Origin of the sequence: Lentzea jiangxiensis (genome assembly GCF_900104175.1) — a bacterium.
Taxonomy (GTDB): domain Bacteria; phylum Actinomycetota; class Actinomycetes; order Mycobacteriales; family Pseudonocardiaceae; genus Lentzea; species Lentzea jiangxiensis.
Genome location: NZ_FNIX01000001.1, coordinates 859,266 through 972,080 on the forward strand (window position 1 = coordinate 859,266; position 112,815 = coordinate 972,080).

The 112,815-nt window shown below is 70.4% G+C and carries 109 protein-coding genes (2 of these 109 running past the window's edge); 66 read left to right on the plus strand and 43 right to left on the minus strand.

The window, feature by feature from the left end; translation table 11 throughout:
- The 3 genes in view from BLQ91_RS04275 to BLQ91_RS04285 are tightly spaced (at most 32 nt apart) and all read right to left on the minus strand, a layout consistent with a single transcriptional unit that may run on beyond the window.
- Positions 1–842, minus strand: partial view of a phosphotransferase gene (locus BLQ91_RS04275; protein WP_143022522.1) — the 5' portion only. 202 nt of this gene lie to the left of the window's left edge; the window shows 842 of its 1,044 coding nt (coding positions 1–842); its start codon is at positions 840–842; its stop codon lies off the left edge, out of view.
- Positions 839–1,885 carry a phosphotransferase gene (locus tag BLQ91_RS04280; protein WP_218130149.1) on the minus strand — a complete coding sequence of 349 codons (1,047 nt, stop codon included), beginning with the start codon at positions 1,883–1,885 and terminating at the stop codon, positions 839–841. Before BLQ91_RS04280 ends, BLQ91_RS04275 begins: the two co-directional genes overlap by 4 nt.
- A 32-nt stretch (positions 1,886–1,917) precedes the next feature.
- Positions 1,918–2,415 carry a MarR family winged helix-turn-helix transcriptional regulator gene (locus BLQ91_RS04285; protein ID WP_090095294.1) on the minus strand — a complete coding sequence of 166 codons (498 nt, stop codon included), beginning with the start codon at positions 2,413–2,415 and terminating at the stop codon, positions 1,918–1,920.
- Positions 2,416–2,588: 173 nt separating this feature from the next.
- Between BLQ91_RS04285 and BLQ91_RS04290 the strand changes: the two genes are divergently transcribed.
- The 3 genes from BLQ91_RS04290 (at position 2,589) to BLQ91_RS04300 (ending at position 4,795) form a co-directional block, all read left to right on the plus strand.
- Positions 2,589–2,894, plus strand: a complete 306-nt coding sequence (locus tag BLQ91_RS04290; protein WP_090095979.1) for an MTH1187 family thiamine-binding protein — start codon at positions 2,589–2,591, stop codon at positions 2,892–2,894.
- A gap of 99 nt (positions 2,895–2,993) precedes the next feature.
- Positions 2,994–3,818: an SCO6745 family protein gene (locus tag BLQ91_RS04295; protein WP_090095980.1), complete on the plus strand. Its 825-nt coding sequence runs from the start codon at positions 2,994–2,996 to the stop codon at positions 3,816–3,818.
- Positions 3,815–4,795 (plus strand): tetratricopeptide repeat protein, encoded by a 981-nt coding sequence (locus tag BLQ91_RS04300; RefSeq protein ID WP_090095296.1) that lies wholly within the window; start codon positions 3,815–3,817, stop codon positions 4,793–4,795. The genes BLQ91_RS04295 and BLQ91_RS04300 overlap by 4 nt, the downstream gene beginning before the upstream one ends.
- A gap of 56 nt (positions 4,796–4,851) precedes the next feature.
- On the opposite strand, the gene BLQ91_RS04305 is transcribed toward BLQ91_RS04300, so the two are convergent.
- Positions 4,852–5,463 (minus strand): hypothetical protein, encoded by a 612-nt coding sequence (locus tag BLQ91_RS04305; RefSeq protein ID WP_143022523.1) that lies wholly within the window; start codon positions 5,461–5,463, stop codon positions 4,852–4,854.
- 11 nt (positions 5,464–5,474) lie between these two features.
- Positions 5,475–6,017, minus strand: a complete 543-nt coding sequence (locus tag BLQ91_RS04310) for a hypothetical protein (protein WP_218130150.1) — start codon at positions 6,015–6,017, stop codon at positions 5,475–5,477.
- Between the two features lie 120 nt (positions 6,018–6,137).
- Between BLQ91_RS04310 and BLQ91_RS04315 the strand changes: the two genes are divergently transcribed.
- The 3 genes from BLQ91_RS04315 to BLQ91_RS41045 are packed head-to-tail and all read left to right on the plus strand — an operon-like array spanning position 6,138 to position 7,869.
- A complete protein-coding gene (locus BLQ91_RS04315; protein ID WP_090095300.1) occupies positions 6,138–6,458 on the plus strand; it encodes a hypothetical protein in 321 nt (106 codons plus the stop codon).
- Positions 6,455–7,393, plus strand: coding sequence for a hypothetical protein (locus BLQ91_RS04320; protein ID WP_176959560.1), 939 nt, complete (start codon positions 6,455–6,457; stop codon positions 7,391–7,393). Before BLQ91_RS04315 ends, BLQ91_RS04320 begins: the two co-directional genes overlap by 4 nt.
- Complete coding sequence (locus BLQ91_RS41045; protein ID WP_176959561.1) at positions 7,390–7,869, plus strand: YbaB/EbfC family nucleoid-associated protein; 480 nt, start codon at positions 7,390–7,392, stop codon at positions 7,867–7,869. Before BLQ91_RS04320 ends, BLQ91_RS41045 begins: the two co-directional genes overlap by 4 nt.
- A gap of 8 nt (positions 7,870–7,877) precedes the next feature.
- Here the strand turns inward: BLQ91_RS41045 and BLQ91_RS04325 are convergent, their stop codons facing one another.
- The gene (locus tag BLQ91_RS04325; RefSeq protein ID WP_342670607.1) at positions 7,878–8,675 is read right to left on the minus strand and encodes a helix-turn-helix domain-containing GNAT family N-acetyltransferase; all 798 of its coding nucleotides are present in this window, start codon (positions 8,673–8,675) and stop codon (positions 7,878–7,880) included.
- A gap of 31 nt (positions 8,676–8,706) precedes the next feature.
- Positions 8,707–10,149 (minus strand): neutral zinc metallopeptidase, encoded by a 1,443-nt coding sequence (locus BLQ91_RS04330; protein ID WP_090095305.1) that lies wholly within the window; start codon positions 10,147–10,149, stop codon positions 8,707–8,709.
- Between the two features lie 81 nt (positions 10,150–10,230).
- Between BLQ91_RS04330 and BLQ91_RS40100 the strand changes: the two genes are divergently transcribed.
- Entirely contained in the window at positions 10,231–10,470 is a 240-nt protein-coding gene (locus BLQ91_RS40100; RefSeq protein WP_143022524.1) for a hypothetical protein, read from the plus strand.
- 69 nt (positions 10,471–10,539) lie between these two features.
- Positions 10,540–11,739 (plus strand): cytochrome P450, encoded by a 1,200-nt coding sequence (locus BLQ91_RS04335; RefSeq protein WP_090095307.1) that lies wholly within the window; start codon positions 10,540–10,542, stop codon positions 11,737–11,739.
- Positions 11,740–11,755: 16 nt separating this feature from the next.
- On the opposite strand, the gene BLQ91_RS04340 is transcribed toward BLQ91_RS04335, so the two are convergent.
- The 5 genes from BLQ91_RS04340 to BLQ91_RS04360 all read right to left on the minus strand — a co-directional run bounded on the left by BLQ91_RS04340 (position 11,756) and on the right by BLQ91_RS04360 (position 20,763).
- The gene (locus tag BLQ91_RS04340; RefSeq protein ID WP_090095308.1) at positions 11,756–13,126 is read right to left on the minus strand and encodes a neutral zinc metallopeptidase; all 1,371 of its coding nucleotides are present in this window, start codon (positions 13,124–13,126) and stop codon (positions 11,756–11,758) included.
- Between the two features lie 308 nt (positions 13,127–13,434).
- A complete protein-coding gene (gene glgB, locus BLQ91_RS04345; protein WP_090095309.1) occupies positions 13,435–15,609 on the minus strand; it encodes a 1,4-alpha-glucan branching protein GlgB in 2,175 nt (724 codons plus the stop codon).
- A gap of 2 nt (positions 15,610–15,611) precedes the next feature.
- Complete coding sequence (locus BLQ91_RS04350) at positions 15,612–16,922, minus strand: maltokinase N-terminal cap-like domain-containing protein (RefSeq protein ID WP_090095310.1); 1,311 nt, start codon at positions 16,920–16,922, stop codon at positions 15,612–15,614.
- 7 nt (positions 16,923–16,929) lie between these two features.
- The gene (gene treS / locus BLQ91_RS04355; RefSeq protein ID WP_090095311.1) at positions 16,930–18,738 is read right to left on the minus strand and encodes a maltose alpha-D-glucosyltransferase; all 1,809 of its coding nucleotides are present in this window, start codon (positions 18,736–18,738) and stop codon (positions 16,930–16,932) included.
- A gap of 48 nt (positions 18,739–18,786) precedes the next feature.
- A complete protein-coding gene (locus BLQ91_RS04360) occupies positions 18,787–20,763 on the minus strand; it encodes an alpha-1,4-glucan--maltose-1-phosphate maltosyltransferase (RefSeq protein ID WP_090095312.1) in 1,977 nt (658 codons plus the stop codon).
- 241 nt (positions 20,764–21,004) lie between these two features.
- Here BLQ91_RS04360 and BLQ91_RS04365 point away from each other — a divergent pair, with 241 nt between their 5' ends.
- From BLQ91_RS04365 to BLQ91_RS04375, 3 genes are all read left to right on the plus strand, one after another.
- Complete coding sequence (locus BLQ91_RS04365; protein WP_090095313.1) at positions 21,005–22,624, plus strand: serine/threonine-protein kinase; 1,620 nt, start codon at positions 21,005–21,007, stop codon at positions 22,622–22,624.
- A 220-nt stretch (positions 22,625–22,844) separates the two neighbouring features.
- The gene (glgP, locus tag BLQ91_RS04370; protein ID WP_090095314.1) at positions 22,845–25,433 is read left to right on the plus strand and encodes an alpha-glucan family phosphorylase; all 2,589 of its coding nucleotides are present in this window, start codon (positions 22,845–22,847) and stop codon (positions 25,431–25,433) included.
- A 309-nt stretch (positions 25,434–25,742) separates the two neighbouring features.
- Positions 25,743–26,285: a hypothetical protein gene (locus tag BLQ91_RS04375; RefSeq protein ID WP_090095315.1), complete on the plus strand. Its 543-nt coding sequence runs from the start codon at positions 25,743–25,745 to the stop codon at positions 26,283–26,285.
- 102 nt (positions 26,286–26,387) lie between these two features.
- Here the strand turns inward: BLQ91_RS04375 and BLQ91_RS04380 are convergent, their stop codons facing one another.
- From BLQ91_RS04380 to glgX, 4 genes are all read right to left on the minus strand, one after another.
- A complete protein-coding gene (locus tag BLQ91_RS04380; protein WP_143022525.1) occupies positions 26,388–27,509 on the minus strand; it encodes a hypothetical protein in 1,122 nt (373 codons plus the stop codon).
- Positions 27,510–27,547: 38 nt separating this feature from the next.
- The gene (locus BLQ91_RS04385) at positions 27,548–27,937 is read right to left on the minus strand and encodes a rhodanese-like domain-containing protein (protein WP_090095317.1); all 390 of its coding nucleotides are present in this window, start codon (positions 27,935–27,937) and stop codon (positions 27,548–27,550) included.
- On the minus strand, positions 27,934–28,533 hold the full coding sequence (locus tag BLQ91_RS04390) for a cysteine dioxygenase (RefSeq protein WP_090095318.1): 600 nt from the start codon (positions 28,531–28,533) through the stop codon (positions 27,934–27,936). Before BLQ91_RS04390 ends, BLQ91_RS04385 begins: the two co-directional genes overlap by 4 nt.
- 243 nt (positions 28,534–28,776) lie before the next feature.
- The gene (glgX, locus tag BLQ91_RS04395; RefSeq protein WP_090095319.1) at positions 28,777–30,891 is read right to left on the minus strand and encodes a glycogen debranching protein GlgX; all 2,115 of its coding nucleotides are present in this window, start codon (positions 30,889–30,891) and stop codon (positions 28,777–28,779) included.
- Between the two features lie 88 nt (positions 30,892–30,979).
- Here glgX and BLQ91_RS04400 point away from each other — a divergent pair, with 88 nt between their 5' ends.
- The 4 genes from BLQ91_RS04400 to BLQ91_RS04415 are packed head-to-tail and all read left to right on the plus strand — an operon-like array spanning position 30,980 to position 34,766.
- Complete coding sequence (locus BLQ91_RS04400) at positions 30,980–31,822, plus strand: ABC transporter ATP-binding protein (protein WP_090095320.1); 843 nt, start codon at positions 30,980–30,982, stop codon at positions 31,820–31,822.
- 56 nt (positions 31,823–31,878) lie between these two features.
- Positions 31,879–32,658, plus strand: coding sequence for an enoyl-CoA hydratase/isomerase family protein (locus BLQ91_RS04405; protein ID WP_090095982.1), 780 nt, complete (start codon positions 31,879–31,881; stop codon positions 32,656–32,658).
- Positions 32,648–33,604 carry a class I SAM-dependent methyltransferase gene (locus tag BLQ91_RS04410; RefSeq protein ID WP_090095321.1) on the plus strand — a complete coding sequence of 319 codons (957 nt, stop codon included), beginning with the start codon at positions 32,648–32,650 and terminating at the stop codon, positions 33,602–33,604. Before BLQ91_RS04405 ends, BLQ91_RS04410 begins: the two co-directional genes overlap by 11 nt.
- A 1-nt stretch (position 33,605) precedes the next feature.
- On the plus strand, positions 33,606–34,766 hold the full coding sequence (locus BLQ91_RS04415; protein WP_090095322.1) for a THUMP-like domain-containing protein: 1,161 nt from the start codon (positions 33,606–33,608) through the stop codon (positions 34,764–34,766).
- Here BLQ91_RS04415 and BLQ91_RS04420 read toward each other — a convergent pair.
- Positions 34,725–35,312: a TetR/AcrR family transcriptional regulator gene (locus BLQ91_RS04420; protein WP_090095323.1), complete on the minus strand. Its 588-nt coding sequence runs from the start codon at positions 35,310–35,312 to the stop codon at positions 34,725–34,727. The genes BLQ91_RS04415 and BLQ91_RS04420 overlap by 42 nt on opposite strands.
- Positions 35,313–35,402: 90 nt before the next feature.
- Here BLQ91_RS04420 and BLQ91_RS04425 point away from each other — a divergent pair, with 90 nt between their 5' ends.
- The gene (locus tag BLQ91_RS04425) at positions 35,403–35,792 is read left to right on the plus strand and encodes a DUF4267 domain-containing protein (protein WP_090095324.1); all 390 of its coding nucleotides are present in this window, start codon (positions 35,403–35,405) and stop codon (positions 35,790–35,792) included.
- Here the strand turns inward: BLQ91_RS04425 and BLQ91_RS04430 are convergent.
- The 5 genes from BLQ91_RS04430 to BLQ91_RS04450 all read right to left on the minus strand — a co-directional run bounded on the left by BLQ91_RS04430 (position 35,728) and on the right by BLQ91_RS04450 (position 42,701).
- Positions 35,728–36,453 carry a hypothetical protein gene (locus tag BLQ91_RS04430; protein WP_090095325.1) on the minus strand — a complete coding sequence of 242 codons (726 nt, stop codon included), beginning with the start codon at positions 36,451–36,453 and terminating at the stop codon, positions 35,728–35,730. The genes BLQ91_RS04425 and BLQ91_RS04430 overlap by 65 nt on opposite strands.
- Positions 36,454–36,546: 93 nt before the next feature.
- A complete protein-coding gene (locus BLQ91_RS04435) occupies positions 36,547–39,804 on the minus strand; it encodes a GH92 family glycosyl hydrolase (RefSeq protein WP_090095326.1) in 3,258 nt (1,085 codons plus the stop codon).
- A gap of 58 nt (positions 39,805–39,862) precedes the next feature.
- Complete coding sequence (locus tag BLQ91_RS04440) at positions 39,863–40,717, minus strand: nucleoside hydrolase (RefSeq protein ID WP_090095327.1); 855 nt, start codon at positions 40,715–40,717, stop codon at positions 39,863–39,865.
- Between the two features lie 73 nt (positions 40,718–40,790).
- Complete coding sequence (locus tag BLQ91_RS04445) at positions 40,791–41,633, minus strand: hypothetical protein (protein ID WP_090095328.1); 843 nt, start codon at positions 41,631–41,633, stop codon at positions 40,791–40,793.
- 48 nt (positions 41,634–41,681) lie between these two features.
- Positions 41,682–42,701, minus strand: a complete 1,020-nt coding sequence (locus tag BLQ91_RS04450; protein ID WP_090095329.1) for a helix-turn-helix domain-containing protein — start codon at positions 42,699–42,701, stop codon at positions 41,682–41,684.
- A gap of 302 nt (positions 42,702–43,003) precedes the next feature.
- On the opposite strand from BLQ91_RS04450, the gene BLQ91_RS04455 reads away from it, so the two are divergent.
- Positions 43,004–43,762 carry an acyltransferase gene (locus BLQ91_RS04455; RefSeq protein WP_090095330.1) on the plus strand — a complete coding sequence of 253 codons (759 nt, stop codon included), beginning with the start codon at positions 43,004–43,006 and terminating at the stop codon, positions 43,760–43,762.
- Here the strand turns inward: BLQ91_RS04455 and BLQ91_RS04460 are convergent.
- Genes BLQ91_RS04460 through BLQ91_RS04475 form a run of 4 tightly spaced genes read right to left on the minus strand, consistent with a single transcriptional unit; the run spans position 43,754 to position 48,031 of the window.
- Positions 43,754–44,533 (minus strand): SGNH/GDSL hydrolase family protein, encoded by a 780-nt coding sequence (locus BLQ91_RS04460; protein WP_090095983.1) that lies wholly within the window; start codon positions 44,531–44,533, stop codon positions 43,754–43,756. The two genes, BLQ91_RS04455 and BLQ91_RS04460, sit on opposite strands and share 9 nt — an antisense overlap.
- 48 nt (positions 44,534–44,581) lie before the next feature.
- Positions 44,582–45,829 (minus strand): glycosyltransferase family 4 protein, encoded by a 1,248-nt coding sequence (locus BLQ91_RS04465; RefSeq protein WP_090095331.1) that lies wholly within the window; start codon positions 45,827–45,829, stop codon positions 44,582–44,584.
- A 4-nt stretch (positions 45,830–45,833) separates the two neighbouring features.
- Entirely contained in the window at positions 45,834–47,297 is a 1,464-nt protein-coding gene (locus BLQ91_RS04470) for a 1,4-alpha-glucan branching protein domain-containing protein (RefSeq protein WP_090095332.1), read from the minus strand.
- A complete protein-coding gene (locus tag BLQ91_RS04475; protein ID WP_090095333.1) occupies positions 47,294–48,031 on the minus strand; it encodes a class I SAM-dependent methyltransferase in 738 nt (245 codons plus the stop codon). The genes BLQ91_RS04470 and BLQ91_RS04475 overlap by 4 nt, the downstream gene beginning before the upstream one ends.
- Before the next feature lie 102 nt (positions 48,032–48,133).
- Here BLQ91_RS04475 and BLQ91_RS04480 point away from each other — a divergent pair, with 102 nt between their 5' ends.
- Positions 48,134–48,484 carry a TetR-like C-terminal domain-containing protein gene (locus BLQ91_RS04480; protein WP_176959607.1) on the plus strand — a complete coding sequence of 117 codons (351 nt, stop codon included), beginning with the start codon at positions 48,134–48,136 and terminating at the stop codon, positions 48,482–48,484.
- On the opposite strand, the gene BLQ91_RS04485 is transcribed toward BLQ91_RS04480, so the two are convergent.
- Positions 48,473–49,315, minus strand: a complete 843-nt coding sequence (locus BLQ91_RS04485) for a DegV family protein (RefSeq protein WP_176959563.1) — start codon at positions 49,313–49,315, stop codon at positions 48,473–48,475. The two genes, BLQ91_RS04480 and BLQ91_RS04485, sit on opposite strands and share 12 nt — an antisense overlap.
- A gap of 315 nt (positions 49,316–49,630) precedes the next feature.
- Between BLQ91_RS04485 and BLQ91_RS04490 the strand changes: the two genes are divergently transcribed.
- The 4 genes from BLQ91_RS04490 to BLQ91_RS04505 all read left to right on the plus strand — a co-directional run bounded on the left by BLQ91_RS04490 (position 49,631) and on the right by BLQ91_RS04505 (position 52,726).
- Positions 49,631–50,581: a coiled-coil domain-containing protein gene (locus tag BLQ91_RS04490; RefSeq protein WP_090095336.1), complete on the plus strand. Its 951-nt coding sequence runs from the start codon at positions 49,631–49,633 to the stop codon at positions 50,579–50,581.
- Positions 50,578–50,853, plus strand: a complete 276-nt coding sequence (locus tag BLQ91_RS04495) for a hypothetical protein (protein ID WP_090095337.1) — start codon at positions 50,578–50,580, stop codon at positions 50,851–50,853. Before BLQ91_RS04490 ends, BLQ91_RS04495 begins: the two co-directional genes overlap by 4 nt.
- Positions 50,854–50,930: 77 nt before the next feature.
- Positions 50,931–51,599 (plus strand): hypothetical protein, encoded by a 669-nt coding sequence (locus BLQ91_RS41050; protein ID WP_176959564.1) that lies wholly within the window; start codon positions 50,931–50,933, stop codon positions 51,597–51,599.
- A 293-nt stretch (positions 51,600–51,892) separates the two neighbouring features.
- On the plus strand, positions 51,893–52,726 hold the full coding sequence (locus BLQ91_RS04505; protein ID WP_090095339.1) for an isocitrate lyase/PEP mutase family protein: 834 nt from the start codon (positions 51,893–51,895) through the stop codon (positions 52,724–52,726).
- Here the strand turns inward: BLQ91_RS04505 and BLQ91_RS41055 are convergent.
- Both BLQ91_RS41055 and BLQ91_RS04510 read right to left on the minus strand, forming a co-directional pair.
- The gene (locus BLQ91_RS41055; protein WP_176959565.1) at positions 52,723–52,875 is read right to left on the minus strand and encodes a hypothetical protein; all 153 of its coding nucleotides are present in this window, start codon (positions 52,873–52,875) and stop codon (positions 52,723–52,725) included. The genes BLQ91_RS04505 and BLQ91_RS41055 overlap by 4 nt on opposite strands.
- Positions 52,876–52,939: 64 nt before the next feature.
- Entirely contained in the window at positions 52,940–53,782 is an 843-nt protein-coding gene (locus BLQ91_RS04510; RefSeq protein WP_090095340.1) for a DegV family protein, read from the minus strand.
- 213 nt (positions 53,783–53,995) lie between these two features.
- Here BLQ91_RS04510 and BLQ91_RS04515 point away from each other — a divergent pair, with 213 nt between their 5' ends.
- The 9 genes from BLQ91_RS04515 (at position 53,996) to mnmA (ending at position 62,030) form a co-directional block, all read left to right on the plus strand.
- A complete protein-coding gene (locus BLQ91_RS04515) occupies positions 53,996–54,778 on the plus strand; it encodes an electron transfer flavoprotein subunit beta/FixA family protein (protein WP_090095341.1) in 783 nt (260 codons plus the stop codon).
- 13 nt (positions 54,779–54,791) lie between these two features.
- Complete coding sequence (locus tag BLQ91_RS04520; RefSeq protein WP_090095342.1) at positions 54,792–55,745, plus strand: electron transfer flavoprotein subunit alpha/FixB family protein; 954 nt, start codon at positions 54,792–54,794, stop codon at positions 55,743–55,745.
- Between the two features lie 126 nt (positions 55,746–55,871).
- Positions 55,872–56,288 (plus strand): Imm10 family immunity protein, encoded by a 417-nt coding sequence (locus tag BLQ91_RS04525; protein WP_090095343.1) that lies wholly within the window; start codon positions 55,872–55,874, stop codon positions 56,286–56,288.
- A gap of 92 nt (positions 56,289–56,380) precedes the next feature.
- Positions 56,381–56,710, plus strand: a complete 330-nt coding sequence (locus tag BLQ91_RS04530) for a hypothetical protein (protein WP_143022527.1) — start codon at positions 56,381–56,383, stop codon at positions 56,708–56,710.
- Between the two features lie 129 nt (positions 56,711–56,839).
- Entirely contained in the window at positions 56,840–57,613 is a 774-nt protein-coding gene (locus BLQ91_RS04535; protein WP_090095345.1) for a GNAT family N-acetyltransferase, read from the plus strand.
- A complete protein-coding gene (locus BLQ91_RS04540; RefSeq protein WP_245733095.1) occupies positions 57,610–58,482 on the plus strand; it encodes a lysophospholipid acyltransferase family protein in 873 nt (290 codons plus the stop codon). Before BLQ91_RS04535 ends, BLQ91_RS04540 begins: the two co-directional genes overlap by 4 nt.
- Positions 58,439–59,782: an MFS transporter gene (locus BLQ91_RS04545; RefSeq protein ID WP_090095346.1), complete on the plus strand. Its 1,344-nt coding sequence runs from the start codon at positions 58,439–58,441 to the stop codon at positions 59,780–59,782. The genes BLQ91_RS04540 and BLQ91_RS04545 overlap by 44 nt, the downstream gene beginning before the upstream one ends.
- Positions 59,782–60,951, plus strand: a complete 1,170-nt coding sequence (locus tag BLQ91_RS04550) for a cysteine desulfurase family protein (RefSeq protein ID WP_090095347.1) — start codon at positions 59,782–59,784, stop codon at positions 60,949–60,951. The genes BLQ91_RS04545 and BLQ91_RS04550 overlap by 1 nt, the downstream gene beginning before the upstream one ends.
- Positions 60,948–62,030: a tRNA 2-thiouridine(34) synthase MnmA gene (mnmA, locus tag BLQ91_RS04555; protein WP_090095348.1), complete on the plus strand. Its 1,083-nt coding sequence runs from the start codon at positions 60,948–60,950 to the stop codon at positions 62,028–62,030. Before BLQ91_RS04550 ends, mnmA begins: the two co-directional genes overlap by 4 nt.
- Positions 62,031–62,252: 222 nt before the next feature.
- Here the strand turns inward: mnmA and BLQ91_RS04560 are convergent, their stop codons facing one another.
- Together BLQ91_RS04560 and BLQ91_RS04565 are read right to left on the minus strand one after the other, a co-directional pair.
- Positions 62,253–63,104, minus strand: a complete 852-nt coding sequence (locus BLQ91_RS04560; RefSeq protein WP_090095349.1) for a serine/threonine dehydratase — start codon at positions 63,102–63,104, stop codon at positions 62,253–62,255.
- Positions 63,101–63,604, minus strand: coding sequence for a DUF6584 family protein (locus BLQ91_RS04565; protein ID WP_090095350.1), 504 nt, complete (start codon positions 63,602–63,604; stop codon positions 63,101–63,103). The genes BLQ91_RS04560 and BLQ91_RS04565 overlap by 4 nt, the downstream gene beginning before the upstream one ends.
- Before the next feature lie 36 nt (positions 63,605–63,640).
- Here BLQ91_RS04565 and BLQ91_RS04570 point away from each other — a divergent pair, with 36 nt between their 5' ends.
- The gene (locus BLQ91_RS04570) at positions 63,641–64,783 is read left to right on the plus strand and encodes a hypothetical protein (RefSeq protein WP_090095351.1); all 1,143 of its coding nucleotides are present in this window, start codon (positions 63,641–63,643) and stop codon (positions 64,781–64,783) included.
- A 38-nt stretch (positions 64,784–64,821) separates the two neighbouring features.
- A complete protein-coding gene (locus BLQ91_RS04575; protein WP_090095352.1) occupies positions 64,822–65,220 on the plus strand; it encodes a hypothetical protein in 399 nt (132 codons plus the stop codon).
- Here the strand turns inward: BLQ91_RS04575 and paaI are convergent.
- A complete protein-coding gene (gene paaI, locus BLQ91_RS04580) occupies positions 65,159–65,545 on the minus strand; it encodes a hydroxyphenylacetyl-CoA thioesterase PaaI (protein WP_090095353.1) in 387 nt (128 codons plus the stop codon). The genes BLQ91_RS04575 and paaI overlap by 62 nt on opposite strands.
- 513 nt (positions 65,546–66,058) lie before the next feature.
- On the opposite strand from paaI, the gene BLQ91_RS04585 reads away from it, so the two are divergent.
- The 3 genes from BLQ91_RS04585 to BLQ91_RS04595 all read left to right on the plus strand — a co-directional run bounded on the left by BLQ91_RS04585 (position 66,059) and on the right by BLQ91_RS04595 (position 70,278).
- A complete protein-coding gene (locus tag BLQ91_RS04585) occupies positions 66,059–67,108 on the plus strand; it encodes a methionine synthase (protein ID WP_090095354.1) in 1,050 nt (349 codons plus the stop codon).
- Positions 67,109–67,201: 93 nt separating this feature from the next.
- Positions 67,202–69,061, plus strand: coding sequence for a glycoside hydrolase family 9 protein (locus BLQ91_RS04590; RefSeq protein WP_090095355.1), 1,860 nt, complete (start codon positions 67,202–67,204; stop codon positions 69,059–69,061).
- A gap of 38 nt (positions 69,062–69,099) precedes the next feature.
- Positions 69,100–70,278, plus strand: coding sequence for a hypothetical protein (locus tag BLQ91_RS04595; RefSeq protein WP_090095356.1), 1,179 nt, complete (start codon positions 69,100–69,102; stop codon positions 70,276–70,278).
- Here BLQ91_RS04595 and BLQ91_RS04600 read toward each other — a convergent pair.
- A complete protein-coding gene (locus tag BLQ91_RS04600; RefSeq protein WP_090095985.1) occupies positions 70,265–70,744 on the minus strand; it encodes a GNAT family N-acetyltransferase in 480 nt (159 codons plus the stop codon). The two genes, BLQ91_RS04595 and BLQ91_RS04600, sit on opposite strands and share 14 nt — an antisense overlap.
- Positions 70,745–71,027: 283 nt before the next feature.
- Between BLQ91_RS04600 and BLQ91_RS04605 the strand changes: the two genes are divergently transcribed.
- From BLQ91_RS04605 to BLQ91_RS04625, 5 genes are read left to right on the plus strand one after another with little or no spacing between them, the layout of a single operon-like run.
- Positions 71,028–71,585 carry a YdeI/OmpD-associated family protein gene (locus BLQ91_RS04605; protein WP_090095357.1) on the plus strand — a complete coding sequence of 186 codons (558 nt, stop codon included), beginning with the start codon at positions 71,028–71,030 and terminating at the stop codon, positions 71,583–71,585.
- Positions 71,586–71,590: 5 nt separating this feature from the next.
- Positions 71,591–72,244 carry a hypothetical protein gene (locus BLQ91_RS04610; RefSeq protein ID WP_090095358.1) on the plus strand — a complete coding sequence of 218 codons (654 nt, stop codon included), beginning with the start codon at positions 71,591–71,593 and terminating at the stop codon, positions 72,242–72,244.
- Between the two features lie 33 nt (positions 72,245–72,277).
- Positions 72,278–74,386 (plus strand): NAD-dependent DNA ligase LigA, encoded by a 2,109-nt coding sequence (gene ligA, locus BLQ91_RS04615; RefSeq protein ID WP_245733098.1) that lies wholly within the window; start codon positions 72,278–72,280, stop codon positions 74,384–74,386.
- Positions 74,379–74,876, plus strand: coding sequence for a GNAT family N-acetyltransferase (locus BLQ91_RS04620; RefSeq protein ID WP_090095360.1), 498 nt, complete (start codon positions 74,379–74,381; stop codon positions 74,874–74,876). The genes ligA and BLQ91_RS04620 overlap by 8 nt, the downstream gene beginning before the upstream one ends.
- Positions 74,877–74,933: 57 nt before the next feature.
- Positions 74,934–75,461, plus strand: a complete 528-nt coding sequence (locus BLQ91_RS04625; protein ID WP_090095361.1) for a hypothetical protein — start codon at positions 74,934–74,936, stop codon at positions 75,459–75,461.
- On the opposite strand, the gene BLQ91_RS04630 is transcribed toward BLQ91_RS04625, so the two are convergent.
- Positions 75,450–75,866 (minus strand): SWIM zinc finger family protein, encoded by a 417-nt coding sequence (locus BLQ91_RS04630; protein WP_176959566.1) that lies wholly within the window; start codon positions 75,864–75,866, stop codon positions 75,450–75,452. The genes BLQ91_RS04625 and BLQ91_RS04630 overlap by 12 nt on opposite strands.
- A 38-nt stretch (positions 75,867–75,904) precedes the next feature.
- Here BLQ91_RS04630 and BLQ91_RS04635 point away from each other — a divergent pair, with 38 nt between their 5' ends.
- The gene (locus BLQ91_RS04635) at positions 75,905–76,339 is read left to right on the plus strand and encodes a GNAT family N-acetyltransferase (RefSeq protein ID WP_090095363.1); all 435 of its coding nucleotides are present in this window, start codon (positions 75,905–75,907) and stop codon (positions 76,337–76,339) included.
- Here BLQ91_RS04635 and BLQ91_RS04640 read toward each other — a convergent pair.
- Positions 76,336–76,647, minus strand: a complete 312-nt coding sequence (locus BLQ91_RS04640; protein ID WP_245733100.1) for a hypothetical protein — start codon at positions 76,645–76,647, stop codon at positions 76,336–76,338. The genes BLQ91_RS04635 and BLQ91_RS04640 overlap by 4 nt on opposite strands.
- Positions 76,648–76,665: 18 nt before the next feature.
- Between BLQ91_RS04640 and BLQ91_RS04645 the strand changes: the two genes are divergently transcribed.
- Entirely contained in the window at positions 76,666–78,327 is a 1,662-nt protein-coding gene (locus tag BLQ91_RS04645; protein WP_090095364.1) for a DUF262 domain-containing protein, read from the plus strand.
- Here the strand turns inward: BLQ91_RS04645 and BLQ91_RS43280 are convergent, their stop codons facing one another.
- A complete protein-coding gene (locus BLQ91_RS43280) occupies positions 78,328–78,450 on the minus strand; it encodes a hypothetical protein (protein WP_281199231.1) in 123 nt (40 codons plus the stop codon). It lies immediately after the preceding gene.
- A gap of 60 nt (positions 78,451–78,510) precedes the next feature.
- Here BLQ91_RS43280 and BLQ91_RS04650 point away from each other — a divergent pair, with 60 nt between their 5' ends.
- Positions 78,511–79,194 carry a 3-keto-5-aminohexanoate cleavage protein gene (locus BLQ91_RS04650; protein ID WP_090095365.1) on the plus strand — a complete coding sequence of 228 codons (684 nt, stop codon included), beginning with the start codon at positions 78,511–78,513 and terminating at the stop codon, positions 79,192–79,194.
- Here the strand turns inward: BLQ91_RS04650 and BLQ91_RS04655 are convergent.
- The gene (locus tag BLQ91_RS04655) at positions 79,191–79,844 is read right to left on the minus strand and encodes an ACT domain-containing protein (RefSeq protein ID WP_176959609.1); all 654 of its coding nucleotides are present in this window, start codon (positions 79,842–79,844) and stop codon (positions 79,191–79,193) included. The genes BLQ91_RS04650 and BLQ91_RS04655 overlap by 4 nt on opposite strands.
- Positions 79,845–80,074: 230 nt before the next feature.
- Between BLQ91_RS04655 and gatC the strand changes: the two genes are divergently transcribed.
- From gatC to BLQ91_RS04690, 7 genes are all read left to right on the plus strand, one after another.
- The gene (gatC, locus tag BLQ91_RS04660) at positions 80,075–80,374 is read left to right on the plus strand and encodes an Asp-tRNA(Asn)/Glu-tRNA(Gln) amidotransferase subunit GatC (RefSeq protein ID WP_030467875.1); all 300 of its coding nucleotides are present in this window, start codon (positions 80,075–80,077) and stop codon (positions 80,372–80,374) included.
- Positions 80,371–81,855 carry an Asp-tRNA(Asn)/Glu-tRNA(Gln) amidotransferase subunit GatA gene (gene gatA / locus BLQ91_RS04665; RefSeq protein ID WP_090095367.1) on the plus strand — a complete coding sequence of 495 codons (1,485 nt, stop codon included), beginning with the start codon at positions 80,371–80,373 and terminating at the stop codon, positions 81,853–81,855. Before gatC ends, gatA begins: the two co-directional genes overlap by 4 nt.
- Positions 81,852–82,049, plus strand: coding sequence for a hypothetical protein (locus tag BLQ91_RS04670; RefSeq protein WP_245733102.1), 198 nt, complete (start codon positions 81,852–81,854; stop codon positions 82,047–82,049). The genes gatA and BLQ91_RS04670 overlap by 4 nt, the downstream gene beginning before the upstream one ends.
- Positions 82,046–83,548, plus strand: a complete 1,503-nt coding sequence (gene gatB / locus BLQ91_RS04675; protein ID WP_090095368.1) for an Asp-tRNA(Asn)/Glu-tRNA(Gln) amidotransferase subunit GatB — start codon at positions 82,046–82,048, stop codon at positions 83,546–83,548. Before BLQ91_RS04670 ends, gatB begins: the two co-directional genes overlap by 4 nt.
- Positions 83,549–83,732: 184 nt before the next feature.
- Positions 83,733–84,047: a hypothetical protein gene (locus tag BLQ91_RS04680; RefSeq protein WP_090095369.1), complete on the plus strand. Its 315-nt coding sequence runs from the start codon at positions 83,733–83,735 to the stop codon at positions 84,045–84,047.
- 285 nt (positions 84,048–84,332) lie between these two features.
- Entirely contained in the window at positions 84,333–86,711 is a 2,379-nt protein-coding gene (locus tag BLQ91_RS04685) for a CHAT domain-containing protein (RefSeq protein WP_245733103.1), read from the plus strand.
- Between the two features lie 212 nt (positions 86,712–86,923).
- The gene (locus BLQ91_RS04690; RefSeq protein ID WP_090095371.1) at positions 86,924–89,413 is read left to right on the plus strand and encodes a M14 family zinc carboxypeptidase; all 2,490 of its coding nucleotides are present in this window, start codon (positions 86,924–86,926) and stop codon (positions 89,411–89,413) included.
- Positions 89,414–89,541: 128 nt separating this feature from the next.
- Here BLQ91_RS04690 and BLQ91_RS04695 read toward each other — a convergent pair whose 3' ends face one another.
- Both BLQ91_RS04695 and BLQ91_RS04700 read right to left on the minus strand, forming a co-directional pair.
- Complete coding sequence (locus BLQ91_RS04695; protein ID WP_245733109.1) at positions 89,542–90,708, minus strand: PQQ-dependent sugar dehydrogenase; 1,167 nt, start codon at positions 90,706–90,708, stop codon at positions 89,542–89,544.
- 36 nt (positions 90,709–90,744) lie between these two features.
- Entirely contained in the window at positions 90,745–91,623 is an 879-nt protein-coding gene (locus tag BLQ91_RS04700) for an alpha/beta fold hydrolase (protein WP_245733110.1), read from the minus strand.
- 28 nt (positions 91,624–91,651) lie between these two features.
- Here BLQ91_RS04700 and BLQ91_RS04705 point away from each other — a divergent pair, with 28 nt between their 5' ends.
- From BLQ91_RS04705 to BLQ91_RS04715, 3 genes are all read left to right on the plus strand, one after another.
- Positions 91,652–92,566, plus strand: a complete 915-nt coding sequence (locus tag BLQ91_RS04705) for a 2-hydroxyacid dehydrogenase (protein ID WP_245733111.1) — start codon at positions 91,652–91,654, stop codon at positions 92,564–92,566.
- Positions 92,567–92,635: 69 nt separating this feature from the next.
- Positions 92,636–93,367, plus strand: coding sequence for a DoxX family protein (locus tag BLQ91_RS04710; protein WP_090095373.1), 732 nt, complete (start codon positions 92,636–92,638; stop codon positions 93,365–93,367).
- Positions 93,368–93,377: 10 nt separating this feature from the next.
- Entirely contained in the window at positions 93,378–93,620 is a 243-nt protein-coding gene (locus BLQ91_RS04715) for a hypothetical protein (RefSeq protein ID WP_090095374.1), read from the plus strand.
- Here the strand turns inward: BLQ91_RS04715 and ilvD are convergent.
- The 3 genes from ilvD to BLQ91_RS04730 form a co-directional block, all read right to left on the minus strand.
- Positions 93,617–95,461, minus strand: a complete 1,845-nt coding sequence (gene ilvD / locus BLQ91_RS04720) for a dihydroxy-acid dehydratase (protein ID WP_090095375.1) — start codon at positions 95,459–95,461, stop codon at positions 93,617–93,619. The genes BLQ91_RS04715 and ilvD overlap by 4 nt on opposite strands.
- Positions 95,462–95,538: 77 nt before the next feature.
- Positions 95,539–95,964, minus strand: coding sequence for a vitamin K epoxide reductase family protein (locus tag BLQ91_RS04725; RefSeq protein WP_090095376.1), 426 nt, complete (start codon positions 95,962–95,964; stop codon positions 95,539–95,541).
- Positions 95,961–96,440: a PH domain-containing protein gene (locus tag BLQ91_RS04730; RefSeq protein WP_176959567.1), complete on the minus strand. Its 480-nt coding sequence runs from the start codon at positions 96,438–96,440 to the stop codon at positions 95,961–95,963. The genes BLQ91_RS04725 and BLQ91_RS04730 overlap by 4 nt, the downstream gene beginning before the upstream one ends.
- A 230-nt stretch (positions 96,441–96,670) precedes the next feature.
- On the opposite strand from BLQ91_RS04730, the gene BLQ91_RS04735 reads away from it, so the two are divergent.
- The 7 genes from BLQ91_RS04735 to BLQ91_RS04765 all read left to right on the plus strand — a co-directional run bounded on the left by BLQ91_RS04735 (position 96,671) and on the right by BLQ91_RS04765 (position 107,199).
- Complete coding sequence (locus tag BLQ91_RS04735; RefSeq protein ID WP_425412409.1) at positions 96,671–98,503, plus strand: acetolactate synthase large subunit; 1,833 nt, start codon at positions 96,671–96,673, stop codon at positions 98,501–98,503.
- Complete coding sequence (ilvN, locus tag BLQ91_RS04740) at positions 98,503–99,009, plus strand: acetolactate synthase small subunit (protein ID WP_030467896.1); 507 nt, start codon at positions 98,503–98,505, stop codon at positions 99,007–99,009. The genes BLQ91_RS04735 and ilvN overlap by 1 nt, the downstream gene beginning before the upstream one ends.
- A gap of 23 nt (positions 99,010–99,032) precedes the next feature.
- On the plus strand, positions 99,033–100,046 hold the full coding sequence (gene ilvC, locus BLQ91_RS04745) for a ketol-acid reductoisomerase (protein ID WP_090095378.1): 1,014 nt from the start codon (positions 99,033–99,035) through the stop codon (positions 100,044–100,046).
- A 102-nt stretch (positions 100,047–100,148) separates the two neighbouring features.
- Positions 100,149–100,412 carry a DUF397 domain-containing protein gene (locus tag BLQ91_RS04750; RefSeq protein ID WP_090095379.1) on the plus strand — a complete coding sequence of 88 codons (264 nt, stop codon included), beginning with the start codon at positions 100,149–100,151 and terminating at the stop codon, positions 100,410–100,412.
- A 346-nt stretch (positions 100,413–100,758) separates the two neighbouring features.
- Positions 100,759–102,354 carry a phosphoglycerate dehydrogenase gene (gene serA, locus BLQ91_RS04755; protein ID WP_425412410.1) on the plus strand — a complete coding sequence of 532 codons (1,596 nt, stop codon included), beginning with the start codon at positions 100,759–100,761 and terminating at the stop codon, positions 102,352–102,354.
- 238 nt (positions 102,355–102,592) lie between these two features.
- Positions 102,593–105,865, plus strand: coding sequence for a S8 family peptidase (locus BLQ91_RS04760; protein WP_425412411.1), 3,273 nt, complete (start codon positions 102,593–102,595; stop codon positions 105,863–105,865).
- Between the two features lie 296 nt (positions 105,866–106,161).
- A complete protein-coding gene (locus BLQ91_RS04765) occupies positions 106,162–107,199 on the plus strand; it encodes a 3-isopropylmalate dehydrogenase (protein ID WP_090095992.1) in 1,038 nt (345 codons plus the stop codon).
- A gap of 73 nt (positions 107,200–107,272) precedes the next feature.
- Here the strand turns inward: BLQ91_RS04765 and BLQ91_RS04770 are convergent, their stop codons facing one another.
- A complete protein-coding gene (locus tag BLQ91_RS04770) occupies positions 107,273–107,692 on the minus strand; it encodes a YciI family protein (protein ID WP_090095381.1) in 420 nt (139 codons plus the stop codon).
- 263 nt (positions 107,693–107,955) lie between these two features.
- On the opposite strand from BLQ91_RS04770, the gene BLQ91_RS04775 reads away from it, so the two are divergent.
- From BLQ91_RS04775 to BLQ91_RS04795, 5 genes are all read left to right on the plus strand, one after another.
- Complete coding sequence (locus BLQ91_RS04775) at positions 107,956–108,978, plus strand: FecCD family ABC transporter permease (RefSeq protein WP_245733112.1); 1,023 nt, start codon at positions 107,956–107,958, stop codon at positions 108,976–108,978.
- Positions 108,978–109,718 (plus strand): ABC transporter ATP-binding protein, encoded by a 741-nt coding sequence (locus BLQ91_RS04780; RefSeq protein ID WP_090095382.1) that lies wholly within the window; start codon positions 108,978–108,980, stop codon positions 109,716–109,718. The genes BLQ91_RS04775 and BLQ91_RS04780 overlap by 1 nt, the downstream gene beginning before the upstream one ends.
- A complete protein-coding gene (locus BLQ91_RS04785; RefSeq protein ID WP_090095383.1) occupies positions 109,715–110,692 on the plus strand; it encodes an ABC transporter substrate-binding protein in 978 nt (325 codons plus the stop codon). Before BLQ91_RS04780 ends, BLQ91_RS04785 begins: the two co-directional genes overlap by 4 nt.
- Before the next feature lie 345 nt (positions 110,693–111,037).
- The gene (gene cimA, locus BLQ91_RS04790; protein ID WP_090095384.1) at positions 111,038–112,621 is read left to right on the plus strand and encodes a citramalate synthase; all 1,584 of its coding nucleotides are present in this window, start codon (positions 111,038–111,040) and stop codon (positions 112,619–112,621) included.
- 17 nt (positions 112,622–112,638) lie between these two features.
- Positions 112,639–112,815 carry the start of a fumarylacetoacetate hydrolase family protein gene (locus tag BLQ91_RS04795; RefSeq protein ID WP_090095385.1) on the plus strand. 582 nt of this gene lie beyond the right edge of the window, so 177 of the gene's 759 nt are visible here — the first part of the coding sequence; the start codon lies at positions 112,639–112,641; its stop codon lies off the right edge, out of view.

Consider the following 112,815-nt stretch of genomic DNA (forward strand, 5'->3'; position numbering starts at 1 on the left):
CTGATGTGGTCGTGCAGCTCGGGCGGGGCGTACTCGAGCACCCGGCACGCGTCGAGCGCGGGGTGACCCCAGACGGCGTCGGAGAAGTCGATGACCGCGCCGCCGCGGCGCCAGTTGCCGGGGTGGAAGTCGCCGTGCGTCAGCGTGTCCGGCAGCCCGAACGACGGCATCGCGACGGCGGTCGGGCGGAGCCGCGGCGCGCCGGCCAGCGCGTTCTGCACGGCCACCCACCGCGGCACGACGAGGTCGACGTGCTCGGCGGTGACCGGCCAGCACTTGCCGCCGGGGGCGTCGGCGAGCAGCACCCGCCGGGGTGCCGAGGCGATCACGCGGGGGACGATCGTCGGGTCGTGCCGGCCGACCAGGTCCACCACCGCGCCCTCGTCGGCGAAGAACGACGGGATGGCCTTGAGCCACACCGGACCGTCCGCGGTCGGCAGCCGGAAGACGGTGGAGAGGTTCCAGGTGCGCACCTGCACGGCGGGCCCGGTGCGTTCGACCCGCGCGTCCGCCCACGCGACCAGCTCGGCCGGGCCGCCCGGCCGGGCGTACGGCAGCCGGTGCTCCGCGTCGGGCTCGGGCTCGGCGGCCGGGTGGAGCCGCGAGCGGTCGGGTTCGCCGAGCGCCTCGACGTGGTAGGTGACCTGGCCGCCCCACGGCGGTTCACCGCCCTGCACGCAGACCAGCCGCAGCACGTGCGTCGGCACGCCGAGCAGCTCTTCCAGCAGCTCGTTGACGGGCTCGACGTGGTTCCAGTCCCGCGTGGGGACCGGCAGCACGTCCGTGCGGCCCGCGAACCCGCTCGGCGCGCTGACCAGGGCGACGACCGTCCGCTTCGTCATGCCGTCACCAACCTCAGCGCCGCCCTCAGGTGCCGTTCGGGATCACCCTCGTGGTAGATCCGCTCGGAGTCCTCCACGTTGTCGAGGAACTCCTGGTACTGGACCGCGCTGAGCAGGTGCGCGGCCCGGCGGGCGGCGTCGAGCGCTTCCCGCGGCCTGCTGTCCGGGCGCAGCTGCAGCCACGCCCTGCTCCACACCTCCTCGACGTGGTCGCGCAGGTCCGGCCGGCAGAACTCGACCAACCGGCCCGCGTCCAGCGCGGGGTGCCCCCACACGACGTCGGAGAAGTCGATGACCACGCCCCCGCTGAACCAGTTGCCGGGGTGGAAGTCGCCGTGCACGAGCGTGTCGGGCAGCCCGAACGACGGCATCGGCACCGGGCACCGCCGCACCCGCGGCTCACCCGCCAGCGCGTGCTGCACCGCCACCCAGCGCGGCACGACCTCCTCGACGTGCTCGGGCCGGGTGTCCCAGCAGGCCTCGCCCGGTGCCGCGGCGAGCAGGACCCGGCGCGGAGCGGAGGCGATCACCTCGGGCACGAGGCCGGGGTCGTGCGCCGCGACCATCGCGATCACCTCGGCCTCGTCGGCGAAGAACGGCGGCACGGTCTTGAGCCACACCGGGCCGTTCGCCGTGGGCAGCCGGTGCACCGACGACAGGTTCCACGACTTCACCTGCACCGCGGGCCCGGTGCGGTCGACCTGCGCGTCGGCCCAGGCGAGGAGCTCGGCCGGACCGCCCCTGCGCGCCCACGGCAGCCTGTGCGGGGCGTCGTCCGCCGGTTCGAGGGTGGGGTGCAGCCGCGAGCGGTCGGGTTCGCCGTGCGCCTCGACGTGGTAGGTGACGACGCCGCCCGAGCCGGAGGAACCGCCCTCGGCGGACACGAGCCTGAGCACGTTCGTCGGCACGCCCAGCAGGCGTTCCAGCGCCGCGTTGACGGGTTCGGTGTCCGCCCACCGGGGGCTGTCCACCGCGATCGGCCCGGTGCGGCCCGCGAACCCGCTCGGGGTGCTGACCAGGGCGATGATCGACCGTTCCGTCACGCGACCATCATCGCGACGGCCTCAACCGGATTTCAGTCCTCGAAGTCGCCGCTCGCCCGGCGGACCTTGGCGAGCAGGTCGGTGAGCTGCTCGGTCTGCCGGTCGGTGAGGCCCTTGAGCCCGAGGTTCACCTCGACGACGGCCGCGGTCGCGCTCTCACGGCGCTGGAGACCGGCTTCGGTGATCTCCACCAGCGTGGTGCGGCGGTCGGTCGGGTGGGGCGTGCGGCGGACCAGCCCGTCGCTCTCCAGCCGGTCGACGATGTTCGTGACGCTCGTCGGGTGCAGCTGCAGGCGCTCGCCCATCACGCGCATCGGCAGCGCGCCCTTGCGGGAGAAGTACAGGAGCACCAACGCCTCGTAGCGCGCGAACGTGAGCCCGTGCGGCTTGAGGGCCGCGTCCACGGCGGACTGGATGATCTGCTGGACACGCATGACGCTCGTGACGGCGGCCATCGACGTGGAGGAACCCACCCGGTCGTCCCACAGCTCGGCCGCGCGGGCGATCGGATCGAACGGCAGCGGTGTCATGTGCACGGAAGCTACCAGTCAGTACCACCCGCGGATCACCTAGTGCTGCTGTTCGCGGGGCAGGTCCCGGCGGGGATGGCGGTGGTCGCACAGACCTGGCCTTCCGCCGGGTGGTCGGGCAGCGTGGGCGGCAGGCCCAGCCACCGCTGGGAGACGAACACCAGGAGGTCCGCGTGCTGGTCGCGTTCAGTGTTGCCCCGTCCGGTTCGGACTCGTCGGGAGGCGTCGCGAAGGCCGTCGCCGAGGCGGTCCGGGTCGTGCGGGAGTCCGGGCTGCCCAACGAGACGAACGCGATGTTCACCCTGGTCGAGGGGGAGTGGGACGAGGTGATGGCCGTCGTGAAGAAGGCCACCGAGGCCGTCCAGGCCGCTGCGCCGCGCGTGTCGCTCGTGCTCAAGGCCGACATCCGGCCCGGCTACACCGGTCAGCTCAAGGCCAAGGTCGACCGGGTCGAGGAGCACCTCGCCGACACCCCGTGACGGCCCGTGGGCGCGGAGCCTGCCCGGATGGCCGAAAGCTCTACGCCGGCATGGTGAGAGAGCCCGTGCGGCGGCGGTCGCTGCGTTAGCGTGTCGGGCGTGGACGCAAGGCAGCTGTGGTTGAGGTTCGAGCCCTACCACGACGTCACGTACTTCACGCCCGAGTCGCGCGCGGCGACCGACGCGCTGGGCTGCAAGGGCGGCTGGATGGGCTACTTCGGCATGCGCGCCGCGCCGCTGGGCGCCGCGTCGCCGGAGCTGGTGACGGCGGTGTTCTACAACTTCGCGCCGCGCATGGTCTCCCGTGCGCTGCCGGACGCGTGGGCCGTCGCCTCGCCCGCCGAGTTCCTGCGCGTGCGGCTCGAGGGCGTGGACGGGGCGTTGCGGCGGTTGCTGGGCGAGGTCGGCACGGCGGAGATCGCCGAGGCGGCCGGACTGGCGCGCGCGGCGGCGGAGGCCGCTCCGCTGGGCGGACGCCCGCTGGCGGCGGCGAACCGCGCGCTGCCGTGGCCGTCCGAACCGCACCTGGCCCTGTGGCACGCCTGCACGATCCTGCGCGAGGCCCGGGGCGACGGCCACGTGGCCGCTCTGGTGGCGCACGGCATCGGGCCGTGCCACGCGCTCGCGCTCTACGCGCGCGAACATTCCCTCGATCCGGCATACATGAGAACCGCGCGTGGTTGGACTGTCGAAGAGTGGGAGGAAGTCTCGGACCTGCCCGGCGACCTCGCCGCGGTGGAACGCGCGACCGACGAGGCCGCGCTCGCACCGTGGAAAGCGCTGGGTGCCGGTCCGACAGAGCGGTTCGTCGAACTGATGACACCGCTTGCTCTGCGCATCGCTTCGGCCAACGAGGCGATGCGCGTCAACCCGATGGCCCTGGACCCGGTCCGGGAACTAGCCGTGCCAGGATGGAACACGTGACAAGGCCTGATCCTCGCAAGACCGCCGCACTGTCCGCCGCGCTCTCGGGCGCCGTCGACCTGGGCGCCCTGAAGGCCCGCGCCGACGCGGCCCGCACCGCCTCGGCCGCGCCCGCCGCCTCCGCCGCCTCCGGTGGCTCGCCCACGCCCGACAACGGCTCCGCGCCGTGGATCGTCGACGTCACCGAGGCCTCCTTCCAGGCTGTGGTCGAGCAGTCCCTGCAGGTGCCCGTCGTGGTCCTGCTCGGCGCCTCCTACAGCCCGGAGTCGCAAGCGCTCGCCGCCACCCTGACCCGCTTCGCCCAGTCGTCGGGCGGCGCCTGGATCCTCGCGCGGGTCGACCTCGAGACCGCGCCCCGGATCGGGCAGGCGTTCGGCGTGCAGTCGGTGCCGACGACCGTGGCCGTCGCCGCCGGTCAGCCGATCGACGCGTTCGCCGGGCCGATCGCCGACGCCGAGCTCTCGCAGTGGATCTCGCGGTTGCTGGACGCCCTGCGCGACCGGCTGCCCGGTATCCGCGCCGGCGAGGCCCGCGCCGGTGCCCCCGTCGAGCAGGAGGAGGTCCCCGAGGACCCGCGGATCGTCGCGGCCGAGGAGGCCTTCGAGCGCGGTGACTACGTTGCCGCGCAGGGCTTCTACTCGGAGATCCTCGCGTCGGAGCCCGCCAACGAGCTCGCGCGGGAAGGCCTCGCCCAGGCCAGGTTCGCCGAGCGCGCCGAGGCCGTGGACCCGGCCGTGATCGCCAAGGCGGACGGCGCCCCCGAGGACGTCGACGCCCAGTTGGCCGCCGCGGACGCCCAGGTGGCCGTGCAGCAGGTCGAGGAGGCGTTCCGGCGCCTGGTCGACACCGTCCGCCGCGTCCACGGCGACGACCGGGACCGGGTCCGCCAGCACCTGGTGGGACTGTTCGAGCTGTTCCCGGCGGACGACCCGCGGGTCGCCGCGGCCCGGCGGAACCTGGCTTCCGCCCTGTACTGACAAGTGCGGCCGGGGCTCTTCGACGCAAGAGCCCCGGCCGACCCCCAGAGCGCGGATCAGCCGGCGGGAACCGCCGCGGCGCTGTCCACGAAGATCCGGTCCACGGTCAGGCCGTCCGGTGACGGGGCCTGGTTCTTGACCGGCACGCGGCCTTCGGCACGCAGGTCCTCGGCCAGGCCGGGCTCACGCGGAGTCGTCACCGAGCCGCCGTCGACGCCCACGGCGCACATGCCGACGGACGTGCAGCTGTAGACGGGGCCATCCGGGCCGTCGTACCAGTGCTGCAGGTAGAAGACGTACCGGCCCTTCGGCAGGGCCGAGGCGACGTCCGCGAGAGCCGTCTCGGGCTGCCGGGAGAACTCCACGACGGCCTGCGGAACACCGGCGCGGTTCGCCTTCTCCACCTGGATCGCCACGTTCGACGTGCGGTGGGCGGGCTTCCCGGGGTCGGTGTAGTCCCTGCCCTCGGTGACACCGCCGATGGTGCCGAGGACGACGAGCTGCGACTGCGACGCCAGCTCCTCGACGGTCTCCGGCTCCTCCGGCATCGAGCCGTGGACGGTGTGCGCGTCCCAGAAGTCCGGCGCGGCGGCGGGTGCGGGCGCGGGTGTGGACGAGCAGGCGGTGAGCACCAGTGCCGCGGCACCCACCAGGAACGAGATGCGCATCGGGTTCCCCATCAGTAGGCGCCGTTGATGTGGTTCTTGTCGTGCGTGGCGTAGTAGTTGTGGTCCGGGTTCCCGCGCATGCACGAACGGTTCGGCGTGCTGTACGAGCTGTTCTTGCCCGACGCGTGGCCGAGGCCCACGGTGTGGCCGATCTCGTGGCAGCCCAGGGACTTGTAGTTGCCGTGCGGTTTCCTGTTGTTGATCACGATCTCATGCTGGTCGCACTTGGACGCGTTGACGCGCTTGACGCAGCTGGCCCACGCGTAGGCGTTTCGCAGGTCCGCCGGCGGGTTCCAGGTCGAGTACACCCACACGTCGACCTTCGTGTTGTACGTCGTGTTCACGCTCGTCGTCATGTCCGTCGGCGCGAGCGAGTTCTTCCGCGCCCAGTCGACGCCGGACTTCTGCGCCGAGGTGAGATCGTCGTCGAAGAAGAAGCTGTGCGCCTTGTTGTCCGCGTGCGGGCTGAAGCTGTTGGCGGCCGCCGTGAGCGGTGCCGCGACCATCAGACCGAGGGCGGAAACCAGCACGACGAGCGTTCGCTGTTTCCCCATCAGCCCAGCTTGACGGGCCGCGCTGACAGATCGCTGACACCCACTCCCCGCGATCTTCACCCGAACGGCTGACATAGCCTGTCGGCCGTTCACACCGGTCGGGACACGCCAGGGGGCGAGATGGGCACGGGCTTCCACGCCGAACCAGAGGGCTTGAAGCACACGGCGAAGCACGACATGGGCAAGCTCGTCGAGCACACGGAGAGCGCCAGGCTCAAGCTCGCCGACACCGAGTTGCTCGACGGCAAGGCCTTTGCGGGGCACGAGGAGGTCTACGAGGCGCACCGCGAGTGGCTCAACGCGCGTTCGATGCTTCTCGGCGTGTTCGCGCGGAACAAGGAGAACCTGGAACTGGCCCAGGAGGCGCTGACCGAGGTCGCCGAGCGCTACATCGCCGTCGACGCGGACAACGAGCGGACGTTCGGGGGGATCCTGTCGTGAGCTGGGCCGAAGACATGCAGAAGCACGCCGACTACTTCTGCAAGAAGTTCGACGAGCAGGAGGACTGGTTCTTCCCCGACCACCTGGAGGAGAACGCGAGCTACCCGACCGCCAAGGAGGACGTCCAGCGCCTCTTCGCCGAGTTCGGCCGGTTCATCGACGTCGAGGTGGCGCTCGAGGGCGTGCGCGAGGAGATCTCGTTGCTGTCCAAGGCAGCCGACGACATCGACCAGGACTTCTGCGAGGGCGTGCTCAACGACATCGACCTCTACCTGGAGAACTGGGAGGGCGACGCCGCCGACGGCTTCCGCTCGTACCTGCGCGGCCAGCCGAGCATCGAGGGCGCGCTCGCGCGCAAGCGGGACGTCGTGCGCGCCGCGAAGTACGCGATGCAGGCCTACGAGAAGTCGATCACCAGCTTCCGCGACGACGTGCTGAACTTCGTCGAGAAGGCGCAGAAGGGCGTCGAGGCGGGGGAGGTCAGGGACGCCAAGGTCATGATCTCGCTCGCGTCCGCCGCGGTGTCGATCGGTGTCGCGGCGGCGACCGCCGGCACCGGCGTGGCGTTCATCGCCACGCTCGCGGTCGGCGACGCGTTGCAGACCGGTGCGGCCGGGGTCAACGCCACCTACCTCGAGGCGAACAGCACGGAGCAGGTCATCGGCGAGATGGGCTGGAAGGGCCAGGACATCCTGGAGACCGGCCGCCGGCAGATGGAGAAGGTCCGGGCCGGCTTCCGCGCCGTCGCCGAGAGCATGGCGGGTGCCGGGATGCTCGAGCTGAGCCCGCCGCGGCCCCGCCTCGTCACCGACGACCGGTTCGACCCCGGCGACTTCCACCAGGAGGACCGCAAGCCGCCGAGCAGGATCAGCCGCGAGGACCTGGTGGAGGAGCCGAAGGAACCGGACAGCGCTCCCGCCCGGCCGACGTCGTGACGGAGGACCCGCAGGCGCGCGCCGCCCGGCTGCGCGCCCAGTCCGAAGAAGGCGCCACGAACGCCGACCGCCGTCTGCGGGCGAAGGAGTGGGCGGAGAAGCAGGTCGCCGCGGTCCGCGGCACGGCGAGCAGCGAGCACGGCGACGTGACCGCCACCGTCGACCACTCCGGCCTGCTCCTGCGGCTGGAGCTGTCGCCGCTCACCAAGCAGGCCAAGCAGGACGACCTGGCGCACGCGATCACCGCCGTCGTGCGCCAGGCGACGGCCGACGCGCGGAACCAGGTCCGCGAGGTGTACGTGCGGCTGCGGAACGAGGGCGTCATCCGTTCCCTGCCGCCGTTCCTGCTGCCCGCACCCGAGGTCCCGGCGGTGGCGCTGGCGCTTCCCGTGCGCGGCAACGCACCCGTGAAGCGGACCGGTGACCACACCGAGGAGGGGCCGCCGGAGAGCTGGCTCAAGGACGAACCCTGGTGACACCTCGGTCAGTCGGCGCGGCGTCGTTCCAACAGGACGGTGTCGCGCCATTCGCCGTGGTGCCGCGCGATCTTCTCGCGCAACCCCACCGTGCGGAAGCCGGCCTTGTGGTGCAGCGCGACGCTGGCCCGGTTCTCCGGGAAGACCACGGCCTGCAACGTCCAGAAGCCGTCGGCGTCCGCCGCCGCGACCTGGTGGTGCAACAGGGTTTTCCCCACTCCCCGGCCCTGCGCGGCGTCGGCGACGTAGATCGACGTCTCGGCCACGCCGGAGTAGCACTCCCGCGCCGAGACGGCCGTCGCGGCGGCCCAGCCGGCGATCTCGCCGTCCAGCACCGCGATCCAGCGGTGGTCCGGTAGCCACTTGGACTCGAGCGTCCGGCGCGAGGGCACCTCGGTCTCGAAGGTCGCGTTGCCCGAGGCGATGCCCTCGCCGTAGATGCGGCGGACCTCCGGCCAGTCCGCGGCGGTCATCGCGTGGACGGTGACGCCGTCGACCGGGCGGACGGTGCCCGACGACAGCGCGCCCATCACCGCGTCCGCCGCGTGGGGGAGACCGGTGCAGCAGGCCGGGTTGACCGTGACGAGGGTGGTCGTGCCCTCGCGCTGGACGTGGAGGAAGCCGACCTCCGCCAGCTTGCGGACGTGGTGCGAGCAGGTGGACTGGCTCACACCGAGCAGCGTCGTCAGCTCGCCGACCGTCACCGGTGCCGAGGCGGATGCCACGTGGTGCAGCAGGCGGACCCTGGTCGGGTCGGACAGGGTCGAGAACCACGAGGCGTAGGTCGCGGCTTCATCGGTCAGCACCCGCCGAGTATCGACGTGGATCGATGAAGGGTCAAACCGAGTACTTCTTCACGCAGAACGAGAGGCCGCGGAAGAAGCCGTCGCCGAACGCCTCCACGCGGGCGAAACCGGAGGGGACGGCCTTGCCGTTCACGTCGGACGCGATGAGGCTGTCGTCGGCCAGCAGTTCCGCCACGGCCTCGTCCAGGTCGCCGGGGGACAGGCGCAGGCCCGCCGCGGCGTCGGGACGGTTGGTGAGGCCCGCCCACGCGCCGGTCAGGCACGCGGTGCGCTGGCCCGCGGCGTCGTCGTCGAGCTTGAAGCCCGTGGCGTGCTGGATCGACAACGAGAAGCGCGAGGCGATCACGGCGAACGCGGCGAAGTCGCCGACGCCGCCCTTCGAGCCCTTCTTCGGCGGCGTGCCGATCTTCACCAGCTGCGGCAGGTCGAGCTGGAGCTGGTTCACGGCGGGGCAGTAGGAGGCGGGGGAGGTGGTCTGCGCGTCGGCGCAGGGCTTGATCCCGGCCCTGTCGAAGGCAGGGAAGACCGCGCCGCTCGACTTGTAGGCGTCGCGCAGGGACTCCTCCAGCGCACGGAGGTACTTCTCGTCGTCGATCTTGGCGTTGCCGCGGCCCTGCCCCCGGTCGGAGTCCGAGAGGTCGAAGGGGCGTTCGGTGATGCGCTTGGAGATCTCGGCCTCGTTGATCTCCGCGCAGCGGGCGGCGCCGCGGACGAAGCCGAACTGGAACGCCGAGACGCGGTCGAACGCGCTGCCGTGGGCGCCCTGCTTCTCGAACGACGTGCCGGCGCTGTCGCGGATGAAGAACATCGTCTGCAGGACCTGGTTCAGGCCCTCGCCCGTGGAGAGCTCGAAGTGCTTGGACCTGTTCTCGGCGATCCAGCGCATGAAGACGCCGGTGTAGCAGTCGGCCTGCTGCTCCTTGACGATCGACGGCGTGTTCGGCCCGATGCCGGAGGCGGGGCCGAGCTTGTACTGCACGGCGTGGCCCATCTCGTGGGCGAGGACCGTCACGACCGCCATGGGGCCGAAGGAGTCGTTGAGCATCGGCAGCAGCTCGCCGCGGTCCCAGGTGATGCTGTCGTCGAGGGCGCAGTAGAACGCGTTCGCGATGCCGGTGGTGTTGAGCTTGCAGACCTCGACGCCCTTTCCGTTGGCGTCGTAGGAGTTGAAGCGCTTGACGGGCTCGAAGGCCTTGCCGCCGAACGAGCGGGGGAACTCGTCCTTCCAGAACTCCTGCACGTCGGCGAGGGTGTTGATGGCCAGGCGGTCCATCTCGCCGCCGTCGCCGTTCTGCACGCTGAGGTCCGCGTCGGGGACGCCCTTCTTCGGGCCGGACGGGCCGTTGGAGATCTCCAGCCCCGCGACCTTCGTGGGGTCGGGGCGCTCGCCCTTCGGTTCGCCCTCGACCACGGAAGCGCACGCGGTCAAGGCTGCGGTCGCGGCCAGCGCGACGGCGATTCGTCCGAATCCCATGAGGTCAGACCCTACTAAGCGCGGTTCGGCCACGTGCAGCAAGTGCCGGAGGCCGAGCGTGGGACTTCCTCGCTCGCTGCGGTGGTTCCCAGACTGCGCGGACTCGTCCCCGTCGTCGGGTGGAAGGCGCGAGTGGACCGCCGAGATCTCGCGGGGCGTCCGGCTCGTGACGAAGGCACGGCGCACCCGCCGCTGAACGTGCCCTTCGTGACGTTCACCGAGGTCACGGTGCGCAACACGGACCTGGTCTGCGGCACGCGGAAGATCTCAGGAGCGCGGATCCCGGTCGTGGCGGACCAGGCCCCCGCGCTCCGGCGCTGAGGCCCGCACCCGGTCACCGAGCCGGCACGGGCTTCCGCTCGCCCGTGATCATGCTGTAGGTACACGTGCATGGGCGAGAGTCTCTCCGACCGCATCCGCGGCTTCGACCACCACGACCAGGCCGTCGTCCCGACGATCCACGCCCTGCTCGCCGAGCTGCGCCAGGGCTGCCCGGTCGCGCGCAGCGAGGCCTACGGCGGGTTCTACGTGGTGGCGAAGCAGGACGACATCGTCACCGTCGCCAAGGACGGCGAGACCTTCAGCGCCGCGGTGCAGGGACTCGGCGCGGTCGCGATGGTGCCCGACGCCGAGACCACCCGCGCACCGCTCTTCGAGTCCGACCCGCCGGTCCACACGGGCTGGCGCACCGTCCTGCAGGACTTCTTCACGCCACCGGCGGTGCGCAAGCACGAGGCGTTCATCCGGCAGGTGACCGGCCAGGTCGTCGGCGAGGTGGCGCCACGCGGGCGGTGCGAGGTCGTCGGTGAGCTCGCCGCCCGCATCCCGTCCCTGGTGATCGCCGAGGTCATGGGCGTGCCGCGGGAACGGCAGCACGAGCTCGCCGCCCTGGCGAGAGACCTCGTCGCGCCGAGGTCGGTGCAGGACGCCCACCGCGCCGGAGCCGGCCTGGTCGAGTTCCTCCGCGCCGAGATCGCCGAGCGCCGCGGCCGCGAGGACACCGGCGGCGACGTGCTGACCGCCGTCGTGCACGCCGAGGTGGACGGCCGGACCGCCACGGACGCCGAACTGCTCAAGTACGCGTTCCTGATGGTCAGCGCGGGTTTCCTCACCACCGTCGACACCATCTCCAGCCTCCTGCTGCAGCTGGCGCAGGACCCGCGGACGCGGCGCAGGGTCGCCGCCGACCGCACGCTCGTGCCGAAGCTCATCGAGGAGGTCGTGCGCCACGAGTCCGCGGTCGCCGCCACGGGGCGCACCGTGCTCGCCGAGACCACGCTCGGCGGCGTCGACCTGACGCCCGGCGACCGCCTGCTGCTGGCCTGGGGCTCCGGCACCCGCGACGAGCAGTACGTCGACGACCCGGCCGAGTTCCGGCTCGACCGGCGCCGGCGCGGCCGCGACCTCGGCTGGGGAGCGGGCGTGCACCGCTGCCTCGGCATGCACCTGGCCCGGCTGGAGCTCGGCATCGTGTTCGACGAGGTGCTGACCGCGATGCCCGAGTTCGAGGTCGAGCCCGGCACCGAGCCCGAACGCACCTACGGCGTGCTGCGCGGGGTGCGCCACCTGCACCTGACCTGGCCCGTCTGAGCCGGTGCGGCCCCGCTCAGAGGCCGCACTTCTTCGGGCCCTCGAACACGCCCTCGCGGAACCGCGCCACGCGGGCGAACCCCGGGTCCACCGGGTTCTCGCCCTTCGAGTCGCGTGCCGCGTAGTCGAACTGCAGCAGCACCGTCACGGCCTCGTCGAAGTCACCCGGTGAGAGCCCGAACCCGCCTTCGCGGGCGAACACCGCGCCGGTGTACGCGCCGGCCAGGCACAGGGCGGCCGCGGAGGCCTCCTCGCCCTCGGTCGGCTTGCCCACCACGGCCAGCTCGGCCATCGCGTACCTGGTCGCGATCAGCGTGCCGGTCGCGTAGTCGCCGAGCTCCTTGTGCAGGTCCGGCAGGTCTTCCTTCGTGTCGATCTTGATCGTCTTGTCCGACGGGCAGTACGCGACGGGTCCCTGGTCGCCGGAACACGTCGGCTCCGTCTGGGACGCCTCGGCGCGCGGCGAGGGCCACTGCTTGCCGGCGGCCGTCGCGAGGCCCTTGAAGTAACCGTCCAGGTCGGGCGTCACGGATTCGAGCATCTCCGAGAACGGCAGGTTGCCGCCGTTCGCGCGGTCCTTGACCGTCGTGAACGCCCGCTGGGTGAAGGTGCGGTTCTGCACCGTCATCGCCGCGCAGAACTTGGTGCCCTGCTCGAAGCCGTCCTGGAACGCCGCCACGCGGTCGAACGCGCTGCCGTGCGCCTGCTCGTCCTCCGGCGAGGTGCCGACCGGGTCGCGGAACGTGATCAGCGCGCCCAAGGCCTTGTCCAGCGAGTCGGCGTTGATGTCGAGGCGCTGCGACCTGCCGTCCGTCACGTTGCGCACGAACGCGCCCGCGAAGCAGTCGGCCTGCGCCTCGGTGAGGATCGTCGGGAACCTCTCCGGCTCCCGGCGTTCGGCCTCGGGCGTGATGCCCATGCGGTTCTGCACCGCGTGGCCGACCTCGTGGGCCAGCACCACGACCACGGCGGCCTCGCCGAAGCGGTCCTGCAGCACCGGCAGCAGCGACGCGCGGTCCCAGGCGATCGCGTCGGCGGCGGGGCAGTAGAAGGCGTTGCCCTCCACGTCCGCGGCCTTCTGCGTGCACGGCGGCGGCTTCGCGGTCGCGTCCGACGTGTCGACCGAGAAGTAGCCGCCGGTCAGCGGCTTCCACGGCTTGTTGAACGTCTTCGGGAACGAGTCCTTCCAGAACTCGTCGATGTCCGTGAGCGCGGTGGCGGCCAGCTTGTCGATCGGGCCGTTGTCCGACCCGCGCACCTGGATGGTCTCGGTGGAGGCTTCCTTCTTCACCACCTTGGCGGCACGCGGGCGCCCCGGGATCTCAGCGGTGCAACCCACCGCGAGCAGGGCGGTGGCGACGATCAGCGCGATGCTCCGGTGCCGCATGACCCCATTGTGCCTGCCGGGCGGCGCGAAGGGCGTCCTACTCGTCCAAGTCAGGCGCATACCTTGGGCAACGTGTGGCGGCCGGATCGGGTTCACCGAGCCTCGGTCGCCGCACGCGCGCGTGGGCATGATCACCTGACCCGGCACCGCGTCCTCGGGCGTCCGCCACCGGGCCGTGCTCGAACCGCTGACCAGCCTGCGGCGACCTGCCGCCGTTCGACCTCGACGACGCGGTGGTGCGGCCCTGCGCCGGCACCACCGCGACCGTCCCCGGCGCGCTCCACGGCAACGGAGCGCTGCCGGATTCCTCAGTCAGCCTCGCCCAGAACGCCGGGCACCTCGGGGACCAGCCACAGCACACCGGACGGCGGCAGCTGCAGCACCGCCGAGTACGGCCGCCCGTGCCACGGCTTCGCCTCCGCCTCCACACCGCCGAAGTTGCCCACACCGGAACCGCCGTAGTGCGAGGCGTCGGTGTTGACGAGCTCCTTCCACCGCCCACCGGCCGGCAGGCCGACGCGGTAGTCGTGGTGCGGCATCCCGGCGAAGTTGGCCACGCACACGAGCTGCGAGTCGTCCTGACCGATCCGCACGAACGACAGCACGTTGCCGCCCGAGTCGTTCGCGTCGATCCACTGGAAGCCCTCGGGCGTGATGTCGTGCGAGAACAACGCCGCCGCCGTCTTGTAGACCGAGTTCAGGTCGCGCATCAGGTTCTGGATGCCCCGGTGCAACGGCTCCTGCTCGACCAGGTGCCAGTCGAGCGACCGCGACTCCGACCACTCCTGCCGCTGCCCGAACTCGCCGCCCATGAACAGCAGCTGCTTGCCGGGGTGCGCCCACATGAACGCGAGCAGCGACCGCACACCCGCGGCCTTGTTCCAGTCGTCGCCCGGCATCCGCGTCCACAGCGAGCCCTTGCCGTGCACCACCTCGTCGTGCGAGAGCGGCAGCACGAAGTTCTCGCTCCACGCGTAGACCAGCGAGAACGTCATCTCGTTGTGGTGGAACGACCGGTGGACCGGCGACCGCGACAGGTAGTGCAGCGTGTCGTGCATCCAGCCCATGTTCCACTTGAAGCCGAACCCGAGGCCGCCCAGGTGCGTCGGCCGCGTGACACCCGGCCACGCCGTCGACTCCTCGGCGATCATCACGATGCCGGGGTGCCGCTTGTAGACCGTCGCGTTCAGCTCCTGCAGGAACCGCACCGCGTCGAGGTTCTCCCGGCCACCGAACTCGTTGGGCAGCCACTGCCCCTCGGGCCGCGAGTAGTCGAGGTAGAGCATCGACGCGACGGCGTCCACGCGCAGACCGTCGAGGTGGAACTCCTCGATCCAGAACAGCGCGTTGGCGACGAGGAAGTTGCGCACCTCGTTGCGCCCGAAGTCGAAGACGTACGTGCCCCAGTCGAGCTGCTCACCGCGACGCGGGTCGGCGTGCTCGTACAGGGGGGTGCCGTCGAACTTCGCGAGCGCCCACGCGTCCTTGGGGAAGTGCGCCGGCACCCAGTCGACCAGCACGCCGATGCCGCGCTGGTGCAGCATGTCGACGAAGTACCGGAAGTCGTCCGGCGACCCGAACCGCGACGTCGGGGCGTAGTACGACGTGACCTGGTAGCCCCACGAACCGCCGAACGGGTGCTCGGCCACGGGCAGCATCTCGACGTGGGTGAAGCCCATGTCCTCGCAGTAGTCCGCGAGCTCTGTCGCCAGCTCGCGGTAGCTCAGCCCCGGCTTCCACGAGCCGAGGTGCACCTCGTAGATCGACATCGGCGCGTTGGCCCACTGCGTGGCCGCGCGCTTGGCCTCCCACTCCGCGTCGCCCCACTCGTACTCGGAGCGCGTGACGACCGAGGCGGTCTGCGGTGGCTTCTCCGTGGCGAACGCCATCGGGTCGGCCTTCTCGTGCCAGACGCCGTCTTGGCCGAGGATGCGGAACTTGTACCGCGAGCCCACCGGCACGTTGGGCAGGAAGACCTCCCACACGCCGCTGGAACCCATGGAGCGCAACGGGTTCGCGCGACCGTCCCAGCTGTCGAAGTCACCTGTCACGCGCACACCGCGCGCGTTCGGCGCCCACACCGCGAACGAGACACCGGTGACGTCACCGGCAGCCGTCTCGTAGGAGCGGACGTGGGCACCGAGCACGTCCCACAGCCGTTCGTGCCGGCCCTCGCCGATCAGGTGCAGGTCGAGCTCCCCGACCGTCGGCAGCCACCGGTACGGGTCGTCGACCTCGACCGTGTGGGCGCCGTAGGTCACCAGCAGCCGGTAGTCACCGGGTGCCTCGGGCAGCTCGCCCTCGAACAGCGCGTCGGCGATGCGTGGCAGCTCGACCTGCTTGTCACCCCACGACACGGCGACCGACGTGGCGCCGGGCCGCAGCGCACGCGCGATCACCTGGTCGCCGACGGTGTGCACCCCCAGCACCGAGTGCGGGTCGTGGTGTGCACCTGACAGGAGCCGGTCCAGGTCGGCCTTCACGCTTACTCTCCTCCGCTGGTCATCCGGGCGATCGACGACAGCGGAACCGTCAACCACTCCGGCCTGTTGGCGTGCTCGTAGGCGACCTCGTAGACCGCCTTGTCCAGCTCGAACGCGCGCAGCAGGTGCGCGTGGTCCCGCGGGTCGCCCGCCACCTCGGCGTAGCCGTCGCAGAACGCCGCCCGGTTGCGCTTCGTCCACTCCATCGCGCGGTAGGCGAGCTGGTCGTCGTCGGGCTGGCCGACGAGCAGCTGCCGGGCCGCGTAGTCGAACGACCTCAGCATCCCCGCCACGTCGCGCAACGGCGACCGCAGCGCGTTGCGCTCGGCGACGCCCGCCGCCGGCTCGCCCTCGAAGTCGATCAGCAGCCACCCGTGCACGGTCCGCAGCACCTGACCGAGGTGCAGGTCGCCGTGGATGTGCTGGATCGGGATGGCGCCGACGTGCTCGCGGGCCTGTTCGAACGCGGCCCGCAGCGGCTCCTCGTACCTGCCGAGCTCCGGCACGGACTCCAGCACGACGCCGAGACGCCGCTGCATGCCCGCGATGGCCTCGTCGATCGCGTCGTCGTCGGCGATCCTCGTGCCGAGCGCCTCGGCCAGGTCGGCGTGCACCTTCGCCACGGCGTGGCCCAGGCGCTGGGCCTCACCGGCGAAGTCGCCGCCGACCTCGAACGCGTGCAGGTCCGCCTCGGCCATCAGGTCGCGCACCGAGGTCTTGGCCATGTCCCAGCCCTCGACCGCGTCCGGCAGGAACTCCTGCAGCATCGCGAGCGTGACCTGCTCGCCGTCCAGCTCGGTCGAGATCGAGCCGAGCGGCAGCGCGATGTGCTCGCAGCCGACGGACCGCAGGGCGCGGTGCATCGTCAGGTCCCGGTTCTCCCCGCTCGCGAGCTTGCGGAAGATCTTCAGGATGTACTGCTGGCCGTAGATCAGCGACGTGTTGGACTGCTCCACGCCGATCGGTCGCCCGCGCAGGCCCGAGCGCAGCTCCGTGCCGGGCTCGTGCGCGAAGACGATGTCCTGCGTGCTCTCACCGGACGCCATCCGGTCGAGCAGGACACCGTTGTGCTCGGGGTCGAGCAGGACGTCCCATGCGCCGGTGCTCAGGCTGAGCGCACCCTGGTACCTCTCCGTGCGCCCCGGCTGCTCGACCTCGAGCACCACGTGCACGAGGTCGCCGTCCACCACCGTCGTCCTGAGTGGACGGACGGCTGTGATCGGCCTGTCCTTGCCGCCGAACCACCGTGCGGCCGGGAGCAGATCGGGCAGTGAGGCGACCAGCTTGTCGACCAGTTCGTGGGGATCGGTCACTCGCGATTCACCTCATCTCGCTGTCGTCGCCCGCCTCTACCAGCTGGAACCAGTAGAAACCGTGACCCGGGAGGGTCAGCAGGTAGGGGAGTTCCCCGATCGCGGGGAACTTGACACCTCCGGTGAGCTCCACCGGCGTGTGCTCGCGGTGCTCGGAGAGGTCCAGCTCGACGGGCTGCGGGAAGCGCGACAGGTTGTTCACGCAGAGGACGATGTCCTCGCGGCCGTCGGGGCGCTTCCACTGCCGCTTGAAGGCGAGCACACTCGGGTTTGAGCCGCCGAGCTCGGTGAAGTCGCCCTCGGCGAACGCGTGGTGCTGCTTGCGCACCTCGATCATGTGCCTGGTCCAGTTCAGCAGCGACGTCGAGCTGTTGAGCTGCGCCTCGACGTTCAGGCCCTGGTAGCCGTAGACCGGGTCCATGATCACCGGCAGGTAGATCCGGCCGGGGTCGCACGAGGAGAAGCCCGCGTTGCGGTCCGGGGTCCACTGCATCGGCGTGCGGACGGCGTCGCGGTCCTGCAGCCAGATGTTGTCGCCCATGCCGATCTCGTCGCCGTAGTAGAGGACGGGCGACCCCGGCAGGGACAGCAGCATCGCGGTGAAGAGCTCGTGCTGGTTGCGGTCGTTCTCGAGCAGCGGGGCGAGCCGCCGGCGGATGCCGATGTTCGCCTTCATCCGCGGGTCCTTGGCGTACTCCGCGTACATGTAGTCGCGTTCCTCGTCGCTGACCATCTCGAGCGTGAGCTCGTCGTGGTTGCGCAGGAAGATGCCCCACTGGGCGTTCTCGGGGATCGCCGGCGTCTGCGCCAGGATCTCCGAGATCGGGAACCGCGACTCGCGCCGCACCGCCATGAAGATGCGCGGCATCAGCGGGAAGTGGAACGCCATGTGGCACTCGTCGCCGCCGACCTCCGGGTCACCGAAGTACTCGACCACGTCCGACGGCCACTGGTTCGCCTCGGCGAGCAGCACGCGGCCGGGGAACTCGTCGTCGACGACCTTGCGGCACTTCTTCAGGAACTCGTGCGTGCGCGGCAGGTTCTCGCAGTTCGTGCCCTCTTCCTCGAAGAGGTACGGCACGGCGTCGAGGCGGAACCCGTCGATGCCGAGGTCGAGCCAGAAGCGCAGGATGTCGAGCATCGCCTCCTGCACGTCCGGGTTCTCGTAGTTGAGGTCCGGCTGGTGGCTGAAGAAGCGGTGCCAGAAGAACTGCCCGCGCACCGGGTCGTAGGTCCAGTTCGACGTCTCGGTGTCGACGAAGATGATCCGCGCGTCGCTGTAGCGCGAGTCGTCGTCGCTCCACACGTAGTAGTCGCCGTACGGGCCGTCCGGGTGCTGCCGCGACTCCTGGAACCACGGGTGCGCGTCGGAGGTGTGGTTGAGCACCAGGTCGGTGATCACGCGGATCCCGCGCCGGTGCGCCTCCTCCAGCAGGTACACGAAGTCCTCGACGGTGCCGAACTCGGGCAGCACCGCGCGGAAGTCGCTGATGTCGTAGCCGCCGTCGCGCAGCGGCGACGCGTAGAACGGCGGCAGCCAGAGGCAGTCGACGCCGAGCCACTCCAGGTAGTCGAGGCGCGAGGCGAGGCCCCTGAGGTCGCCCGTGCCGTCGCCGTTGGAGTCGCTGAAGGCGCGGACCAGCACCTCGTAGAAGACGGCGCCCTTGAACCAGCTGGGGTTCGCCGACGCCGGTTTTGCCGACTTGAAGTCCTCAGCCTGGGGTTCGACCAGGAAGCCGTCGTCGTCGATGGCTTCTCCGGTGTGCGGTGTTCCTTCCAGCCCGAGCGCAGCGTCGGGACGGGAGTCGTCGGCCATGGGGTTCCCACCTCGTCGGGGGTTGTGCGGGTTGAGCGGGCTGAGGCCCTAGGAGAAACGTCGTTGCAGGCTGACGACGTGCGCCGTGGCTCGCCACGGCTCCAGACGGACGTAGTTGGCCTGTCCCCAGTCCCACGTCTCGCCGGTGACCTCGTCGTGAGCGATCAGCCGCTCGTGCCAGTCGAACCCGAGCTCGGGCAGGTCGAGGTACAGCGTCCCCTCCTGCGTGCTGTTCGGGTCGAGGCTGACGACGACCACCACCGTGTCGCCCGTCTCCGGATCGCGCTTGGAGTAGGCGACCAACGCGTCGTTCTCGATGTGCTGGAACTTCAGCGTGCGCATCTGCTGGAGCGCGGGGTGTGCCCTGCGGATGTGGTTGAGCTTGCGCAGCCACGGTTCGAGGCTCCGCCCGTCCGCCAGTGCACGGGCGTAGTCGCGGGGTCGCAGCTGGTACTTCTCGGAGTTCAGGTACTCCTCGCTACCGGGTTTCACGGCCTCGTGCTCGAAGAGCTCGTAGCCGCTGTAGACGCCCCACGTGGGGGAGAGCGTGGCCGCCAGGGCCGCGCGGAGGCCGAACATCGCCGGGCCGCCGTGCTGCAACGACTCGTGCAGGATGTCCGGGGTGTTCACGAAGAGGTTCGGCCGCGCCTCGTCCCAGTGGTCGCGGATGTCCTCGCCGAACTCGATGAGCTCCTGCTTGCCCGTCCGCCACGTGAAGTACGTGTAGGACTGGGTGAAGCCGAGCTTGGCCAGGCCGTACAGGCGGGCGGGCCGGGTGAAGGCCTCCGCCAGGAACAGCGTGTCCGGGTAGACCTCCTTGACCTTCCAGATGAGCCACATCCAGAAGTCCGGCGGCTTGGTGTGCGGGTTGTCGACCCGGAAGATCCGCACCCCGTGCTCGGCCCAGTAGAGGACCACGCGCAGCACCTCGTGGTAGAGGCCCTGCGGGTCGAGGTCGAAGTTGATCGGGTAGATGTCCTGGTACTTCTTGGGCGGGTTCTCCGCGTACGCGATCGTGCCGTCGGGCAGCTGCGTGAACCACTCCGGGTGCTTGAGCACCCACGGGTGGTCCGGCGCGCACTGCAGCGCGAAGTCGAGCGCGACCTCGAGGCCGAGCTCCTTCGCCCGGTGCACGAGCGCGTCGAAGTCCTCGATCGTGCCGAGCTGCGGGTGGATCGCGTCGTGCCCGCCCTCGTCCGCGCCGATCGCCCACGGCGAGCCCGTGTCGTCGGGGCCCGCGACGAGGGTGTTGTTGGGGCCCTTGCGGTTGACTCGCCCGATCGGGTGGATCGGCGGGAAGTAGACGACGTCGAAGCCCATCGCCGCGACCCGGTCGAGCTCCTTGGTCGCCGTCGCGAAGGTGCCGTGCACCGCCTGCCCGGTCTCGTCGATCCCGCCGGTGCTGCGCGGGAAGAACTCGTACCAGGAGCCGTAGGCCGCCTTCTTGCGGTCGCACCAGATCTTGTGCGTCTTGCCCTTGGTGACCAGCTCGCGCACGGGGTGCTCGAACATCACCTGCCGCACGTCGGCGGCCAGCGCCGGCGCGACCCGTTCGGCGAGCGGCCGGTCCTGGTCCCGCAACGCCTCCGCCGCGGACATGAGCAAAGCTCGCTCTTGTCGCCGATCGGGTCGCCTTGCCACCCGATCGAGTAGCTGAGCACCGATTTCAAGATCGTTCGCGAGATCACCGGGCCCCTGCCCGGCCGCGATCTTCACCTCAACGGCGTGGTTCCAGGTGGCCCAGGGGTCACTCCACGCATCGATCCGGAACGTCCAGGGGCCTTCCGCGTCGGGAACGACGGTCGCGGCCCACCTGTCGAGGCCGATCCCGACCTCGTGCATCCGCGTCTGGCGGGCAACCCGGTCGTTCGGTCCTCTCCACGTGACTGTCGCCGCGAGTTTGTCGTGTCCCTCGCGCCACACCGTGGCTGCAACCGGAACGTGTTCTCCCACAACGGCTTTGGCTGGATAACGTCCAGCCGAGACCACAGGGGATACGTCGTCGATACCGAGTCGTCCGCTCATCCGGCAGCGCCCTTCCGCCGTGTCGCTCCGTGTCGCTGGGTAATCCTGCCTTGCTCCATCAAGCCGCTCACCAGCGGGTTGCCCCAAGTAGATCCGTACCCATGCGCGGCCGATCGCACACCTGAACGGCTGATCGTGTCCAGGGTCTCCCGTCCACGTCCTGTCCGCTTGCCGTCCCCTCCAGTGGACTCTTCCCGTACAACTCACCGTGTTAAGAGCGCGCTACGGGTACCGTGCGCGCGTGAACAAGCTTGGCGATCGGTACGTCCTGCTGGACCAGCTCGGCGCCGGTGCGATGGGCGTCGTCTGGCGGGCGCGCGACGAGTTCCTGCACCGTGACGTGGCGGTCAAGCAGCTGCTTCTCAACGACGTTGAGTCGAACGAGTTCCACGAGGCGGTGCAGCGCGCCATGCGGGAGGGCCGGATCGCGGCGCGCCTGCAGCACCCGAACGCCATCGCCGTCTACGACGTCGTGGTCGAGGACGGCAAACCCTGCCTCGTCATGGAGTACTTGCCGTCCCGCAACCTGTCGGCGCTCCTGTCGGAGCGCGGCACCATGCCGCCGCAGGAGGCCGCGCGCATCGGGTCGCTGGCCGCCTCGGCGCTCGCCGCCGCCCACGGCGCGGGCATCGTGCACCGCGACATCAAGCCCGGCAACGTCCTCATTGGACGCGACGGCACGGTGAAGATCACCGACTTCGGCATCTCGCGCGCCCTGGGCGACGTGGCCGTCACCAAGACCGGCATGCTCGCGGGCACCCCCGCGTACCTGGCGCCGGAGCTCGCCCGCGGTGCCGAGCCCGCGCCGGCCTCGGACGTCTTCTCGCTGGGCGCGACGATCTACGCGATGACCGAGGGCGAGCCGCCGTTCGGCAAGAGCACCAACGACCTCGGCCTGCTCTACAAGGTGGCCCGCGGCGAGACCCGGCCGCCGCTGCGCTCGGGACCGCTCACCGGCCTGCTCACCCGCCTGCTCGCGAACGAGCCGTCGCAGCGCCCGACCGCGGGCCAGGCGGCGGAGGAGCTCAAGGCGATCGCGTCCGGCGCGCCGGTCCCGGTGACCCGCGTGATCCCGCCGCGCCCGATGACGCCGCCGTCCGGCACCGCCGTCATGGGGGCCGCGGGCCACGGCACGCAGACCCCACGGCCGATGCCGTCCCAACAGTCGATGCCGTCCCAACAGCCGATGCCGTCCCAGCCGCCGCGCACCAGGCCCCCGGCACCGCTCCCGGCGACCTACGACGAGCCGTACGGCCGCGAGCCCGAACCGGAGCCGAGGAAGAACAACCGCGGTCTGGCGATCGCCGCCGCCGTCCTCGGCGTGCTCCTGGTCGCCGGCGTCGCCTACGCGATCATGTCGGGCGACAAGGACGACAAGACCGCGAGCGGCCCCACCACGTCGCAGCAGACCACGTCGCAGACCCCGGAGCCCACCTCGCAGAAACCGGCCGAGCAGAAGCCGGCGACGACGACCCAGAAGCAGCCGCCGTCGCAGACCTACCAGAGCCAGCCGCCGTCCTCGAAGCCGCCGGCCAGCAAGTTCAGCCCGGCCCAGATCGCGCAGTTCGCGAAGGCGCACTACGGCAAGCTCCCCGGCAACGTGGAGGGCGCGCGGGCCGACTGGGACCCGGACCAGGCGCCGAGCGCGTCCTCCGAGAAGGACTTCTGGGGCAAGTACTCGAAGGTCGTCGTCAAAGCCGGTCCGGTCGCCTCGCCGCCGGACGAGGACGGCGTGTTCCAGGTGACGACGGCGCTGGAGCTGACCGAGGCGGAGACGAACAAGGCCAAGGTCGTGGAGCACGTGCTGGAGATCTCGGGCAAGGGTGAGAAGCCGCGGATCGTCGGCGAGCAGAAGGGCTGACGGCCGCGGGCGCCGGACGTCCGCCGCCCGGGCGGGAGCGGCCGGAGAACGGGCGATCAGTGCGAAGTGGACACCGCCCGCCCGTCGGCCGAACGGGGGAACGCGCTCCGCGTCCGGCCTGCTCAGGGCCGGTCCGCGTCTTGACCGGTCCTGCAAGTCGTTGCAGGTCTGATCGGGAACGTTGTCAGCCCCCGGAGGGTGGCAGGTAAGTTGCCTCGTCATGCGAGCACTTCGCCGGTTCACCGTCCGAGCCAGCCTGCCGGAGCCCCTGTCTGCTTTGAGCACGCTCGCCACCAACCTGCGCTGGACGTGGCACCCGGCCACGCAGGACCTCTTCTCCTCGATCGACCCCCGCGTCTGGTCCGAGGTCGGTGGCGACCCGTTGCGCCTGCTCTCCGTCGTCGACGCCGGGCGTCTGGAGTCACTTGCGAGAGACGAGCAGTTCCTGCTCAAGCTGCACGCGCTCGCGAGTGACCTGGAGCGCTACGTCGACGGTCCGCGCTGGTACCAGCGGCGGCAGGACGAGATCGCCCAGCGCCGCGAGCACGGGGCCCCCGACACGCCGCTGCCCACGAGCGTCGCCTACTTCTCGATGGAGTTCGGCGTGCACGAGGCGCTCCCGAACTACTCGGGCGGCCTCGGCATCCTCGCCGGCGACCACCTCAAGGCAGCCTCCGACCTCGGCGTCCCGCTGATCGCGGTCGGTCTCCTCTACCGCTCCGGGTACTTCCGCCAGTCGCTGTCGCTCGACGGGTGGCAGATCGAGCACTACCCGGTGCTCGACCCGCGCGGCCTGCCGCTCGAGCTGCTGACCGAGCCGTCCGGGCTGCCGCTGCTGGTGCACGTCGCCATGCCGGGCGACCGGATGCTGCGCGCGAAGATCTGGAAGGCCCAGGTCGGGCGGATCCCGCTGCTGCTGCTCGACTCGGACGTGGAGCAGAACGACGACGACCTGCGCGGCGTCACGGACAGGCTCTACGGCGGCGACCAGAACCACCGGATCCGCCAGGAGATCCTCGCGGGCATCGGCGGTGTGCGGGCGGTCCGCACGTTCTGCGAGCTCACCGGCCACCCGCAGCCCGAGGTGTTCCACACCAACGAGGGGCACGCGGGCTTCCTCGGCCTGGAGCGGATCCGCGAGTACATCACCAACGACGGCCTCGACTTCGACCAGGCGCTCACGGCCTCGCGCGCCGGTGCGGTCTTCACGACGCACACGCCGGTGCCCGCCGGCATCGACCGCTTCCCGGTCGACCTGGTCCAGCACTACTTCGGCGCGGAGGCCCTGGTCCCCGGCGTGAACACGCAGCGGATCCTCGCGCTCGGCGCCGAGGACAACCCCGGCATGTTCAACATGGCCCACATGGGTCTGCGGCTCGCCCAGCGCGCCAACGGCGTGTCCAAGCTGCACGGCGAGGTCAGCCGGGACATGTTCCGCGGTCTGTGGCCGGGCTTCGACGCCACCGAGGTGCCGATCGGCTCGGTCACCAACGGCGTGCACGGGCCGACGTGGGCCGCGACCGAGATGAGCAAGCTGCTCGGGGCGTCCGAGGCCGACAGCCACACGGGCAACGGCCTCGGCATCGGCGCGTTCGAGCCGGTCACCGACGCCGGGCTGTGGGAGCTGCGGTCGACGCTGCGCGGCCGCCTGGTCGACGAGGTGCGCCGCCGGGTGCGCGAGTCGTGGCTGCAGCGCGGCGCGTCGGCGCTCGAGCTGGGCTGGACCGACTCGGTCTTCGACCCGGACGTGCTGACCGTGGGCTTCGCACGGCGCGTGCCGACGTACAAGCGCCTCACGCTCATGCTGCGTGATCCGGAGCGTCTGCGCTCGCTGCTGCTGCACCCCGAACGGCCCGTGCAGCTCGTGGTCGCGGGCAAGTCGCACCCGGCCGACGACGGCGGCAAGGCGCTGATCCAGCAGATCGTGCGCTACGCCGACGACGCGGGCGTGCGGCACCGGATCGTGTTCCTGCCCGACTACGACATGTCCATGGCCCGGTACCTGTACTGGGGTTGCGACGTGTGGCTGAACAACCCGATGCGCCCCCTCGAAGCGTGTGGCACGTCCGGCATGAAGGCGGCCCTCAACGGCGGCCTCAACCTGTCCATCCGCGACGGCTGGTGGGACGAGCTGTACGACGGCTCGAACGGCTGGGCCATCCCGACCGCGGACGGCGTGAACGACCCGGTCCGCCGGGACGACCTGGAGGCCAACGCGCTGTACGACCTGCTCGGGTCGCAGGTCGCGCCGCTGTTCTACGACCGCGGCGAGGACGGCGTGCCCACGCGCTGGATGTCGATGGTCCGGCACACGCTGGCCTCGCTCGGCCCGGTCGTGCAGGCCTCCCGCATGGTCCGCGAGTACGTCGAGACGTACTACGCGCCGGCCGCGGCGTCCGCGCAGACCGTCGTCGGTGAGGGCTACCGCGGTGCGAAGGAGCTGTCGTCGTACCGGCACCGGCTGCGCGCGTCGTGGACGCGGGTCCGGGTGCTCGACAGCGACCTCGTGCTCGGCGGGTCGTCGGTGCCGGTGCTCGGGTCGCCGGTCGTCGTGCGGGCGCGGGTCGAGCTGGCGGGACTGGAACCGTCCGAAGTGGACGTCCAGGTCGTGCTCGGCAAGGTGTCGCACGACTCCGACGAGCTCAAGGACATCGTGTCCTCGCCGATGAACTACGCGGGCAACGGCAACTACGAGGCCGAGGTGCCGCTGCCGCACGCGGGCGCGCTCGGCTACACCGTGCGCGTGCTGCCGAGGCACGGCCTGCTGGCGACTCCCGCCGAGCTCGGCAGGGTCGTGCTGGCCGGCTGACCCCCCGCCGTGCGCGGGGACCAGCGACCCAGGGCATCCAGTTCGCCTCCACCAGGCGGGCCTGGATGCCCTGGTGCGTTCCTCTTCCTCGTTTTCCGTTCACCACCGGTGACAACGGCCAGTCGTATACCCCGCCGCACTCTTCGCTCAAACGAATGAGCACCTTTCGGGCGGGTGAATCCAGGATCTCCGCTGGTAGCGGCCTGGGCACCGGCTTACGCTCCTGTGCATGGAATGAACCGCACCAGAATTCGGCAACGCATTGTTGGCGCGGCTCCGCTGAATTGCGCATTGAGGAAGAAGGTAGCCGTGAGGAAGACGATTACCGCACTCTCGCTCGTCGCAGCTCTGTTCGCCGCTTCGGCCGTCCCGGCCGCCAGCTCGTCGCCCGCCACGCCGGAGCTCCCCGCCGCCTGCGCCGCTCTCGTCCAGGACTTCGCCGAGAAGCTCAAGAAGGCCGTCAGCAGTCTTGCCCCCTCGCCCGACGTGGCCGCGGCGACACCGTTGATCGGCGACCTGCTCGGCCTCGTCACAGCGATGCAGAACGCCGGATGTCTCCCGACACCGCCGGTGAGCGCTCCGGGTGCGCCGGCGCCCGCCAGGACGGCCGAGTACACCGGCCCGGCCGACCAGTGCCTGCCGGCCGTGCTCAACCTGATCGCGGCGGTCGCGGCGCTCGGCGGCACGGTCCTCGGCGCGGGAGCGACGCCGCCGGACGCCGCCAAGGTCACCGAGCTGCTGAACGCGGTGCTCGGGGCCGCCAAGGAACTGCTGGTCAAGTGCGGCCTGCCGGTTCCTCCCGGCGGCCTGCCCGCGCTGTCCGGCGCGCCGCTGCCGGCGGAGAGGGGCTGATCTGTTCGCGGGGTGGAAAAGGGCCCGCCACGCGGTCTCGGTGACGGACCCTTTTCCGCGTGCGCCGCGAGTCCGGGAACGCACTCGGCCCGCGCCACACCACTAGCTGATCTGCAGCCGGGCGCGGGTCGCCGCCACCCTGGGACTCCAGCCCGCGAGCTCGTGGGCCTCGGTCACGAGCTCACGGGCTTTCGCGTTGTCGCCGTCCGCCATCCACGCCCGCGCGATCGTGACCAGGTCGTCGGCGCGGTCCGTCCCGCTCTCGCTCGCCTCGGCGGCGTACCCCGCGAGCTGCCTCGCCGTCGCGGTGTCGCCCTCCAGCAACGCCATGATCGCCAGGGTGCCGTTCGAGCGGGACTTCGGATACCCGGCCCGGTAGGCGTTGCCGAGCATGCTGCGGGCGGTCTCCAGGCCCACCTCGGCGGGGAACTGGCCTGCCTCGACCGCGTAGACCGCGACCCCGGCCGTGGTGGCGAGGACGAACGCCAGTTCGCGCTCGCCGAGGTCCTCCCGCCCGTTCAGCGCGATCACGGTCTGCAGCGCTTCGAGGTACTTCTCCCGCGCGCACCTCGTCGCGACCTCCAGGCCGACCACGGTCAGCAGGTCGGGGTGCTCCCGAGCCAGGTCCTCGTGGATCCGCTCGGCCTCGTCGAGGTCGCCGCGGTGGTAGGCGTCCATGCCGGCCATGACCCGCGGCCGTGCCTCCAGTTCGGCCACGCGCCTGCCGGTGAGCCTCGGCAGCGAGAACGCGAACCAGCCGATGCTCACGTACGCGGGCTTCTCGACCGGGACGAGCTGCACGAGGAAGCACGCCGTCGTGGCCAGCGCCAGGCCCTTGCCGAACGCGGTGCCGACGGTGAGCCAGGTGGCCGCCGCGACCGCCGCGCCGAGCACGGCGGCGAAGACCCCCGTCAGGACGGTCCGCCTGCGCACGCCCGGTTTCCGCCCGGAGAGCCCGATCGTGGCGAGCACCGGGATGCTGCGCAGCACCACCCGCCGGGTCGGGCTGGTCCACGCCTTGACCTCGGAGCCGACGCCGATGATCACGTTCGTGATCCGGAGTCCGAAGAGGACTGCGCCGAGCGCCAGGCCTCCCTGCGCCGCCGCGAGTCCCAGCAGCAGGCCGGCGAGAGCACCGGTCAGCCCGAGGAGGAAGTCCGAAAGGGTCCAGGCGATCGTCCCGGCCACCACCAGGGCCGTCGCGGCCCAGCGCACCACTGTCACGATCTCCAGACGCTACCGGCGCGACGGCGGTTCCCCGCTCAGACCACCGGCTGCGAGCCGCCCTCGCGGATCGGCAGACCGGCCGCGCGCCAGCCCCGGAACCCGCCGACGAGGTCCGTGGCGTTCGCGAGGCCGACCCGTTGCAGGTCCCGTGCCGCGAGCGACGAGGCCCAGCCCTCGTTGCACACCACCACGACGGTCGTGTCCGCGGTGAAGCCGGGCAGCCGCCAGTCGCCGGCGGGGTCGAGCCGCCACTCCAGCACGATCCGCTCGACCACGACGGAGTTCTCGATCTCGCCCTCGGCGAGCCGGTCGTGGTGCGGCCGGATGTCGACGACCAGCGCGTCCCCGAGGGCGAGCAGCTCGTGCGGTTCGAGGCGCTTCAGGTGCGACCGCGCCTCGTCGAGGATGGTGTCGAGGTTGCTCACGGGCCCTCCAGGTCGGCCAGCCGGCGCAGCTCGGCCAGCGGGAGGCGCCGGGCGGGCAGCGGTGGGATCGAGTCGGGGATGTCGAGCAGCGACGCGTACTCGCGGGTCGGCACCAGCGGCGGCGAGTAGGCGTGCACGGTCGCGGCCGGCGCGTCGAACGGGTTCAGCACCTGGTGCGCCCGCCCGGAGCCGAAGCCCAGCGCGTCGCCGGTCTCGCGCACCGCGGACCGGATCGGCCCGGCGGGGTAGCGGTAGTCCTCCCGCAGCCTGCCCTCGAGCACCGTGAAGGAACCGGCCGAGCCGCCGTGGTCGTGCGGCTCGGTGCCCTGTCCCGGCAGCCACGACAGCAGCCACAGCTCGACGCCCTCGGTCAGCCCCAGGCGCGCCCACCAGCGGCGTTCGGCCGAGTACTCGAGGATCCCCAGCAGCCCGGTGGTCAGCTCGCTCGCCACGAACGACGTCAGGTCGCGCAGCTCGCGCGGTGTCCACAGGTCCCGCGACGGGTGGACGACGTCCCGCAGCAGCCGGCTGTCCAGCGCCGGGTGCAGGTCGAATCGATCTTGGTCGGTGGTGTGTCCGGCGAACGTCGAAGTCACGCACTCGCTCCTGGAGGCCGCGTCGGCACGGGGTAGCGATCAAGACGCGACGCGGGGCGCTGGTTTCAGCGCGTGCGTCGCGTCGAGCTACACCCGCACGAGGCCACGAGGACGAGGTCGATCGTGCGGTCCGTCCAGCAGTAGACGACCACGACCGCGATCGTGCCAGACCGTCTCGGAGCGTGCTAGAGCGTCCACCTGCCGGAAGAACCTCGGACCCAGAGCCAAGTGGCCGCAAGGACTTCAGCGCGGAATGCGCAGCAGCAACAGCGACCGCGCCGCCACCGGGACCTTCCCGCGGGGTGCGAACGAACCGGGCGTGGCGGGCGAGCCGTCGGCCGTCGTCGTGTCGAGGTACGGCTCGTACGACGGCCCGTACCGCTCGTGCGGCAGGGTGACCGTGATGGCCTCCGCGCCGGCGTGCATCAGCATCAACCACGAGTCGTCCGACACGAGCTCGCCCTCACGCGTGCGCGAGAGGCAGTTCGACCCGTCGATGAACATCCCGAGCGTGCGACGGCCCTCGTCGAACCAGTCCGTCTCGGCCATCTCCTGGCCGTCCGGCCGGAACCACACCAGGTCGGGGTTGCCGCTCCGCGTCGCGCGGCCCTCGAAGAACTCGGGCTGCCGCAGCGCCGGGGACGACGCCCGCAGGTCGATCAGGCGCTGGGTGAAGCCGAGCAACGCCTCGCCCGCGTCCGTGGCCGTCCAGTCGACCCACGAGACCTCGTTGTCGAGGCAGTACGCGTTGTTGTTGCCGCCCTGGGTGCGCCACATCTCGTCGCCCGCCGTCATCATCGGCGTGCCGGTCGACAGCAGCAGCGTCGCCAGGAGGTTGCGAGCCTGCTGGGCCCGCAGCGCGAGGACCCCGGCGTCGGTCGTCTCCCCCTCGGCGCCGCAGTTCCACGAGCGGTTGTCGTTCGTGCCGTCGCGGTTCTGCTCGCCGTTCTCCTCGTTGTGCTTGTCGTTGTACGACACCAGGTCGCGCAGGGTGAAACCGTCGTGCGCGGTGATGAAGTTGATCGACTGCCACGGCCGGCGCAGGTCGTCCGCGTACAGGTCGCTCGACCCGGAGAGCCGGTACGCGAGGTCGCGCACGGACGTGTGGCCACGCCAGAAGTCCCTCACCGTGTCGCGGTAGCGGCCGTTCCACTCCGCCCACTGCATGCCGAAGTCGCCGACCCGGTAGCCGTCGCCCGTCGCGTCCCACGGTTCGGCGATCAGCTTGGACCGGCACAGCACCGGGTCGGTCGTGATGGCCGTCAGCAGGGCGCTGTCGCGGTCGAAGAACCCGCCGCCGGGACGGCCCATCGTGGAGGCGAGGTCGAAGCGGAACCCGTCGACGCCCATCTCCTGCGCCCAGTAGCGCAGCGAGTCCGTCACCAGGCGCACGACCTGCGGCGACCCGGCGTCGAGCGTGTTGCCGCAGCCGGTGATGTCGACCGTGCTGCCGCCGCCCGCGTGCAGGTAGTAGCCCGGCGCGTCGTAGCCGCGGAAGCAGATCGTCGGGCCGTCCGGCCCGCCCTCGCAGGTGTGGTTGTAGACGACGTCGATCAGCACCTCGATGTTCGCCGCGTGCAGCGCCGCGACCATCGTGCGGAACTCCTGGATCTCGTTGCCGGGCTCGCTCGCGTACGCCGCGTGCGGCGCGCAGTAGCCCAGCGGCGAGTAGCCCCAGTAGTTGCGCGCACCCCTGCTGATCAGCGACGGCTCGTCCTGGAAAGCCTGCACCGGCAGCAGTTCGACCGTCGTCACGCCGAGCCGGGCGAGGTGCTCGATCGCGGCGGGGTGCGCGAGGCCGAGGTAGGTGCCGCGCAGCTTCTCCGGGATCTCGGGGTGGTTCTTCGTGAAGCCCCTGACGTGCATCTCGTAGATGACGGCCTCTTCGAACGGCACCTCGGGCTTCACGCCCGTGTCCGCGCCGCCCGGTGAGCTCACGACGGAGAGCGGCACGGAGCCGAGCGAGTCGACCGAGGACGGCGGTCCGTGCATCGGGTCGCCCACGTAGCCGAGCGCGGCCTCCAGGTTCGTGATCCCGCCCACGACCTGCCGGGCGTACGGGTCGACGAGCAGCTTGGCCGGGTTGCAGCGCAGGCCGCGGCCCGCGTCGTACGGCCCGTGGACCCGGAACCCGTACCGCTGACCGGGTGTGACGCCCGGCACGAGGCCGTGCCAGACGCCGAACGTCCGCTCGGTCAGCTCGACGCGTTTCTCGGTGCCGTCGTCGTCGACGAGGCAGACCTCGACCGCGTCGGCGACGTGCGACGTCACCGCGAACCGGACACCGCCGGCCTCGGCGTGCGCTCCCAGCGGGAACGGGCGCCCTGCCAGCACTTCGGACTCGGGTCGAGTAGCCATGCCCCGATCTTGGCATCCGACACCGACAAGGAACTCAAGAGTTCACACAGGCGGCGCAGCGTCCTCGTCCGGCGTGAGGTGCACCCCGATGAGTGGGCGGTCGGGTGCCGTTCGGAACAATGGGGGCGTGGCGGACGTCGACGTGACAGATCTGGTCGTGCACATGGCGGGCGTATCGGTCCGCCGCGGGAAGAACACGCTGGTCGGCAACATCGACTGGAGCGTGGAGCTGGACGAGCGCTGGGTGGTGCTGGGCCCGAACGGAGCCGGCAAGACGACCCTGCTACGGCTCGCCAGCGCCGACCTGCACCCGACCAAGGGCAAGGTCCACCTCCTGGGCGAGCGCCTGGGCAAGACCGACGTCCAGGAGCTCAAGCCCCGGATCGGCCTGTGCTCCGCGGCGCTCGGTGGCCGCATCCCGCCCGACGAGACGGTCGTCGACCTGGTCGTCTCCGCGGGCTACGCGGTGCTCGGCCGGTGGCGCGAGGAGTACGGCGAGCAGGACACCGGCCGCGCCCGCGAGCTGCTCGGCACCCTCGGCATGGGACACCTCGCCGACCGCCTCTACGGCACGCTGAGCGAGGGCGAGCGCAAGCGCACGCTGATCGCCCGCGCGCTGATGACCGACCCCGAGATGCTGCTGCTCGACGAGCCGGCGGCGGGCCTCGACCTGGGCGGCCGCGAGGACCTGGTCGCGAAGCTGTCCGAGCTCGCGCTGGACCCGGACGCGCCGGCGATGGTGCTGGTCACCCACCACGTCGAGGAGATCCCGCCGGGCTTCACGCACGCCCTGCTGCTGCGCGAGGGCTCGATCGTGGCGCAGGGCCTGCTGGAGGACACCCTCACCGAGGAGAACCTCTCGAAGACCTTCGGCCAGGACCTGGAGCTGCAGAAGTCGGGAGACCGCTTCTTCGCCCGCAGGAAGATCTGAGAAGCTACCGCCGGGTAACGTGACACCGCTGTCGCGACGAAACTGTGGAGGGCCGCGTGGCTGAGTTCGTTAGGCTCGAGGTCGAGGACGGGATCGGCACGATCCGCCTGGAACGGCCGCCGATGAACGCCCTGAACCGGCAGGTGCAGACCGAGCTCCAGGCCGCCGCGAAGGAGGCCTCCGAGCGTTCGGACGTCTACGCGGTCATCGTCTACGGCGGCGAGAAGGTCTTCGCGGCCGGCGCCGACGTCAAGGAGTTCGCGCAGATCTCGCACGCCGAGATGACGCTGCGCGCCAAGGGCCTGTCGGACGCGCTCGGCGCCCTGGCCTCGGTGCCCAAGCCGACGGTCGCCGCGATCACCGGCTACGCGCTCGGCGGCGGCTTCGAAGTGGCGCTCGGCTGCGACCGCCGCATCGCGGGCGACAACGCGAAGGTCGGCCAGCCCGAGATCCTGCTCGGCCTGATCCCCGGCGGTGGCGGCACGCAGCGCCTCGCCCGGCTGATCGGTCCGTCGAAGACCAAGGACCTGCTCTACACCGGCCGGTTCGTCGGCGCCCAGGAGGCGCTCGAGATCGGCATGGTCGACGAGGTCGTGGCCCCGGACGACGTGTACGCCGCAGCCGTGCGGTGGGCCGAGCAGTTCGTCGGCGGGCCGGTGCTCGCCCTGGCGGCCACCAAGGCGGCCGTCGACGGCGGCCTCGACACCGACCTCGAGTCGGGTCTCAAGCTCGAAAGCCACCTCTTCGCGGCCTTGTTCGCGACGGAGGACAAGAAGGCGGGCGTGGAGTCGTTCATCGAGAACGGCCCTGGAAAGGCGAAGTTCAGTGGCAACTGACCCGGCACCCAATCCCCACGCGACCGCGGAAGAGGTCCAGGCGGCCTACTCCGACACCAAGCTCGCGCAGGTGCTCTACCACGACTGGGAAGCGGGCACGTACGACGAGAAGTGGTCGATTTCCTACGACGACCGCTGCATCACCTACGCGACGGACCGCTTCCGCGCCGCCGCGGGGGACGTCGGCCCGTACGGGCACGCGCTGGAACTGGGCTGCGGCACCGGCTTCTTCCTGCTGAACCTCATGCAGGGCGGGGTGATCGAGAAGGGGTCGGTCACCGACCTGTCGCCCGGCATGGTCGAGGTCGCGCTGCGCAACGCCGAGCACCTCGGTCTCGACGTGGACGGCCGGGTCGCCGACGCCGAGCGGATCCCGTACGACGACAACACGTTCGACCTCGTCGTCGGCCACGCGGTGCTGCACCACATCCCGGACGTCGAGGCGGCGATGCGCGAGGTGCTGCGCGTCCTCAAGCCCGGCGGGAAGTTCGTGTTCGCGGGCGACCCGACGAACATCGGCAACTTCTACGCCCGCAAGCTCGGCCAGGCGACGTGGTGGCTGACCACCACCATCACCAAGGCCCTGCCGGTGCTGAACGACTGGCGCCGGCCGCAGGAGGAGCTCGACGAGTCCTCCCGCGCCGCCGCGCTGGAGGCCGTGGTCGACCTGCACACGTTCGACCCGGACCAGCTGGAGGCGACGGCTCGCCGCGCCGGTGCCGTCGGTGTGCGCGCGGTGACCGACGAGCTGTCCGCGGCCCTGTTCGGCTGGCCGGTGCGGACGTTCGAGGCCGCCGTGCCGCGCGAGAAGCTGGGCTTCGGGTGGGCGATGTTCGCCTACCGCACCTGGCAGAACCTCACGTGGGTCGACCAGAACGTGCTCTCGAAGGTGCTGCCGCGCGAGGTGTTCTACAACGTGTCGGTCACCGGCGAGAAGTCTTCCTGAATTGGGCTACGCGTTCACCACCGCCGACGTGGCGTTCCTGCGCTCCGCCGCCGGGACCGCCGCGGTGGCGGAGGTGGACGCGTTGCCGTTCTCCGACGCCTCCCGCCTGAGGGACGTCGAGACGGCCCGCAAGCGCCTCGGCCCGTCGTTCGCCCCGGTCGTGGAAACCGTGCTGCTGCGGCGTCGCGCGGTGTCCAAACTGGACTCCGCGGCGTCGTGGCTCTTCACCGACGACGCGTTGCAGCAGGCCACGGCGTCCGCTGTCGCCCGGCACCGCGCCACGCGGTTCGCCGGTCGCACGGTGCACGACGTCACGTGTTCGGTCGGGGCGGACCTCTTCGCGCTGAGCTCGGTCGCTTCCACGTGCGTCGGCTCGGACCTCGACCCGGTGCGGCTCGCCATGGCGCGCAACAACGTCCCCGGTTCGCTGGTCGTCCGGGCCGACGCCCTGCGCCCGGTGTCGCGGGCGTCCGCCGTGACCGCCGACCCGGCCCGTCGTGACTCCTCCGGCCGCCGCAGGTGGAACCCCTCGGACTTCGTGCCGCCGCTCGACGAGCTGTCCGAGGTGTACGCGAGCGTCGACCTCGCCGTGAAGTGCGCGCCCGGCATCGACTTCGCCGTCGCGCCCTGGGCGGACGAGATCGAGGTCGTGTCGCTGGACAGCGCGGTCCGCGAGGCCTGCCTGTGGACGCGGGGCCTCGCCACACCCGGGGTTTCGCGCCGCGCCACGGTTCTGCACGGTTCGTCGTCGTGGACCCTGACGGACGCCGAACCCGACGACTGCCCGGTCGCGCCGCCCGGTGCGTGGCTCGTCGACCCGGACGGCGCGGTGGTGCGCGCCGGTCTGGTGCGGCACTACGCGGCGCGGCACGGGTTGTGGCAGCTCGACGAGCGCATCGCGTACCTGAGCGGTGACGAGCCCCCGCCCGGCATCCGGGCGTTCCGCGTGCTCGAACACGGGCACTACGCGGAGAAGTCGCTCAAGTCGCTGCTGAAGACGCGGGGGATCGGCTCGCTGGAGATCCTGGTGCGCGGCCTCGACGTCGACCCGAACACGATGCGCAAGCGCCTCAAGCTCGCCGGTCCGGGATCGGCCACGGTCGTGCTGACCAGGATCGGCTCAAAGCCCGTCTTCGTGCTGTGCGAGGCTCAGCGCACCTAGCAGCAGGTCGAGGCGGGTGTCGTCGTGCACCGGTCGCAACCTCCCGCCTCGCACGAGCGTCGCGATGCCGTGCAGCGAGCTCCAGAAGACCTCCGTCAACGCCTCCGGGTCGCGGTCGCGCCGGACGGGCTCGACCGCGGCGACGAGTTCGCCGAACGCGTCGAGCAGTTCCCGCGGCACCTCGTCCGTGCCCCACGGGATGTCGGACCGCTGCACGAACATCGCGTCGTAGAGCGCGGGCCTTTCCCTCGCGAACCGCAGGTAGGCCTCCGCCGCGGCCCGCAGCCGTGACCCCCCTCGGGAGGGACGGGCTTCCCGCAGCACGCGCGCCAGGTCGCCGCACCCCTGGATCGCGACCGCGCGCACGATCGCGTCCTTGCCCTTGAAGTGGCTGTAGAGCACCGGCTGGCTGTACTCGACCTTCTCGGCGAGCCGGCGCGTGGTGACGGCGTCCCAGCCCTCCTGCTCGGCCAGGTCCCGGGCGGCGTCGATGATCAGCTGGTGGCGTTCGGCCCGCTCGCGCTCACGCCGGTCCTGGATGGTCACGCCGCACAATCTAGCACTGCTAGACATCCGAGCGCCCTGCTGCTAGCGTCGCTCCCGTCGCTAGCAATGCTAGAAATCCAGGAGGACGAAATGCGCTTGGCCACGATTATGGGATGGCTCGTCGTCGGGGCGGGCTTCTACTTCGGCCTCGGCTACCTGCTCAACGGCGACGGAGCCGCAGCGGGGTTCGGCATCGTCGACCCGGCCGGCTACTACGTCGTGAAGGGCGTGCGAGACATCGCCTACGCCTTGACGGCCTTGATCCTGCTGCTCCTGGGCCACCGCCGAGCCCTCGGGTGGGTCGTCCTGGCGGACTCGATCATCCCGATCGGCGATTGCATAGCCGTGATGACGCACGGCGGCACAGCGGGCTACGCGCTCGCGGTGCACGGTTCCGCGGCCGTGCTGGTGCTGTTCACCGCGTGGCTGCTGCTCCGGGAGAAAGCGCCCGAACGGTCTCCCGCAGCACAGGCTCGCTGATCTCGTCCACCAGCAGCCCGGTCGCCACGTGGAACGCCCGCCGCAGCTCGCCGGGATCCGTCGACAGCACCAGCGTGCCGACGAACGCGGAGGCGTCCCGCAGGCCGTCCAGCCCGCGACCCTGCACCGCGTCGACCCCCTCGCGCAGGCACCACAACGACATCACGTGGTCCCGCATCCCGTTGATCATGTAGACGGCCTGCCACACCCGCCCGCGCTCGATCGCCGACCGCGCGTGCACCGCGTACAACCAGGCGAGACCGACGAGCTCGTCCCGATCGGGCTGCCCGGCCCGAGGAAGCTCGTTCGCCTCCCCGAACAGCAGTCGGAACGTGGGTCCGGTCGCCCCGAACTCGTCCGACGGCCAGAACGCGATGTCCACCTGCAACGTGGACCGCATGAGGAACACGCGGAACAACACGTTGCCGCGCCGGACGTCGAGGTGGCTGACGGCGCCGCACGCCTGCATCAACGCCGTCCAGTCGGCGACCACGCCGTCCACGTCCCGCTCCACCGACAGGGCGAAGTCGATGTCGGACCACCGGTCCTCCCCGCCGACCGCCGCCGACCCGGTCACCGCCGCCCCGACCACCCGGCAGTCGGTCTCGGCGGCGCTGACGAGGTCGCGGCGCAACTGGTCGCGTTCTGAAACCCTGAACACCGCACAACCTTATGAGCTACGGCTCCAGCCCGGCTCGCGCACAGGCTGCCCCGGTGCGGCTCCGCCGTCCCGGCGAAGCCGCACCAGGTGGGATCAAGCCAGTGCCACGGCGAAGATGTGCATGTTCCCGTCCTCCGGCAGCACGACGCTCGCCAACGTCTTGCCCTCCGGAGCCGCGTACGTCTTCGTGGCGAAGATGTGCGTGGCCACCTTCTCGTTGCCGCCGCCGAGCGTGTTGCGGTACGGCGTGGTCGCGACGACGACGTTGCCGTAGCTCGGCGTCGCGCCGCCTCCGCCCAGCGTCCAGTCGCTGAACCCGATGTCCACCGAAGCGGTCGTGCCGTCGGTGAACGTGACAACGGCCGGCTTGGTGCGGGCGCCGTTGGTCGCGGAGCCCACGAAGGCGAGCCGCGTCCCGGACAGGGCAAGCGTTTGCTTCGCGGCGGTCGCGTTGTCGGGACGGCCCGCCGGGGAGGACGGCCACGTGAACGTCAGGCCGTCGACGGTGACCGTGCCGCCCGGCGCGAGCCCGGCCGTGGCCAGTGCCTCCCGCGAGTAGCTGTAGCCGCCGCCGTCGAAGTCGCCCTCGCCGTCCGCGTCGGCGGAGGCACCGACGTTGTTCACCGCGGCGAGCATGCTGCCCGCCGGCGCGACCTTCACCGTCTGCGGCAGCACGACCGGCTTCGAGGCTCCTTCGACGATCACCGTCACGGTGATGTCGTAGAAGCCCTGCGCGGTACCGGGACCGGCCGCGACCGTGAACTCCGCGGGCACGGTGCCGGTGGCCGGCGTGAACGACAGCGCGTCCGGACCGGTGATCGTGTAGGTCGCCTTCGGGTCGCCGTCGTAGAGCTTGACCGAGTCGACCTTCCCCCGGACCGAGCCGCCGGGCTCGACGACGAGCTGGCGCGGTTCGACCGTGAGGAAGTACGGCTGGTCGTGGCGGATCGGCTGCTCGCCGTCGCGGAACGACGGCGGGGCGTCGGCGGCGCCGGTGCCCCACGAGGACGCCGACCCGCCCAGCACGAAGTCGAGCCTGCCGCCGCGTTCCACGAACGACTCCGGCAGCCAGGTCTTCGACGACGCACGGCCGTTGACCTTCAACGACTGCACGTACTTCGTGGCCGTGCCGGCCTGGGGCGCGGTGATGGTGATGTCCCTGCCGCCGCCGCGGTTGATCTTCGCCGACGTGAACAGCGGCGCGCTCAGCACCAGCTCGGCGCGCGACGGCACCTGCGGGTAGATGCCCATCGCGGTGAACACGAACCACGACGACATGGCGCCGAGGTCGTCGTTGCCGGGAATGCCGCCGGGAGTGTTCTTCCACAGCGTGTTCACCGTCTCGCGCAACGTCTCCTGCGCCTTGGCTGGCTGGCCGGTGTAGTTGTAGAGCCACGGCACGTTCACCGACGGCTCGTTGTCCAGCTCGGACTTCGCCCCGCCGCGGCCGGTCAGCGCCCAGCTGCCGTCGGCGTTGTGGAAGAAGTCGTCCAGCCGCTTGTTCGCGCGCTCCCGACCGCCCAGCGACTCGACGAGCCCGGCGACGTTGTGCGGGACCATCCACGTGTACTGGGCGCTGCTGCCCTCGACGAACCCGTTGCCGGTGTCGGGCGTGAAGTCCTTGACCCACGTGCCGTCGGCGTTGCGGTTGCGGATGTAGCCGCCGGTGGCGTCCGCGACCGGGTCGAAGTTGTTCTGCCACCACTGCGCGCGCTCGGCGAACGTCTTCGCGGTCCTGCGGTCGCCCGTGCGCCCGGCGAGCTGGCTGATGGCGAAGTCCGCCGCCGAGATCTCCAGGGTCTCCGCCGCGCCGCCCCAGGCGTTCGAGACCGACGGCATGTACCTGTGCTTCAGGTACTTGTCGAGCGACGGCCGCTGCCCGACCGACATCACGGCCCAGCCCTCCTTGCTCAGGTCGAGCGCGGTGGGCACGGTCGCGGCCTTCACCAGCGACTTCAGCGACGCCCCGAGGTCGTAGCCGGTGCCGCCGAAGGCCGAGATGGCGGCCAGCGCGATCGGCGCCGGGTCGCCGTTCATGACGTGCGTGCCACCGTTGTTGTGCGTCCAGCGGTCCCACACGCCGTTGTTGTGCTCGGCCTGGTTGAGCAGCGACTGCGCGATGTCCGACCCGATCTGCGGTTCGAGCAGGGTGAGCAGCTGCAGCTGCGAGCGGTAGACGTCCCAGCCCGAGAACGTGCCGTACTGGGCCTTCTGCCTCCGCTTGTCGATCTTGTGGACCTTGCCGTCGAACCCGGCGTACTCGCCGTTGACGTCGCTGAAGAGGTTGGGGTGCAGCAACGAGTGGTACAGCGCCGTGTAGAACTTCGTCCGCTCGTCATCGGAGCCGCCGCCGACCTCGATGCGCCTGAGCTGCTTCTGCCACGCGATGTACGCGTTGTCCCTCATGTCCTCGATGGACTGGCCCTTGTTCTCGGCCCTCAGGTTCGCCTTGGCGTTGTCCAAGCTGACGTAGGAGATGCCGATTTTCACGCCGACCTGCGAGCCCGGTGCGAACCCCAGGTACGCGCCGGAGCCCTTGCCCAGCACCGGCCAGCCGTTGGTGCCGTACGTCGTGCCGCCCTTCGCGGTCGTGCTTCCGGGCGTGACAACGTTGTCCTGGTACGTGCCGACCTCGGTGAACGCCTGGTCGAACTCCGCCACGAAGTGCAGCGTGTAGTAGCTGCGGCGGCCGGCCTGGTTGATGTAGCCGCAGAAGTTGCCGCTGGTCACGCTGCCGGTGATGGTGCGCTTGTCCCTGTCGACCACGGTCTGGGCGTCACTGCTGCCGACCTGCGACTTGGACGTGTTGACCAGCACCGTCGCCGGCTTGTCGGCGGGGAAGGTGAACCGCGCCGCGCCGGTGCGTTCCGTGGCGGACAGCTCGGCCTTCGCACCCGATTTGAGCGTCACGTCGTAGCGGCCGGGCTTGGCCACCTCGTCCGCGTGCGCGAACTCGCTCGCGTAGACGGCGTCCGTCGCGTCGGTGGCCGGGCTGGTCGTGACGGTCCCGACGTGCGGGAAGATCGGGATGTCACCGCTGCCGCCCGCGCAGCCCGTGCCGGACATGTGGGTGAGGCTGAAGCCGCGGATCTTCGTGGCGTCGTACCGGTAGCCGCCGGGAGCCGCGGCGCGCAGGGTGTTGCCTCGACTGGCCTCCGGGCTGAAGGAGAACATGCCGAACGGCACGACCGCGCCGGGGAAGGTGTTCCCGAGGTTGGTCGTGCCGATGAACGGGTTCACGTGTGCTGCCGGATCCGGCACCACCTGGACCTGGGGCTGAGCGGAGGCGGGGACCACCCCGAACGTCATGGCCGCCACTGCCGCAGCTGTCGTGAGCACTCTTCGCCGCATGGTCGCGGACCCTACTTTCCGTGCCCGCGCAACCCCAGAGAGCGACGTGAAGTTGTCGTCAAACGGACAACCGCTGCTCCATGAAGGCCCTCAGCGCGGGCCAGTCGCAGTCCTCCGCGACCTCCACCCGGTACTTCCCCTCGACGAGCGCGCCCTCGTCGTCGATGTCGAGCCCGTGGGTCTTCAGGACGAGACTTCCGGGCACGACCGCCTCCGCCACGGCGACGGCGTCGTGGACGAGGATGCCCTCCTCGTGGTCGGAGTGGTTCAGGTTCCTGTTGGCGGCGAGGTAGGCCCGGTAGGTGCCGGTGAGGTTGCTCAGCACGGGGTCGACGTTCGCGAGGAACTCGGTGTCCGCGATGCACCGCTGCGTGAGGTTGAGCGGCACGACGAGCGGGTTCCCCTTGCGGATCACCGTCCGCGCCGCCGCGGCGTCGGCCCAGAAGTTGAACTCGGCCCGGAGTGTCATGTTGCCGATGCCGAGCCCGCCACCCATGACGATCAGCCGCGGGAACTCGACACCGGCGTCGAGCGCGGCGGCGATGTTCGTGAGCGGCCCGATCGCCGCGACGACGGTGTCCGGCGTGATGGTGTCCGCGAAGAACCGCACGACGTCTTCGCCCTGCACGCCTCGCGGGTTCTCCGGCAACGTGAGCGCCTGCCCGCCGAGCCCGTCCGCGCCGTGCACGTCCGCGGCCCCGCCGGGTCCCTCGAACCCCTTGACCACGGGCACGTCGGTGCGCCCGAGGTGCGCGAGCAACCGCAGCGCGTTGGCCGTCGTGAGGTCCAGCCCGACGTTGCCGAAGACCGTGGTCAGGCCTTTCAGCTCGACCTCGGGGCTGCGGGCCGCGAGCGCGATCGCGAACGCGTCGTCGACGCCGGGGTCGGTGTCGATGATGAGAGGAGTCGCCATGCCGCCAGCCTGCCTCACGGCCCGGCGTGCGCGCCCAGGAAGGTGCCGAGGTGCACCGCGGCCACCTCGGTGCTCAGCCGAGGTCATCCAAAACGGCGACATAGGCGGGAGCCACGAGACGGATGCGATCGGCGGGGATGTCTCCGGCGAGCGCGTCGATCGCCAGCCGTACACCCGGAGTAGCAGGCCCGCCGAACTGCTCTCGGAGAAGATCGAGGCCGCGCTTCGTCACCTCACCGACCAGGTGGTCCTTTGTCAGAACGCGGAAAGAATCCACGACTTCCTGCCGCGGTACTCCCACCATGAGGCGGTAGACGTCGCCTGCGTCTTTGTTGGTGAGCCTGCTGGGGTTCCGCAGACGATCGTGGATCTTGTGGGCCTTGGCGACCAGCAGGGCGGCGGCCCCGGCCACGTTCACCTCCGTGGAACGTCCGCTGCCGTCCAAGGCGGTGATCGTCATGGGGGAGCGGTCGACGACTGCTACCTCGAGACCTGGCACGCGGCGAGCTGTCATTTTGTCATGCGGCCTGATGTTCGCGCTGCGGCTCCCCGTGCCGGCCAGTCGTTCGCCGACCAGGAGGTCCAGTTCCACGGGGACGAGAACGTCTCCGACGAATTCCTTGCGTGCCCAGAGTCCTGGCTGGTTCTCGGACATCAGCTCGAACCCTGCCGACCTGAGCCTCTCCTGGATCAAGGGCTCGTCCTCGAGCTGACGTGGATCGACTCCCAGATCACCGTCCGAGGTGTGAGCCGCAGTGGAGAACTGGGCGCCCAGGGTGCGGAGGTGTACGGCCTGCGCTCCCACCACAGTGATCGATGAGAGATGAGGCGCAAGGGCGTCCAGTCCGTCGAGGAGCACGTTACGAGCTACAACAGTGAGATCTGACGGATGAACCCCGTGCGGAGTCTTGGACATCGGTGAACTTTCTGTCATGAGAAGTTTGAAGAGTGGTGCTGGACTGCCCTAGTCGTCGTTCAACGGAGCAGGTAGTCGCCATTCCCGCTCATGACCGATCATGTAGTCCAAGACCTTCTCCGCCTCTGCGGGCATCCGGTCCGGTCCGGTCAGGCTGTCGAGCACGAGCTGGCTCAATGCCACATGTTGCACACCGTCAACGGTCCTGGTTCCGTCGAAGACCGCGCGGTCGTGGGCGCGAAGGAGCAGAACGTTTCCGCGATCCGCACGCATCAGGTCAAGTTTGCTCGCCCACGCGTCAGGCGTGTGCGGCCCAGCCTCCACGTACAGCATTAGTTGACCATCTGTCGCGTACGGAGCTACACAGCGCGCCGCGTAGTGGCCGGTCACTGCGATGCTTCCCGAAGCGCCATCCTTCCGCAGTTCTCGTGCCAGATCGGCCAGCAAAGCGGTTTCGCCGTTCATCGCGATCGCGCTCACATGGGAGTTGTGCCGAAGCAGGTCATAGGTTTCCGCACGAGCGCGCAGAACCTCAGGCCACTTCACATCCGTGATGGTCCGCCCCTGTCGACGGATGAGCAGCTGGTCCTCGAGTTGGCCGAGCAGCCGCGACACCCAGGGAAGGCTCACCCCCGTCGCCGAGGCGATCCGAGTCGCTCGATACGGAGGACGGTGGTCGACCAAGAAGCGTACGACGCGGCCTGCCCGAACTCCTCCCAGCGTGACGGTACGCGTGTCCGCGGACTCGTCAACCGTCGATGATCTGGGGGCTTTCCGGGCTCCGTGGGTCTCGATGCGGATCGAGGGGTAGTCGATCGAGATCGAGGTGTTGCCTGTCAGATCGAGGTAGGCGATCTCCTGCTCACGCAGGACTTGTTGAGTTCGTGCGCTGATCCAAGGAGAGACCACCAGTAGCGTCTGCTGCCCGCGCACATGGCGTAGAACGTTGCTGATCTGGCGGAGCTGGGTTTCCGCGTCGCGCGGAGTGACCGTCGTCCGCGCGACCACCAGGAGCTCGGTGAAGCGTTGCTGGTCGGGCGGGGTCAACCGGACGCGGCTGTCGATCACCGCGTCTCCTGTCCTGTGTCCCTCCGGGTCGGGAAGTTCCGCCACCTGCCAACCGGCCCCTAGAAGTCCTTGCAGGTGGTTGAGTGCTCGTTCGAGTAGTGGGGAAGGTTCGGTATCGATGTCGTCCCTCCTCGGCTCACTTGCTCCATTCAGCCGCGACAATAGCAAACTTGCCTCATGTTGGAACTTGCCTGTGATGCGCAACCTTGTCTTGTGCGCAAGTTTGCTCATGAGAGGAACTTGTCGGATGGGCGAAACCTGGTTGATTGAGCAAGCTGTCGACGAAGTTAGAGTCTTCGTCCATGACTTCGATGTGGGGTGCACCGGTCTGGACCCGCTGGCGCAGGTCGCGCCGTGACCCGATGCAGGCGCGGTTCCTCACGGTGGACTCCCTGCGCTGGGTGCTGCGCCACCGCGCCTACACCCCCTGGTACCTCGTCCGGTACTGGCGCCTGCTGAAGTTCCGCCTGCTCAACCCGCACGTGGTGCTGCGCGGCATGGTCTTCTTCGGCAAGCGCGTCGAGGTCATGGCCCGGCCCGGCTTCGGCCGCCTCGAGATCGGCCGCTGGGTGCACATCGGCGACGGCAACGCGATCCGCTGCCACGAGGGGTCGCTGCGCATCGGCGACAAGGTCGTGTTCGGCAAGGACAACACAGTCAACTGCTACCTCGACATCGAGATCGGCGCGTCGTCGCTGGTCGCTGACTGGGTCTACATCTGCGACTTCGACCACAAGGTCGAGGACGTCACGCTGCCGATCAAGGACCAGGGCATCGTGAAGTCCCCGGTCCGCATCGGGCCGGACTGCTGGCTCGGCGCCAAGGTCACCGTGCTGCGCGGCACCCGCGTCGGCCGCGGGTGCGTTCTGGGTGCCCACGCGGTGGTGCGCGGGGACGTGCCCGACTTCAAGATCGCGGTCGGCATGCCGGCCAGGGTCGTCCGGGACCGGCGGGCCGACTACGAGGCGGACGCCCAGCGGCGGGCGGACATCGCCGACATGGCCCGCAAGGCCGGGGAGGCCTTGGCCCAGCGGGAGCAGTCGTCCGGCACGTCAGCGTGAGTCGGCCAGCCGCGGCCACGCCAGCGGCGCGAGCTGCGGGCGTTTCGGGCTGAACCCGTCCCCGGGCTGCCGGCCGATCAGCCGGTTCCGAGTCCGCGTGTACGCCACCGGCAGCACCTGGTCCCGCAACCACCGCCAGTGGTCCAGGACCGAGGCCGGCGTCGCCGCGCCCTCCAGCGGCGTCAGCCACGACGGGTCGAACGGGATCTCCAGCGCCGACAACAGGTGTCCGGCCAGGCGCCGGTGCCCCAGCGACGACAGGTGCAGCCGGTCCGGCCCGAAGTACCGCGAGTCGTGCACGCACTCGTCGGCGGCGACGTCGACCAGAACCGCGCCGTAGCGCGAAGAAGCGTCGCGAACGGCTGCGTTCAGGGCCTCGATCCGGGGCCGCATGCGCCACCCGAACGGCATGCGGTGCGAGATGTCGCTCAACGTGAAGACGGCGACGGTCGGCGCGAACGACGTCACGGCGCGCACCATCGCGTCGACCCGCTGGTGCAGGTGCGCGGCCGAAGCCCCGGACATCACGTCGTTGCCGCCGCCGAAGAGCACCACCAGGTCGGGGTCCAGCGCCGACGCGGACGGGACCTGCTCCACCAGCATCTGGTCGAGCCGGCGGCCGCGCACGGCGAGGTTGGCGTAGCGGAAACCGGGTGCGTCCAGCGCGGACGCGACGCGGTCGGCCCAGCCGCGGTAGCGGCCGTCGGGCAGCAGGTCGTCCAGGCCCTCGGTGCAGCTGTCCCCGAGCGCCACGAAGCGTTGGTAGTTCATCCAGTCCTCGGTCACCTTCTGTTCACGGGACCGGCGACTGTAGCGGACCTAGGTGAACAGGTTTCCCGTCGCGATCTTGGGACGCCCGAGGACGCGCGGCTCGCGCACCGAGGCCTTCGCGTAGACGGCCGCCGTGTCGGAAGCGATGGTGGCCCAGTTGAAGTCGGTGGCCAGACGTGCTTTCGCGGCACGGGCGCGAGCCGCCGCCGAGGTGGGGTCGGAGAGCACGGCACGCACGCCGCGCGCGAGTCCGTCCACGTCACCGGGCGCGAACGACAGACCGGTGACGCCGTCCACCACGACCTCGCCGAGCCCGCCGGCGGTCGAGGCGACCAGGGGAGTCCCGGCCGCGGCGGCCTCCAGGGCGACGATGCCGAAGGGTTCGTAGCGCGAGGGCAGCACGACGGCGTCGGCCGCGGTGAGCAACGCCGCCAGCGACCTGTCGGAGAGGTGGCCGACGAACTCCACGGCGCGCAGCACGCGGTGCTTGCGCGCCTGGTCCCGCAGCCACTCGGTCTGCGAGCCGCCACCGGCGACGACGACGCGCGTGCCGCGGTGGAAGCGGCGGATCCGGGGCAGGGCGGCGATCAGGTCCTGGACGCCCTTCTCCCACTCGATGCGGCCGAAGAACAGCAGCAGCGGGTCGCCGTGCGGCGAGTAGGCGCGGCGGGCGGCGCCGACGTCCTTCGCGCGCACCTTCCAGCCGCCGGGCTCGATGCCGTTGTGCAGCACGGAGACGTCGGCGGTGTCCACTTCGAACAGCTGCGCGACCTCGCCGCGCATCGCCGACGAGCAGGTGATCAGCGAGTCGGCGCGGTTCGCGAGCCACCACTCCACCGAGTGCACCTGCTGGTTCAGCGGGTGCGACAGCCAGCCGGAGTGCCGGCCCGCCTCGGTCGCGTGGATCGTCGCCACCAGCGGCACGCCGAACGCCTCGGCCAGCGCCACGGCCGGGTGTGCGACGAGCCAGTCGTGCGCGTGCACGACGTCCGGGCGCCACGAGTCCAGCGCCAGGCCGGCGCGCGTCATCGCGTGGCCCATCGCGAGGGTCCACGCCAGGAGGTCCTTCTCGAACACGAAGTGCGCCGGGTCCTCGGCGACGCGGACCAGCCGCACGCCCTCGCTCACCACGTCGACGGTGGGGTGCGTGACGGCGTCGGTGCCGGAGGGTTGCCGGCAGAGCACGACGACGTCGTGCCCCTGCGCGGCCAGCTGTGTCGCGAGCGCGTGGACGTGCCTGCCCAGCCCGCCGACGACCACCGGCGGGTACTCCCACGACAACATCAGCACGCGCATCCCGTTACCTCATTCCTCGCGCGTCCAGATGCCCGAACGGGCCGTCCGCCGCGCGGAGTTCCGCCGCCCTCGCACGTCCACGACCGCCGCGCGCCAGCGCCGCGAGCTCGCTGAAGCGGTCGCTGTGAATCTTCGCGCGGTACCGGGCGTAGTCGGCGGCCGAGTCCTTGGTGACCATGAAGGCCCAGTCGCTCGACAACGCCAGCAGCGCCTCGCGCACCGCCTGGTCCAGCACCGGATCCCGCACGTCGGAGGAGAAGTCCAGTCCCAGCAACTCCTGCTGCACCGACGCGTTCAGCGACACGATGTCGGACACCTGCGCACCGTCCCACACGCGCCAGTCCTTGCCGCTGCCCCACGACGACGCCGGCAGCTCGACCGGCGCGCCCACGTGACCCGCCTCGGCGGCGCCGCGCAACGTCGTGACGCGGACACCCGCCTCGGGCAGCGCGCGCAGCACGGCCTCCAGCCACAGAGGACCCTCGTGCCACCAGTGCCCGTACAGCTCGGTGTCGTAGGCCGCGACGACCAGGCCGCCGTCGATCGCCCGCAGCCGCCTCACGACGGTCTCGACGAAGTCGGCCACGTGCCGGTCGAGAGCCTCGCGCGCCAGCAGCGGGTCGTACGGCCGCTTGTCCTCCGGCGCCACGTTCTTGCCCGTCACGCGCGACGGCTTGAGGCCCGTAGGGTGGTCGTAGGTGTGAAAATCCCGGTACGCGGCATCGCCCGGATAGCCGACCTTCGGCGACCAGACGCGGTACGAGACCTCGAGGTCGCGCCCGAACGCCAGCACGTCCGACGATCCCACGGGGTGCGCGGACGAGGTGTCGCCGTGCAGCGCGGGCCCGTCGACCAGGAACCGCCGCACGCCGGCCGCCGCGTACCCCGCCTCCATGCCGGGCGAGTAACCGCACTCCGGCGCCCAGATCCCCTCCGGCGCGCGGCCGACGCGCAGCGCCGTGTCGTCCAGGCCGGTCCGCAGCGCGAAAGCCCGCACCTCCGGGGCCAGCAACGGCTGGAACGGGTGCGTCGCCGGACCGCCGAGCAGCTCGATGGCCGAGGAGTCCACAAGGGACCGCAGCAGGGGCGAGAAACCGTGCCGCCACTGGTTTTCGAACCTCTCCAGCGCCCACGACGACGCGCGGTGCTCGTACGCGGACAGCTCGGGCAGCCGCTCCCCGGCGAAGTGCGAGCGCAGGTGCCAGTTGCCGAGCCAGTCGTGCATGCCCCGCAGGCAGTACGGGTCGTCGAGCTGCGCGGCCAGGACCGGTGTGACGCCGAGCGTGAGGACGTCGGTGCGGCCCTCGTCGGCGAACCGGCGCAGCATGTCCACGACGGGCAGGTACGAGTGCGCCCACGCCTGGTAGAGCCACTCCTCGCCGACCGGCCACGCGCCGTGGTGGGCGAGCCAGGGCAGGTGGCTGTGCAGGACCAGGCAGAACGTTCCCTCGGACTTCGTGGAGGTCACGTGCGCACCGCCACGGCGACGAGGTCGAGGGACGCGTCCATGTCGTCGGGCGTGATGTCGAAGTCCTGCACCGTCACCGACTCCACCGCCTCCTTCAGCTCGGCGGGCCACGGCGCACCGGACAGGGCGACCTCGACCTGTGCGTCGATGATCTGTCCGTTCAGGAGCATGTCAAGCCTCCTGCCGTGGCGCAGCCCCGTCAGTTCGTCAACGCGGAAACCAGCCCCGCGCAGCATCTCGTCCAGTTCGGACGGTGCCAGTTCCCTGGTGTGGAACGGGTTCAGCGGGGTGTCCTGGCCGGGCGAGAACGTCAGCCTGTTCGGCGTGGTGACGATGAGCTTCCCGCCGGGGCGCAGCACCCGCCGGCATTCGGCGAGGAAGCCCTCCTGGTCCCAGAGGTGCTCGATGACCTGCAGGTTCGCGACGACGTCCACGCTGCCGTCGCGCAACGGCAGCGTCGCGAGGTTCCCGCGCAGAACGTCCAGCTGCGGGTACGCGCGCGACACGTGCTGGGACGTCAGCTCGTCGTAGTCGAGCGCGACGACCCTGCGGGCGACCGTGCGGATCAGCTGGGCGCCGTAGCCCTCGCCGCAGCCCGCCTCCAGCACGACGGCGTCCGCGCAGTGGCGGATGAGGTGCAGATATGCGGCCTCGTGGCGCCGGAACCAGTAGTTCTCTTCCGCGATACCGGGCACTGTGCGTTCGCCGGTCAGGGGGAGGGTCACGCCCGTCAGGTTACTTGTCAGTAGAGCACCTGCGAACTACCTGGTGCGCGATGGCGACGGCGACACCGGTCCCGGCGAGCACCGTGGTCGTCGGGGCCATGTACTCGGGCGCTGAGCGATCCGCACCGGTACCTGCTCCTCTACGGCACGCCGGTGCCCGGCCACCACGCGCCCGAGGACATCACCGCGATCTCGGACGAGATCCCGGCGGTGCTGCTCCAGGTGTGCGGGGGACCGGCGGACGAGGCGCCGCGGACGCCGTTCGACCTGGTCCTGGGCATGAACCGCCAGTGGGCGTCCTCCCTGCCGGCGCCGACCCCGGCCGTCCACCGCGCGCTGTCGTTCTGGACGCGGGTGCAGGGCGTGCTCTCGCTGGAGCTCGCCGGGCACTTCACGCCGATGGGGATCGACGCCGGTCTGCTGCCGGCGGAGGAAGTGGCGGAGCTGGGCTCAGAACGGTGAGATCGTGACGGCCAGCGCGCCCGGCCCCACGTTCGCGCCGATGGCCGCGCTGACCTGGGTCAGGACGATGTCGCGCGCGTGCGGGATCCGCTTGCGCAGCATCTGGAGCAGCTCGTGGCCGTCCTTCTCGGCAGCGAAGTGCTCGACGGCGAGGTCGACGTTGCGCCCGTAGGCCTGCGCCACCGCCTTGTCGACGAGCTTGCCCAGCGCCCGGTCGCGGCCGACGGCCTTGCCGAACGGCTCCACCTCGCCGTTGACGACCGTGAGCAGCGGCTTGACTGACAGCGCGTCGCCGAAGACCTTCGCCGCCGCGCTCACCCGGCCCGCCTGGCGCAGGTACTGCAGAGTGTCGACGTAGATCAGCACGCTCGCGTCGCGGCCGCGCTGCTCGGCGACGCTGCGCGCGTTCTGGACGTTGCCGCCGGACTGCACGATCCGCGCCGCCGCGAGCGCCGCGAACCCGAGCGTCATGCCCGAGGAGTGCGAGTCGACGATGAACACCGGGACGCGCGACTTCGCCGCGGCCACCTTCGCCGCGTCCGTCGCGGGGGAGAGCTTCGGCGTCACGTGCACCGAGACGATCGTCTCCGCGCCCTTCGCCCACGCGTCCTGGTAGGCCCAGAAGAACGCGTCGGGCGCCGGCGGCTGCGTCGAGATGGGGATCTGCGCCTCCATCGCCTGCAGCAGCCGCTCGGTCGGCACGTATGCCTCGTCGATCAGTTCCGACCCGATCTTCAGCTGCATGGGGACCGTGATGATGTTGAACCGGTCCGCCAGGCGGGCGGGCAGCGACGCGGTCGAGTCGGTGACGACGGCTACTCGTGAGGACACGAACGAGAAGGTTAACCAAGGGTGATCGAAGTGGCCACGACCGATGGATGGCAATTCGTGTGATCTCGACCTTCGCGGTTGCATTCCGTGTACGCCGAACGCACCGGCCAGCCGCTCCGGAAAGGCGCCTCGCCAGACACAATCGGGTGACTGCGGCTTGTCTGGTGTTGATCTACATTTACGGTGTTTGTGCTGGAAAGTGGTGCTATGGGGCGATTTTCGCGGAGCCGTTCCGTCCACTTTCGACGCTGCTTGAGGTCATGGGCCGTGGGTAAGCTCGCTCAATCTTCAGCCTGGTTGAGCGAGTAGGTGACCATGGGTGCAAAAGAGCAGGAACTGGTTCCGCTGCACGCCGGTTTCGACGTTGTCTACCGAGGTTTTCACCGACGTCAGGTCGTCGAGCACATCGAGGGTCTCGAGGAGCAGTTGCGCTTCACGAGCCTCGACCGGGACGAGGCGCTGGCACAGGCGGCCGATCTGCGCAAGCTGCTGGAGATGACGCGCCAAGACCTCGAGGAGGCGCGCACCAGGATCGAGCGCCTCGAGTCGACCTCGGGCACGCACGCGAGCGCGACCGAACGGATGCACCGCATGCTCCGCCTCGCCGAGGAAGAGACCGCGGAGATGCACCTGCAGACCGAACGCGAGTGCGCCGACCTCCGCGCGCGCACCGACGTGGAGCTGGCCGCGCTGCGCGCCGCCGCCGAGCAGGAGGCCGCGGCCATGCGCGCCGAGGCCGAGGCCGAGCTCCACGCGTCGCGCCAGGAGTGCGCCACCCGTGCCGCCGAGATGGAACGCCGTGAGCTCGAGGTGGAACGCCGCTGCGCCGACCTCGAGGCCCAGCACCGCCAGCGCGCCGACGAGGTGGAGCGCGAGTGCGGCGAGGCGGTCGCCCAGGCCCAGGCCGACGCGGACAGGCTGCTGCGGGAGACCGCGCTGCAGTGCAACTCGCTGCAGGCCGACTCCGAGCGCAAGCGCGAGAAGGCGGAGCAGTTCCTCGAGCTGACCATGACCCGCCGCCGCAACGAGGCCGCGCGCCACCTGCGGGAGCAGGAGGCGCTGGCGCGCACCCGCTCGGAGTTCGTGGTGAAGATGGCGTGCCGCGAAGCCCAGCGCCGCCTCGCGGAAGTCGCCGAGCGCACCGCCGAGCTGCACGAGCTGCACCGCGTCGTCCACTCGCAGCTGGCCGCGGCCCGCGCCACCCTCTCCGTGGCCGCGGACCGGATCACGCCCGTGCACATCCCGGAGCAGGTGGCCGCCTCGTGAAACGCCGCACGCCGCTTGTCGCAGGCGCGCAGGTGGTGCCCGCGTCGTCCTCGCCCGCAGCCCCGGCGGTGGCCCAGCAGGCGGTGCGCGACCTGTTCACCACCCATTCGGTCAAGGGCGTCGCCTCCGCGCCGGGCACCGCGTCCCTCGTGGGCCGCGGCGAGGACGTGCGCCGAGGCGTGGCGAGCACGATCACCACGCGGGTCGTCGTGGACCCGGCGTGGGGCCCGCCCGCGGACTTCGGACCTCAGATCGACGTCCTCGTGAGCTAGGAGCCTTCGCAATGGCAGGGGCAGTCGGGTTCGTATTCGGGCTGTGCGTGCTGTCCTTCACGTTGGGGGCGGCCCTGATGTACGCGCTGGTGCGGCGCCGCGAGGAAACCGCCCCGGCCGAGCCCGCTCAACCGGAGCAGCCGGCCGAACGCACGTGGGTTCCCAAGCCCGCCGTCGAGCCGGTCGCCGACGACTACGACACGCGGCCGATCCACCGCAACCCGGTGGTGGGGCTGACGCAGCTGGAACCGGCGCTGGCGTCGCTCCCGGAGCCGGTGTCGGGGCCGGTGCTGAGGTCGGTGCCGCGGCTGGACCTGCGAGCGGTGGGCGAGCCGGTGGGGGAGCCGCAGCCGGAGGTTGCTGTGAAGCCCGAGGCCGCTGTGAAGCCTGAGCCGGTGACCGCCGAGGTTCCGATCGCTGCGGCGGTACCGGAACCGGTCGTCGCGGCCGAGCCGGCCACCGATCCCGCACGCGATCCCGGTCCCGTGGCCGAGGACGCCGAGCCGAGCGAGGAGCCCGGAACTGTCGGTGCCGCTCGATACGATCAGGATGGGGACCTCGATCCCCCCTTGGGGGACCCCGAAGCCCCCGAATCAACGGTAGCGGCCGGCACCGACACTCCCGTGCCACCGCCGCCCGCCGCGCCGCAGCCCGTCGAACACACGACGCGGGTGGAGCGGGAGGGCCTCCGGCAGCGCTACCTGAGGACGTTCGAAGAGGTGCGCCGCAAGGCGGACAGCAATTGAGTGTCAGACCCGCTGAGTACGTTGGTGCGCGGGGGTGCCTGATTCCGAGGGGACCCTTGCGTGAGCCTGCCGTGCCTGTCGTCCGCTCCACCACAGCGGCCCCACGCCGCCGCCACCCGGAACCCCCAATCCGGCAGCCGCACCCCCGTCCGGCAGGCGGCACCCCACAGCCGCACTCCACAGCCGCACTCCACAGCCGCACCCACAGCCGCACCCACAGCCGTGTCGGAAACTCATCGGTCCATGTCCGAAACCGGCCGGACACCGCGCCCGTGCGCTGATATCAATCGATCATGACTTCCGCCACTGACCGCTCCGCCACTGACCGCTCCGCCACTGACCGCACCGCTCTCTTCCACGCCCTCCACGCGCCGGGCCCGCTCGTCCTCCCCAACGCCTGGGACGTCGCCTCCGCCCTCATCGTCGAGGCGGCCGGTGCCAAGGCGGTCGCCACCACCAGCGCCGGGGTGGCGTGGAGCCTCGGCGCGCCGGACGGGGACGCGCTCGACCGCGACCTCGCCATCGGTCTCGTCGCGAGGATCGCCGCGGCGGTGGGGGTTCCGGTGACCGCGGACATCGAGTCCGGCTTCGGTGAGGACGCCGCTGGGGTCGCGGAGACGGCGAAGGCCGTCGAGGAGGCGGGCGCGTCCGGCGTCAACATCGAGGACGGGCAGGGCGCGGCGCTGAGGGACGTGCAGGAGCAGAGGGAACGTCTGCAGGCGGCACGGGAAGGTGGGCCGACGCTCTACATCAACGCCCGTGTGGACGTGTTCCTGCGGGGGATCGGTGAGCCGAAGGAGCGGCTGCGGCACGCGCTCGACCGCGCGCGGGTCTACCTGGAGGCGGGAGCCAGCGGCATCTTCGTGCCGGGCGTCACCGATCTCGAGACCGTGGAGCTGCTGGCGCGGAACATCAACGCGCCGTTGAACGTGCTGGCCGGTCCGGGCGCACCCGCGGTCCGAGAACTCGGGACCGCAGGTGCCGCCAGGATCAGCGTCGGCACCGCGCTGGCGTCAGCCGCCTACGCGACAGCCAAGAAGGCGGCCGAGGAGTTGCTGGCCAAGGGCACCTATGACAGCACCGGTGAGGGCTTGGGCTACGGCGAGCTCAACGCCCTCTTCCGCTAGTGCTTCTTGCCGCCGCGGAACTTGCGCAGCAGCTGTTCGGCCTGAGCGCGCTTGCGCGGGTCCTGCGCCATCTGCCGAGCCTTGGATTGGAGCTTGTGGCCCTGCGGGCTGCGCAGGAACCTGGTGATCTTGTCCATGAAGCCGGCCATTGGTCCTCCAGGTGTCCGTTACGTCCATTTCAACGGACGAAACCGTCCCAGGAGTTCCCGGCGGTCAGACCGGCGAAACGGTGATCCCGAGCGCACCTGGTCCGACGTGGGCGCCGATGGCCGAGCTGACCTGCGTCACCATGAACTGGCGGACGTTCGGCACGTTGCGGCGGAGGTTGCGCAGCAGGCGCGAGGCCTTCTCCTCCGCGTCGAAGTGCTCCACGGCCACGTCCACGGTGTCGGTGCCCGCGCGCTTGACCGCGATGTCGAGCATCCGGTTGAGCGCGCGGTCGGCGCCGATCACCTTGTCCAGCGGCGTGATCTGGCCGTCGGCCATGGTCAGCAACGGCTTCATCGACAGCACCCCGCCGACCAGGGCGGCCGCGGCGCCGATGCGGCCGCCGCGGCGCAGGTACTCGAGCGTGTCCACGTAGATCAGCTCGGTCGACCTGTCGAAGCGGCGCTGGGCCGTCGCAAGCACCTTCTCGACGCTGCCGCCCGCCTCGGCGACCTTCGCGGCGGCCTGGACGGCGTAGCCGATGCTCATCCCGCAGGTGTGGGTGTCGATGACGTGCACGGGCACGGGCACCTTGGCGGCGGCTTCCCCGGCCGCCTCGACGGTGGCGGACTGGCGGCTCGACACGTGCACGGACACGATCGAGCGAACGCCCTGCGTCGCCAGTTCGTGGTACGTCCGGAAGAACGAGTCCGGATCGGGTGGGATCGTCGCCACGGGCACGTTCGAACGCATGGCCGAGACCAGGTCCGGGACCGGGATGCGGGACTCGTCGTCGGTGTGGTCGCCGATCCGCACCTGGATCTGCACCACTTCGATGCCGAGCTTCTTGGTCAGCTGCGCCGGGAGGCAGGCCGTGGAGTCGGTCACGATAGCTACTCGCCGGTACATGTCAGCGCAGCCTAGACCCGAATGGGTTAAGTCTCAGTTGGTGGCGTCAACGGGTGACAACTGTCACGCTAGCGGGGTGCTTGCTGCTGTTTGCACGCGTGCTACTGGCGGGTAACATCCGGGTGATGGCAGGGTCGTGAACACCCGGCGGCGCAGTTCTAGAGTCCTCTGCGCAAGCGTCGCCGCCCGTCCGCAGGAGGTCGAAGAGGACCTATGAACATTGTTGTCCTGGTCAAGCAGGTGCCTGACACCTGGTCCGAGCGCAAGCTCACCGACGCCGACCACACCCTTGACCGCGAGTCCGCGGATGCCGTGCTCGACGAGATCAACGAGCGCGCCGTCGAAGAGGCCCTGCTGCTGCAGGAAGCCCACGGCGGTGAGGTCACCGTGATCGCGATGGGTCCCGACCGCGCCACCGACGCGATCCGCAAGGCGCTGTCGATGGGTGCCGACAAGGCGATCCACGTGAGCGACGAGGCCCTGCACGGGTCGGACTCGCTGGCCACGGCCAAGGTCCTCGCGAAGGCGATCGGCACGGTCGAGAACGTCGACCTGGTCATCGCGGGCAACGAGGCCACCGACGGCCGCGCGGGCGCTGTCCCGGCCATCCTCGCCGAGCTGCTCGGCCTGCCGCAGGTCACCCAGCTGCGCAAGGTCACGGTCGACGGTTCCACGATCAAGGGCGAGCGCGAGACCGACGAGGGCGTCGCCTTCGTCGAGGCGTCGCTGCCGGCCGTGGTCTCCGTGACCGAGAAGATCAACGAGCCGCGCTACCCGTCCTTCAAGGGCATCATGGCCGCGAAGAAGAAGCCCGTCTCCACGCTGACCGTGGCGGACCTCGGCGTCGACGCGTCCGAGGTCGGCCTGTCCGGTGCGCACACCCAGGTGCTCGAGGCGTCCCCGAAGCCGCCGCGCAGCGCGGGTCAGCGCATCGAGGACGGTGGCGACGGCGGTCAGAAGATCGCCGAGTTCCTCGTCGGCCAGAAGCTCATCTGAGGGAGGGGAAGTCATGTCTGAAGTTCTCGTTCTGGTCGACCACGTCGACGGCGAGGTCAAGAAGGTCAGCTACGAGCTGCTGACGGCCGCGCGTCGCCTGGGCACCCCGGCCGCCGTGGTCGTGGGCGCCTCCGGCACCGCGTCCAAGATCCGCGAGTCGCTCGGCAGGTTCGGCGCCGCGAAGGTCTACGCCGTCGAGTCCGACGACGCCGCCAACTTCCTCGTGACCCCGAAGGTCGACGCGCTGGCCGCCCTCGTCCCGAACGCGTCCGCGGTGCTCGTCTCCGCGACGGTCGAGGGCAAGGAGGTCGCGGGCCGTCTCGCCGCGCGCATCGGCTCCGGCTGGCTGGTCGACGTCGTGGACGTCGAGGCCGACGGCACCGGCGTGCAGTCCATCTTCGGTGGCGCGTTCGTCGTCAAGGCGAAGGTCAGCAAGGGCACCCCGGTCATCACCGTCCGCCCCGGCGGCGTCGAGGCCGAGGAGTCCACGGCGGACGCCGTGCTGGACGAGTCGGTCTCCATCTCCGTGGACGCCGCCAAGTCCGCCCGCGTGACCTCGCGCGAGGCCGTCGTCGGTGGCGACCGCCCGGAGCTGACCGAGGCCTCGGTCGTCGTCTCCGGTGGTCGCGGCGTCGGTTCCGCCGACAAGTTCTCCGTCGTCGAGGAGCTCGCGGACTCGCTCGGTGCCGCCGTCGGTGCCTCGCGCGCCGCGGTCGACTCGGGCTACTACCCGCACCAGTTCCAGGTCGGCCAGACCGGCAAGACGGTCTCGCCGCAGCTGTACGTGGCGCTGGGCATCTCCGGTGCCATCCAGCACCGCGCCGGCATGCAGACCTCGAAGACGATCGTCGCGGTCAACAAGGACCCCGAGGCCCCGATCTTCGAGATCGCCGACTTCGGCGTGGTGGGCGACCTGTTCAACGTCGCCCCGCAGCTGAAGGAAGAAGTCGCCAAGCGCAAGGGCTGAGCACCTCCGCGCTGACAACGGCCGCCCCGCCTCGGTGGGGCGGCCGTTGGCGTTTAAGGTCGTCTTCACGACCGGAGACCGCTGCTGGTCGCGGCCGGCGGTGACGAGTTCCCGGGGAGAAGAGCGTTGAGCGACAACAGCTTCGTCGTGCGAGGCCACGGCATGGGTTTCGAGGACGAAGACCGGACCATGTTCACGGTCGGCGTCGCCGAGCAGCCCGACGGCGGCGGCAGGCAGCTGATGGTCACGGCGAGCGAGGACGACCTCGACGACGCCGACTACGACATGGACTCGTACTGCGTCGTCGACGACGAACACCGCTGCACGTACGGCGGCGTGACCCGGGCGGAGCTCACCGGCGGCGTGCTGGTGCTGGAGTTCTCCGATAAGGCGGTCGCGGAGCTCGAACTGGCCGGGCCCGTCCTCTCGCTGGAGCTCGACCTCGCCCCGGACGTCGTCGCGGAACTGGCGGACGGCTACCGGCGCGTCTTCACGTTCGGGCGCGAGAGCTTCCGCCCGGTGCTGGGTGGCGACCTCGCCTGAAGCGGATGTCCGTTTCGGGATGCTAAAGGTAGTCAGGGATATGTCAGGGCTTTGGCGAAGTCTGTCCGCATCGACCGGATGAAAGGGTCCTGATGCGACAGATCAAGCGAGTGGCGTCCGTGGTGCTCGGCCTGACGATGGCCGCCGGTTTCATGACGCTCGCCGCCGCGCCGGCCAGTGCCGACCGCCCGTGCACCGGACGTCAGCAGAAGCTCTACTTCATGGGCGAGAAGGACGCGAACTTCGGTGGCAGCGGCATCGTCACGCTGCTCAACTGCCACGCCACCAAGCGCAAGGCGAGCATCGACGTCTCGCGCGGCTTCGACCCGGACTGCAAGAGCATCCCGTTCGGCGAGACGCGGTCCTTCGAGTACAACCGGCTCAAGGGCATCGCGGAGTACAACAAGCCCAAGTGGTGCTGAGTCCCGCGGCCCGCGAAGCCCCTCCGCGAGGAGGGGCTTTTCGCATCTCCGGGGGTTAACCCGACTGCCACTGACCGGTCATCGTTCTGACCTGCTGTCATTCGCCGACCCGGCCCCACCCTGGTTCGCATGACGCAGCCGGAACTGCTTGTCAGCACCCCTGTCCGACAGGACGCGGACGCTCCTCGCTACTCCCTCCTCGTCGCCCGTGACAGCGAAGAGGTCGTCGCCGCGCAGAAACTGCGTTACGAGGTGTTCGCCGGTGAGATGGGGGCGACGCTGCGCACCGGCGTGCCCGGCCACGACGTCGACGAGTTCGACCGGCACTGCGACCACCTCGTGGTGCGGGACGACCGGACCGGCGAAATCGTCGGCGGCTACCGCATGCTGCCGCCCGAGCGGGCCAGGGAGGCCGGGCGGCTCTACAGCGACGGCGAGTTCGACCTCGCCAACCTCGACGACATCCGGCACAGCACCGTCGAGACCGGGCGCTCGTGCGTGCACCCCGACCACCGCAACGGCGCTGTCGTCAGCCTCGTGTGGGCGGGCATCGCGCGGTACATGTTGCTGAGCGGCCACAAGTGGCTCGTCGGGTGCGCGTCGATCCCCCTGCAGGACGGCGGCAGCTTCGCGGCCGGGGTGTGGGACGTGGTGCACGCCAAGCACTTCGCGCCCGAGCGGTACCGCGTCACGCCGCACAACCCGTGGGACGTCGACAGCGTCGCGCGGCCGGAGAAGACGGTGCTGCCGCCGCTGCTGAAGGGCTACCTGCGGCTCGGCGCCAAGATCTGCGGACGGCCCGCGCTCGACGCGGACTTCGGGGTCGCCGACCTGTTCATCCTGCTCGGCATGGACCACCTGGACCAGCGCTACCTCAAGTTCTTCCTGGGGGAGACGTCGTGAGCCACGCCTGGATGCCCGCGTCGCCGTGCGGTGACGGGTGCGTCGGCGCGACGCCCGCGGAGGTCGGCAGGGTCCGCCAGGTCTGGCGGGCGGTCACGGCGGTCACCGCACTGCTGTGCGGTGTCGCGATCGGCCTCGCCCTCCTGCTGCCGGGCAAGCAGCGCGAGAGCGCCATCAGGCTGTGGTTCCGCGTCGTGCTCCGGGCGTTCGGCGTCCGGCTGGAGGTGCACGGCGCGCGGAGGTTCCAGGAGATCCCCGAGCGCGGCGTGCTCGTCGCGAGCAACCACGTGTCGTGGCTCGACGAGCTCGCGATCGACTCGGTGCAGCCGATCAAGCTCGTCGCCAAGAAGGACGTCAAGAGCTGGCCGGTGCTCGGCCGGATCATCACCGCGGCGGGCACCGTCTACCTCGACCGCGAACGGCTCCGCGAGCTGCCCCGCACCGTCGACGAGCTGGCGGCGACCCTGCGCGGCGGCAGTGCCGTCGGCATCCACGCCGAGGGCACGACGTGGTGCGGGCTCGCGTCCGGGCGCTACAAGCCGGCGCTGTTCCAGGCGGCGCTCGACGCCGGTGTGCCGGTGCGGCCGATCGTGCTGCGCTACCGGATCGGCGACCACCTGACGACGCAGCCGGCGTTCATCGGCAGCGACACGCTCGTCGACTCGATCCGCCGCGTGCTGAAGGTGAAAGGCCTGGTCGTCGAGGTGCACGTGCTCGACGAGATCGCTCCCGGCAGGGCCGCGACGCGCAGGGAGCTCGCGAAACTCGCCGAAGAGCAGTCGAGCCGCTTGACCTCGACCGAACTGGAGATAGCACCATCAGGGGGTGACAGTCACCGCTCCCGCACCATCTCGTCTCTGGTCGCCTGACCGCCGCTGGCCCACCACGGGCATCCTCCTGCTGGTCACCCTGCTCGCCTTCGAGGTGATGGGGGTCAGCACGGCGATGCCCACGATGGTCCGCGAGCTGAGGGGCGAGGCGCTCTACGCGTGGCCGTTCCTCGCGAACCTGGCGGCGAGCGTCATCGCGACGGTGTTCTCCGGACGGTTGTCGGACCGGCGCGGACCCAAGCCCGCGGTGCTGATCGGGGTGGTGCTGTTCCTCGCCGGCCTCGTGGTCGCCGGTGCGGCGCAGACCATGACGACGCTGCTCGTCGGCCGGGTCCTGCAGGGCTTCGGCGCGGGCTTCCTGATCGTCGCGGTCTACGTGCTGATCGCGCTCGCCTACTCCGAGGAGGACCGGCCGGCCGTGTTCGGCGCGCTCTCCTCGGCGTGGGTGATCCCGTCGCTGGTCGGGCCGGCGGTCGCGGGCTGGGCCACCGAGCACCTGAGCTGGCGCTGGGTGTTCCTCGCGGTCGTGCCGCTGATCCTGCTCGGCAGCGTCCTGCTCGTCCCGGTGCTCAAGAAGCTGCCCCCGCACGGCGCCACGCCACCGCAGCGCAGGCACCTGCCGGCCGCCGCCGTGGCCGTCGGCGCCGGCGTGGTGGGCCTGAGCTGGGCGTTGCAGCACCGCACGTGGTGGCTGCTCGCGGTGGCGGTGCTGCTGCTGGCACCGGCCCTGCGCGTCCTGCTGCCGAAGGGCACGCTCCTCGCCCGGCGCGGCCTGCCCGTCACGATCCTCGCCCGCGGCCTGCTGGCGGGCTCGTTCTTCGCGGTCGAGGGCTTCATCCCGCTCACGCTGACCGTCGTGCACGGCTACTCGCCCCTGGAGGCGGGCATCCCGCTCACCCTGAGCGCGCTCGGCTGGGCCGGTGCGTCGATGTGGGCCTCACGGCACCCCGAGATCGAGCGCCACACCCTCGTGCGCGCCGGGTTCCTGTTCTCCGCGACCGGCATCGCGGCCGTGACGCTCATCGCACCCTCGTGGGGTCCCGCCTGGCTCACACCGGTCCTGTGGGGCGTCGCGGGCGCCGGCATGGGCATGGCGACGTCCAGCGTCGGCGTGCTGATGATGGCGGCGTCACCCGAGGCCGACCGCGGTTTCAACTCGGCCGCGCTGCAGATCAGCGACATGCTGTTCTCGGCGACCATGATCGGCATCGGCGGTGTGCTGGTCGTGGCGACGGCGCCGACCGCGGGCGTGGTGGCGCTGAACCTGTCGATGGCGGTGTTGGCCGTGGTGGGAGCGGTTCTGACCGGGCCCCGCATGCGGGCTACCCTTGAGTCCTGATGGCTTATCTCGACCACGCGGCCACGACCCCCATGCACCCCGAGGCGGTCGCGGCCATGACCGAGGCGTTGTCCACCACGGGCAACGCCTCGTCGCTGCACACCTCCGGCAGGCGGGCGCGGCGAGCGGTCGAGGAGGCCCGCGAGACGATCGCCGACGCCCTGGGCGCCCGGCCGTCCGAGGTGCTGTTCACCGGCGGCGGCACTGAGAGCGACAACCTCGCGGTCAAGGGCATCTACTGGGCGAGCGGGAAGCGCCGCGTGCTGGCCTCCGCCGTCGAGCACCACGCCGTGCTGGACGCCGTCGAGTGGCTGGAGCACCGGGGTGCCGAAGTGACCTGGCTGCCGACCGACCACTTCGGCCGCGTGTCCGCCGAGTCCGTGGCCGAGGCGCTGGACGACGACGTCGCGCTCGTCACCACGATGTGGGCGAACAACGAGGTCGGCACCATCAACCCCGTGCACGACATCGCCGCCGTGTGCGCCGAGCGCGGTGTGCCGTTCCACACGGACGCGGTGCAGGCCGTGGGCGCCGTCCCCGTCGACTTCGCCGCCTCCGGTGCCTCCGCGCTGACCATGACCGGCCACAAGGTCGGCGGGCCCTACGGCGTCGGTGTGCTCCTCCTCGCGCGTGACGTGAAGTGCGCGCCGTTGCTGCACGGTGGCGGCCAGGAGCGCGATGTGCGGTCCGGCACACTGGACGTGCCGTCGATCGTCGGCCTGGCGCGCGCGGTGCGGATCGCCGTCGACGAGCAGGAACAGCGCGCCGCCGAGCTGACGGCGCTGCGCGACGAGCTGATCGCGTCGGTGCGCGCGGTGGTGCCCGACGTGGTCCTGAACGGTGATCCGGCCGACCGGCTGCCCGGCAACGCGCACCTGACGTTCCCCGGCTGCGAGGGCGACAGCCTGCTGATGCTGCTCGACGCCCGCGGTGTCGAGTGCTCGACGGGCTCCGCGTGCACGGCCGGTGTCGCGCAGCCGAGCCACGTGCTCGTCGCGATGGACGTCGAACCGGCACTGGCCCGGGGGTCGCTGCGGTTCTCGCTCGGGCATACGTCGACCCGCGCCGATGTTGAAAAACTCGTGTCGGTGATCGGTCCGGTGGTGGAGAGGGCCCGCACGGCGGGTCTGGCAGGCATGAGGCGTTCCCGGAAGGTGGTCCAGCAGTGAAGGTCCTCGCGGCGATGAGCGGTGGTGTCGACTCCGCGGTGGCGGCGGCACGCGCCGTCGAAGCGGGGCACGACGTGACCGGCGTGCACCTGGCGTTGTCGGCGAAGCCCGGCACCCTGCGCACCGGGGCGCGCGGGTGCTGCACCGTCGAGGACGCCCACGACGCCCGGCGCGCGGCCGACCTCATGGGCATCCCGTTCTACGTCTGGGACTTCGCCGAGCGCTTCACCGAAGAGGTCGTCGAGGACTTCGTCGCGGAGTACGCGGCGGGCCGCACGCCGAACCCGTGCCTGCGCTGCAACGAGCGCATCAAGTTCGAGGCGTTGCTGGACAAGGCGATCGCCCTGGGCTTCGACGCCGTCTGCACCGGCCACTACGCGCGCCTCGAGGTGGTCGACGGCCGTCCCGAGCTGCGCCGCTCGGCCGACCTGGGCAAGGACCAGTCCTACGTGCTGGCGTCGCTGACGGCGGACCAGCTCGCGCACGCCATGTTCCCGTTGGGGGACACGACGAAGGACGACGTCCGGGCCGAGGCGGCGTCGCGCGGCCTGTCGGTCGCGAAGAAGCCGGACAGCCACGACATCTGCTTCATCCCGGACGGCGACACGCAGAAGTTCCTGGCCGGTCGGATGGAGACCAAGCCGGGCCTGCTGATCGACGACGCGACCGGCGCGGTGCTCGGCCGGCACGCGGGTGTGCACGAGTTCACCGTGGGCCAGCGCAAGGGCCTCGGCATCGACGGTCCCGCCCCCGACGGACGGCCGCGGTACGTGCTCGCGCTGGAGCCGGTGTCGGGCAACGTCCGGGTCGGCTCGGTCGAGAAGCTCGCCGTGACCGGCATTTCCGCTTCCTCGCCCGTGGCGCACGTTCCGTTCGACGGGCCGGTCGAGTGCGTCGCGCAGGTGCGGGCCCACGGCGGCACCGCTCCGGCGGTGGCCGAGCTGGTAGACGGCGTGCTGCGGGTGCGGCTGCGGGAGCCGCTCAAGGGCGTGGCGCCCGGCCAGGCAGTCGCGATCTACCGCGAGGACGCGGCGGGCGACGTCGTGCTGGCGAGCGCGACCATCGACGCCACCGGCTAAATCGCTTGTAGGGCCGGGAAAGCGGATCTAGCGTTCGCTGTGTGACGTTCATGGACGCGTTGTTCCCGGAGTCGGACCTGGCCGCCCGCGCCCGCAGCGCGTTCCGGTGCTTCGTCAGCCCCGCGGACCGGCGGAAGCTGAGCGGTCAGGCCCGTCACGACGACCTGCCCGTGTGGGTCGTGACGCCGTTGCGCCGCTTGGGCGCTCGCCGGTTCCGCCGGGCTAGCTGGGACGCCACTCCGAGTTCGCTCCGCACAGGAGCACGCAGGGCAGCTCACTCGACACGTCGCCCCTGAGGAACGCCGCGAACGCCGCCGCGGCGGCCGGTTCGACCGCGAGCCGGAACTCCTCCCACAGGCGGTCGCGCGCCGCGAGGATCTCCGCGTCGGAGACCAGCAGCGAGGAAACGTCGTGCTGTTGCAGGATCTCCAGCGCCAACGAACCCGCGCGGGTGGCGCCCAGCGCGTCCGCGGCGACGGAGTCCACCACCGAGTCGACGGGTTCGCCGGCCTCCAGCGCGTTGTGCACAGCGCGGCAGTTCTCGGGTTCCACGGCGACGATGTGCCGTCCCCCGGAGGCCAGCGCGGCACCCGCGACGAGACCGCCGCCGCCCACCGCCACGAAGATCGCGTCCACGTCCGGGGCGTCCTCGACGATCTCCCGCGTCACCGTGGCCTGCCCCTCGATCACGGTCCGGCTGTTGTAGGCCTCGACGTAGGGCAGGTCGAGCTCGCGGGCGGCAGCGGCGGCCTCGGCGTAGGTCCTGCCGTGGCGGATCAGCTTGGCGCCCAGCGCCTCGATGCGCCGCGTCTTGGTCTCGGGCGCGGTCACCGGGACGAAGACCGTGGCGTGCGCGCCGAGCAGCTGGGCGGCCTGCGCGACGGCGATGCCGTGGTTGCCGCCCGACGCGGTGACGACCTCGGAGACGTTCAGCGCCAGCAGGGTGTTCACCGCACCGCGGAGCTTGAACGACCCGGTGAGCTGCAGGTGCTCCAGCTTGAACACGAGCGGCCTGCCGTCGGCGGACACGCGCATGACCGGGGTGCGGCGGACGTACTGCGACAACGTTCTCATGAGACCAGCTTCCACAAGAACTGCGCGAGAGTCACGAGGCCCAGCAGGAAACACACCAGCACGAAGGTGCCGCCGGCCATGACGACCAGGCACGCGCCCCAGGACGTCTCCTCGTGCGGCGTCGAGGCCAGCTCGCGCCGCAGCTCCAGACGTGCTTGCCGGTGCAGGGTCTCCAGGCGGGTGCGCGCGGTCTCGGTGGGGGCCTCGTCGACGCGGCCCTGCCAGGAAAGCGCTACCAGACGGGCTTCCGCGCGGCGGTAGGCGCGTTCGAAGGCCCGGGTCTCCTCGGGATCGCGTTCGTCGGAGAGGTAGGCCCAGCGCCCCGCCTGGGCCGGCTGGCCGAGCACGCGGTACACCTCGGCGAGGCGTTCGCGGAGGTCGAGCCGGTGGGGGAACGTGCCGACGAGGCCGGCGACGCGCTGACGTGCGCGAAGCACGTTCGCGAGGTCACCCCGTCGCAACTCCTCGGCCGCTTTGTGGAGCGTCAGCTCTACCGGCATGGGAAACAGTTTTGCAGGTGGGACTAGCTTTGACCCGTGTTCGGCCTATCGCTGCTGGTCTCCGGCCTCGCCTGGTGGCTGGGGCTCTACCTGCTCGCCCGCGACCCCCGCAAACCGCTGCTGTGGTGGGCGGGCGTCGGGATGATCGGCTATTCGGCGGCGGTCGTCGTGCCGCATCCCGTGCTGATCGGCGTGCCCTCGCTGGCCTGGACGGGTGCGATCCTGTTGCTCGCCCGCCCCGAGCTGATCAGGTGGTGGGCCGGCGGGGTGGCGGTGTTCCTCGTCGCGTCGTTCTGGTTGCCGTGGATCGTGCTGCTGCCCCTGGCGGTCTCGACGGTGCTGGCCATGAGGAAACGTGCCTACTTCTCACTCGTCGGGGTGATGTTCGGGCTCTCCGCCGCCGCGTTCCTGCTGCAACTGCTGCCCGACGCCCTGACGCTGCCGATGATCGGCTTCGACCTCGTCGTGTTCGGGGTGCTGGTCGCCGTGACCGACGCGGTCGAGGAGGGCGAGGCGATCCGCGCGGACATGCTGCGGTCGCTCGTCATCGCGGGCTTCACGGCCGTGCTGTTCGGCTCGCAGGTCGTCCTCTTCGGCGGCCCCGACCTCCTCGCGTTCACGACGGTGGCCGCGGCGATCGCCGTCCAGGTGCTCGCGAACCCCCTCGCCTCCGTGGTCGACCGTCTCGCCGTGCCGGCCGTGGCCGCCGAACGAGCCGAATTGCGCGAGGCCGCCGAGTCGCTGCCCAAGCGCCGCCCGTTGATCACCGAGGACGAGGCGGAGTTCGCCCGGCTGACGCGCAAGGCGCTGAGTCACTACGGCGATCTGGGAAAGCTCGTCGCGAGCCCGTTGATCGCGTTGACCGACGAGGGACCGCCTCTCGACCGCGCCGCCCAGTTGAAGGGCATGCTGCTTTCGAGCATTCAACGGCTGAAACCCGCCGACGGGGATTTCGGCACGAGCGACGAATGGCGTTACTACAACGCCGTCTACTTCTACTACGTCAAGGGAATCCGCCCGTACTCGGTCCGGACGAAGCGCGAGGACCTCGACGCCGAGGACCGGCGCGCGTTGCGGTGGTTCGTGACCCAGGTGCCCGAGCGCACGCTCCACAACTGGCAGAACGCCGCCGCGCGCCTGGTCGCGGCGGACCTGGTGGCAGGAGTTGGCAGCGCTTGACGTGGCTTTGGCAGCGTTGACCGGGCGATCGTCGGGCCATGTTGAAATTCGCCTTGAAACTCGACGGTGTCGCTTCGTTCGCTCTCGGTCTCCTGACCGTCCTGATCCGCCCGGAAGTCGGAATGCCGGCGGGTCTGCAGCTGGGGCTCGGCCTTTTCTGCGTGTTCTACGGCGTGGGCGTCTTCTTCCTCGGAACGCGCGCCGTCCCGGACCGCCGGATCGTGCTGCTCGTCATCATCGGAAACGTCGTCTGGGCGTTGGACAGCGTTCTCACCGCGACCACGGACTGGTTCCCGCTGACCGGTGTCGGCGTCGCGCTGGTGCTGGCCCAGGGCCTCGCCGTGCTGGGGTTCGCGGTGCTGCAGCTCATCGGCCTCAGGAGCGCAACGTCCGCGACCGGCCACGGAACTCGGCCACGACCTCGGTCCCACGCCTGACCGTGATGTCGTAGATCCCGCTGCGGCCGAACCGGGTCCGTTCCACCGCCTCCGCCACCAGCTCGTCACCGGAGTGCACGGGCTTGATGAAGTCGATCTCGGCCGTGGCGGCGACGGTGACGGACCCGGCCCTGTTGCAGGCGCAGGCGAACGCGGTGTCCGCCAGCAGGAAGACGTAGCCGCCGTGCGCGATGCCGTGGCCGTTGAGCATGTTCTCGGTGACAGCCATCCGCAGCACCGCGTAACCGTCGCGCAGCTCGATCGGCGTTATGCCGAGGCCGGTCGAGGCCTTGTCGGCGGCCAACATCTCAGCAGGACCATTCATTCGTGGCAGGGTAATCACCCTGGCGGTGGTGTCACGCAGCGTTCAAGTCGCCTTACTGTCCGATTGCATGATCGTTCAACATCGGAGGTGGGCACCATGGCTGGTTGTTCTTGCTGCGGCGGGTGTACGGGTCCCGGCTGCGGGTGCTGCAGCTCCTGCTGAGCGCCTTGATGGGATGAGGAAGGCCGTTGCGGGGACGGGAGTTCCCGCAACGGCCTTCGCCCGGTAGAGGTGCGATCAGCCCGTGCAGGCCTTGAACAGGGTGGTGAACTCCCAGTTCGCCTGCGAGATTCCACTGCACGTGGGCGAGACGCCGCCGCCAGGACAGCCCTTGTCGCGACCGGCGGACCAGAACGCGACGCGGCCGACGTGGTTGGCCTTCGACGGCCAGCTGCTGCCCGGGGGAGTGGCGCAGGACCACGGGGCGCGTCGCGGTCCTGCACCACGTGCGGGGAGGTGCTCCTACGTTCAGCACCTGCTCGATCACGGTAAGTGGCCTGGACCACAGCGTCAATGGGTCTAGACCTCTTCTGTCTGCCGGACAGTGGAACAATTCGCCGGGTGCGTGGAGCAACTGGAATCGGATCGCTGCCCGGAACCGACATCGACGAGGCGGCGCGCGTCGTCGTCGGAGAACTGCCCGAGCTGCCGCACGTCCCCGAACTGCCCGCCAGGGGAGTCGGCGCGGACATGATCGGCCGCACCGCCGGCCTGCTCGTCGACCTCGCGATCGAGGTCATCACCTCCGGGTACCGGGTCACCCCGCGTCCCGGCCGCGACCACCGCCGTGCCGTCGACCTGCTGCGCGGCGACCTGGACGCGTTCGACGAGGCGCTGGAACGCGCGGGGGCCCGGCCCTCGGTGGTCAAGGTGCAGGCCGCGGGGCCGTGGACGCTGATGTCGAACATCGAGCTGATGCGCGGCCATCGGGTCCTCACGGACCGCGGGGCGGTCAAGGAGTTCTCCGAGTCGCTCGCCGAGGGGCTGCGGCAGCACGCCGCCGAGGTCGCCAGGCGGACCGGGGCGGAGGTCGTCGTGCAGCTCGACGAACCGGGCCTGCCCGCCGTGCTGCGGGGCCTGCTGCCGACGCCGTCCAAGCTCGGCACCGTGCCCGCCGTGCCGGAGCCCGACGCCCGCGCGGTGCTGGCCACCGTGATCGAGGCGTTGGGGGACCACGAGGTGGTCGTGCACTGCTGCGCGCCCCATCCGCCGCTGACGCTGCTGCGCGAGGCGGGGGCGACGGCGATCGCGTTCGACGCGACGTTGGTCAAGGGTGCGGAGGCCCTCGACGAGATCGGCGAGACCTGGGAGGCGGGCACGACGCTGGCGCTGGGCCTGGTGCCGAGCACCGACCCCGGCGTCCCGGTGACGTTGAAGGAGGTCGGGCAGCGGGCGTTCACCCTGGTCGACCGCCTGGGCTTCCCGCGGTCGATCCTCGCCGAGAAGGCGTTGCCCACTCCCACGTGCGGTCTGGCGGGTGCCACGTCCACCTGGGTCAAACGCGCCCTCTCGCTGACGCGTGACCTCTCCTCGTCGTTCTCGGAGCCGCCCGAGGGCTGGTGATGTCCGGTGCGTGGGGCTAGTCTGCTGCGAACTATTAGGAAACTTTCTTAACCGTAGGCCGAGCGTCGGGGCCTGGACCGGGAGTTCCTCATCATGCGCATCAGACGTGCGGCCCTCGTGGCCGCGGTCCTCACCAGCGTGGTCGTGGCGCCTGCACAGGCCCAGCCGGCCCCCGCCGGCCACATCAGGCTGGACCAGGTCGGTTTCGGCACCTCCGAGCAGAAGCACGCGTACGTGCTCGGCGGTGCCGCGAACACGAAGTTCTCCGTCGTCGACAGTCGCGGCCGGACCGTGCTGACCGGCAGGACGGGTGCCTCGACGGGCTCGTGGAGCGACAGGTTCCCGGCCGTGCACCCGATCGACTTCTCCACGCTGAAGAAGTCGGGCACCTACCGGATCAAGGTCGGCTCCGCGACGTCGGCGCCGTTCGAGGTCGACTCGCTGAAGAAGCTGTTCTCGCCGGTCGCGCACAACACCGTCGAGTTCTTCCAGGCGCAGCGCGACGGCGCCGACGTCGTCCCCGGCCGGCTGGACCGCAAGCCCGCGCACCTCACCGACCGCGAGGCGCTCGTCCACGAGACACCGGTGTTCGCGGGCGAAGGCGGCGACCAGATCGCGGCGCCGCTGAAGCCGACCGGTGCCGAGGTCGACCTCGAGGGCGGCTGGTTCGACGCGGGTGACTTCGTGAAGTTCACGCACGCCTCGTCGTACTCCACGGCGTCGATGCTGCTGGCGTTGCGCAACAAGCACAACGCCGCCCTCTACGAGGAGGCCGAGTTCGGCCTCAGGTGGCTCGACAAGGCGTGGGACGAGAAGACCGGCACGCTCTACGCGCAGGTCGGCATCGGCACCGGCTCCGAGGAGTTCGGCTTCGTCGGCGACCACGACGTCTGGCGCCTGCCCGAGGCCGACGACAAGCTCGACGTGGAGCCGGGCGACCGCGAGTACTACATCAAGCACCGCCCGGTGTTCCGCGCTAACGTCGCCGGCGAGAAGATCAGCCCGAACCTGGTCGGCCGCGTCGCCGGGTCGTTCGCGCTGGCGGCGCAGGTCGAGGCGCACCGGAACCCGCGCGTCGCGCGGTCGTACCTGGACAAGGCCGCCCAGCTGTTCGCGCTGGCCAAGACCTCGGACGTCGGCGAGCTCGTGACGGCGTTCCCGCACGCGTACTACCCCGAGGAGTCGTGGACCGACGACCTGGAGTTCGGCGCCACCCAGCTCGCGCTGGCCGCGAAGGCGTTGCACGACAAGCGCTACGGCCAGTTCGCCCGCGCCGCCGCCCACTGGGCCAAGGAGTTCCTGGCCACGGGTGACCCGGACACGCTGAACGTCTACAACATCTCCGCTCTGGCCCACGCCGACCTCGCCCCGTTGCTGCGCAAGGGCATCCCCGGCGCCGAGGTGACCGAGCAGCAGGTCGTGGGCGACATCGAGCGGCAGCTCCGCAAGGGCGCCGACGCCGCCCGGACCTCGCCGTTCCGCACCGCGGCCAACGTCGAGACCTGGGACGTGGGCTCGCGCACGTTCGGCTACATCACCACCGCCGCGCTGCACCAGAGGCTGACCGGCTCGAAGGAGTACGCGGTCTTCGGCACCCAGCAGCGCGGCTTCGCCCTGGGCACCAACGCCTGGGGCACCTCGCTGATCGTCGGTGTGGGCACGAAGTTCCCCGAGTGCCCGCACCACCAGGCCGCGAACCTCGCCGGTTCCCCGGACGGCGGCTCGAAGGTCCTGGTCGGTGCCGTGATCAACGGCCCGAACGACGCCACCCTGTTCGAGGGCCTCGGCGACATGCCGCCGGGCTCCGTGCCGTGCACCAAGCCGTACACGCTGGAGTTCGACTCCGCGAAGTCCGTGTTCGCCGACGACCTGCGCTCGTGGCCGAGCTCCGAACCGGCCATCGACTTCACGGCGACGGGCGTCCTCGGCTTCTCCCTGATCGCGAACTCCTGAGTGGCGCCGGCGCGGGCCCGGGTGTCCAATTCGGACTTGTGCTCAGGCTCGCGCTGGTCTTCTCGCTGCTCTTCTCCGGCACGCCACATGCGCTGCCCACGGACGTGGGGTGCCTGGTCCCCGCCGAACACGACCCGGACGTGATCCGGACCGTGCACGCCGTCGGTCTCTCCCTGGGCGTGAGCGACAAGGTGCTGCTCGCCGGGTTCGAGGCCGGGTGGGTCGAGTCGCACATGAACAACCTCGCCTGCGGCGACCGCGACTCGCTCGGCGTGTTCCAGCAGCGGCCGTCGATGGGCTGGGGGACGCCGGAGCAGGTCATGGACGTCTCCCACGCCGCGCGGAGCTTCTTCGAGCACGCGGTCCGGGTCGACCGCCCCGGCCTGTCGGCGGGCCTGCTGGCCGACGCGGTGCAGCGGTCCTGCTGCCCGGGGCGGTACGACCAGTCGCAGCCGCGCGCGTCGTCCCTGATCCGGCGGGCGTGGCAGGGCGGGCCCGAGGTCGTCGGTGGTGTCGTGCACCTGGTGACCGACGGCGACGTGTGGGCCGGTTCGACGCGGTTGAGCACGTTCGAGGACTTCGTGGGACGGCCCTCGGTGGCCGGGTCCGTCGTGTACGCGCGGACGGCCCGCGGCGAGGTACGGGCTCTGGCCGACGGGGTCTGGCGGGTGGTGGCCTCGGGGGTGGCGGGGGATCCGGAGGCGGTGCCGCGTCCTGATGGGACGGTCGAGCTGTACGCGGTGCTGGTGGACGGCAGCGTCGCGACACTGTCGGACCCCGGTGCGGTGGGAATGGGGGGTGGATCTCCCCGGGGGGCCCGCCAGTCGGTACCGATTCCGCGCCGCTCGGCCGCGCCTCGCCCCGTTCCGGCCTGGCAGCCCCTGAGCCCACCCGGATTCGCCCAGGGCAAGCCATCAGCCGTCCTCCAGCGGGACGGCACCGCCACCCTCCACGTCCGTTCCGGCGACAAGCTCATGGCGGGCAACGCGGGCGCCTGGCGCATAACGGCGTACGGCCTGGAAGCATCACCCGAAGCGGTGATCCGCCAGGACGGGACGACAGGCCTCTACACGCTCATGGCCGGACGCCCGCACCGCCTCGGGGCCACGACCTGGGAACCGTTGGGCGACAACGCCTTCATCGACACCGTGTCCGCCCAGCCCGACGGCACGATCCACGCCCGCAGGTCCGGCGGAGAGGTCGTCAGAGCCGGTTGAACGGCTCCGCGTACCGGAAGGGCCCCGCGGGCACGTCCGAGAACAACCGCGCCTGGAAGTACGGCTCCCAGGCGGGGTCGGGCGGCGTGATCCCGAACTCCGAGGCCATCCGGAACCCGAACCGCGAGTAGTAGTCCGGCGACCCCAGCAGGATCACCGCGCGCTCGCCACGTGCCTCCGCGGCTCCCAGCACCGCGTGCATCAACGCCGACCCGATGCCGGCGCGCTGGTGCGCGGGGTGCACCGCGATCGGCCCGAGTCCCAGCGCCGGCACGGAGTCGACGTACCCGCGCGTGCACACGACGTGCCCGAGAACGGCGTCCTCCACCAGCGACAGCTCCGGGATCCAGCCCGGGTCGTCCCGCAGCCAGTCGATCAGCAGAGCTTCGGGCCCGTCCTTGAAAGCGAGATCGGTGACGTCACGGATGGCGGAGATGTCTGCGGGTGTCTCCCGCCGGATCAGCATGCCGCGCACTGTGGCCAAATTCGTCGCCGGGCGCCACTCCATTTTCGCCGCCACCATCCGCGGCGTGGTCGTGAGACAGACCGTGATGATGTGTGTCCTTGCCGTGGTGGCCTATCTCGCCGTGTGGTGGGCCTTCAGCGGCACGGAACCGGGTGTCCAAGTTCGACTGTGCGGCGTCGCGGGTGAACGTGCAGGTCATGGATGTGAAACGAGGAAGTTGCCCCGAAGGGGCCGAAATCGGTGTTCCCTATGAGGAGATGACGCTCTGCCTGAGGAGGGTGCGTTGATCGTCTTCGAGGGGCCGGCCGAGTTCGACGCCTGGCTGCACCGCAACGGCGCGACCGAGACCGAGTTGTGGATCAAGTACGCCAAGAAGGGGTCGGGGCTCAGGACGATCACCTACGACGAGGCGCTGGACGTGGCCCTGTGCCACGGGTGGATCGACGGGCTCGTGCGGTCCGTGGACGAGACCTACTACTCGCAGCGGTGGACGCCGCGGAAGCCGCGCAGCAAGTGGTCCAAGCGCAACTGCGGCAAGGTCGAGGCGCTCGTCGCGGCCGGGAAGATGCTGCCGGCGGGCCTGAGGGAGGTCGAGAAGGCCAAGGCGGACGGGCGGTGGGACGCGGCGTATGCGGGGCCCGCCACGATAGAGGTGCCGGACGACCTCGTCGCGGCGCTCGACGCCAACCCCCGGGCCGCCGAGTTCTTCAAGACCTTGAACAGCCAGAACCGCTATGCGGTGTTGTTGCGCATCCACGACGCGAAGAGGCCGGAGACGCGCCGGAAACGCATCGCCCAGTTCGTTGAAATGCTGGCGGAGGGCCGCAAGCTCTACTCTTGAGAATCATGAAGTGGTTCCGCCGCCGCAAAGCCGAAGACGTCGTCCCCGACCACCTGCCGAACGCGCAGGAGGCGGCGCGGCGGTTCTGGGAACGGTGGTTCCAGCTGGTGCCGGTGGTCAGCGCGGCGCTCGGCGACGGTGAGCCGCACCGGGTCGAGGACGAGCTGCGGGACCTCGTCAGCGGACTGCACCCGGACCTCGTCTTCTCGCTCGAACAGGGCCACATGGCGATGTACGCGCTGGTGGTCACCGGCCAGGAGGACCCGCGGCTGCGTCCGTACACCGACGCCTGGATCGACGCCGCGCCGCCGTCGGACATGGTGTGGGAGTTCCACGACTCGGTGCCGGCGGTGCCGGACCCGACCGAGGTGGTCGTGAACCTCGGCGACGTGAGGATGCGGCTGGGCGACTACCGCGTGGTGGCCCAGGTGGACGGCGACGTGGTCGACGTCGCCGTCTACCACCCGGCGCTGGCCGGGTTGAGCGACCAGCAGCGGCAGACGATGACGTTCCTGCCGCTGGACGTCACCCTCGGCGAACGCCTCGCGGGGGAGAGGCTGCGGCGGGTGGAGACCGCGCAGCTCGAACCGGAGGGCACGATCAGCCTGCTGGAGCTGCGTTCACTCGTCCGTGAGCTGGCCGGGGATTCGCGGCTCTGAGAACTGTCGGACCTGCTCACTAAGCTGTGGGACGTGACCAGCGAGAGCCTTGAAGACGTCCCCGCAGAGGTGCGCGAGCGGCATGCCGTGCTCGCGGAAGAGGTGCGCTCGCACCAGTTCCGCTACTACGTGCTCGACGACCCGACCGTCACCGATGGCGAGTTCGACGCGTTGCTGGGGTCGCTGGAGGCGCTGGAGGCCGAGCACCCCGGCCTCGCGACGCCGGAGTCGCCGACGCAGCTCGTCGGCGGCACCTTCTCGACGGAGTTCCAGGCGGTCGACCACCTGGAGCGCATGCTCAGCCTCGACAACGTGTTCAGCCAGGACGAGCTGACGGCGTGGTTCGAGCGCGTCCGCAAGGACATCGGCGAGGGCACGCACTTCCTGTGCGAGCTGAAGATCGACGGTCTCGCGATCAACCTGCTCTACGAGAAGGGCAGGCTCACGCGCGCACTGACCAGGGGCGACGGCCGCACGGGCGAGGACGTGACGCTGAACGTCCGCACGATCGCGGACATCCCGGTGGTGCTCAAGGGGTCCGACGAGTACCCGGTGCCGGACCTCGTGGAGGTGCGCGGCGAGGTCTTCTTCGCGGTCGAGGACTTCCTGGCGCTCAACGCCTCGCTGGTCGAGCAGGGCAAGCCGCCGTTCGCGAACCCGCGCAACACCGCGGCGGGGTCGTTGCGGCAGAAGGACCCGAAGGTCACGGCGTCGCGCAAGCTGCGGATGATCTGCCACGGCATCGGCAAGACCGGGGGCTTCGAGGTTGCCCGCCAGTCGCTCGCGTACGAGGCGCTGAAGTCGTGGGGCCTGCCGGTGTCCTCGCACACCGAGGTCCTCACCGACCCGGCCGACGTGCGCGAGAAGGTCGAGTACTGGGGCGAGCACCGGCACGACGCGGTCCACGAGATCGACGGCCTGGTCGTCAAGGTCGACGAGGTGGCGCTGCAACGGCGCCTGGGCACGACGTCGCGGGCCCCGAGGTGGGCCATCGCGTACAAGTACCCGCCGGAGGAGGCCACCACGACGTTGCTGGACATCCAGGTCCAGGTGGGGCGCACCGGCCGGGTCACGCCGTTCGCGGTGATGGAACCGGTGAAGGTGGCCGGGTCGACGGTCGCGCGGGCCACGCTGCACAACGCCTCCGAGGTCAGGCGCAAGGGCGTGCTGATCGGCGACCGCATCGTCATCCGCAAGGCGGGCGACGTGATCCCCGAGGTGCTCGGCCCGGTGCTGGCCGCGAGGCCCGCCGACGCGCGCGAGTTCGAGATGCCGACCCGGTGCCCCGAGTGCGACTCGGTGCTGCGGCCCATGAAGGAGGGCGACGTCGACATCCGCTGCCCCAACGCGGAGACGTGCCCCGGTCAGCTGCGTGAACGCCTGGCGTACCTCGCCTCCCGCGCCGCGCTGGACATCGAGGTGCTCGGCTACGAGGCCGCCGCCGCGATCACCGAGTCCACGGCGTACACGAACGAGGCCGACCTGTTCGACCTCGACGCCGAGGCGTTGCTGGGGGTCGAGCGCTTCAAGACGAAGAACGGCGAGCTGTCCGCGAACGCGCTCAAGCTGCTGGACAACCTGGAGGCCGCGAAGTCCCGTCCTCTGTGGAGGGTGCTCGTCGCGCTGTCGATCCGCCACGTCGGTCCCACCGCCGCCCGCGCGCTGGCGCAGCAGTTCGGCTCGATGGACGCCATCCTCGAAGCCGAGGAGGAGGCGCTCGCGGGTGCCGAAGGAGTGGGCCCGACGATCGCGACCGCCGTCGTCGAATGGCGCGAGACCGAGTGGCGGCAGGGCGTCGTGCAGCGCTGGCGGGCCGCCGGCGTGCGGATGGAGGACGAGCGGGACGCGTCCATCGTCCGCAACCTCGAAGGCCTGTCCATCGTGGTCACGGGTTCGCTGGCGGAGTTCTCGCGCGACTCCGCGAAGGAGGCGATCCTCGCGCGCGGCGGCAAGGCGGCGGGCTCGGTCTCCAAGAAGACTTCTTTCGTCGTGGCCGGCGACGCGCCGGGATCCAAGTACGACAAGGCCGTCTCGCTGAAGGTTCCCGTCCTCGACGAGGCGGGGTTCCGCGTCCTGCTGGAGCAGGGCCCGGACGCCGCGAGAGAGGTCGCCCTGCCTGGGGAAGAAGGCTCCGATGAGTGACCTGACCATCCGCCCGGCCGAGGAGGCCGACCTGCCCGCGGTCGGTGCGATCACGGTGGAGGCGTACCGCGTCGACGGCTTCGTGGGCGCCCACGACGACTACGCGACCACCCTCGCCGACGCCGCCTCCCGCTTCCGCGCCGCCGAACTGGTGGTGGCCGTCGACACCGCCTCGGGCGAGGTGCTGGGCTCGGTGACGATCGTGCGGCCGGGCACGCCGTACGCGGAGATCTCGCGGCCGGGCGAACTGGAGTTCCGCATGCTCTCGGTCGCGTCCGCGGCGCGCGGCCGGGGTGTCGGCGAGGCCCTGGTGCGGGTGGTGGTCGACAGGGCGCGCGCCACGGGTGCGGGCTCGGTCGTGTTGTCGTCGTCGGAGAAGATGCTGGCGGCGCACCGGTTGTACGAGCGGCTGGGCTTCACGCGGCTGCCGGAACGGGACTGGAGGCCGGTGCCCGGCCTGAATCTGATGGCCTACGGCTTACCGGTCTGAGCAACCCCTCCCGCGGCCGCGCGTCCACTGGACGTCACCGCGAGTGGGGGTTCGCGAATGAGATCGGCCGCAGTCCTGCTGACCGCGTTGTTCCTGCCGGGTGCCTCGGCCGCGCCGGGGCACCCGGCGGCGCACGACCGGCGCCAGCTCGAGCAGCTGGCGCAGCACTACCTGCAGCGCCGCGCGGACAAGGTCACCGCCGTCGCGCAGACGCCGGGCTTCGGCGTGCCCGTCACCCAGGCGCTCGCGGCCGTGCTGCGCGTCGACGAAGCGAAGCTGGACCGACGCCGCGAGCGGCACGAGAAGTTGCCGCACGGCGGCTATTCGCGGGCGGAGGTCACCACAGAGCTGAGACGCACCACCGTCGACCCGGACGGGAGCGTGGTGGTCCACCTCCACGAGGTCACGGACCTGTACTTCGCGAAGTCCACGACGTTCGACCACACCAGCTACGGCATGCCCCACGTGCTGGTCTTCGAGCGCGGCCCCGCCGGCTGGGTGCTGGCGGCGGCGACCCGCCCACCGGGCTCGAAGTGCGGGCTACCACCGGAAACCCAGTTCTGCGGGCACCTGTCAGAAAGATGAGATGATCCGCGCCCGCAGCTTGAGGTCCTTCGCCGCCTGCTCGTACAGCAGGTCCCGCAGCACGTCGGGCGGCAGCGATCTCAGCACGTCCTTGAGCTCCACGTCCTCGGCGTCCGGCGGCGGCACCGTCTGACCCCGGTCCAGCAGCACCAGCCCGACCGCCACGCAGTGCTTGCAGAAGAACCCCTCGGACCCGTGCGGACAACTGCACGACCCGACCAGGTGCGTCCCCGACCACGACAGCTCCACCACGTAGGCGTCCTCGTCACCGCCCCGCACCCGCGCCGCGACGTGCCGGCTGTGCACCCGCAGGGACAGCACGGCCTCGCGGTAGGTGAGCCCGCGCCAGTACGACTTGGTGCCCGCGCGGTGCAGCAACAGTTCGGTGGTCAGGGTCGTCGACACGGGGGTCATCCAACCGGGTGACCGCAGAAAGGATCAACATGATCGCGATCAGCCGCCTCGAACCCGCGGACCGCACCGGGTGGCAGCAGCTCTTCGAGGGCTACAACGCCTTCTACGAACGCACCCTGCCAGCGGAAACGTACGACGAGAAGTGGCAGGCGTTCCGAGCGGGCACATCGATCCACGCCCTGTGTGCCCGCGACGGGGACCACGTCGTCGGCATCGCGCACTTCTTCCGGCACCCCAGCACGTCCGGCCCGGACGTCTGCTACCTGCAGGACCTCTTCACGGCCCCCGAAGCGCGCGGCCGCGGCATCGGCCGCGCGCTCGTCGAGGCGGTCGCGGACTGGGCACGCGGGCAGCGCTGCGCGCGCGTCTACTGGCACACCGCCGAGGACAACGAGGCGGCCCGCCGGCTCTACGACCAGGTCGCGGAGAAGACGCCGTTCGTCCACTACCGCATGGTGCTCTAGCGGGCCGTCGTCTCCAGGTCGAGCAGCGTCACGGCGGCGCGGAAGTACTTGTTGGTGCCCAGGTCGCGAACGGTCTTGATGTTGAACGCGGCCTTCAGCTTCTCCGCGTCACCGGCGCTCACGCCCTGCAGCGCGTCGACGGGTGCGTCCAGGATCTCGGTGAGCGGGAGGTTCTCGTAAGCCTTGTCGAGGAGCATGTCGAGGTTCACGGTCACGGCCATGATCTTCATACCTCCGGGAAGTAGGGCGATCACGGCAGATTCTGCGGCCAGCCGGGAGATCTCGCAGTGCGTAACAACGATCATCACTCGCCCGATGAGGCGGTCATGCACAAGCTCGGGGCTCACGAAGTACCGCTTCGCAAGGTGTTCAGCAGCGACTACGACTTCTGGATCCCTGACTACCAACGGCCGTACGCCTGGGAGGTCGAGCAGGCCGGGCAGTTGCTCGACGACCTCGTCGAAGCCGTTGAGCGGGACGACGACGAGCCGTACTTCCTCGGCTCGATGGTCCTCGTGAAGAACGACGGCGCGGCAGACTCCGAGGTGATCGACGGCCAACAACGGCTCACGACCCTCACGATCCTGCTCGCGATCGTGCGCGACCTCGCCGAGCCGGGAGGCATCCGCGACTCGCTCGGTAAGATGATCATCGAACCGGGTGACGAGCTGCTCGACCTGGAAGCCAAGCCGCGCCTCGCGTTGAAGAAGCGCGACCAGGCCTTCTTCCGCACCTACGTGCAGACGCCAGGGCGCGTCGAGGAGTTGATCGCGCTCAACGACACGGCGTTGAAGACCGATGCGCAGAAGTCGATCCGCGACAACGCCAAGGCGCTGCGCGAGGTGCTCGTCCGATGGGACGAGGAGTCCCGGCGCCGACTGGTCAAGATGATCAGCGCGCGGACGTTCCTCGTGATCGTGACCACGCCGAACCTGACCAGCGCGCACCGCATCTTCAGCGTCATGAACGCCCGCGGCCTGGACCTCTCACCGGCGGACATCTTCAAGTCGAAGGTCATCGGCCTGCTCGACGACGAGTACGCGACGAAGTGGGACGAGGCCGAGGTCATGCTCGGTCGCAGCGACTTCGCCGACCTGTTCCTGTACATCCGCATGATCTTCGCCAAGGAACGTGCCAAGCAGGACCTTATGACCGAGTTCCCGAAGCAGGTGCTGGACCAGTACCTCCCGGGACGGGCGGCGGAGTTCGTCGACGACGTCCTGGTGCCCTACGCGGAGGCCTACGAGCAGATCCGCGACTTCGGTTACGAGGCGTCCGCCAAGGCGGAGCGGGTCAACTCGTGGTTCCGCAGGCTCTCCCAGATCGACAACAGCGACTGGCTGCCACCCGCCCTGTGGGCCATGCGCCACCACGGCGACGACCCGGTCTGGCTGGACGGCTTCCTCCGCAAGCTGGAGCGGCTCGCGGCCAGCATGTTCATCCGCCGCGTCTACACGACGCCAAGAGTGGTCAGGTACTCCAACCTGCTGCGGGAGCTCGCCGCCGGGCACGGGCTGGACTCACCGGCCTTCGACCTCGACGCGGACGAACGGGCCGAGACCGTGCGGCAGCTCGACGGCCCGCTCTACCTGGTGCAGAAGACGAGGAAGTACGTGCTGCTCAGGCTCGACGAGGTGCTCGCGGGCAGTTCCGGCGTCACGCACGACTTCTCGATCATCACCGTGGAGCACGTCCTGCCGCAGAACCCGAAAGCGGACTCGGCGTGGCTGGACGCCTTCACCGCGCAGGCGCGCGGCACGTGGACGCATCGGCTCGCGAACCTGGTCCTGCTCAACCGGACGAAGAACTCCCAGGCCCAGAACTACGACTTCGAGACCAAGAAGCACAAGTACTTCCTGAGCCGCTCCGGTGTGTCGGCGTTTCCGCTCACCAGCCAGGTGCTGGCGCAGTCCGAGTGGACCCCGGCGCTCCTCGAGACCAGGCAGAAGGAGCTGCTGCGCACGCTGGCGGAGGAGTGGGAGCTGTGATCACCGCTTGCGCTTGAGCGCCACCACGACCACCGCCGCCACCGCGATCAGCCCGGCCACCCCGAGGGCCAGGTCACCGATCGCGAGGCCATCGGCTTGGGCGAGCACCACGTCCGGTCGCACGTCCCCAACTTAACCCTTGGACCACCGCGGCGCCGAGCGTTGTGTGGGACCGTGTGAGGTGTGCTGCAAGCCTGTCTGAACGGCTCCCGCGCGGCCGAGGAGCACCCGGCCCTGCCGTTGTCCCCCGAGAGGCTCGCGGAGGACGCGGCCGACGCCGCCGCGCTCGGCGCCACGTCGGTGCACGTCCACCCGCGTGACGTGATCGGCGGGCTCACGCTCGTCGGGTCCGAGGTGGCCACGACCGTCGCCACGGTGCGGGCGGCCGCGCCGCAGGTCGAGATCAGCGTGTCGACGAACGTGCCCGGCGACCGGGCCGCGCTGGTCGGCAGCTGGGCTCCGCTGGCGGCGGGGCGGCCGGACGTCGCGCGCGTGCACGTCGACGAACCCGGCTGGCGGGAGCTGGCCGGCGCGCTGCACCGGGTCGGCGTCGGTGTCGAGCTCGTCGTCGCGGAGCCGGCCGAGCTGGGCGAGCTGCCGCCGGGCACCCGGAGGGTCGCCGTCGTGGCGACCCGCGAGTCGGCGGAGGGCCTGCTGCGCGTGGTCGAACCGCTGGGGCTGCCGATCGTGCTGCACGGCACGGACGCGGACGCCTGGCCCGTCCTCGTCTACGCGGCGCGGCTCGAACACCACGTGCGCATGGGCCTGGAGGACACGCTCACCATGCCCGACGGGCGCCGGGCGAGGAACAACGCCGAGCTGGTCGCGATGGCCCGCCGCAACCAGCGGTCGAAGGCCCCTCGCTAGTCCGGGAGCACGACGGCGACGATGCCGGCGAGGTGCGCCAGCCTCGCCACCTCGGCCGCGCGGAACATCGGGCCGCCGGGACGGCCGACGACGAGCACGCGGTCCGGCTTGCCGAGCGGCGTGGCGGCGAGTTCGGTGCCCAGCTCGCGCCAGGTCTCCGGCACCCACTCCTCCTCGCCGTCGAGCACGGTCGCGCGCTCCAGCGGGAACCACGGCACGTCCGCCATCCGGGTCTCCGGCGCGGCCGACGACGCCGTCAGGCGGTTGATGCCGGTGCCCTCGGGACCGACGACGACGGCCCAGCCGGCGCGGATGATCTTCGGGACGCCCTCGGTGAAGACCTCGAGGCCCTTCTTCGGCTCCTCGGCGATCTCCTCGACCAGCTCCAGCTCGCGATGGGTGTCGAGGATGCCCGCGTAGGGGCGGACGGCGTCGACCTCGACGCCCTCGACCGACTCGGCGGCGGTGATCAGGGTGTCGGGCAGGCGGCCGGAGGGGAGCTCGACGACGAGGTCGTCGATGGCGAGGCCGGAACCGCGCTCCACCACGTCCACGCTGAGTATGTCCGCCCCGATCTCGCCCAAAGCCGAAGCGACCGCGCCTAGGGTGCCGGGACGGTCCGGGAGCTGGACCCGGATCAGGAACGACAAGGTGAACGCCTCCATAGCTCGTGCGAGAGACCCCGCGTCTCGCGCCGTTGCCGGTCGGTGATTCTCGCAGACGCATCGTCAACGCAGGACCTGCTGTCCGCGTTGCGGAACGGTTAAGTTGACGTGCCAGTCAGCTCCAGAGGCGGTAACCGGTTCGAAGGCACTCCTGACCAGCCCATAGACTCACGGGGTTCCCGATTCGAATCCCGACCCTACGGGGGTTGACAGGAGTGCCCAGCATCTCCCGCGACGAGGTCGCGCACCTGGCGAAGCTCGCCAGGCTGGCCGTCACCGAGGACGAGCTCGACTTGTTCGCCGGCCAGCTCGACGTGATCCTCCAGTCGGTGGCGTCCGTCGGCGACATCGCCACGGCCGACATCCCGCCGACGTCGCACGCCGTTCCGCTGACCAACGTCTTCCGCGAGGACGTGGTCCGTCCGAGCCTCGGTCAGCAGCAGGCGCTCTCCGGCGCTCCTGAGGCCGAGGACGGCCGGTTCCGCGTGCCCCGCATCCTGGGTGAGGAAGCATGACCAACGACCTGGTCCACGCCACCGCGGCCGAGCTCGCCGCGAAGATCCACAGCGGTGAGGTCTCGTCCGTCGAGGTCACGCAGGCCCACCTGGACCGCATCGCCGAGACCGACGGGAAGGTCCACGCCTTCCTGCACGTCGACACCGAGGGCGCTCTCGCGCAGGCCCGCAGGGTCGACGAGGACGTCAAGGCCGGCAAGGCGGTCTCGCCGCTCGCCGGCGTGCCGCTGGCCCTCAAGGACGTCATGACCACCGAGGGCGTGCCGACCACCGTCGGCTCCAAGATCCTCGAAGGCTGGCTGCCGCCCTACGACGCCACGGTGACGCGCAAACTGAAGGAAGCCGGCGTCGTCATCCTCGGCAAGACGAACATGGACGAGTTCGCCATGGGCTCGTCGACCGAGAACTCGGCGTACGGCCCCACGCACAACCCGTGGGACCTCGACCGCATCCCCGGCGGCTCCGGCGGTGGCTCGTCCGCCGCGCTGGCCGCGCTGCAGGCCCCGCTCGCGATCGGCACCGACACCGGTGGCTCGATCCGCCAGCCCGGCGCCGTCACCGGCACCGTCGGCGTGAAGCCCACCTACGGCGGCGTTTCGCGTTACGGCCTCGTCGCGTTCTCCAGCTCTTTGGACCAGGCCGGTCCGTGTGCGCGCACGGTGCTCGACGCCGCGCTGCTGCACGAGGTCATCGCGGGCTACGACGAGATGGACTCCACGTCCATCAACGCGCCCGTGCCGCCGGTCGTCGCCGCCGCCCGCGAGGGCCTGAGCGGCGACCTGTCCGGTCTGCGCATCGGCGTCGTCACGCAGTTCAGCGGCGAGGGCTACCAGCAGGGCGTGCTGCGCAGCTTCGAGGCCGCCGTGTCGCAGCTCAAGGAGCTCGGCGCGGAGATCGCGGACGTGTCGTGCCCGAGCTTCGACCACGCGCTGCCCGCCTACTACCTCATCGCGCCGAGCGAGTGCTCGTCGAACCTCGCCCGGTTCGACGCCATGCGCTACGGCCTGCGCGTCGGCGACGACGGCACGCGCAGCACCGAGGAGGTCATGTCGCTGACCCGCGAGGCCGGCTTCGGCCCGGAGGTCAAGCGCCGCATCATGATCGGCACGTACGCGCTGTCGTCCGGTTACTACGACGCGTACTACGGCTCGGCGCAGAAGGTCCGCACGCTCATCACGCAGGACTTCGCGAAGGCGTTCGAGAAGTTCGACGTGCTCATCTCCCCGACGACGCCGACCACGGCGTTCAAGATCGGTGAGCGCGCGGACGACCCGATGGCCATGTACAAGGCCGACCTCTGCACCATCCCCGCGAACCTCGCGGGCACGCCGGCCATGAGCGTGCCGAGCGGTCTGTCCGACGAGGACGGTCTGCCGGTCGGCCTGCAGATCATGGCGCCGGCCCTGCAGGACCACCGCATGTACCGAGTCGCTGCCGCCTACGAGGCCGCGCGTGGCGCGTTTGGAGGCCCGTCGCTGTGAACATCAAGAAGGCAAGGGGCCTGCTGGGCCTGGCCGGCGCCGTCGCCGGCGCGGTGGGAGCGTTCTCCGGCTTCCGCAACGCCCGTGCGAAGAACGACAAGCTGATGCTGGCGAACGCGGTCGCCAGCATCGTCGTGGCGGTCACCGGTGCGGCGCTCGCGGCGCGCGCCCTGCGGAAGGACGAGTTGGCATGACCGCTCTGGTCGAACTGATGGACTACGACGAGGTCATCGAGAAGTACGACCCCGTCCTGGGCCTGGAAGTGCACGTCGAGCTGCACACCAACACGAAGATGTTCTGCGGCTGCGCCAACGCCTTCGGCGGCGAGCCGAACACGAACACCTGCCCGACGTGCCTGGGTCTCCCCGGCTCGCTGCCGGTGGTCAACGGCAAGGCCGTCGAGTCCGCGATCCGCATCGGCCTCGCGCTGAACTGCGAGATCGCCGAGTGGTGCCGGTTCGCGCGGAAGAACTACTTCTACCCGGACATGCCGAAGAACTTCCAGACGTCGCAGTACGACGAGCCGATCGCCTTCAACGGCTGGCTCGACGTGACGCTGGACGACGGCGAGGTCATCCGCGTCGAGATCGAGCGCGCGCACATGGAGGAGGACACGGGCAAGTCGCTGCACGTCGGCGGCGCGACCGGTCGAATCCACGGCGCCGAGCACTCGCTGCTCGACTACAACCGCGCCGGCGTGCCGCTGATCGAGATCGTCACGAAGATGATCCCGGGCACCAAGGAACGCGCCCCCGAGGTCGCCCGTGCGTACGTCACGGCGCTGCGCGACCTGCTCAAGGCGCTCGACGTGTCCGACGTCCGCATGGACCAGGGCTCGCTGCGCTGCGACGCGAACGTGTCCCTGTCGCCGAAGACCACCGGCGCCCTGGGCACCCGCACCGAGACCAAGAACGTCAACTCGCTGCGCAGCGTCGAGCGCGCCGTCCGCTTCGAGATGACGCGCCAGGCCGCGGTGCTCTCCTCCGGCGGCGAGGTGACCCAGGAGACCCGTCACTTCGACGAGTCGTCGGGCAGCACCTCCCCGGGCCGCAAGAAGGAGACCGCGGAGGACTACCGCTACTTCCCGGAGCCCGACCTGGTCCCGATCGCGCCGTCGCGCGAGTGGGTCGAGGAGCTGCGCGGCACGCTGCCCGAGCTCCCCTGGGAGCGCCGCGCGCGCATCAAGGAGGAGTGGAAGCTCACCGACGAGGTGCTGCGCGACCTGGTCAACGCGGGCGCCCTGGACCTCATCATCGCCACCGTCGAGGCGGGCGCGAAGCCGGACGAGGCCCGCCCCTGGTGGGTGTCCTACCTCGCGCAGCAGGCGAACAGCCGCGGTGTCGAGCTGTCCGACCTGCCCATCACCCCGGCTCAGGTGGCACGGGTGATCGAGCTGGTCAACACGGGCGCGCTGACCAACAAGCTCGCCCGCGAGGCCGTCAACGGCGTCCTGGAGGGCGAAGGCTCCCCGGACGAGGTCGTCGAGAAGCGCGGCCTCAAGGTCGTCTCGGACGACTCGGCGCTCGAAAAGGCCGTCGACGAGGCCCTCGCCGCCCAGCCGGACGTGGCCCAGAAGATCCGCGACGGCAAGGTCCAGGCGGCCGGCGCCATCGTCGGAGCGGTCATGAAGGCGACCAGGGGACAGGCCGACGCGGCCCGAGTTCGCGAGATCGTGCTCGCTCGCTGCTCCTAGATACACATTCGCCAGAAAAATCACAAAGGGTCACCTGTTCGTGCAGGTGACCCTTTGTGATCTTAGGCCGTTTGAGTGGCTGTTAGCTAAATGAGACGTATACCTGTAGCCGTGTGTGCCACTCTTTCCGTGCATCCCATCTGGGGGGATGGAATGTAATAGTCCAAACGAGGGGGGAATCCTCATGACTGTTCAGCGCGAGAACTTCGACGTGGCGGCGACCGAGGTCGTTCAGGAAGCCGAGTCGGTGCTCGAGGGAACGCCGGTCGTCGAACCCGTGCCGGCCGAGCCGGTCCCGGTCGAGCCGGCACCGCCTGCGGAGGTGCCGCGGCCCGACAAGAAGGAAGACCCGGAAGTCAAGCCGATGTGCTGCGGCGGTGGCCCGGGATTCCCCTTGGTGGGGCGGCGGCTGATCTCGGAGGGTGCTGTGGATTCTGGTGGCGATGTCGAGCACGCCCCGGACTGCCCGAACCACGTGAGCAACCAGGTCGCGCAGTAACCCAGCGTGTAGTGCCCGTCACCAGGCCTAGTGCCTGGTTGGCGGGCAGCGCCGGTTGACGACCTGTGGTGTGATGATCACATGCCCGCTCGTTCCCTGGAGAGAGCGCGCGAGTTGTACGAGAGAGGATGGGCTGAGCAAGCGAGATTCCGCTTCCCCTCGGCCATCCGACTGCTCAAGCGTGCGCTCGCGCACGTCGAGCGCGCGGAACTTGGCCAGGAACGCGCGGCTGCTCGCGCTCGCATCCTCTACACCTTGGGGTTGTGCCAGGGTGAAACCAGCGGCATGGACGTCGCCGTCGAGGCTTTCGACGCGGCCCGTCGCGAGATCAACACCATCGACGACGCCGCCACCAGGACGCTTCTGAGCGCGGGCGTCGACCACAACCAGGGCCTCATGGTCATGCGCATGGGACAGCCGGAACGTGCTGTCGAGTGGTTCAACAGGTTCATCGCAGCGGTCGAAGACGACGTGCAGCAGACGCTGCCCGGTACCAACCGGTCGCTCGTGCAGGGCTTCGTCTCCACCCTGCTCAACCGTGGTTTCGCGCTGGCCGCCGTCCGTCGAAGCGAACGAGCGATCGCCGATCTCGAATGTGGCATTCACCTCGCCGACAAACACGGGCTTCTCAACCTCGTGCCGTTCCTGGTGCACGCGCTGGGAAACGTGCATAAGCAGAGCGGTGAGCTCGCGGAGGCGTTGCGGCGCTACGAGGAGGCGGAGCGGGTCTTCCGCGCTGATGATCAACCGGCTCTGCTCGCCCGGCTGCAGCTCGACCAGGCGGAGGCCATGCTCATGATCGGTCTGTCCGACGAGGCCGGTAAGCACCTCGACGAGGCGCTCCCGGTCATGCGCAGGGAGAAGTTCGGACAGGAGATCGCCGAGGTCGAGATGTTCCGGGCGTCGGCCGCGTTGCTGGACGGTCAGTTCGACCTGGCTCGCCGGATGGCCAAGAGGTCCGAACGCAAGCTCGTCCGCCGGGGCAGCACGTGGTGGATGATGGCCGGTCTGATCGAGCTGTGGGCACACGGCCGGCATGCCATGCGCACCCGACGGATCTCCGACGCTCTGGTGCACAAGGCGTTGGCGCTGTCCGCCGAACTCGCGGCCAACCACCTCGTGGACGAGTCCCGGCTCGCGTTGCTGCTGGCGGCCCGACTGGAGATCCGGCGTGGCCGCCTCGCCGACGCCGAGGAACTGCTCGACAAGGTGCCCGGTCCGAGGGCCGTCACGCCGCTCGACCACCGCATGCAGCGCAGACTCGTGCTCGCGGAGCTCGCGCTGGCCAAGGGAAGTCGTCGCGCAGCCCTGACGCACGCCCGGCAGGCGTTGGACGAGCTGGGGCGTGTGCGCGACCAGCTCGGCGGTCTGGAGCTCGTGTCCGCCACGGCGGTGCACGGCAGGGAGCTCAGCGAGCTCGCGATCAAGCTCGCGCTGGAGGACGCGGACGCGCGCAGGCTCTTCGCCTGGCTGGAACGCACCCGCGCGCAGACCTACCGGTACGAACCGCTGGAAGCCACCGACAACAACGAGGTCGCCGAACGGATCACCGAGGTGCGCAACCTCAGCTGGGCGATCCTGCGGCACGGCCTGTCGGGTCAGCCGACCGCGGAGCTGCGAGGCAAGCTCGTGAAGGCGCAGCGCGAGGCGAACCGGCTCGGCTGGCACTCGCAGCGGTGGGGCAAGCCGCGCCCCGTCGCCGGCATCCGCGAGGTGATCGCGGAACTGGGCGAACGGGCCATGGTCAGCTACGTCGTGTCCGGTGGGGAGATCGCTGCCGTCGTCGTCGCCGGCGGCCGTGTCCGCCTCGAACGGCTCGGCCACGCGGCGGAAGCGCTGGAGAGCGCCCAGAAGCTCCACTTCGACCTCAACGCTCTCGCTCCTGATCATCTACCGCCACCTCTGGTGCAGGTCATCGGAGCGTCGGCGCACAAGCAGGCCGACCGGCTCGACACCCTGCTGATCAAGCCGCTCCGGCACCTCATCGGTGATCGCGAACTGGTGGTGGTGCCGACCGGGACGTTGTACGCGGTGCCGTGGGGCGTCATCCCCGGCTTGCACGGGCGGCCCGTCGTCACAGCGCCCTCCGCCACCGCGTGGCTGGCGGCGGCGCAGGGCGGAGAGGTGAGGACCGATCGCGTGCTGGTGGTGCAGGGACCGGGGCTCCTCTTCGGGCACGACGAGGTCGACAAGCTGGCGACCTACCACGCCAACACCACGATGCTGTCCGGGAACACCGCGACCGCTGCCGAGGTCCTCGCCCACCTCGACGGCGCCGACCTGGTCCACGTCGCCGCCCACGGTGAGCACGAGACCGAGAACGCGTTGTTCTCCCGCTTGGAACTGTTCGACGGACCGCTCTTCGCACACGAGTTGGGTCGCCTCCGCAAACCACCGGCTCACGTCGTCCTGGCCGCGTGCGAGCTCGCCCTCAACCGCATCCGCCCCGGCGACGAGGCCCTCGGCTTCGCCGGAGCCATGCTCGCCGGTGGCACCCGGACCGTGGTCGCCGCGGCCAGCAAGGTCGGCGACGAGGCCAGTGCGGCGGCGATGGCCGACTACCACCGGGCGCTGGTGGCCGGGGCCGCGCCCGCGGTGGCGCTGGCCGAGGCGATGGCGAAGGACCCGTTCCGCCGGCCGTTCCTCTGCCTCGGGTCGGGATAGGCCGTTCGAGTGGTTGTGCGGTCTTCAAGCCGATGAACGTGCTGGTCAGCGGTTAGTTGTGGTCCAAGTGCCAACGGCGGTTGGTGAATTTTTCTCGCCCGCACCCGACTTCCTGTGCCACCCTCGACAGCACGAGGTCTTGACCGAGGGGACACAACGGCCCGCCTATCGGCTCTAGTCGATGAGCGGGCCGTTGTGCGAGAAACGACCGCATGCGCAGAACTCTGCTCGCCGTCGTCCTGGCGGCCGCCGCGGTGGTGGCGGCGCCCGTCAACGCAACGGCGCAACCGTCGAGTCCGGATCGTGAGCCCGGCAACGGGCCTGAGCGCAATGACGTCGCCGTCCTGGACGAGGCTTTCCAGGCACAGGGATCGGTGTCGGCTCAGGGGGAGAACCGGGCCGGCAGACACCAGGGGTACCCGCGCAGGACGGAACTGCGCACGTACCCGGAGAACCCGGCCGACAAGGCCATCAAGCTGAACCTGGCGCCCTACCACTCGCTCGCGCCGCGGTTGAACGCGTTGCAGCAGAAGAGCGACAGGGTCTCGGTCGAGGTCGTCGGCCAGTCGGGGCTCGGCCGCGACCTGTACCTCGTCACGCTGACCGCGCCGGAGACCGCGGCCCAGACCCGGCTGCAGGAACGGTTCCGCGCCACCGTCGAGGAAGGGCGCAGCGTTCCGGAAAGCCTCTACAAGGCGCCGATCTGGATCAACAACAACATCCACGGCGACGAGTGGGAGGGCACCGACGGCGCGTTGCGGGTCATCGAGCACCTTGCCACGAGCGACGACGCCGAGACGCGGAAGTTGTTGCAGCGCAGCAGGATCTACTTCAACCTCACGGCCAACCCGGACGGTCGCGTCGCCGGCACGCGGTCGAACGCGGCGGGCTTCGACCTCAACCGCGACTTCGTCACGAGCTCCCAGCCGGAGAACCGGGTGATGCAGGACATCGTCGAGCGCACGCAGCCGGTGATGATGCTGGACCAGCACGGGTACGTGGCGAACACGCTGATCGAGCCGACCACGCCGCCGCACGGCCAGAACTACGACTTCGACCTCTACATCAAGCACGGCTACGCGGGTGGCCTGCAGATGGAGAAGGCCGTGCAGGCGCTCGGGCACCCCGAGGCCGCGAAGCCGGAGATCCCGTTCCGCGACTACCCGGTCGGCGAGTGGGACGGCTGGGCGCCGATCTACACCGCGCAGTACTCGATGTACCACGGGGCCGTGTCGTACACGATCGAGATCCCGATGCGGGTCAACCGGGCCGACTACGACACCTTGCCCGCGGCTGAGCTGCAGCGGCGTTCGCGGATCAACACCGACGTCGTCGAGGCCACCATCAAGTCGACGCTCGACTACGTGGACGACAACCGGCGCAGCCTGATCGCGAACCAGACGGAGATGTTCCGCCGGGGCGCGGCGGGGGAGCGGCAGCGGCACGTCCCGGACGGGTTCGTGCCCGGCTTCGGGCCGGAGGACCGCTTCAGCACGGAGTTCCCGCGTGCCTACGTGATCACGGACGACCGGTCCGCGCCCGCCGCGGCCAGGCTCGTCGACCAGCTCGTCCGGCACGACGTCCGGGTGCAGCGGGCGGAGAGGCCGTTCACGCTGGGCGGCAAGCGCTACCCGGCCGGGTCGTACGTCGTGGACATGCACCAGCCCAAGCGCGGACTCGCGAACGTGATGCTGGAGCAGGGCAGCGACATCTCCGGCAAGGCACCGGTCATGTACGACATCTCCGGCTGGAGCCACCGCCTGCTCTGGGGCGCCTCGGTCGACGTCCACCGCAGCGGTCAGCTCCGGTTCGACGGCAAGCCCGTCACCGCTGCCTCGCCCACCGGGGACGTCGGCGCCGCGCCGGGTGCCGACCTCGCGCTCGTCCTGACCGACCAGAAGGACGTCAGCGCGGTCAACGACCTGCTCAACCGCGGCCTGGAACTGAAGCGCCAGGACGACGGCACGGTCGTCGTCCCCGCGAAGGACAGGGCCGCCGCGAAGGAGGTCGCCGACCGGTACGGCGTGCGCTTCACCGCCGCCGAGCCCGGTGGCGTCGCGCTGCAGCGCAAGGTCATCGCGGCCGCGGTCTCCGCCGACGAGCTGCAGGTGCTGCGGCAGTCCGGGTTCGACGTCCGCACGATCTCCACGGCGGTGCTGAACGCGGGCTTCGACTGGTCGCGGATTGACGCGCTGTACGTGGGAGCGGGCCTCGACCACGGCCGGCTGAACGCCACCGCCAAGGCCGCGCTCGACGAGTTCCTCAAGCGTGGCGGCGTCGTCACCCGCGGTGCCGCGGGAAGCAGGTTCAACGCGGACGCCCAGCTCCTGCAGGCCACCTCGGTCGCCGGCTGGGAGGACGCGAACGGCGTGGTGAACGTCGTCAACGGCACCGGTCCGGTCGGCACCGGCGCGCTGCCGCACTCGTTCGTCTACGCACCGCAGTGGTTCACGAACCTCGGCGCGGGCGTGACGGTGGAGCAGCGCTACGGCAGCACGGTGATCGCCGCGGGCCACTGGCGCGCCCGCGACAACGGCACGGGCGGTCAGGACGCGGCGGCGGGTCAGGCGGCGGTCGTGTCCGGCACGGCGGCCAACGGGGCACGCGTGGTCCTGTTCGGCACGGAACCCATGTTCCGCGACCACCCGAAGGGCCTGTACGCGCAGGTAGCGCGCGCTCTGTTCTGGACGAGCACCAGGTAGGGAAAGGCGGGGGTGGGAAGGCCCCGACAGCCTCTCCACCCCCGCCTGCACTACCCCGCACAGGAATTCCCCCGTTCGGCTGAACGAAAACCCCTGGCCACGACTCGTCGGCTCGGGGAGCCGGGCGGTCAGTCCTTGCCGGGCGAGCTGCCGCCGTCGCGCACGACGATCGCGACCCTGTCGTCCGACGACACGGGCTGGCCGCCGGCCTTGTTGACCGTGCCGATCAGCGCCGCGGAGTCGTTGATCTGCTCCATCGGCCCGCGCCGGCCGAACTCGCTGCCGTCCTCGTCGCTCACGGTCGGCTTGCCCGTGAACGCGCCCTCGGGGTTCATCGGCAGGTTCTGCGAGCCGGGGATCTTCGACGTGTTGACCCACAGCACGTCGGACAACGACGCGCAGCCCATCACGCCCGGCCGCTCCGGCCAGGTCCACGCCGCCTCGCCGAGCTTGCCCGGCGTGACGCGGTAGACGACGTCGGCGTTCGCGGCCCAGTCCGTCACCCAGATCTTCGTGGTGTCGGCCGAGACGCACAGGCCGCCGGGCAGCTTCAACCCGGACGAGATGACCGCGGTGCCCGCCGTCGGGTTGCCCTGCGCGGGCCGGCCGAAGCCGTCGACGCGCAGCACCTTGCCCGCGAGCGAGGTCGGGTCGGCGGCGAGAGCCGGGTTGCCCGCGTCACCGGTGGCGACGAGCAGCGCGCCCTTGCGGTCGCTCGCCAGCACGCCGCGGTTGCCGGACGGGCCCTTCGGGATGCCGGTCAGGACGGGCTTGGGGGAGTCGCCGGGGGCGATGCGCAGCACCCGGTTGTCCGTCGCCGTCGTCACGTAGACGTACGCCAGCTGGTCCTCGGCGAAGGTCGCCGAGAGCGCCAAGCCGGTGAGCCCGCCGTCGGTCGACGCGTCGACCTCCAGCTGCGCGACCACCACGGGGTCGACGTCCTTCGACACCTTGAGCAGGCGTCCGCCGCGTTCGGTCGCGTACGCCGCGACGCCGCCCTGGGCGTCGCCGCCGATCGGGGCGACGCCGGTGACGGTGTTCAGGCACGTCGCGATGACGGCGGGGTTGAAGTCCTTGCAGCCCTGCGGCGGCGGCACGCTCTGCGGCGGCTGCTGCCCGCGGCCCTGCTCGCCGGGCGCCGGGCGGTACTCGCCCGGCAGCTCGGGACGCGGACCCGCCTGCGGGGTCAGCTGGGGCTGCGCGCTCCACTGCGTCGGCGCCGGCTCGTCGGGAAAGCTCGCGCAGCCCCCTGCCAGCAGGCAGGCGGCGGTCAGCAACGCAACGGAACGAACCACGGCTCCCAGGGTAGGTGGGCGACCGTGAACCCGAAGTCAACTTCTCCCGGACGTGGCGAAGTCGACCGAGCGGACCCGGTCGAGCAGCAGGTCGAGCTCTTCGGACACCACCTCGGGCGCCTCGAGCGGCAGGTAGTGGCTGCACGGCAGCACCCGCAGCCGGGCCTGGGGCAGCCCCGCGACGGACCCGGACATGCTCTCCGTCGTCGCCAGCACGTCGTCGCGGCCCGCCAGCAGCGTGACCGGGCACACGACCGGGCCGAGGTCCTGGCGCGGGGTGCCACCGAGCGCGAGCGCCAGCGTGAAGTACCAGCGCCAGTCGTGCTGCAGGAACCGGCTCACCGCGCTCGTGACGGCCTTCGGGTCGCTCGTCGGCTTGATCACGCCGCTGTGCCGCAGCAGGAACGTCGTCGCGTCCGTCACCGGGACGCGGTGCAGCACCCTGTCGAGCACCGGACCGGCCTGCTGGAGCAGCTTCGTGCCCGTCAGCCCGATGAACCGGCGCACGGCCTTCGGCGCCAACGGCAGCATGGCGTCGAAGGAGTCACCCGGAGCGCCCGCGACGAGCAGCAGGCCCGCCACCCGTTCCGGATGGCGCAACGCCAGCTCGGCGGCGATCGTCACCCCCATCGACCAGCCCATGACGACGCACCGGTCGATGCCCGCGTCGTCCAGCACGGCGATCGCGTCCGACACGTGGTCGTCCAGCGAGATGTTGCGCTCGTCGACCGGCCTGCCGGAGCCCATCGTGCCGCGCATGTACCAGCTGAGCACGCCACCCCGGCCGGTCAGCGACGGCCACGACTCTGGCCCGGAGCCCACGCCGGGGCACAGCAGCACCGGTGTGCCCTCGCCGGCCGCCTGCCACGTCCGGATCTTCGTGCCGTCCCACGCGATGACGTCGTGCTCCCGCATGGCGGACATTCTGACGTACGTTGGCCCGGTGACGCTCACCGTGCTCGTGCCAGATGACTTCGGAGTTCAAGCGCTGTCCCGGGTGGACGGTGTCCGGGCGGTTCGCTACGAGCCGGGGCGGCCGTTGCCGTCCGAGGGGCGCGACGCCGAGGTCCTGATCCCGCGGTTCCTCTCCGGCACCGACCCGCGCGAGGTGTTCGAGCAGCTGCCGAACCTCCGGCTGGTGCAGCTGCTCAGCGCCGGTGCCGAGAACTTCATCGGCAAGGTGCCCGACGGCGTGATGCTCTCCACCGCCCGGGGCGCGCACGGCGGCAGCACCGCGGAGTGGGCCATCGGCGCGTTGATCGCCATCTACCGGGACTTCTTCGTCTTCGAACGGGCGCGCGCCGAGGGCCGCTGGGACTACCACGGCACGGACACCCTGCAGGACAAGAAGGTCTTGATCGTCGGCGCGGGCGACCTCGGTGAGCAGCTGAAGCGCCGCCTGGAGCCGTTCGACGCGACCGCCACGCTGGTCGGCCGCACCGCGCGCGAGGGGGTGCACGGCCAGGACGAGCTGCCGCGGCTGCTGCCCGGGTTCGACGCCGTGGTGATCTTCACGCCGATGACCGAGGAGACCCGCCACCTCGTCGACGCCGAGTTCCTGGCCGCGATGAAGGACGGCGCGATCCTGGTCAACGGCGCGCGCGGCCCGGTCGTCGACACCGGGGCCCTGCTCGCCGAGCTGACCTCGGGGCGGCTGCGCGCGGCCCTCGACGTGACCGATCCCGAGCCCCTGCCCGCCGATCATCCACTGTGGACGGCGCCGGGCCTGTTCCTGACGCCGCACGTGGCCGGGTCGTGCACGGGCAGCGGACAGCGCGCGTACGCCATCGCCATCGCGGAGATCTCGCGGTTCGCCGCGGGGGAGGAACCGCGCAACTTGGTCCACGGGAACTATTAGTCCGTCCGGGTGAAACTGGGCTGCCGTTCGGCTCTCGCGCGCCCACACGCGGCCCCCTAGCGTGCGGGCGTGGCCACTCACGACAAAGGCTCGACCACCTCGAGCGCTTTCTCCGACGACTCGTTCTACTCGGGCAGCGGAGGGGGAGTTCACCACTTCGACGACAGCGCGACGCGAGCCGGCACGGACGCCCTCTCGCCGTTCGACTCGTCGACGAAGTCGTTCGACACGACGGCTTACACGCCGCTCGACAAGTCCACTGTGGATGCGCGGGACGACGACGTGTTCGCCGACGGTGACCGCAGGAAGTTCGGCTGGACCGCGGGCCCGGACATCGGCCTGCTCGGCCTGCGCGCGGTGCTCGGCGGCATCTTCCTGCTGCACGGCCTGCAGAAGGTCTTCGGCCTCTTCGGCGGCCCCGGCATCAACGGCTTCGCGCAGTCGCTGGAGAAAATGGGCTACCGCGAGTCGGTCGTCCTCGCCTGGGTCACCGGCATCACCGAGCTGGCGGGCGGCGGTCTGCTCGTGCTCGGCCTCTTCACGCCGCTCGCCGCCGCCGGCCTGCTCGCCGTGATGGCCAACGTCATCGCGCTGCAGTACAAGGGCGGCTTCTTCGGCCCCAACGGCGTGGAGCTCGAACTGGCCCTCGCCGGCATGGCGTTCGCCGCGCTCTTCGCCGGACCGGGCCGCGCCGCCCTGGACTACAACCGCAGCTGGTTCCGCCACCCGCTGGCGGCCGGGTTCATCGCGCTGCTGATCGGTGCCGGTGGCGCCGCGGTGACGTACTTCGTCTTCCGGTAGGAAGTGTCCCGTGCGGAAGAACGTGACGGGAGCCGTGCTCCAGCTCGCCCTGCTGGTGGTCGGCATCCCGGTCGTGTACCTGGTGGCGTTCCCGTTCGGGCTCTCCGCGAAGTCGCTCCTGCCTCCTCTGGGCCTGCTGGCGGGCCTCGTCGTAGCGGGGATCGTGGTCAAGAAGACGGAGCAGCCCGTCAGCGGACCGCTGACGGGCTGGCTCGTGTTCGGCGCCTGCCTGGCGCTCGCCTTCGCTCTTTAACGGCTGGGGTCGCGCACCGCGCCCGTGGACGCGTCCGTCGCCATCCGCGCGTACGCCCGCAGCGCACCCGTGACCGGGCGGACCCGGTCCACCGGCTGCCACGGCCGTTCGGAGGCCTCCATCTTGGCGCGGCGCTCGGCCAGCACGTCGTCGTCCACCAGCAGTTCGAGACGACGCTCGTGCACGTCGATCAGGATCCGGTCGCCGTTCTGCACCAGGCCGATCGCGCCGCCGCCCGCCGCCTCCGGCGAGACGTGGCCGATCGACAGGCCCGACGAACCGCCGGAGAACCGGCCGTCCGTGATCAGCGCGCACTTCTTGCCGAGACCCGAGCCCTTGAGGAACGCCGTGGGGTGCAGCATCTCCTGCATGCCGGGGCCGCCGGACGGGCCCTCGTAGCGCACGACCAGGACCTCACCGGCCTGGATCTCCTTCTTCAGGATCACCGAGACGGCTTCCTCCTGGGACTCGACGACGCGCGCCGGGCCCTCGAAGTGCCACAGCTCCTCGTCGATGCCCGCGGCCTTGATGATCGCGCCGCGCTCGGCCAGGTTGCCGCGCAGCACGGCCAGGCCGCCGTCGCGCGTGTAGGCGTGCTCGAAGTCGCGGATGCAGCCGTTCGCGGCGTCGGTGTCCAAAGAGGACCAGCGGTTCGACGTCGAGAACGCCTGCGTCGTGCGCACACCACCGGGAGCCGCGTGGAAGAGCTCGACCGCCTCGGGCGACGGGTTCTCGGCGCGGATGTCCCACTTGCCGAGCCACTCCGCGAGCGTCGGCGTGTGCACCGACGTCACGTCGTCGTTGAGCAGTCCGGCGCGGTACAGCTCGCCCAGCAGCGCGGGGATCCCGCCCGCCCGGTGCACGTCCTCCATGTGGTAGTCGCTGTTCGGCGACACCTTGGACAGGCACGGCACGCGGCGGGACAGGTCGTCGATGTCCTGCAGCGTGAAGTCGATCTCGCCCTCCTGCGCGGCGGCGAGGATGTGCAGCACGGTGTTCGTCGAGCCGCCCATGGCCATGTCGAGCGCCATCGCGTTCTCGAACGCCTGGCGGTTCGCGATCGAGCGCGGCAGCGCCGACTCGTCGTCCTCGCCGTACCAGCGCTTGCACAGCTCCACGACCACCCGGCCGGCCTCGGAGAACAGCTCGCGGCGCGCGGCGTGCGTGGCGAGCGTCGAGCCGTTGCCCGGCAGCGAGAGACCCAGGGCCTCGGTGAGGCAGTTCATCGAGTTCGCGGTGAACATGCCGGAGCACGAGCCGCACGTCGGGCACGCGGAGCGCTCGACCTCGGAGAGCCCGTCCTCGCTCACGGCGGGGGAGGCGGACGCGGAGATCGCGGTGATCAGGTCGGTGGGTGCGATGGCGACGCCCTCGACGACGACGGCCTTGCCGGCCTCCATCGGGCCGCCGGACACGAACACGACGGGGATGTTGAGCCGCATCGCCGCGTTGAGCATGCCGGGGGTGATCTTGTCGCAGTTCGAGATGCAGACGATCGCGTCGGCCTGGTGCGCGTTCACCATGTACTCGACGGAGTCGGCGATGATCTCGCGGCTGGGCAGCGAGTACAGCATCCCGCTGTGGCCCATGGCGATGCCGTCGTCGACCGCGATGGTGTGGAACTCGCGCGGCACGCCACCCGCTTCTCGCACGGCCTCGGCCACGATGTCGCCGAGATCGCGCAGGTGCACGTGGCCCGGCACGAACTGCGTGTAGGAGTTGGCGATCGCGATGATGGGCTTGCCGAAGTCGCTGTCCGTCATGCCGGTGGCGCGCCAGAGGGCGCGGGCTCCGGCGGCGTTGCGACCGTGCGTGGTGGTGCGAGAGCGGAGCTGAGGCACTGCTCCTCCAGGTTCAGTTCAAGAAAAATGCGCGCGGGACGGCCGGGTGAGGCGTCGCCAAGTCTGGGAGCGGTGCCTCAAAGGCTACTCGTGCGCAGACTCGCCGAGACCAGCAGACAGGCCAGTGCGAGCGTGATCACGTGCACGGCGGTGCACCACAGGCAGATCTTGCCGATGATGAGGAACTCGGCCGCGACCAGGTAGACGACCATCAGCACGCCGGCGCCGACCGCCGCGAGCCGCACCCACCTCAGGGCTTCGACCCGCCACGCGAACGGGAGGCAGATCACCGTCAGGAAGGCGAAGAAGGCCAGTCCGAGGAACGCGACGGGGACGCCGAGCAGCGCGGACTGCTCGCTCGTGGTCACGGTCCCGCAGTCGACGACCGCGTCCGCCGAGCACAGCAGTGCGCTCGTGTCGAAGTGCGCGTACGTCAGATAAGCCGAGGTCAGCAGGCCTGCGATGGACAGCAGCAGGCTCAGCTGCGGAACCCGTTCGATCACTTGTCGGACTGTACGGACTTCCCGGGGGTTTCCTCGACGGCGTTCCCGCCGCTTTCGCCGTTCACGTCCCCGGTGACCTCGTCAGTCACCTCTTCGGGTTCTTCTTCCCCGACCGTCGGATCGGGAACGCGGCCACCGCTCACGACCGACAGCGCCGGCAGGTGCATGAACCGGACCCCGGGCAGCACGACCTCGGAGGCGTCCTGCCTGACCGCCCGCAGCCAGCCCTTCTGGACCAGGCGGATGGACTTCACCTCGGACCAGTCGAGCGTCGTCGTGCCGAACACACCGCGCGCGACGATCTTTTCCTCCGTGACCGTCGTGCGGTTGCGCAGCACCCAGTAGGCGTAGGCGAGCGGGAGGACGTAAAGCACCTGCAGCCCAGGAGCGACCCACGCCACAGGGGTGACGCAGATGGCGATCAGACCCGCTGCGAGCAGGGCCGTTGCCGGGATGCGAAAGACCAGCTTCTTCACCTGGTCGATTGTTCCACGTCCACGATCCGGGAATTCCGTCCCGCAGAGTTGACGCCCTCTTGCCAAAGGCGATAACGTCCCGGCCATGCAGCGCACGCTCGTTCTCGTACTTCTCAGGCGCGTCGACGCCTGAGCCGAACAGCCTGCGTCGACGCGCGACCCTCGCACGACCCGTCTCCGGGTTGTCGAGGGTTTTTTCGTGTCCGGACCCCGATACCCACGAGGCAATGATGACCAGCGCACCATCGCGACAGGCTCCCGAGCCCACGTCGCCACGTCCAGGTCCGCGGCCCAAACCGGCCCCGCCGACGGGCGCACCGATCCGTGTAACCGGTGCTCAGTCGCTCGTCCGCTCGCTCGAAGCGGTCGGCTGCGAAGTGGTCTTCGGCATTCCCGGCGGGACGATCCTCCCCGCGTACGACCCGCTGCTCGACTCCACGAAGGTCCGGCACATCCTCGTCCGCCACGAGCAGGGCGCGGGCCACGCGGCGACCGGGTACGCGCAGGCCACCGGCAGGGTCGGCGTCTGCATGGCGACCTCGGGACCGGGTGCGACGAACCTCGTCACCCCGCTCGCGGACGCGAACATGGACTCCGTGCCCGTCGTCGCGATCACCGGCCAGCAGTCGCGGCCGCTGATCGGCACGGACGCCTTCCAGGAGGCGGACATCTGCGGCATCACCATGCCGATCACCAAGCACAACGTCCTCGTGACCGACGCCGCGGAGATCCCGCGGGCGATCGCGGAGGCGTTCCACATCGCGGCGACCGGCCGACCCGGCCCCGTCCTCGTCGACATCCCGAAGGACGTGCTGCAGGAGCAGACCAGCTTCACGTGGCCGCCCGACATGCGCCTGCCCGGGTACCGGCCGACGACCCGGCCGCACGGCAAGCAGGTCCGCGAGGCCGCCAAGCTGGTCGTGGCCGCCCGCAAGCCGGTCCTGTACGTCGGCGGCGGCGTGATCAAGGCCGACGCCCACGCCGAGCTGCTGCGCCTGGCCGAGGACACCGGCATCCCGGTCGTCACGACGCTGATGGCGCGCGGCGCGTTCCCGGACTCGCACGACCAGCACCTGGGCATGCCCGGCATGCACGGCACCGTCGCGGCCGTCGCGGCGATGCAGAAGGCGGACCTGCTGATCGCGCTGGGTGCCCGCTTCGACGACCGCGTCACGGGCCAGCTCAGCTCGTTCGCCCCCGACGCGCAGGTCATCCACGCCGACATCGACCCGGCCGAGATCTCCAAGAACCGCCGCGCGGACGTCCCGATCGTGGGCGACTGCAAGGAGATCATCACCGAGCTGATCGACGCCGTGCGCACCGAGCGGGAGACGGCCAAGGCCGTCGACCTCACGCCGTGGTGGGACACGCTGAAGTCGCTGCGCGAGACGTTCCCGCTGGGCTACGACTGGCCCGAGGACGGCACGCTCTCGCCGCAGTACGTCATCGAGCGGATCGGTGCGCTGTCGCCGTCCGACACGATCTACACGGCGGGCGTCGGCCAGCACCAGATGTGGGCCGCGCAGTTCGTGAAGTACGAGCACCCCCGCACGTGGATCAACTCCGGCGGCCTCGGCACGATGGGCTTCGCCGTTCCCGCCGCGATGGGCATCAAGGCCGGTGAGCCGGGCCGCACGGTGTGGGCCATCGACGGCGACGGCTGCTTCCAGATGACCAACCAGGAGCTCGCCACCTGCGCCATCGAGGGCCTGCCGGTGAAGATCGCCGTGATCAACAACGGCAACCTGGGCATGGTCCGCCAGTGGCAGACGCTGTTCTACGGCGAGCGGTACTCCAACACGGATCTGGGGACGCACAAGCACCGCATCCCAGACTTCAAGCTCCTGGCGGAAGCCCTCGGCTGCGTGGGCCTGCGTGCGGAGTCGCGCGAGGAGGTGGACGAGGTGGTCCAGAAGGCGCTGGAGATCAACGACCGCCCCGTCGTGGTCGACTTCGTCGTCGGCAAGGACGCGCAGGTGTGGCCGATGGTCGCGGCCGGCACCGGCAACTCCGAGATCATGGCCGCCCGCGGCATCCGCCCCCTGTTCGATGAGGACCTGTGATGACCAGGCACACGCTGAGCGTTTTGGTCGAGGACAAGCCCGGTGTGCTCGCACGCGTCGCCGGCCTGTTCTCCCGCCGCGGCTTCAACATCGAGTCGCTCGCGGTCGGCCGCACGGAGTACCCCGACATCTCGCGCATGACGATCGTGGTGTCGGTCGACGAGCTGCCCCTGGAGCAGGTCACCAAGCAGCTCAACAAGCTCATCAACGTCATCAAGATCGTCGAGCTGGAGCCCACCGCTTCCGTTCAGCGGCAACTGGTGTTGATTAAGGTTCGTGCGGACGCGACGGTGCGGTCGCAGGTCCTCGAAACCGTTCAGCTCTTCCGCGCGAAGGTCGTCGACGTGTCGCCCGAGGCCGTCACGATCGAGGCGACGGGCACCTCCGAGAAGCTCGACGCGCTGCTGCGCATGCTGGAGCCCTACGGGCTTCGGGAGATCGTCCAGTCCGGCATGGTCGCCATCGGCCGTGGCGCTCGTTCCATCACCGCCACCGCGGTTCGCTAGAAACCCAGAGAGAAGGAAACACTGTGAGCGTCGAGATCTTCTACGACGACGATGCCGACCTGAGCATCATCCAGGGCCGCAAGGTGGCCGTGATCGGCTACGGCAGCCAGGGCCACGCCCACGCGCTGTCCCTGCGCGACTCGGGCGTCGAGGTCCGCATCGGTCTGCAGGAGGGCTCCAAGTCCCGCGCCAAGGCCGAGGAAGAGGGCCTGGAGGTCGGCACGCCGTCCGAGGTCTCCGCCTGGGCGGACGTCATCATGATCCTGGCGCCCGACACCGCGCAGCGCCACATCTACGCCAACGAGATCGCCGCGAACCTCAAGGAGGGCGACGCGATCTTCTTCGGCCACGGCTTCAACATCCGCTACGGCCTCATCACCGCGCCGTCCGGCGTCGACGTCGCCATGGTCGCCCCGAAGGGCCCGGGCCACCTGGTCCGCCGCCAGTTCGTCGACGGCAAGGGCGTCCCGGCGCTCATCGCGGTCGAGCAGGACGCCTCCGGCAACGCGCAGGCCCTCGCCCTGTCCTACGCCAAGGGCATCGGCGGCACCCGCGCCGGCGTCATCAAGACGACGTTCAAGGAAGAGACCGAGACCGACCTCTTCGGCGAGCAGGCCGTCCTCTGCGGTGGCGCCTCCGCGCTCGTCCAGGCGGGCTTCGAGGTCCTCACCGAGGCGGGCTACGCCCCCGAGGTCGCGTACTTCGAGTGCCTGCACGAGCTCAAGCTGATCGTCGACCTCATGTACGAGGGCGGCATCGCCCGCATGCGCTACTCGATCTCCGACACCGCGGAGTTCGGCGACCTCACCCGCGGCCCGCGCGTCATCACCCCTGCCGTGAAGGAGGAGATGAAGAAGATCCTGGGCGAGATCCAGGACGGCACCTTCGCGAACGAGTGGGTGGCCGAGGACGACAACGGCCGCGCGAACTACAAGAAGCTCCAGCAGGAGGGTGAGAACCACCCGATCGAGGCAACGGGCAAGAAGCTCCGCGACATGATGTCGTGGGTCGACCGCCCGATCACCGAGACCGCCTGAGTTCTCGACCAGGTCTTTTCCCCAGGGAGGCCCGTGGAGCGCGTGTGACGCCCCGCGGGCCTTTCCGCTTTTCGGCTGGTCCCATCCGCTAGCTTCTTCGGCATGACCGACAGCGCGCCGATCTACGACGACAAGGCCCACGTGCGCGGCAAGCTGGACCTGCGCAACGCGCAGTGGAAGCGCCCGCCGGAGCCCGAACCGGAAGACGGCCACGTCGAGATCGCCTTCATCGAGCACACCGACGGCGCCACGTACGTCGCCATGCGCAACTCCAAGCAGCTCGAACCCGTGCTCACCTTCACGATGGCCGAGTGGGACGCCTTCGTGCTGGGCGCGAGGGACGGCGAGTTCGACGAGCCCTGGTAGCCGCGCGGCACGCGAGGCGACAGTTCAGGCGAGGTGACCGGGTGCGGGGCGGGTGACCCCGCGCCGGAACAGGAACCGGCCTGCGGCGCTCGACCCCGAGCGCTCTACCGAGCCCCCACCGGTTCCCAACCCGTGGGCGTCACGCTCGACCTCGAACCCCACGTGAACCCGCCACCACTCCCATACTCCAAGACGCAGACAGTGACCTGAGCCACCCGCCGGAAGGCGCGAGCGAGCCCGGTGTCTATGCTCGTTAACAGTCCGGACACATTGCGGTGCCCGGTCGGCGCGGGCCAGCCGCCCCCGACCACGCCCGCGCCCCACGATCCGACCCTTCCTGGGAGCGATGTCCGTGAGCAACACGAGCCGACCCGTTGTCCTCATCGCCGAGAAGCTCGCGCCGTCCGTGCTCGACGCTCTCGGCGACGGCGTCGAAGTGCGCCACGTAGACGGCACCGACCGCCCGGCCCTCCTCGAGGCCGTCGCGGACGCCGACGCCCTGCTGGTCCGCTCCGCCACCCAGGTCAACGCCGAGGTCTTCGCGGCCACCCGCAAGCTCAAGGTCGTTGCCCGCGCTGGTGTCGGTCTCGACAACGTCGAGGTCCCGGCGGCCACGCAGAACGGCGTGATGGTCGTCAACGCGCCGACGTCGAACATCGTCAGCGCCGCCGAGCACGCCGTCGCGCTCCTCCTCAGCGTCGCGCGCCAGATCCCGGCCGCGCACGAGACGCTGCAGAACCACGAGTGGAAGCGCTCCAAGTTCAACGGCGTCGAGATCAACGGCAAGACGGTCGGCGTGGTCGGCCTCGGCAAGATCGGCCAGCTGTTCGCGCAGCGCATCGCCGCGTTCGGCGTCGAGCTCATCGCCTACGACCCGTACGTCTCGGCCGCGCGCGCCGCCCAGCTCGGCATCGAGCTCGTGAGCCTCGAGGAGCTGTTGGAGCGCGCCGACGCGATCAGCATCCACCTGCCGAAGACGCCGGAGACCAAGGGTCTCATCGGCGCCGAGCAGCTGGCCAAGGCCAAGCGCGGCGTCATCATCGTCAACGCCGCCCGCGGTGGCCTCATCGACGAGGAGGCCCTCGCCGAGGCGGTCAAGGAGGGCCAGGTCGGCGGCGCCGGCATCGACGTGTTCTCCACCGAGCCCACGACCGAGAGCCCGCTGTTCAACGTGCCGGGCATCGTCGTCACGCCGCACCTCGGCGCGTCCACGGCCGAGGCGCAGGACCGCGCGGGCACCGACGTCGCGAAGAGCGTCATCCTCGCGCTCGCCGGCGAGTTCGTGCCGGACGCCGTGAACGTCCAGGGCGGCGCTGTCGGCGAGGAGGTCCGCCCGTACCTGCCGCTGGTGCAGAAGCTCGGCACCGTCCTCAGCGCACTCTCGCCCAAGGCCCCGACCAGCGTCACCGTCGAGGTCCGCGGCGAACTGTCCAATGAGGACGTCGAGATCCTGCCGCTGGCCGCTCTGCGCGGTGTGTTCTCCAAGGTCGTCGAGTCGCAGGTGACGTTCGTGAACGCGCCGAGCCTCGCCGCGGACCTCGGCGTGACGGTCGAGCTCACCAAGGAGACCGAGAGCCCGAACCACCGCAGCCTCGTCACGGTCAGGGCCGTGCAGGCGGACGGCACGACGAACAGCGTGTCCGGCACCGTCAGCGGCATCGCGCAGGTCGAGAAGCTGGTGAACATCAACGGCCGCAACTTCGACCTCAGGGCCGAAGGCACCGTGCTGCTGCTGGAGTACCCGGACCGTCCGGGCGTCATGGGCACGGTCGGCACGCTGCTCGGCGAGGCCGGCGTGAACATCGAGGCCGCGCAGATCAGCCAGACCGGCAGCGACGCCGTCATGGTGCTGCGCGTCGACCGCCCGGTCGACACGCAGGTCCTCGACCCGATCGGTGCCGCCGTCGGTGCGCGCACGGTCCGCTCTGTCGACTTCGGATAGTCACGACATACGGGAAGGGGACGGTCAAAGTCCCCTTCCCGTGTCTGTCGTTGTTCACAACGAACGCGTAACAGGCAACTATCCGTAGACCATATTCATACTTTCGGGGCAGTCGCAGAGACACGGTCAGCGATTAGCGTCCCCACGAGGTTGACCCGGTGCCGTAGAGGGCGCGGCACCGTTCGGGTCGAAGGCACACCTCGGTTGGGGCAACGTTGTGAAAAGACGATCGAGTCTGGTGGTGTTCTCCGCCATCACCACACTGCTGATCGCACCCGCCACGGCACAGGCTCAGGGCGAACCGCTCGCGCAGCCGGTCAAGGGTGCACAGGGGCTGGACGCGAAAGCGTTGCACCTCAAGGTTTCTCCCAGGCTGAACTCGTCCGGAGCGGTGACCGCGTTCGTCGCGCTCGACCGCAAGCCGGCCGTCGACGCGTTCGACGAGAAGAAGAGCCAGGGCAAGGAGGTCGCCAAGCAGGCGGCCAAGCAGGCGAAGAACGACGTGTCCGCCACCGCGGACCAGGTCGTCGGCCAGCTCAGGAGCGCGGACACCGGGACCAGGGAGCTGTACCGCACCTCCAACGGCGTCCCCGGCGTCGTCGTGAAGGCGGACGCGGCGAAGGTCCGTGAGCTCGCGCAGCGCCCGGACGTCCTCGCGGTCTACCCGGTCGTGCCGAAGAAGCGCCAGAACTCGAACGCCGTCCAGCTCACCAGGACGCTCGACGTCTGGCAGCAGTACGGCAAGCTCGGTGACGACATCCGGGTCGGCATCATCGACACCGGCGTCGACCACACCCACGCGAACTTCGGCGGCCCCGGCACGGTCGACGCGTTCCGCGCCGTCGACCCGCGCGTGAAGGACCCGAACTTCCCGACCGCGAAGGTCGTCGGCGGTTACGACTTCGTGGGCGAGGAGTACGACGGCGCCAGCGAGGACCCGGCGATCAACACGCCGAAGCCCGACCCGAACCCGATCGACTGCAACGGCCACGGCTCGCACGTCGCGGGCACCACGGCCGGCTTCGGCGAGAACGCCGACGGCAGCACGTTCTCCGGCGACTACACCAAGCTCGACGCCGAGAAGCTCAACGCGATGAAGATCGGCCCCGGCACCGCGCCGAAGGCCCTGATCTACGCGCTCAAGGTCTTCGGCTGCGACGGCTCGACCAACGTCACCTCGCAGGCGCTGGACTGGTCGCTCGACCCCGACGGCGACGGCGACTTCTCCGACCACCTCGACGTGGTGAACCTGTCGCTCGGCTCCGACTACGGCGCCCCGGACGACCCCGACAGCCTCTTCGTGAAGAAGCTCTACAAGGCCGGCGTCATGCCGGTCTTCTCCGCGGGCAACGGCGGCGACCTCTACGACATCGGCGGCTCGCCGGGCAACACGCCCGAGGCGCTGACGGTGGCGTCCGTGCGCGACTCGTACGTGCTGCGCGACGGCGCCGAGGTGCAGGGCCAGGGCCTCAAGCCCGGTCAGTACAGCCAGAACTTCACCGGCTACCTCGGCTACGACAAGACGCTGCCGGTCGTGAAGCTGACGCAGGCGGGCAACCTCGACGGCTGCCAGCCGATCACCGACGCCGTCGCCGGCAGGTTCGTCTGGCTGGAGTGGGACGACAACGACGCCACGCGCCGCTGCGGTTCCGGCGCCCGTGCCAACAACGTGCAGGCCGCCGGCGGCCAGGGCGTGCTGCTGTCCTCCGCCCTGGAGAACTTCGCCGCGGGCATCGCGGGCAACGCGGCCATCCCGATGTTCCAGTTCACCGGTTCGGCCACCGCGGCGGTCCGCCCGGCGCTGGACGCGGGCACGCTGACCGTCCGCCTCGCGGGCGAGCTGCGCACGTCGACCCCGACGTACGACCAGTCCATTTCGGACACCCCGAGCGCGTTCACCAGCCGCGGCACCCGCAGCGGCTCGATCAAGCCGGACGTCGCGGCGCCCGGTGACACGATCTCGTCGGCCGCCGTCGGTTCCGGCAACGACCGCTCGGTGATCTCCGGTACGTCGATGGCGTCCCCGCACGTCGCCGGCATCGCCGCCCTGGTCCGCCAGGCGCACCCGGACTGGACGCTCGAGGAGGTCAAGGCCTCGATCATGAACACCGCCGGTGCGGACGTGAAGGAGGACGGCAAGACCTTCGCGCCCAACCGGGTCGGCACGGGCCGTGTGGACGGCAAGTCCGCGATCGACAACCAGGTCCTCGCGTACGTGGAGGAGGACAACGGCTACGTCAGCGCGAACTTCGGCGTCGTCGAGGTCTCCAAGCCGGTGCAGAAGACCAAGACCATCAAGATCGTCAACAAGTCCACGAGGTCCGTGGAGTACAAGGTCGGCTACACCGCGGCCACGACGATCCCCGGCGTGAGCTACGTGCTTTCGCAGGACAAGGTGAAGCTGAGCCCGCGCGGCGTCGCCCGCGTCAAGGTGACGCTGAAGATCGACGACCCGAAGGCGCTGCGCAAGACCGTCGACCCGACGGTCGCCCTGACGCAGCTCGACGTGCCGCGCCAGTTCCTCGCGGACGCCTCCGGCCGCGTGACCCTCACGCCGACGGCCGGCGCCACGGTGCCGCTGCGGCTTTCCGTCTACTCGGCGCCGAAGCCCGTCGCGGACATCTCCACGGCCGACAGCCTCCGCTTCCGGGGCAAGGACGGGCAGGCGGTCCTCAACCTGACCGGCCGCGGTGTCGACCAGGGCACGGGCTCGCAGGCGTACCGCTCGCTCGTCAGCGTTCTCGAGCTGCAGGCCCAGTCGCCGAAGCTGCGCGACTGCCGCCGCAACGTCACCGAGAACTGCGCTCTCAACGAGACCGCCAAGGGCGGCGACCTCCGCTACGTCGGCGCGGCCTCCACGGCCCCGCTCGCCAAGGCGCAGGGCAAGCCCGAGGAGTCGCTGCTCGCCTTCGGTGTCGCGACGTGGGGCAACTGGTACAACCTCGGCACCAACACGGTTCCGTTCGTCGACATCGACACCAACGGCGACGGCACGGCGGACTTCGAGGTCTACGCGAGCCGCCTGACCGACACCGACCTCCTGGTCGCGACCACCGTCGACCTCGAGACGGGTGAGACGGTCGACATGCAGGGCGTCAACGGCCTGTTCGGCGACGTGGACGCGAACGTGTCCGACACCAACGTCGTGGTCCTGCCGGTGCTGCTGTCGGCACTGGGCATCGATGCGACGAAGGACACCTCGCGCCTCACGTACACCGTCGGCACGGCGGGCTACTACGCCGCGCCGGGCAACGCGAACAAGCTGGTGGACGTCATCGACCGCCCGCTGTCCTTCGACCCGCTCAAGCCGGGTCTGTGGGCGCAGGGCGGCGGCGACGCGGCGCTGGCGCACGTCGCCAAGCCGGGCACCGCTCTCGTGGTGAACAAGGACGACGCGGCTCTCAAGGCCGACAGGTCCGAGGGCCTGCTGGTCCTGCACCACCACAACGCCAACGGTGACCGCGCGTCGGTCGTCACGGTGAGGTCGAGCGGCCGGGGCGGCGCCTACTAGGCACCGCGGGCCACGGCCAGATCGGATGTTTCACGCGAGGCCCGGTTCTCCTCGGAGAGCCGGGCCTCGTGGTCTGTCACAGGGCGGAACTGCCGGTCGTCACCCCTTGACGCGACCCCCTTCCTGCGGTCGAGTGACACTCGAAAGCGGGGAATGGGCCGTGTGGGTGTCCCGCAGTACGGGAGATAACACCCCGAAGGGGTGTCCGGCATGCGGCGAGCGGCCGCAGTGGCGGTAGCCTTTCGCAGAGGAAAGTAGTCCCACCAATTGGGGACTGACACCTGGGAGGTGTGTGGATGCGGCTCGCAGTGATCCCAGGAGACGGGATCGGGCCCGAGGTCATCGCTGAGGCCCTGAAGGTCCTCGGTGAGGTCGTTCCGGCGGCCGAGATCACCCGTTACGACCTCGGCGCGGCGCGCTGGCACGCCACGGGAGAGTTGTTGCCCGAGTCGGTGCTCGGTGAGCTCCGCCAGCACGACGCGATCCTGCTCGGCGCGGTGGGCGACCCGTCGGTGCCGAGCGGAATCCTGGAGCGCGGTCTGCTGCTGCGGCTGCGCTTCGAGCTCGACCACCACGTGAACCTCCGCCCGGCTCGTCTCTACCCCGGTGTCCGCAGCCCGCTCGCGGACCCGCCGGAGATCGACATGGTGGTGGTGCGCGAGGGCACCGAGGGCCCGTACGCGGGCAACGGCGGCCTGCTCCGCAAGGACACGCCGCACGAGATCGCCACCGAGGTCTCGCTGAACACCTCGTTCGGCGTCGAGCGCGTGGTCAGGGACGCCTTCGCGCGTGCCTCGAACCGCCAGCGCCGGCACCTGACGCTGGTGCACAAGACGAACGTCCTCACGCACGCCGGCTCGCTGTGGTCGCGCGTCGTCGAGGAGGTCTCGCTGCAGCACCCGGACGTCACCGTGGCCTACCAGCACGTGGACGCGGCGACCATCCACATGGTCACCGACCCGGGCCGCTACGACGTGATCGTGACGGACAACCTGTTCGGCGACATCCTGACCGACCTCGCCGCCGCCGTCACGGGCGGAATCGGCCTGGCCGCGTCGGGAAACATGGACGTGACCCGTCGCAACCCCTCGATGTTCGAGCCGGTGCACGGTTCCGCGCCGGACATCGCGGGCCAGGGCATCGCCGACCCGACCGCCGCCGTGCTGTCGGTCGCGCTGCTGCTCGACCACCTCGGCGAGCACGAGTCGGCCCGCCGGATCGAGGCCTCCGTGGCGTTCGACCTGGCGACCCGCGACCACCAGTCGCCGGGCGCGACCTACGGGATCGGTGACAGGCTCGCGGCTCTCGTGTCGTCGAACGTGCGCACGGGCTGAGTCCCTCCGCCAGACGTCGTGAAGCCCCGGCCGGGATCTCCCCGGCCGGGGCTTCGGCGTTCCTCCGCACCCGTCAGAGCTGGCCGTTGGCCTCACGCCACGCGCGCTCCTTCCTGATCCACTCGTTGTCCTGGGGGAACTCGTCGATCGTCGGCACCCTGCGGATCTCGGTCTTGAACCCGGGCCCGGTCATCGGGGCGCGCTTGGCCCATTCGACCGCCTCCTCCCGTGATGAGACGTTGAGGAGGTAGAAGCCGTTGAACAGCTCCTTGGTCTCGCCGTACGGCCCGTCGGTGACGATCGGGGGCTCGGAGGAGAAGTCGACGACGACGCCCTCGGTCGCGTCGGCGAGACCCTCGGCGGCGAGCAGGACACCGGCGCGGATCAGTTCCTCGTTGTACTCGCCAACCTCCCGCAGCACCTCGTCGAAGTCGAGCTCGCCCAGGTTCGCGTAGCCCTCGTCGGTGGCCCGCATGATCAGCATGTACTTCACGGTGGATCTCCCTGCTCGTGTTCCCGTCCCCCTGCGCCCCGAGGTCGAACGGGACCCCCGCCGGATCGACATCACACCCGCGAGATTTTCGAAGTTCCTTTTTGCGCAGGTAGGGTCACCGAAGTCGTGCGTGGGGGAAGACCGGTCGAAATCCGGCGCTGACCCGCAACGGTAGGTCCCCGGACGGCCGGGGACGAGCCCGAACACCCGTGCACGGTCGACCGGGGAACCAACTCCTGCCGTGGACTGCGGGAAGGGCATCAGTGATCTCCAAGATCAGCGCGCTCGTCGGCGTGCTCGTCGTCAGCGTCGTCGCGGGCGTGGCGCTCGGACCCGTGTCCGTGCCGTTCGGCGTGACGCTCGACCTGCTGCGGGCGGCGCTGACCGGTGGCACGGTCCCCGCGGACCTCGCCGGGCAGTACCACATCGTCTGGGACATCCGGCTGCCGCGCGTCCTGCTCGCCGCCGTCGTCGGGGCGGGGCTCAGCGCGGTCGGTGTCGCGATCCAGGCGATGGTCCGCAACGCCCTGGCCGACCCGTACGTCCTCGGCATCTCCTCGGGCGCGAGCGTGGGCGCGACGGCCGTGGCGACGCTCGGCGTGCTGTCCGGTCTCGGCATCTACGCGCTGTCGGTCGGGGCGTTCCTGACCGGGCTCGGCGCCACCGCCCTCGTCTACATCACCGCGCGCACCAGCCGGGGGCTCACCCCGCTGCGGCTCGTGCTGACCGGGACCGCGCTCGCGTACGGGTTCTCCGCCGTGGCGATGCTGCTGGTGTTCCAGGCGCCGCACGGCGAGGCGGCGCGCGCGGCCATGTTCTGGCTGCTCGGCAGCCTCGGCGGCGCCAACTGGCAGTCGTTGCCGGTCGCCACGGCCGTGACGCTGGCCGGCATCGTCTACCTGGCGGCGAAGGCGCGTCCGCTCAACGCGATGGCGATGGGGGACGAGACCGCGACCACGCTCGGGCTGCGGGTGACGCGGTTCCGCACGCACCTGTTCATCGTCACCGCGGCGATGACGGGGGTGCTGGTGGCGGTCAGCGGCGCCGTCGGGTTCGTCGGCCTGATGCTGCCGCACCTCACGCGCATGGTCGTCGGCGCGGACCACCGCAAGGTGCTGGCGCTGGCACCGCTCGCGGGGGCCTCGTTCCTCGTGTGGGTCGACGTGGCCGCGCGCATGCTCGCGGCGCCGGAAGAACTGCCTCTCGGCGTCATCACGGCCGCGCTCGGCGTGCCGTGCTTCATCTTCCTGATGCGGCGCCGGTCCTACGTCTTCGGAGGCCGCTGATGCGCGTCGAGCTGCGCGACGTCACCGTCCGGAACATCATCTCCGGCATCACCCTGGACGCCTGCGACGAGGTCGTCGGCATCGTCGGCCCGAACGGCAGCGGCAAGTCGACGACGTTGCGCTGCGTCTACCGCGCCCTGGAACCGGACGCCGGCGTGGTGCTGCTCGACGGCGCGGACGTCCACAAGCGACACGGCGTGGCCCGCTCGTTGTCCGCCCTGACGCAGGAGTCGCAGGTCGAGTTCGACTTCACGGTCGCCGAGGTCGTGGAGATGGGCAGGCTGCCGCACGACCGCGACCCCGCCCGGGACGCGCGCGTGGTGGCGCGGGCACTGGACGCGGCGGACGTCACGCACCTGGCGGCGCGCAGCTTCCTCAGCCTCTCCGGCGGCGAACGCCAGCGCGTGCTCATCGCCCGCGCCATCGCCCAGGAACCGCGCGTGCTCGTGCTGGACGAGCCGACCAACCACCTCGACATCCGGCACCAGCTCGACGTGCTGGCGCTGACCCGCGGCCTCGGCGTGACGGTACTGACCGTGCTGCACGACCTGAACCTCGCCGCGTCCTACTGCGACCGCCTGTACGTCCTCGACGAGGGCCGCGTCGTCGCCTCCGGCACGCCCCGCGAGGTGCTGGTGCCCGAGCTCGTCGCCGAGGTCTTCCACGTCACCGCACACGTGGTCGCCCATCCCACAACGGGAGTTCCACAGCTCCTGTTCGACCAGGAGGTCACCCCATGAGAGCCGTTCTCTGCGCCGCCCTGCTCCTGCTCTCCGGCTGCGGCGCGACGGTGGCCCAGGAGCCTTCGGCCTCCACTCCGGTGACCGTCACGAACTGCGGCCAGCAGGTCACCTTCGACCGCGTTCCGTCCAAAGTGGTCACGAACGACACGGGCATCACCGAGATGATGTTCGCGCTGGGCCTCGAGGACCGCATGGCGGGCTACGTCGTCAACGGCATCGACACCGTCGACATCCGCACGTCGCCGTGGAAGGCGGACTTCGAGAGCGGGAAGCACCTGTCCGACAAGATCTCCAAGGAGGTCGTCCAGGGCGTGAACGCCGACTTCGTCTTCGCCGGCTGGAACTACGGCTTCAGCGAGAGCACCGGCTTCACCCCGGACTCCTTGAGGGAGCTGGGCATCGCGACCTACCAGCTCACCGAGGCGTGCCGCAACGGCGTGGGCAAGCAGCGCGGCATCATGCCCGCCCTCGACGCGCTGTACACGGACCTGCGCAACCTCGGCAAGATCTTCCGCGTCGAGGCGAAGGCCGAGGAGCTGGTCAAGGGCTACCAGGAGCAGATCGCCCGCGCCGGCCGGTTGATGGAGGGCAAGCCCCGGCCGAAGGTGTTCCTGTACGACAGCGGGCAGGACCAGCCGTTCACGTCCGGGAGGAACGCGGCGCCGCAGGACGTGATCTCGAAGGCCGGCGGGGAGAACGTCTTCGGCGATCTCAACGACAGCTGGACCACCGTGAACTGGGAGGCCGTGGTGCAGCGCAACCCCGACGTGGTGCTGATCGTGGACTACGCCGACGGGGAGGCCAACACGCCCGAGCAGAAGCAGGCGTTCCTGGAGGGGTTCGCTCCGCTGGCCAACTCGCCCGCGGTGAAGGGGAAGCGGTTCTTCTCGCTGCCTTACGCGGCGTTGGTGGAGTCGCCGCGGAACCCGGCTTCCGTCGAGGCGTTCGCGAAGTTCCTCGCCGGGGTCTGATCCGGGGTCGGCTTGCGCGCCGCGCCAGGGCGGCTGGGCGGCTGGGCGCGGTGCGTGCCGAGCCGCCCGCTCCGGTCGTCCACCCCGCTGCCGCCGCCCGGTTCATCCGTCCCGGCGCACTCCGGTGGCTGTCACCCGCGTGAACCCGTGACCAGATAGTGGGAGGTTTGCTCCCGTCACTTGGTACCCCGCGCCGGGCTGTGGCAGCATCCCGGACATGGCTCAGCACCTCGCCATCATTATCGACGAGCGCGTCGGGTAGTGCCGCCCCTGGCACCCGACGCGCAGACCTCTCGCATCCCGCGGGGGGTCTTTTTGTTTGCCCGGATGAGGAGATGACCCCCGATGGCCGGCCCGAACGACGACTTCCACGTCTACGACACGACGTTGCGCGACGGCGCACAACGTGAGGGCATTTCGTACTCCGTCACGGACAAGCTCGCTGTGGCGAGGTTGCTGGACGGGCTCGGCGTCGGGTTCATCGAGGGCGGCTGGCCCGGCGCGTTGCCGAAGGACACGGAGTTCTTCGCCCGTGCGGCGGGTGGGGACCTGGAGCTCAAGCACGCGAAGCTGGTGGCGTTCGGGGCGACGCGCAAGGCCGGGCTCAAGGTCGAGGAAGATCCGCAGGTGAAGGCCCTTCTCGATGCCCAGGCGCCGGTGGTCACGCTGGTGGCCAAGTCGGACCTGCGGCACATCGAGCGGGCGTTGCGGACGGACACCGGTGAGAACCTGAAGATGGTGCGCGACACCGTCCGGTTCCTGAAGGACCACGGCAGGCGCGTCTTCCTCGACGCCGAGCACTTCTTCGACGGGTACGCGTTCTCACCGGACACCGCCCTGCGCGTGCTGGAGTCCGCTGTGGAGGGTGGCGCGGACGTCGTCGTGCTGTGCGACACGAACGGCGGGCAGCTGCCGCTCGGGCTCGCCGAGACCGTCGCGGAGGTCGTCGCGAAGACCGGCTTCCGCGTCGGCATCCACTGCCAGGACGACACGTCCTGCGCTGTGGCGAACACCGTCGCGGCCGTGCAGGCGGGCGCGACGCACGTGCAGTGCACCGCCAACGGCTACGGCGAGCGAGCGGGTAACGCGGACCTGTTCGCCGTCGTGGGAAACCTCGTGACCAAGCTCGGCCTGGAGGTGCTCCCGACCGGGGCGCTGGCCGAGCTCACCCGTGTCTCCCATGCGTTGGCCGAGATCGCGAACATCGCACCCGACACCCACCAGGCCTACGTCGGGTCGTCAGCATTCGCCCACAAGGCGGGTCTGCACGCGAGCGCGATCAAGGTGGATCCGGAGCTGTACAACCACATCGATCCGGACACCGTCGGCAACGACATGCGGGTGCTGGTCACCGAGATGGCCGGCCGGGCGAGCATCGAGCTCAAGGGACGTGAGTTCGGGCTCGACCTGGCCGGCCGGTCAGCCGAGGTCGGCAGCGCGCTGCAGCGCGTGAAGGAGCTGGAGGCGAAGGGCTGGTCGTTCGAGGCCGCCGACGCCTCCATGGAGCTGCTGCTGCGGTCCGAGCTGTCCCAGCTGGACACCCCGCCGTTCGCGCTCGAGTCGTACCGGGTGGTGCTCGACCACCGCTCCGACGGCGAGATCGTGTCCGAGGCCACGGTCAAGGTGCACGTGGCGGGGGAGCGGGTCATCGCCACCGCCGAGGGCAACGGGCCCGTGCACGCGCTGGACGCGGCGCTGCGCAAGGCGTTGCTGCCGCACCTGTCCTGGTTGGACGCCGTGGAACTGGCCGACTACAAGGTGCGCATCCTCACGGAGCACCCCGGCACCGACGCCGTGACGCGGGTCCTGGTGGAGTCCACCGACGGCGAGCGCGAGTGGACGACGGTCGGCGTGCACGGCAACATCGTCGAGGCGAGCTGGCTCGCCCTGTGCGACGCCCTCGTCCACAAGGCGATGCGGTCCGGCTGACCTCGTAAACTGGCGCCGTGCGTATCGCCAGGATTGCCCATCCGCAAGGCGTGGCCTTCGTCGAGGTTCAAGGCGACGAGGCCGCGGAAATCGCCGAACACCCCTTCGGCACTCCCACGTTCACCGGCCGCAAGTGGCCGTTGGCGGACGTGCGGCTGCTCGCCCCCATCCTGCCGACGAAGATCATCGGTGTG

What these genes read in the sequence shown, in the direction of transcription:
- BLQ91_RS04285 (WP_090095294.1), bottom strand. Translation starts at nt 2,415, where the DNA reads ATGACACCGCTGCCGTTCGATCCGATCGCCCGCGCGGCCGAGCTGTGG.
- BLQ91_RS04305 (WP_143022523.1), bottom strand. Translation starts at nt 5,463, where the DNA reads ATGCGCATCTCGTTCCTGGTGGGTGCCGCGGCACTGGTGCTCACCGCC.
- BLQ91_RS04310 (WP_218130150.1), bottom strand. Translation starts at nt 6,017, where the DNA reads ATGGGGAAACAGCGAACGCTCGTCGTGCTGGTTTCCGCCCTCGGTCTG.
- BLQ91_RS04315 (WP_090095300.1), top strand. Translation starts at nt 6,138, where the DNA reads ATGGGCACGGGCTTCCACGCCGAACCAGAGGGCTTGAAGCACACGGCG.
- BLQ91_RS04330 (WP_090095305.1), bottom strand. Translation starts at nt 10,149, where the DNA reads ATGGGATTCGGACGAATCGCCGTCGCGCTGGCCGCGACCGCAGCCTTG.
- BLQ91_RS04335 (WP_090095307.1), top strand. Translation starts at nt 10,540, where the DNA reads ATGGGCGAGAGTCTCTCCGACCGCATCCGCGGCTTCGACCACCACGAC.
- BLQ91_RS04340 (WP_090095308.1), bottom strand. Translation starts at nt 13,126, where the DNA reads ATGCGGCACCGGAGCATCGCGCTGATCGTCGCCACCGCCCTGCTCGCG.
- treS (WP_090095311.1), bottom strand. Translation starts at nt 18,738, where the DNA reads ATGGCCGACGACTCCCGTCCCGACGCTGCGCTCGGGCTGGAAGGAACA.
- BLQ91_RS04360 (WP_090095312.1), bottom strand. Translation starts at nt 20,763, where the DNA reads ATGAGCGGACGACTCGGTATCGACGACGTATCCCCTGTGGTCTCGGCT.
- glgP (WP_090095314.1), top strand. Translation starts at nt 22,845, where the DNA reads ATGCGAGCACTTCGCCGGTTCACCGTCCGAGCCAGCCTGCCGGAGCCC.
- glgX (WP_090095319.1), bottom strand. Translation starts at nt 30,891, where the DNA reads ATGGCTACTCGACCCGAGTCCGAAGTGCTGGCAGGGCGCCCGTTCCCG.
- BLQ91_RS04400 (WP_090095320.1), top strand. Translation starts at nt 30,980, where the DNA reads ATGAGTGGGCGGTCGGGTGCCGTTCGGAACAATGGGGGCGTGGCGGAC.
- BLQ91_RS04425 (WP_090095324.1), top strand. Translation starts at nt 35,403, where the DNA reads ATGCGCTTGGCCACGATTATGGGATGGCTCGTCGTCGGGGCGGGCTTC.
- BLQ91_RS04435 (WP_090095326.1), bottom strand. Translation starts at nt 39,804, where the DNA reads ATGCGGCGAAGAGTGCTCACGACAGCTGCGGCAGTGGCGGCCATGACG.
- BLQ91_RS04440 (WP_090095327.1), bottom strand. Translation starts at nt 40,717, where the DNA reads ATGGCGACTCCTCTCATCATCGACACCGACCCCGGCGTCGACGACGCG.
- BLQ91_RS04445 (WP_090095328.1), bottom strand. Translation starts at nt 41,633, where the DNA reads ATGTCCAAGACTCCGCACGGGGTTCATCCGTCAGATCTCACTGTTGTA.
- BLQ91_RS04455 (WP_090095330.1), top strand. Translation starts at nt 43,004, where the DNA reads ATGACTTCGATGTGGGGTGCACCGGTCTGGACCCGCTGGCGCAGGTCG.
- BLQ91_RS04460 (WP_090095983.1), bottom strand. Translation starts at nt 44,533, where the DNA reads ATGAACTACCAACGCTTCGTGGCGCTCGGGGACAGCTGCACCGAGGGC.
- BLQ91_RS04465 (WP_090095331.1), bottom strand. Translation starts at nt 45,829, where the DNA reads ATGCGCGTGCTGATGTTGTCGTGGGAGTACCCGCCGGTGGTCGTCGGC.
- BLQ91_RS04490 (WP_090095336.1), top strand. Translation starts at nt 49,631, where the DNA reads ATGGGTGCAAAAGAGCAGGAACTGGTTCCGCTGCACGCCGGTTTCGAC.
- BLQ91_RS41050 (WP_176959564.1), top strand. Translation starts at nt 50,931, where the DNA reads ATGTACGCGCTGGTGCGGCGCCGCGAGGAAACCGCCCCGGCCGAGCCC.
- BLQ91_RS04505 (WP_090095339.1), top strand. Translation starts at nt 51,893, where the DNA reads ATGACTTCCGCCACTGACCGCTCCGCCACTGACCGCTCCGCCACTGAC.
- BLQ91_RS41055 (WP_176959565.1), bottom strand. Translation starts at nt 52,875, where the DNA reads ATGGCCGGCTTCATGGACAAGATCACCAGGTTCCTGCGCAGCCCGCAG.
- BLQ91_RS04510 (WP_090095340.1), bottom strand. Translation starts at nt 53,782, where the DNA reads ATGTACCGGCGAGTAGCTATCGTGACCGACTCCACGGCCTGCCTCCCG.
- BLQ91_RS04515 (WP_090095341.1), top strand. Translation starts at nt 53,996, where the DNA reads ATGAACATTGTTGTCCTGGTCAAGCAGGTGCCTGACACCTGGTCCGAG.
- BLQ91_RS04520 (WP_090095342.1), top strand. Translation starts at nt 54,792, where the DNA reads ATGTCTGAAGTTCTCGTTCTGGTCGACCACGTCGACGGCGAGGTCAAG.
- BLQ91_RS04530 (WP_143022527.1), top strand. Translation starts at nt 56,381, where the DNA reads ATGCGACAGATCAAGCGAGTGGCGTCCGTGGTGCTCGGCCTGACGATG.
- BLQ91_RS04535 (WP_090095345.1), top strand. Translation starts at nt 56,840, where the DNA reads ATGACGCAGCCGGAACTGCTTGTCAGCACCCCTGTCCGACAGGACGCG.
- BLQ91_RS04550 (WP_090095347.1), top strand. Translation starts at nt 59,782, where the DNA reads ATGGCTTATCTCGACCACGCGGCCACGACCCCCATGCACCCCGAGGCG.
- BLQ91_RS04560 (WP_090095349.1), bottom strand. Translation starts at nt 63,104, where the DNA reads ATGAGAACGTTGTCGCAGTACGTCCGCCGCACCCCGGTCATGCGCGTG.
- BLQ91_RS04565 (WP_090095350.1), bottom strand. Translation starts at nt 63,604, where the DNA reads ATGCCGGTAGAGCTGACGCTCCACAAAGCGGCCGAGGAGTTGCGACGG.
- BLQ91_RS04575 (WP_090095352.1), top strand. Translation starts at nt 64,822, where the DNA reads ATGTTGAAATTCGCCTTGAAACTCGACGGTGTCGCTTCGTTCGCTCTC.
- paaI (WP_090095353.1), bottom strand. Translation starts at nt 65,545, where the DNA reads ATGAATGGTCCTGCTGAGATGTTGGCCGCCGACAAGGCCTCGACCGGC.
- BLQ91_RS04585 (WP_090095354.1), top strand. Translation starts at nt 66,059, where the DNA reads ATGGGTCTAGACCTCTTCTGTCTGCCGGACAGTGGAACAATTCGCCGG.
- BLQ91_RS04590 (WP_090095355.1), top strand. Translation starts at nt 67,202, where the DNA reads ATGCGCATCAGACGTGCGGCCCTCGTGGCCGCGGTCCTCACCAGCGTG.
- BLQ91_RS04600 (WP_090095985.1), bottom strand. Translation starts at nt 70,744, where the DNA reads ATGCTGATCCGGCGGGAGACACCCGCAGACATCTCCGCCATCCGTGAC.
- BLQ91_RS04610 (WP_090095358.1), top strand. Translation starts at nt 71,591, where the DNA reads ATGAAGTGGTTCCGCCGCCGCAAAGCCGAAGACGTCGTCCCCGACCAC.
- BLQ91_RS04620 (WP_090095360.1), top strand. Translation starts at nt 74,379, where the DNA reads ATGAGTGACCTGACCATCCGCCCGGCCGAGGAGGCCGACCTGCCCGCG.
- BLQ91_RS04625 (WP_090095361.1), top strand. Translation starts at nt 74,934, where the DNA reads ATGAGATCGGCCGCAGTCCTGCTGACCGCGTTGTTCCTGCCGGGTGCC.
- BLQ91_RS04635 (WP_090095363.1), top strand. Translation starts at nt 75,905, where the DNA reads ATGATCGCGATCAGCCGCCTCGAACCCGCGGACCGCACCGGGTGGCAG.
- BLQ91_RS04645 (WP_090095364.1), top strand. Translation starts at nt 76,666, where the DNA reads ATGCACAAGCTCGGGGCTCACGAAGTACCGCTTCGCAAGGTGTTCAGC.
- gatA (WP_090095367.1), top strand. Translation starts at nt 80,371, where the DNA reads ATGACCAACGACCTGGTCCACGCCACCGCGGCCGAGCTCGCCGCGAAG.
- gatB (WP_090095368.1), top strand. Translation starts at nt 82,046, where the DNA reads ATGACCGCTCTGGTCGAACTGATGGACTACGACGAGGTCATCGAGAAG.
- BLQ91_RS04680 (WP_090095369.1), top strand. Translation starts at nt 83,733, where the DNA reads ATGACTGTTCAGCGCGAGAACTTCGACGTGGCGGCGACCGAGGTCGTT.
- BLQ91_RS04685 (WP_245733103.1), top strand. Translation starts at nt 84,333, where the DNA reads ATGGACGTCGCCGTCGAGGCTTTCGACGCGGCCCGTCGCGAGATCAAC.
- BLQ91_RS04690 (WP_090095371.1), top strand. Translation starts at nt 86,924, where the DNA reads ATGCGCAGAACTCTGCTCGCCGTCGTCCTGGCGGCCGCCGCGGTGGTG.
- BLQ91_RS04700 (WP_245733110.1), bottom strand. Translation starts at nt 91,623, where the DNA reads ATGCGGGAGCACGACGTCATCGCGTGGGACGGCACGAAGATCCGGACG.
- BLQ91_RS04735 (WP_425412409.1), top strand. Translation starts at nt 96,671, where the DNA reads ATGACCAGCGCACCATCGCGACAGGCTCCCGAGCCCACGTCGCCACGT.
- ilvN (WP_030467896.1), top strand. Translation starts at nt 98,503, where the DNA reads ATGACCAGGCACACGCTGAGCGTTTTGGTCGAGGACAAGCCCGGTGTG.
- BLQ91_RS04750 (WP_090095379.1), top strand. Translation starts at nt 100,149, where the DNA reads ATGACCGACAGCGCGCCGATCTACGACGACAAGGCCCACGTGCGCGGC.
- serA (WP_425412410.1), top strand. Translation starts at nt 100,759, where the DNA reads ATGTCCGTGAGCAACACGAGCCGACCCGTTGTCCTCATCGCCGAGAAG.
- BLQ91_RS04765 (WP_090095992.1), top strand. Translation starts at nt 106,162, where the DNA reads ATGCGGCTCGCAGTGATCCCAGGAGACGGGATCGGGCCCGAGGTCATC.
- BLQ91_RS04780 (WP_090095382.1), top strand. Translation starts at nt 108,978, where the DNA reads ATGCGCGTCGAGCTGCGCGACGTCACCGTCCGGAACATCATCTCCGGC.
- BLQ91_RS04785 (WP_090095383.1), top strand. Translation starts at nt 109,715, where the DNA reads ATGAGAGCCGTTCTCTGCGCCGCCCTGCTCCTGCTCTCCGGCTGCGGC.
- cimA (WP_090095384.1), top strand. Translation starts at nt 111,038, where the DNA reads ATGGCCGGCCCGAACGACGACTTCCACGTCTACGACACGACGTTGCGC.